The organism is Deinococcus sp. YIM 77859 (assembly GCF_000745175.1).
Lineage (GTDB): Bacteria > Deinococcota > Deinococci > Deinococcales > Deinococcaceae > Deinococcus.
This window is the reverse complement of record NZ_JQNI01000002.1, coordinates 649,433-760,263: the sequence shown is the minus strand read 5'-3', so window position 1 is coordinate 760,263 and position 110,831 is coordinate 649,433. Positions and strand designations below refer to the sequence as shown.

112 protein-coding genes (1 of these 112 cut by a window edge) are annotated in these 110,831 nt (G+C 67.5%); 54 read left to right on the top strand and 58 right to left on the bottom strand.

Annotation, left to right across the window (positions count from 1 at the left end):
- Positions 1-16: 16 nt before the first annotated feature.
- From nusB to EI73_RS03835, 3 genes are read left to right on the top strand one after another with little or no spacing between them, the layout of a single operon-like run.
- The gene (gene nusB / locus EI73_RS03845) at positions 17-508 is read left to right on the top strand and encodes a transcription antitermination factor NusB (RefSeq protein ID WP_034384443.1); all 492 of its coding nucleotides are present in this window, start codon (positions 17-19) and stop codon (positions 506-508) included.
- On the top strand, positions 505-1,356 hold the full coding sequence (locus EI73_RS03840; RefSeq protein ID WP_034384441.1) for a bifunctional 5,10-methylenetetrahydrofolate dehydrogenase/5,10-methenyltetrahydrofolate cyclohydrolase: 852 nt from the start codon (positions 505-507) through the stop codon (positions 1,354-1,356). The genes nusB and EI73_RS03840 overlap by 4 nt, the downstream gene beginning before the upstream one ends.
- Positions 1,357-1,369: 13 nt before the next feature.
- Complete coding sequence (locus EI73_RS03835; RefSeq protein WP_034384439.1) at positions 1,370-1,831, top strand: divergent PAP2 family protein; 462 nt, start codon at positions 1,370-1,372, stop codon at positions 1,829-1,831.
- Positions 1,832-1,892: 61 nt separating this feature from the next.
- Here the strand turns inward: EI73_RS03835 and EI73_RS03830 are convergent, their stop codons facing one another.
- Positions 1,893-2,276, bottom strand: coding sequence for an NADH-quinone oxidoreductase subunit 15 (locus tag EI73_RS03830; protein ID WP_034384436.1), 384 nt, complete (start codon positions 2,274-2,276; stop codon positions 1,893-1,895).
- Between the two features lie 94 nt (positions 2,277-2,370).
- On the opposite strand from EI73_RS03830, the gene ispG reads away from it, so the two are divergent.
- Together ispG and EI73_RS03820 are read left to right on the top strand one after the other, a co-directional pair.
- Positions 2,371-3,600, top strand: a complete 1,230-nt coding sequence (gene ispG, locus EI73_RS03825) for a flavodoxin-dependent (E)-4-hydroxy-3-methylbut-2-enyl-diphosphate synthase (RefSeq protein WP_034384433.1) — start codon at positions 2,371-2,373, stop codon at positions 3,598-3,600.
- On the top strand, positions 3,597-3,998 hold the full coding sequence (locus EI73_RS03820) for a DUF4259 domain-containing protein (protein ID WP_034384431.1): 402 nt from the start codon (positions 3,597-3,599) through the stop codon (positions 3,996-3,998). Before ispG ends, EI73_RS03820 begins: the two co-directional genes overlap by 4 nt.
- A gap of 7 nt (positions 3,999-4,005) precedes the next feature.
- Here the strand turns inward: EI73_RS03820 and EI73_RS03815 are convergent, their stop codons facing one another.
- Positions 4,006-4,857 carry a M55 family metallopeptidase gene (locus EI73_RS03815; protein WP_034384428.1) on the bottom strand — a complete coding sequence of 284 codons (852 nt, stop codon included), beginning with the start codon at positions 4,855-4,857 and terminating at the stop codon, positions 4,006-4,008.
- A gap of 80 nt (positions 4,858-4,937) precedes the next feature.
- On the opposite strand from EI73_RS03815, the gene map reads away from it, so the two are divergent.
- A complete protein-coding gene (gene map, locus EI73_RS03810) occupies positions 4,938-5,699 on the top strand; it encodes a type I methionyl aminopeptidase (protein ID WP_034384427.1) in 762 nt (253 codons plus the stop codon).
- A 9-nt stretch (positions 5,700-5,708) separates the two neighbouring features.
- Here map and EI73_RS03805 read toward each other — a convergent pair whose 3' ends face one another.
- Positions 5,709-6,035: a hypothetical protein gene (locus EI73_RS03805; RefSeq protein WP_051935405.1), complete on the bottom strand. Its 327-nt coding sequence runs from the start codon at positions 6,033-6,035 to the stop codon at positions 5,709-5,711.
- Positions 6,032-7,738, bottom strand: a complete 1,707-nt coding sequence (locus tag EI73_RS03800) for a PhoX family phosphatase (RefSeq protein WP_034384426.1) — start codon at positions 7,736-7,738, stop codon at positions 6,032-6,034. Before EI73_RS03800 ends, EI73_RS03805 begins: the two co-directional genes overlap by 4 nt.
- Positions 7,739-7,874: 136 nt before the next feature.
- Here EI73_RS03800 and EI73_RS03795 point away from each other — a divergent pair, with 136 nt between their 5' ends.
- Positions 7,875-8,144 carry a stage V sporulation protein S gene (locus EI73_RS03795; RefSeq protein WP_034387674.1) on the top strand — a complete coding sequence of 90 codons (270 nt, stop codon included), beginning with the start codon at positions 7,875-7,877 and terminating at the stop codon, positions 8,142-8,144.
- Positions 8,145-8,216: 72 nt separating this feature from the next.
- On the top strand, positions 8,217-8,897 hold the full coding sequence (locus EI73_RS03790) for a zinc metallopeptidase (protein ID WP_034384424.1): 681 nt from the start codon (positions 8,217-8,219) through the stop codon (positions 8,895-8,897).
- Between the two features lie 87 nt (positions 8,898-8,984).
- On the opposite strand, the gene EI73_RS03785 is transcribed toward EI73_RS03790, so the two are convergent.
- Positions 8,985-9,338, bottom strand: a complete 354-nt coding sequence (locus EI73_RS03785; protein WP_034384422.1) for a metal-sulfur cluster assembly factor — start codon at positions 9,336-9,338, stop codon at positions 8,985-8,987.
- Positions 9,338-9,670, bottom strand: a complete 333-nt coding sequence (locus EI73_RS03780) for a rhodanese-like domain-containing protein (RefSeq protein ID WP_034384420.1) — start codon at positions 9,668-9,670, stop codon at positions 9,338-9,340. The genes EI73_RS03785 and EI73_RS03780 overlap by 1 nt, the downstream gene beginning before the upstream one ends.
- Positions 9,671-9,724: 54 nt before the next feature.
- Between EI73_RS03780 and EI73_RS03775 the strand changes: the two genes are divergently transcribed.
- The 5 genes from EI73_RS03775 to EI73_RS03755 all read left to right on the top strand — a co-directional run bounded on the left by EI73_RS03775 (position 9,725) and on the right by EI73_RS03755 (position 13,977).
- Positions 9,725-10,030, top strand: a complete 306-nt coding sequence (locus tag EI73_RS03775) for a rhodanese-like domain-containing protein (protein ID WP_034384418.1) — start codon at positions 9,725-9,727, stop codon at positions 10,028-10,030.
- Between the two features lie 44 nt (positions 10,031-10,074).
- A complete protein-coding gene (locus EI73_RS03770) occupies positions 10,075-10,275 on the top strand; it encodes a hypothetical protein (RefSeq protein WP_034384415.1) in 201 nt (66 codons plus the stop codon).
- Between the two features lie 55 nt (positions 10,276-10,330).
- A complete protein-coding gene (locus tag EI73_RS03765; protein ID WP_034384414.1) occupies positions 10,331-10,807 on the top strand; it encodes a universal stress protein in 477 nt (158 codons plus the stop codon).
- A gap of 46 nt (positions 10,808-10,853) precedes the next feature.
- Positions 10,854-13,379, top strand: coding sequence for a U32 family peptidase (locus tag EI73_RS03760; protein WP_034384413.1), 2,526 nt, complete (start codon positions 10,854-10,856; stop codon positions 13,377-13,379).
- Positions 13,380-13,476: 97 nt separating this feature from the next.
- Positions 13,477-13,977 carry a DUF402 domain-containing protein gene (locus EI73_RS03755; protein WP_369699453.1) on the top strand — a complete coding sequence of 167 codons (501 nt, stop codon included), beginning with the start codon at positions 13,477-13,479 and terminating at the stop codon, positions 13,975-13,977.
- Positions 13,978-13,993: 16 nt separating this feature from the next.
- On the opposite strand, the gene bshC is transcribed toward EI73_RS03755, so the two are convergent.
- Both bshC and EI73_RS03745 read right to left on the bottom strand, forming a co-directional pair.
- Positions 13,994-15,559: a bacillithiol biosynthesis cysteine-adding enzyme BshC gene (gene bshC / locus EI73_RS03750; RefSeq protein WP_034384409.1), complete on the bottom strand. Its 1,566-nt coding sequence runs from the start codon at positions 15,557-15,559 to the stop codon at positions 13,994-13,996.
- A 66-nt stretch (positions 15,560-15,625) separates the two neighbouring features.
- Positions 15,626-16,300 (bottom strand): Crp/Fnr family transcriptional regulator, encoded by a 675-nt coding sequence (locus EI73_RS03745; protein WP_034384407.1) that lies wholly within the window; start codon positions 16,298-16,300, stop codon positions 15,626-15,628.
- 115 nt (positions 16,301-16,415) lie between these two features.
- On the opposite strand from EI73_RS03745, the gene EI73_RS03740 reads away from it, so the two are divergent.
- A complete protein-coding gene (locus EI73_RS03740; RefSeq protein WP_231557279.1) occupies positions 16,416-17,189 on the top strand; it encodes a WecB/TagA/CpsF family glycosyltransferase in 774 nt (257 codons plus the stop codon).
- A gap of 6 nt (positions 17,190-17,195) precedes the next feature.
- On the opposite strand, the gene EI73_RS03735 is transcribed toward EI73_RS03740, so the two are convergent.
- The 3 genes from EI73_RS03735 to EI73_RS03725 form a co-directional block, all read right to left on the bottom strand.
- Positions 17,196-17,597, bottom strand: coding sequence for a hypothetical protein (locus EI73_RS03735; protein ID WP_034384402.1), 402 nt, complete (start codon positions 17,595-17,597; stop codon positions 17,196-17,198).
- A gap of 93 nt (positions 17,598-17,690) precedes the next feature.
- Positions 17,691-20,057, bottom strand: a complete 2,367-nt coding sequence (locus tag EI73_RS03730) for a transglycosylase domain-containing protein (RefSeq protein WP_034384401.1) — start codon at positions 20,055-20,057, stop codon at positions 17,691-17,693.
- A 122-nt stretch (positions 20,058-20,179) separates the two neighbouring features.
- Complete coding sequence (locus EI73_RS03725; protein ID WP_034384397.1) at positions 20,180-21,877, bottom strand: long-chain fatty acid--CoA ligase; 1,698 nt, start codon at positions 21,875-21,877, stop codon at positions 20,180-20,182.
- A 177-nt stretch (positions 21,878-22,054) separates the two neighbouring features.
- Here EI73_RS03725 and EI73_RS03720 point away from each other — a divergent pair, with 177 nt between their 5' ends.
- The 5 genes from EI73_RS03720 to EI73_RS03700 are packed head-to-tail and all read left to right on the top strand — an operon-like array spanning position 22,055 to position 24,517.
- Positions 22,055-22,603, top strand: coding sequence for a nucleoside deaminase (locus EI73_RS03720; RefSeq protein WP_034384393.1), 549 nt, complete (start codon positions 22,055-22,057; stop codon positions 22,601-22,603).
- Entirely contained in the window at positions 22,600-23,481 is an 882-nt protein-coding gene (locus tag EI73_RS03715) for a ribokinase (RefSeq protein WP_034384390.1), read from the top strand. The genes EI73_RS03720 and EI73_RS03715 overlap by 4 nt, the downstream gene beginning before the upstream one ends.
- A 15-nt stretch (positions 23,482-23,496) precedes the next feature.
- Entirely contained in the window at positions 23,497-23,976 is a 480-nt protein-coding gene (locus EI73_RS03710) for a DUF1999 domain-containing protein (RefSeq protein ID WP_034387672.1), read from the top strand.
- On the top strand, positions 23,976-24,200 hold the full coding sequence (locus tag EI73_RS03705) for a heavy-metal-associated domain-containing protein (protein WP_034384387.1): 225 nt from the start codon (positions 23,976-23,978) through the stop codon (positions 24,198-24,200). The genes EI73_RS03710 and EI73_RS03705 overlap by 1 nt, the downstream gene beginning before the upstream one ends.
- 2 nt (positions 24,201-24,202) lie before the next feature.
- A complete protein-coding gene (locus EI73_RS03700; protein WP_034384386.1) occupies positions 24,203-24,517 on the top strand; it encodes a DUF503 domain-containing protein in 315 nt (104 codons plus the stop codon).
- A gap of 36 nt (positions 24,518-24,553) precedes the next feature.
- On the opposite strand, the gene lepB is transcribed toward EI73_RS03700, so the two are convergent.
- A complete protein-coding gene (gene lepB, locus EI73_RS03695; protein WP_034384383.1) occupies positions 24,554-25,342 on the bottom strand; it encodes a signal peptidase I in 789 nt (262 codons plus the stop codon).
- A gap of 124 nt (positions 25,343-25,466) precedes the next feature.
- On the opposite strand from lepB, the gene EI73_RS03690 reads away from it, so the two are divergent.
- Positions 25,467-26,228 (top strand): serine/threonine-protein kinase, encoded by a 762-nt coding sequence (locus EI73_RS03690; RefSeq protein WP_034384382.1) that lies wholly within the window; start codon positions 25,467-25,469, stop codon positions 26,226-26,228.
- Positions 26,229-26,306: 78 nt separating this feature from the next.
- Here the strand turns inward: EI73_RS03690 and EI73_RS03685 are convergent, their stop codons facing one another.
- Together EI73_RS03685 and EI73_RS03680 are read right to left on the bottom strand one after the other, a co-directional pair.
- Positions 26,307-27,245 carry a hypothetical protein gene (locus EI73_RS03685; RefSeq protein ID WP_034384381.1) on the bottom strand — a complete coding sequence of 313 codons (939 nt, stop codon included), beginning with the start codon at positions 27,243-27,245 and terminating at the stop codon, positions 26,307-26,309.
- 108 nt (positions 27,246-27,353) lie between these two features.
- Complete coding sequence (locus tag EI73_RS03680; protein ID WP_034384379.1) at positions 27,354-28,709, bottom strand: acyl-CoA dehydrogenase family protein; 1,356 nt, start codon at positions 28,707-28,709, stop codon at positions 27,354-27,356.
- Positions 28,710-28,805: 96 nt separating this feature from the next.
- Here EI73_RS03680 and EI73_RS03675 point away from each other — a divergent pair, with 96 nt between their 5' ends.
- Positions 28,806-29,312, top strand: a complete 507-nt coding sequence (locus tag EI73_RS03675; protein WP_034384377.1) for a hypothetical protein — start codon at positions 28,806-28,808, stop codon at positions 29,310-29,312.
- Positions 29,313-29,399: 87 nt separating this feature from the next.
- Here the strand turns inward: EI73_RS03675 and EI73_RS03670 are convergent, their stop codons facing one another.
- Positions 29,400-30,938 (bottom strand): aspartate aminotransferase family protein, encoded by a 1,539-nt coding sequence (locus EI73_RS03670; protein WP_231557278.1) that lies wholly within the window; start codon positions 30,936-30,938, stop codon positions 29,400-29,402.
- 40 nt (positions 30,939-30,978) lie between these two features.
- The gene (locus EI73_RS03665) at positions 30,979-31,596 is read right to left on the bottom strand and encodes an NUDIX hydrolase (protein ID WP_034384372.1); all 618 of its coding nucleotides are present in this window, start codon (positions 31,594-31,596) and stop codon (positions 30,979-30,981) included.
- Positions 31,597-31,621: 25 nt separating this feature from the next.
- Here EI73_RS03665 and EI73_RS03660 point away from each other — a divergent pair, with 25 nt between their 5' ends.
- The 7 genes from EI73_RS03660 to EI73_RS03630 all read left to right on the top strand — a co-directional run bounded on the left by EI73_RS03660 (position 31,622) and on the right by EI73_RS03630 (position 38,481).
- On the top strand, positions 31,622-32,374 hold the full coding sequence (locus EI73_RS03660; protein WP_034384371.1) for a fumarylacetoacetate hydrolase family protein: 753 nt from the start codon (positions 31,622-31,624) through the stop codon (positions 32,372-32,374).
- 43 nt (positions 32,375-32,417) lie between these two features.
- A complete protein-coding gene (locus EI73_RS03655) occupies positions 32,418-33,749 on the top strand; it encodes a S41 family peptidase (RefSeq protein WP_051935403.1) in 1,332 nt (443 codons plus the stop codon).
- A gap of 126 nt (positions 33,750-33,875) precedes the next feature.
- On the top strand, positions 33,876-36,113 hold the full coding sequence (locus EI73_RS03650; RefSeq protein ID WP_034384370.1) for an ATP-dependent Clp protease ATP-binding subunit: 2,238 nt from the start codon (positions 33,876-33,878) through the stop codon (positions 36,111-36,113).
- Between the two features lie 65 nt (positions 36,114-36,178).
- A complete protein-coding gene (locus tag EI73_RS03645; protein WP_034384368.1) occupies positions 36,179-36,490 on the top strand; it encodes a DUF2834 domain-containing protein in 312 nt (103 codons plus the stop codon).
- Positions 36,491-36,538: 48 nt separating this feature from the next.
- A complete protein-coding gene (locus EI73_RS03640; protein WP_034384366.1) occupies positions 36,539-36,829 on the top strand; it encodes a DUF2087 domain-containing protein in 291 nt (96 codons plus the stop codon).
- On the top strand, positions 36,822-38,165 hold the full coding sequence (gene radA, locus EI73_RS03635; protein WP_034384364.1) for a DNA repair protein RadA: 1,344 nt from the start codon (positions 36,822-36,824) through the stop codon (positions 38,163-38,165). The genes EI73_RS03640 and radA overlap by 8 nt, the downstream gene beginning before the upstream one ends.
- A 76-nt stretch (positions 38,166-38,241) precedes the next feature.
- Complete coding sequence (locus tag EI73_RS03630) at positions 38,242-38,481, top strand: WGxxGxxG family protein (RefSeq protein ID WP_034384360.1); 240 nt, start codon at positions 38,242-38,244, stop codon at positions 38,479-38,481.
- Positions 38,482-38,538: 57 nt separating this feature from the next.
- Here the strand turns inward: EI73_RS03630 and clpB are convergent, their stop codons facing one another.
- The 7 genes from clpB to glnA form a co-directional block, all read right to left on the bottom strand.
- Complete coding sequence (clpB, locus tag EI73_RS03625; protein WP_034384355.1) at positions 38,539-41,097, bottom strand: ATP-dependent chaperone ClpB; 2,559 nt, start codon at positions 41,095-41,097, stop codon at positions 38,539-38,541.
- A 151-nt stretch (positions 41,098-41,248) separates the two neighbouring features.
- Complete coding sequence (locus EI73_RS03620; RefSeq protein WP_081908952.1) at positions 41,249-42,019, bottom strand: ABC transporter ATP-binding protein; 771 nt, start codon at positions 42,017-42,019, stop codon at positions 41,249-41,251.
- Complete coding sequence (locus tag EI73_RS03615) at positions 42,012-42,827, bottom strand: ABC transporter ATP-binding protein (RefSeq protein WP_034384351.1); 816 nt, start codon at positions 42,825-42,827, stop codon at positions 42,012-42,014. The genes EI73_RS03620 and EI73_RS03615 overlap by 8 nt, the downstream gene beginning before the upstream one ends.
- Entirely contained in the window at positions 42,824-44,449 is a 1,626-nt protein-coding gene (locus tag EI73_RS03610; RefSeq protein WP_034384348.1) for a branched-chain amino acid ABC transporter permease, read from the bottom strand. The genes EI73_RS03615 and EI73_RS03610 overlap by 4 nt, the downstream gene beginning before the upstream one ends.
- Complete coding sequence (locus tag EI73_RS03605) at positions 44,446-45,459, bottom strand: branched-chain amino acid ABC transporter permease (RefSeq protein WP_034384345.1); 1,014 nt, start codon at positions 45,457-45,459, stop codon at positions 44,446-44,448. The genes EI73_RS03610 and EI73_RS03605 overlap by 4 nt, the downstream gene beginning before the upstream one ends.
- Before the next feature lie 227 nt (positions 45,460-45,686).
- Positions 45,687-46,841 carry a branched-chain amino acid ABC transporter substrate-binding protein gene (locus EI73_RS03600; protein WP_034384342.1) on the bottom strand — a complete coding sequence of 385 codons (1,155 nt, stop codon included), beginning with the start codon at positions 46,839-46,841 and terminating at the stop codon, positions 45,687-45,689.
- Between the two features lie 244 nt (positions 46,842-47,085).
- On the bottom strand, positions 47,086-48,435 hold the full coding sequence (glnA, locus tag EI73_RS03595; protein ID WP_034384339.1) for a type I glutamate--ammonia ligase: 1,350 nt from the start codon (positions 48,433-48,435) through the stop codon (positions 47,086-47,088).
- 247 nt (positions 48,436-48,682) lie between these two features.
- Here glnA and EI73_RS03590 point away from each other — a divergent pair, with 247 nt between their 5' ends.
- The 8 genes from EI73_RS03590 to EI73_RS03555 all read left to right on the top strand — a co-directional run bounded on the left by EI73_RS03590 (position 48,683) and on the right by EI73_RS03555 (position 58,913).
- On the top strand, positions 48,683-50,839 hold the full coding sequence (locus EI73_RS03590) for a glutamine synthetase III (RefSeq protein ID WP_034384336.1): 2,157 nt from the start codon (positions 48,683-48,685) through the stop codon (positions 50,837-50,839).
- 81 nt (positions 50,840-50,920) lie between these two features.
- Positions 50,921-51,730 carry an AAC(3) family N-acetyltransferase gene (locus EI73_RS03585; RefSeq protein WP_034384333.1) on the top strand — a complete coding sequence of 270 codons (810 nt, stop codon included), beginning with the start codon at positions 50,921-50,923 and terminating at the stop codon, positions 51,728-51,730.
- A complete protein-coding gene (locus EI73_RS03580; RefSeq protein WP_034384330.1) occupies positions 51,727-52,926 on the top strand; it encodes a serine-tRNA(Ala) deacylase AlaX in 1,200 nt (399 codons plus the stop codon). The genes EI73_RS03585 and EI73_RS03580 overlap by 4 nt, the downstream gene beginning before the upstream one ends.
- A gap of 47 nt (positions 52,927-52,973) precedes the next feature.
- Positions 52,974-54,662, top strand: coding sequence for a bifunctional UDP-sugar hydrolase/5'-nucleotidase (locus tag EI73_RS03575; protein WP_034384328.1), 1,689 nt, complete (start codon positions 52,974-52,976; stop codon positions 54,660-54,662).
- Between the two features lie 63 nt (positions 54,663-54,725).
- Complete coding sequence (locus EI73_RS03570) at positions 54,726-55,142, top strand: DUF1622 domain-containing protein (protein WP_034384326.1); 417 nt, start codon at positions 54,726-54,728, stop codon at positions 55,140-55,142.
- A gap of 4 nt (positions 55,143-55,146) precedes the next feature.
- On the top strand, positions 55,147-55,443 hold the full coding sequence (locus tag EI73_RS03565; protein WP_034384323.1) for a DUF1622 domain-containing protein: 297 nt from the start codon (positions 55,147-55,149) through the stop codon (positions 55,441-55,443).
- A gap of 48 nt (positions 55,444-55,491) precedes the next feature.
- Positions 55,492-58,020, top strand: a complete 2,529-nt coding sequence (gene glgP / locus EI73_RS03560; RefSeq protein ID WP_034384320.1) for an alpha-glucan family phosphorylase — start codon at positions 55,492-55,494, stop codon at positions 58,018-58,020.
- An 8-nt stretch (positions 58,021-58,028) separates the two neighbouring features.
- Entirely contained in the window at positions 58,029-58,913 is an 885-nt protein-coding gene (locus tag EI73_RS03555) for a DMT family transporter (protein WP_034384317.1), read from the top strand.
- A gap of 24 nt (positions 58,914-58,937) precedes the next feature.
- Here EI73_RS03555 and pckA read toward each other — a convergent pair whose 3' ends face one another.
- From pckA to recN, 3 genes are all read right to left on the bottom strand, one after another.
- Positions 58,938-60,521 (bottom strand): phosphoenolpyruvate carboxykinase (ATP), encoded by a 1,584-nt coding sequence (gene pckA, locus EI73_RS03550; RefSeq protein ID WP_034384314.1) that lies wholly within the window; start codon positions 60,519-60,521, stop codon positions 58,938-58,940.
- A gap of 209 nt (positions 60,522-60,730) precedes the next feature.
- Positions 60,731-61,819 carry a protease complex subunit PrcB family protein gene (locus tag EI73_RS03545; protein WP_034384311.1) on the bottom strand — a complete coding sequence of 363 codons (1,089 nt, stop codon included), beginning with the start codon at positions 61,817-61,819 and terminating at the stop codon, positions 60,731-60,733.
- 83 nt (positions 61,820-61,902) lie between these two features.
- Complete coding sequence (recN, locus tag EI73_RS03540) at positions 61,903-63,579, bottom strand: DNA repair protein RecN (protein WP_034384307.1); 1,677 nt, start codon at positions 63,577-63,579, stop codon at positions 61,903-61,905.
- A 175-nt stretch (positions 63,580-63,754) separates the two neighbouring features.
- Here recN and EI73_RS03535 point away from each other — a divergent pair, with 175 nt between their 5' ends.
- The gene (locus tag EI73_RS03535) at positions 63,755-64,807 is read left to right on the top strand and encodes a hypothetical protein (RefSeq protein ID WP_051935402.1); all 1,053 of its coding nucleotides are present in this window, start codon (positions 63,755-63,757) and stop codon (positions 64,805-64,807) included.
- Positions 64,808-64,894: 87 nt separating this feature from the next.
- Positions 64,895-65,659 (top strand): hypothetical protein, encoded by a 765-nt coding sequence (locus tag EI73_RS03530; RefSeq protein WP_034384305.1) that lies wholly within the window; start codon positions 64,895-64,897, stop codon positions 65,657-65,659.
- A gap of 10 nt (positions 65,660-65,669) precedes the next feature.
- On the opposite strand, the gene EI73_RS03525 is transcribed toward EI73_RS03530, so the two are convergent.
- From EI73_RS03525 to EI73_RS03510, 4 genes are all read right to left on the bottom strand, one after another.
- Positions 65,670-66,671 (bottom strand): ABC transporter permease, encoded by a 1,002-nt coding sequence (locus EI73_RS03525; protein ID WP_034384303.1) that lies wholly within the window; start codon positions 66,669-66,671, stop codon positions 65,670-65,672.
- 62 nt (positions 66,672-66,733) lie between these two features.
- Entirely contained in the window at positions 66,734-67,771 is a 1,038-nt protein-coding gene (locus EI73_RS03520; RefSeq protein ID WP_034384301.1) for an ABC transporter permease, read from the bottom strand.
- A gap of 89 nt (positions 67,772-67,860) precedes the next feature.
- Complete coding sequence (locus EI73_RS03515) at positions 67,861-69,438, bottom strand: ABC transporter substrate-binding protein (RefSeq protein WP_034384299.1); 1,578 nt, start codon at positions 69,436-69,438, stop codon at positions 67,861-67,863.
- Positions 69,439-69,599: 161 nt separating this feature from the next.
- Positions 69,600-71,705, bottom strand: coding sequence for a S8 family serine peptidase (locus EI73_RS03510; RefSeq protein WP_034384298.1), 2,106 nt, complete (start codon positions 71,703-71,705; stop codon positions 69,600-69,602).
- 83 nt (positions 71,706-71,788) lie between these two features.
- Here EI73_RS03510 and EI73_RS03505 point away from each other — a divergent pair, with 83 nt between their 5' ends.
- Positions 71,789-72,307, top strand: coding sequence for a metal-binding protein (locus EI73_RS03505; RefSeq protein ID WP_034384295.1), 519 nt, complete (start codon positions 71,789-71,791; stop codon positions 72,305-72,307).
- 9 nt (positions 72,308-72,316) lie between these two features.
- On the opposite strand, the gene EI73_RS03500 is transcribed toward EI73_RS03505, so the two are convergent.
- The 6 genes from EI73_RS03500 to EI73_RS03475 all read right to left on the bottom strand — a co-directional run bounded on the left by EI73_RS03500 (position 72,317) and on the right by EI73_RS03475 (position 77,476).
- Positions 72,317-73,057 carry a class I SAM-dependent methyltransferase gene (locus EI73_RS03500; RefSeq protein ID WP_034384294.1) on the bottom strand — a complete coding sequence of 247 codons (741 nt, stop codon included), beginning with the start codon at positions 73,055-73,057 and terminating at the stop codon, positions 72,317-72,319.
- Positions 73,054-74,316 carry a polysaccharide deacetylase family protein gene (locus EI73_RS03495; protein ID WP_051935401.1) on the bottom strand — a complete coding sequence of 421 codons (1,263 nt, stop codon included), beginning with the start codon at positions 74,314-74,316 and terminating at the stop codon, positions 73,054-73,056. Before EI73_RS03495 ends, EI73_RS03500 begins: the two co-directional genes overlap by 4 nt.
- Positions 74,313-75,431, bottom strand: coding sequence for a glycosyltransferase (locus EI73_RS03490; protein ID WP_231557277.1), 1,119 nt, complete (start codon positions 75,429-75,431; stop codon positions 74,313-74,315). The genes EI73_RS03495 and EI73_RS03490 overlap by 4 nt, the downstream gene beginning before the upstream one ends.
- Positions 75,428-76,573 (bottom strand): LptF/LptG family permease, encoded by a 1,146-nt coding sequence (locus tag EI73_RS03485; RefSeq protein ID WP_034384289.1) that lies wholly within the window; start codon positions 76,571-76,573, stop codon positions 75,428-75,430. Before EI73_RS03485 ends, EI73_RS03490 begins: the two co-directional genes overlap by 4 nt.
- A 117-nt stretch (positions 76,574-76,690) precedes the next feature.
- On the bottom strand, positions 76,691-77,119 hold the full coding sequence (fabZ, locus tag EI73_RS03480; RefSeq protein WP_034384286.1) for a 3-hydroxyacyl-ACP dehydratase FabZ: 429 nt from the start codon (positions 77,117-77,119) through the stop codon (positions 76,691-76,693).
- Between the two features lie 102 nt (positions 77,120-77,221).
- Entirely contained in the window at positions 77,222-77,476 is a 255-nt protein-coding gene (locus EI73_RS03475) for a hypothetical protein (protein ID WP_231557276.1), read from the bottom strand.
- Between the two features lie 75 nt (positions 77,477-77,551).
- Between EI73_RS03475 and EI73_RS03470 the strand changes: the two genes are divergently transcribed.
- A complete protein-coding gene (locus tag EI73_RS03470; protein WP_034384280.1) occupies positions 77,552-77,809 on the top strand; it encodes a hypothetical protein in 258 nt (85 codons plus the stop codon).
- Positions 77,810-77,832: 23 nt separating this feature from the next.
- The gene (locus tag EI73_RS03465) at positions 77,833-79,002 is read left to right on the top strand and encodes an acyl-CoA dehydrogenase (RefSeq protein ID WP_034384277.1); all 1,170 of its coding nucleotides are present in this window, start codon (positions 77,833-77,835) and stop codon (positions 79,000-79,002) included.
- Here EI73_RS03465 and EI73_RS03460 read toward each other — a convergent pair.
- From EI73_RS03460 to EI73_RS03395, 14 genes are all read right to left on the bottom strand, one after another.
- Positions 78,974-80,308: an aspartate aminotransferase family protein gene (locus EI73_RS03460; RefSeq protein ID WP_051935400.1), complete on the bottom strand. Its 1,335-nt coding sequence runs from the start codon at positions 80,306-80,308 to the stop codon at positions 78,974-78,976. The two genes, EI73_RS03465 and EI73_RS03460, sit on opposite strands and share 29 nt — an antisense overlap.
- A gap of 30 nt (positions 80,309-80,338) precedes the next feature.
- The gene (locus EI73_RS03455) at positions 80,339-81,238 is read right to left on the bottom strand and encodes a hypothetical protein (RefSeq protein WP_231557275.1); all 900 of its coding nucleotides are present in this window, start codon (positions 81,236-81,238) and stop codon (positions 80,339-80,341) included.
- Positions 81,205-81,702, bottom strand: coding sequence for a DinB family protein (locus EI73_RS03450; protein ID WP_231557274.1), 498 nt, complete (start codon positions 81,700-81,702; stop codon positions 81,205-81,207). Before EI73_RS03450 ends, EI73_RS03455 begins: the two co-directional genes overlap by 34 nt.
- On the bottom strand, positions 81,696-82,202 hold the full coding sequence (locus EI73_RS03445) for a DinB family protein (RefSeq protein WP_034384271.1): 507 nt from the start codon (positions 82,200-82,202) through the stop codon (positions 81,696-81,698). The genes EI73_RS03450 and EI73_RS03445 overlap by 7 nt, the downstream gene beginning before the upstream one ends.
- A 35-nt stretch (positions 82,203-82,237) precedes the next feature.
- Positions 82,238-83,815: an L-glutamate gamma-semialdehyde dehydrogenase gene (locus EI73_RS03440; protein WP_034384268.1), complete on the bottom strand. Its 1,578-nt coding sequence runs from the start codon at positions 83,813-83,815 to the stop codon at positions 82,238-82,240.
- Between the two features lie 129 nt (positions 83,816-83,944).
- Complete coding sequence (locus tag EI73_RS03435; RefSeq protein WP_034384265.1) at positions 83,945-84,844, bottom strand: ROK family protein; 900 nt, start codon at positions 84,842-84,844, stop codon at positions 83,945-83,947.
- Complete coding sequence (locus tag EI73_RS03430) at positions 84,841-85,164, bottom strand: hypothetical protein (protein ID WP_156103444.1); 324 nt, start codon at positions 85,162-85,164, stop codon at positions 84,841-84,843. The genes EI73_RS03435 and EI73_RS03430 overlap by 4 nt, the downstream gene beginning before the upstream one ends.
- Positions 85,161-86,654 carry a DUF4127 family protein gene (locus EI73_RS03425; protein ID WP_034384258.1) on the bottom strand — a complete coding sequence of 498 codons (1,494 nt, stop codon included), beginning with the start codon at positions 86,652-86,654 and terminating at the stop codon, positions 85,161-85,163. Before EI73_RS03425 ends, EI73_RS03430 begins: the two co-directional genes overlap by 4 nt.
- A gap of 5 nt (positions 86,655-86,659) precedes the next feature.
- A complete protein-coding gene (locus EI73_RS03420; RefSeq protein WP_034384257.1) occupies positions 86,660-87,433 on the bottom strand; it encodes a S9 family peptidase in 774 nt (257 codons plus the stop codon).
- Positions 87,430-88,803: an FAD-dependent oxidoreductase gene (locus EI73_RS03415; protein ID WP_034384254.1), complete on the bottom strand. Its 1,374-nt coding sequence runs from the start codon at positions 88,801-88,803 to the stop codon at positions 87,430-87,432. The genes EI73_RS03420 and EI73_RS03415 overlap by 4 nt, the downstream gene beginning before the upstream one ends.
- Positions 88,800-89,162, bottom strand: coding sequence for a hypothetical protein (locus EI73_RS03410; RefSeq protein ID WP_034384251.1), 363 nt, complete (start codon positions 89,160-89,162; stop codon positions 88,800-88,802). Before EI73_RS03410 ends, EI73_RS03415 begins: the two co-directional genes overlap by 4 nt.
- A 47-nt stretch (positions 89,163-89,209) precedes the next feature.
- The gene (locus tag EI73_RS03405) at positions 89,210-90,109 is read right to left on the bottom strand and encodes a carbohydrate ABC transporter permease (protein ID WP_034384248.1); all 900 of its coding nucleotides are present in this window, start codon (positions 90,107-90,109) and stop codon (positions 89,210-89,212) included.
- Complete coding sequence (locus EI73_RS03400; protein ID WP_034384245.1) at positions 90,102-91,034, bottom strand: carbohydrate ABC transporter permease; 933 nt, start codon at positions 91,032-91,034, stop codon at positions 90,102-90,104. The genes EI73_RS03405 and EI73_RS03400 overlap by 8 nt, the downstream gene beginning before the upstream one ends.
- A gap of 84 nt (positions 91,035-91,118) precedes the next feature.
- Positions 91,119-91,364: a hypothetical protein gene (locus tag EI73_RS03395; protein ID WP_034384242.1), complete on the bottom strand. Its 246-nt coding sequence runs from the start codon at positions 91,362-91,364 to the stop codon at positions 91,119-91,121.
- Positions 91,365-91,573: 209 nt separating this feature from the next.
- Here EI73_RS03395 and icd point away from each other — a divergent pair, with 209 nt between their 5' ends.
- Positions 91,574-92,836, top strand: coding sequence for an NADP-dependent isocitrate dehydrogenase (gene icd, locus EI73_RS03390; protein WP_081908951.1), 1,263 nt, complete (start codon positions 91,574-91,576; stop codon positions 92,834-92,836).
- Positions 92,837-92,902: 66 nt separating this feature from the next.
- Here icd and nadA read toward each other — a convergent pair whose 3' ends face one another.
- Genes nadA through EI73_RS03375 form a run of 3 tightly spaced genes read right to left on the bottom strand, consistent with a single transcriptional unit; the run spans position 92,903 to position 96,316 of the window.
- Positions 92,903-93,898, bottom strand: coding sequence for a quinolinate synthase NadA (gene nadA, locus EI73_RS03385; RefSeq protein ID WP_034384239.1), 996 nt, complete (start codon positions 93,896-93,898; stop codon positions 92,903-92,905).
- Positions 93,895-94,737, bottom strand: coding sequence for a carboxylating nicotinate-nucleotide diphosphorylase (gene nadC / locus EI73_RS03380; RefSeq protein ID WP_034384235.1), 843 nt, complete (start codon positions 94,735-94,737; stop codon positions 93,895-93,897). The genes nadA and nadC overlap by 4 nt, the downstream gene beginning before the upstream one ends.
- A gap of 34 nt (positions 94,738-94,771) precedes the next feature.
- Positions 94,772-96,316: an L-aspartate oxidase gene (locus EI73_RS03375; protein ID WP_034387654.1), complete on the bottom strand. Its 1,545-nt coding sequence runs from the start codon at positions 96,314-96,316 to the stop codon at positions 94,772-94,774.
- 42 nt (positions 96,317-96,358) lie between these two features.
- On the opposite strand from EI73_RS03375, the gene EI73_RS03370 reads away from it, so the two are divergent.
- On the top strand, positions 96,359-96,583 hold the full coding sequence (locus EI73_RS03370; protein WP_034384232.1) for a hypothetical protein: 225 nt from the start codon (positions 96,359-96,361) through the stop codon (positions 96,581-96,583).
- A gap of 95 nt (positions 96,584-96,678) precedes the next feature.
- Positions 96,679-98,211: a radical SAM protein gene (locus EI73_RS03365; protein ID WP_034384229.1), complete on the top strand. Its 1,533-nt coding sequence runs from the start codon at positions 96,679-96,681 to the stop codon at positions 98,209-98,211.
- On the opposite strand, the gene EI73_RS03360 is transcribed toward EI73_RS03365, so the two are convergent.
- Both EI73_RS03360 and EI73_RS03355 read right to left on the bottom strand, forming a co-directional pair.
- Positions 98,212-99,378: a cation:proton antiporter gene (locus EI73_RS03360; RefSeq protein ID WP_034384227.1), complete on the bottom strand. Its 1,167-nt coding sequence runs from the start codon at positions 99,376-99,378 to the stop codon at positions 98,212-98,214.
- Positions 99,379-99,456: 78 nt separating this feature from the next.
- Entirely contained in the window at positions 99,457-99,945 is a 489-nt protein-coding gene (locus EI73_RS03355) for a cation:proton antiporter regulatory subunit (protein ID WP_034387652.1), read from the bottom strand.
- A 119-nt stretch (positions 99,946-100,064) separates the two neighbouring features.
- Here EI73_RS03355 and EI73_RS03350 point away from each other — a divergent pair, with 119 nt between their 5' ends.
- The 8 genes from EI73_RS03350 (at position 100,065) to EI73_RS03315 (ending at position 106,443) form a co-directional block, all read left to right on the top strand.
- Positions 100,065-101,333 carry a 3-isopropylmalate dehydratase large subunit gene (locus tag EI73_RS03350; protein ID WP_034384224.1) on the top strand — a complete coding sequence of 423 codons (1,269 nt, stop codon included), beginning with the start codon at positions 100,065-100,067 and terminating at the stop codon, positions 101,331-101,333.
- Positions 101,334-101,711: a hypothetical protein gene (locus EI73_RS03345; RefSeq protein ID WP_034384221.1), complete on the top strand. Its 378-nt coding sequence runs from the start codon at positions 101,334-101,336 to the stop codon at positions 101,709-101,711. It abuts the gene before it with no gap.
- 23 nt (positions 101,712-101,734) lie between these two features.
- The gene (locus EI73_RS03340) at positions 101,735-102,241 is read left to right on the top strand and encodes a homoaconitate hydratase (RefSeq protein WP_034387650.1); all 507 of its coding nucleotides are present in this window, start codon (positions 101,735-101,737) and stop codon (positions 102,239-102,241) included.
- 9 nt (positions 102,242-102,250) lie between these two features.
- Positions 102,251-102,595: a hypothetical protein gene (locus EI73_RS03335; RefSeq protein WP_034384219.1), complete on the top strand. Its 345-nt coding sequence runs from the start codon at positions 102,251-102,253 to the stop codon at positions 102,593-102,595.
- A gap of 50 nt (positions 102,596-102,645) precedes the next feature.
- Positions 102,646-102,819 carry a lysine biosynthesis protein LysW gene (gene lysW, locus EI73_RS03330; RefSeq protein ID WP_034384216.1) on the top strand — a complete coding sequence of 58 codons (174 nt, stop codon included), beginning with the start codon at positions 102,646-102,648 and terminating at the stop codon, positions 102,817-102,819.
- A gap of 58 nt (positions 102,820-102,877) precedes the next feature.
- On the top strand, positions 102,878-103,765 hold the full coding sequence (lysX, locus tag EI73_RS03325; RefSeq protein WP_034384212.1) for a lysine biosynthesis protein LysX: 888 nt from the start codon (positions 102,878-102,880) through the stop codon (positions 103,763-103,765).
- Between the two features lie 109 nt (positions 103,766-103,874).
- Entirely contained in the window at positions 103,875-104,426 is a 552-nt protein-coding gene (locus tag EI73_RS15590) for a MarR family winged helix-turn-helix transcriptional regulator (protein ID WP_051935399.1), read from the top strand.
- Positions 104,359-106,443: an MDR family MFS transporter gene (locus EI73_RS03315; protein WP_034384209.1), complete on the top strand. Its 2,085-nt coding sequence runs from the start codon at positions 104,359-104,361 to the stop codon at positions 106,441-106,443. Before EI73_RS15590 ends, EI73_RS03315 begins: the two co-directional genes overlap by 68 nt.
- Here the strand turns inward: EI73_RS03315 and EI73_RS03310 are convergent.
- Genes EI73_RS03310 through EI73_RS03300 form a run of 3 tightly spaced genes read right to left on the bottom strand, consistent with a single transcriptional unit; the run spans position 106,428 to position 109,494 of the window.
- On the bottom strand, positions 106,428-107,147 hold the full coding sequence (locus EI73_RS03310; protein WP_034384206.1) for a DUF4388 domain-containing protein: 720 nt from the start codon (positions 107,145-107,147) through the stop codon (positions 106,428-106,430). The two genes, EI73_RS03315 and EI73_RS03310, sit on opposite strands and share 16 nt — an antisense overlap.
- Positions 107,148-107,156: 9 nt before the next feature.
- On the bottom strand, positions 107,157-108,644 hold the full coding sequence (locus EI73_RS03305; RefSeq protein WP_034384203.1) for a bifunctional ADP-dependent NAD(P)H-hydrate dehydratase/NAD(P)H-hydrate epimerase: 1,488 nt from the start codon (positions 108,642-108,644) through the stop codon (positions 107,157-107,159).
- A gap of 1 nt (position 108,645) precedes the next feature.
- Positions 108,646-109,494, bottom strand: a complete 849-nt coding sequence (locus EI73_RS03300; protein WP_034384202.1) for a tetratricopeptide repeat protein — start codon at positions 109,492-109,494, stop codon at positions 108,646-108,648.
- 36 nt (positions 109,495-109,530) lie between these two features.
- Here EI73_RS03300 and rsmA point away from each other — a divergent pair, with 36 nt between their 5' ends.
- The gene (rsmA, locus tag EI73_RS03295) at positions 109,531-110,376 is read left to right on the top strand and encodes a 16S rRNA (adenine(1518)-N(6)/adenine(1519)-N(6))-dimethyltransferase RsmA (protein WP_034384200.1); all 846 of its coding nucleotides are present in this window, start codon (positions 109,531-109,533) and stop codon (positions 110,374-110,376) included.
- Positions 110,377-110,472: 96 nt separating this feature from the next.
- Positions 110,473-110,831 carry the start of a carbohydrate kinase family protein gene (locus tag EI73_RS03290; protein WP_034387645.1) on the top strand. It continues 574 nt past the right edge of the window, so 359 of the gene's 933 nt are visible here — the first part of the coding sequence; its start codon is at positions 110,473-110,475; its stop codon lies beyond the right edge, outside the window.

Sequence of the window (110,831 nt, the reverse complement as noted above, 5' to 3'; positions counted from 1 at the left end):
CCTTTCCGGAGGTTCTATGACCCGCCGCCGCGAGAGGGGACAGCAGCCGGTGGGGACCCGCCGGGCTGCCCGTGAGTTCGCTTTTCGGGTGCTGTTCGAGGCCGAGCAGGGCAACCTGCCCCTGGAGGCCGTGTTCACCCGCGCGGAGGGCGCCCTGCGCGAGGGGGACGACACCTTTCCGCAGTTGAATGCGGAGGCCCTGGCCTTTGCCCGGCAGCTGGTGGACGGCCTAGGAGCGCGCCGCACGGACGTGGACGCGGCCCTGCGCCGCACCATTCGCGGCTGGGACTTCGAGCAGATGGCCCAGACGGACCTGAACGTGTTGCGCCTGGCGACCTTTGAACTGCTCTACACCGCTGAGCCGCATCCCCCCGTGATCGAAAGCGCCGTGCGCATCGCCCGCAAGTTCGGCGGTGAGGACTCCGGCCGCTTCGTGAATGGTGTGCTGGGCGGCCTCAGCCGGAGTCTGCGGGCGGCTTCCCGCGCTCCTGGGGATGAGGGGGCATGACGGCTCGCCGCCTTTCCGGTGCTCCTGCCGCTGAGGCGCTGCTGGCGAGTGCGGCCGCTCGTGCAGCCCGCCTCCCCGCGCCCCCGCATCTGGTGATGGTGCGGCTGGGTGACGATCCCGCCAGCGTCAGCTACGTGCGGGGCAAGGACCGCAAGGCGCGTGAGGTGGGGCTGAGGAGCACCGTCTATGCCCTCCCCACGACAACCACCCAAGCCGAACTCCTCGACCTGATCGCCCGGCTGAATGCCGATCCTGCGGTGAGCGGCATCCTGGTGCAGCTGCCCTTGCCCGCGCACGTGAGCGAACAAGCAGTGCTGCACGCCATCGATCCCCGCAAGGACGTAGACGGCTTTCATCCCCTCAACGTCGGTGAGCTGTGGGCGGGGCGGCCCGCGCTGCGGCCCTGTACTCCCGCGGGCATGCTGTACCTGCTCGACCATTACGGCCTTCCGGTCGCGGGCCAGCGGGCGGTGGTGGTGGGCCGCAGCCCTATCGTGGGGCGGCCCCTGGCGGGCCTGCTGCTCAACCGTGATGCGACCGTCACGGTGGCGCATAGCCGCACCCCCGATCTGGGGGCCGTCACCCGCGAGGCCGACCTGTTGTGTGTCGCCGTGGGCCAGCCCCATCTGGTCACGCCCGATATGGTCAAACCCGGCGCAACCGTTCTTGACGTGGGAATAAACCGCGTGTGCGGTGAGGACGGCCAGGGGTACCTCACGGGCGACGTTCACCCGGACGTGGCCGAGGTTGCGGGGGCACTCACCCCTGTTCCGGGGGGCGTTGGTCCCATGACGATCGCGCAGCTTCTCGCCAACACCGTGACGGCTGCGGAGCTGCAGGCGCGCTAGCCTCCCTCGCACCGTGAATACCCCGCTCGAAGACCTGCTTGGGAACCGCTGGCTGTGGACCGCCGTGTTCGCCTCGACCAGCGCTCAGGTTCTGAAAGTGTTGCTGATCCTTCTCATGGAGGGCCGCTGGCGTCCCGCCGCCTTTATGGAAACTGGGGGCATGCCCAGCAGCCACTCGGCGATGGTGGCCGCCCTGACCACCGGTGTTGCCCTGACCCAGGGCTTGGGCAGCCCCCTTTTTGCTGTCAGCGCCGTCTTTGCCCTGATCGTCATGTACGACGCCACGGGCGTCCGCCACTCCAGCGGAATGCAGGCCCGTCTCCTCAACGAGCTGGTCGAGGAACTCCGTACCGTCGTCCGCGAGGGCTTTGCGCCTCAGCCCCTACGGGTGCTGCTCGGTCACACCTATCTGGAGGTGTTGGTGGGCACGCTGCTGGGAATAGGGGTCGCTGGGTTGGTGTTCCAGGTGCTGTAGGTGCGCGAATGGACCCGCCTCAGGAGGAAGCGTCGAGGCTGGCCAACCGGGTGGGTGGCGCCTACACAGCGGCTCTTCCCCGTATCGCCCCGTCCAGCAGCACCCGCAGCCGCTCGCGTGTGAAGGGCCGCTTGCCTTCCAAGAGGCCGCGTTCGCCCGCATGCAGGTGCCAGTGCTTGCTGCCGCCCATCAGCCGCAGGGAAATGCCCTTGAGCTCCACATGCCGGGGGCTGACGGCCGCGAGCAGCAGGGGTTGTCTCCCGGCGGTCAGCGCCACGCTCATCACCGTCGTGGGGAGGTCATAGGGGCGCTCCATGCGGTAGATGTAGTCGGGAAAGTCTGCGACCTTTTCAAAGCCCAGACCGCGCGCGCCTGCCTCGGCTTCCAGCCAGCCCAACAGCTCGACCCACTGCGTATACAGCAGCTCATCCTGTGCGTGTGCCATGTAAGGGGAGTGTAGCAAGCTGTTCGGGGGCTGGAGGTGTGCCCGTGACGCTCGCCCCGAACGTCTCGGCGGACGGCGCGTAGACTGACCGGGTATGAGTACCGCGCGCCGTCAGACCGTGACCACCTGGGTCGGGCATGTCCCCGTGGGGAGTGCCCACCCCATCGTCGTGCAGTCCATGACGAACACCGACACTGCCGATGCCGAGGCGACTGCCATTCAGGTCGCGCAGCTTGCTCGGGCCGGATCGGAGATCGTGCGCGTGACCGTCAACACCCGCCAAGCCGCTGCCGCCCTTCCCGAGATCGTGGCCCGATTGCACGACCTTGGGCTGAACGTGCCCATCGTTGGCGATTTCCACTACAACGGCCATATCCTGTTGCGCGAGTATCCCGAGACGGCGCGCCTGCTCGCCAAGTACCGCATCAACCCCGGCAATGTGGGCGCGGGGCAGCACCACGATGCCAACTTCGCCACCATGATCGAGGTTGCCAAGGAGTACGGCAAACCGGTTCGCATCGGCGTGAACTGGGGGAGCCTCGATCAGCAGGTGCTCGCCCGCCTCATGGACGAGAATGCCCGGCGAGGCAGTCCCAAGTCCAGCACCGACGTGACCATCGACGCGATGGTCGAGAGCGCCCTGGAAAGCGCCGCCTACGCCGAGAAGCTGGGCCTCCCGCACGACCAGATCATCATCTCCGTCAAGGTCAGCTCGGCACCCGAGCTGTGGCAGGTGTACCGGCAGCTCGCGCCGCTGTGCGACTACCCCCTGCATCTGGGCCTCACCGAGGCGGGCATGGGCATGAAGGGGATGGTGGCTTCCAGCGTGGCCCTGGCCCCCCTGCTGGCCGAGGGGATCGGGGACACCATCCGCGTTTCCCTCACCCCCGAACCCGGCGCTCCCCGCAAGCTGGAGGTAGAGGTCGCCCAGCAGATTCTCCAGAGCCTGGGCCTGCGCCAGTTCCTCCCGCAGGTCACCTCTTGTCCCGGCTGCGGACGCACCACCTCCACCTTCTTTCAGGAGCTCGCCCGCAAGATTCAGGACTACATCCGTGAGGCGATGCCCGAATGGAAGGCGAAATACCCCGGCGTAGAGGAGATGCAGGTGGCGGTGATGGGCTGCGTCGTCAACGGCCCCGGCGAGAGCAAACATGCCAACATCGGCATCAGCCTGCCCGGCACCGGAGAAGACCCCCGCGCGCCCGTCTACCAGGACGGCAAGCTGCTGACCACGTTGAGAGGCCACCGCATCGCCGAGGAGTTTCAGGAGCTGCTCGAACGGTACGTGGAGGAGCGGTACGGGCGGGCGCGGGTGGACGTATGAACGTCTGGGGAACCGGCAGTTTTGAGAATGAGGTGGGCGCGGCCTTTGCGCAGGAGGTCGTGGAAGACGGCGCCTTTGCCCTTGCCGAAGCCTTCGACGTGGCCCTCGACCCCGATACCGACTTCTTGGCCGCCGAAGAAGGGCACCGCGTGCTTGCCGCGGCCGAAATCCTCGCCGCCGCGCTGACGGGGGAGATGGCCGGGATCACGAACGCGCCGCTGCGGACCTGGCTCGCGAGCGTCAACCCGGCGGAACTGCAACCCCTCCGCGAGCTGGCCCGTGCCGCCGTCACCCGCGTTCTCGGCCCCGACAGCGAACTCCCCGACCTCTGGGCAAACCGTGAGGATGCGGAGGCGTGGCAGGCCGAGGTGGAGCGCCTGCTGACCGCGCTGAACTGACGGCCGCTTACCCTTCCAGCCGCACCTCGGCCACCTTCGCCAGCAGGCGGAAGGTCTGGAAGAGGTGCAGGGCGTCAGGACTGCTGTAGGCCACAGTGACGCTGTCCACCCGCTCCACGCCGGGCACCCGCTCGCACTGGTCGGCACGGGCCTGGTGGTCAAAGGTCAGTTCTACCCGGGCAGGCCAGTCGGTTTTGTACGGCTTGCCCGCGGAGGCAGCGCGCACAGCTTTCTCGGCACCCGCGCGAATTCGCCGCTGCGCCTCGCGCGGGTGCAGGTGCAGGGCGGCGTAGCTGCTCAGGCCTTCCTTGACCGCTACGCACACCACCTGTTCGCCCAGTTCGTCCGCAATCTCGGCCAGGGCCACGTCATCCCCCGAAGCAAAGACGACCGGTACGCCGTAGTGCCCGGCAACGAGCGCGTTGAGGCCGTACTCACCCGTATCGCGCCCACCGATTCGGACGTTGCGGAGAAAGCCGTTCCAGGTGTGTGCCAGCGGCCCGCGCACGCTGCCCGCTCGAGCGTGGTAGCCCACGAACAGCAGCGCGCCGACGCCCTCTTCCTGCACGCCCTGCACCATGCTGAGGGGCTTGTCGTTCCCGGTGGTGAAGCGAACACCCTCGGGGAGAAGCTCGGGCAGCAGGTTCCGCATGGTGTCGTGTGCGTCGTTCACAAGCACGTCCGTTGCGCCGCCCGCCAAAGCCCCCTCGGCGGCGGCCGCCGCTTCCCGCGTCATCCGCTCGCGGGCCGCCTGGTACTCCGCCGCGTTCACCAGACCCCCGAACTCCGGTGGGCTGACCTGCACCCAACTCGACACGCCACACACGCCCTCCATGTCCACACTGATCACAACCTTCATGCGCGGCAGCGTACCGCGCCCGGCCTGACCGTGATCTGGGCTCAGCGCTCGGGGAAGGAGGCGTGCTAGCCTCCTGGGTTATGAGCCGTGTCGCCCTGAAGTCCGCCCGCGAGATCGAAGCCATGCGCCGTGCGGGGGCGCTCGTCGCCGAAACATTTCGCGTCCTCGAACCGTATGTGAAGCCCGGGGTCACCCTGGCCGAACTCGACCGCGTCGCGGAAGAGCATATTCGCAAGCACGGCGCGACCCCCGCCTACCTGGGCTACGGTCCCCGGAATAATCCCTTTCCCGCCACCATCTGCGCGAGTGTCAACGAGGTGATCTGCCACGGCATTCCGGGGCCGCGCGAGTTGCAAGAGGGTGACATCATCGGTGTGGATATCGGCGTGCTGCTGAACGGCGTGTACGGCGACGCCTGCTACACCTACACGGTGGGCCAGGTCAGCCCCGAGGTGCAGGGCTTGGTGGACACCACCCGGGAGGCCCTCGCGGCGGGCCTGGAGGTGGTGAAGCCGGGAAACCGCACGGGTGACATTGGACACGCCATTCAGACGCTCGCGGAGGGACGGGGCTACAGCGTGGTGCGGGAGTACACCGGCCACGGCATCGGCCGGCGCCTGCACGAGGAACCCACCATCTACCACTGGGGCGCGCGCTACACCGGCCTGAAGCTCCAGCCCGGCATGGTCTTTACGGTCGAGCCCATGATCAACCTGGGCACGCCGGACACCCGCCTACTGGGTGACGGCTGGACCGTCATCACCGCCGATAAGAAACCGAGCGCACAGTTCGAGCACACGGTCGCGGTGACGCCCAAAGGACACGAGATCCTGACGCTGTGATGTGCCCCCCTACGGCCAGACGGCCGAAGAGCGCGCGCTCTCCAACCAACCCCAGTCGCTCAGGTAGGTCTCAAAGTCACTGAGGAGCTCTGCGGCGTCCTCCTGGGCGGGGGGTGGAAGCTGGCGTTGCCACGCGCGCGCCGCGCGGGAGGTATAGGCGGCAAGGGGGGCGGGAGCGCCCAGGAACTCGTCCAGGGCCATCAGCAGCGCCTCGTACCGCGCGCGCCGCCAGGGCTTTTGCCGGGTGACCTCATGGAGGAACTCTATGGCCGCGTACTCCAGCAGAACGGGGCGGCCCACGATGGGTGGAGCCTTGGGTGCGGGCAGAGCGCTCATGCATTCCTCCAGCCGGGAAAGCCCTCGATGGCGACCAGGGTGGGGCGGGGAATACGGGTGCCGGGCTTCGCGGCGAAGGAACTGGTGAGCTTGTCTAGGCTCTCGCTGTCTTCGCCGGGGTGCTGGATCGCGAGAAACAGGGTCTTGCCATCGGGGGACCACACCGGCCCGGTCATCTCGGCGTCCACCGGCCCGACGGCGAAGCGGTAGGCGCGGCCCGCGTGGGGCCCCTCGGTGGGAAAGAAGAACATGGCGTTGTTGCCGTGAAAGGCTTTGATGGGGTTGGTGCTCAGGTCGCTGTTGTCGGTCACCATCCAGAGGTTGCCGTACGGGTCAAACACCAGGTTGTCGGGGCTGGCAAAGCCGCTTTGCGGACCGCCCACGGCGAACACCTCCCACAGGAACTTCGTGGCGGTCCAGTCGTCCCCATCCTCGCGAAGACGGATGATCTGTCCGAAGTAGTTGCCGTGTTTGCTGTTGTTCGTGAGGGCCACGTACACCTCACCGGTGCGGGGATGAATCTCGATGTCCTCGGGGCGGTCTACTGGGGTTCCGCCCACCGCGAGGGCAGCGGCACGGGCATCGGCCAGAACGTCCGCCTGCCCCGTGAAGAGCGGCTTGCCGTTCGCGTCCTTGGCCTCCTGCAACTGCTTGTTTCGGGCATAGTCGAGAAGAATCCAGCTGCCGTTCCCGAAGTTGGCCACGTACAAGTCTCCGTCCTCGAGAAGGGTTCGGTTGGCGTTGCGGTGTTGGGGGTTGTAGCGGCCACGGCTGACAAACTTGTACACGCAAGCGTCCTGCATGTCGTCCCCCATGTACCCCACCACCCGTCCGTCCCTGGCGACCGTCACGGCCACGTTCTCATGCCGGAAGCGGCCCATCGCGGTGCGTTTTTTCGGCGTCCAGGCGGGATCAAAGGGGTCGATCTCGGTGACCCAGCCCTGGTGCAGGGCGTCATAACCGCTGCCCGCCCAGGCCTTTTGGTACCCGTCTACGTTCTCCTCACAGGTGAGCAGGGTGCCCCAGGGCGTCTGGCCGCCGGAGCAGTTGCCCACGGTGCCCCTCACCGTCGTGGCGCCCTTAACGGCCGTGCTGCCCCGCACCGGCCCGGTCAGCTCTATCTCGGTGAAGGCGTCGATGCGGCGGTTTCGCGGGTCGGGCACGATCTTCCACTCGCCGCCCTCCTTGCGGACGCGAACCACGCTGACCCCTACGGCCCTCATCTCCGCCTCGATCTGCTCGCGGGTACGTTCCCTGGTGTTGCCCCCCACAAAGAGGGCGTTGGTGTACTCGTGGTTGATGGTGAGGAGCGCGTCGGTGCTGCTGCGCCCACCCTCCAGCAGATCGATGGGGAAGAAGCCAACGTAGTCGTGGTTGAAGCCGATCTCCCGCCCGTCTGCGGTAAAGACTTCTCCCCAGGGTGCAAGAATCTGCCAGCGGTACCGCTCCGGCACGGTCAGCGTGTCCGCGTTCGTCGCCTCGATTGGCCGGAAGGGTGGCAGCGTGCGGGGGCTGACAGCCCGGGGGTCGGTGCTGACTGGGCCGCCGTTATTCGCCGCAGCCTGCGCCCCGCTGAAGGTGACCGGCAGGGTGAGGCCCGCAGCGGTTGCTGCAACGGTGCCCAGTGCTCCCCGGCGGGTCAGTTGCCGGTCAAGCAGCCTGTGCCAGAAGCTTGGTTCCACGTTGGCTGGAGAGCTGGTCATGCCCCACACAGTGCCCCTGCCCTGTCACCTGTCCTTCAAGGGACGGTCAGGGGCACGTCAGCTCTTCGGGGGGAGCATTGATTTGAGCAGAAAATGAGGGTAGATTAGAAGCATTAAGTGTATGGAGGCCCTTCCTGTGGAAACCCTGCGTGTGTCTGGCAAATCACGGCCCAATGCCGTGGCTGGGGCGGTCGCGGCGCTGCTGCGCTCGCAGGGTGAGGTGGAGCTTCATGCCATCGGCCCTGCCGCAGTGAACCAGGCGGTCAAAGCTTTGGCCATCGCACGGGGCTATCTGGCCGGCGACCGTCTGGACCTGGTGGTGCAGCCGGCCTTTGTGAAGCTTGACCTGGCCGAAGAGGAACGCACGGCCCTGACGCTTACGGTTCGCGGCGTGCCGGTCGGCTGAACCTTCCTGGAAGGCGTTCTCATAAAACTTGAGTGTGCTTCGCTAAGATGAGGGTCAGGAGGAAGACCTTCCATGATCTTCGGCCCGTATACCCCCTTGATTCTTCTCATCTTCGTCGCCTCGCTGCTGATTCAGGCTTACCTCAGCCGGACCTACAGCCAGTGGGGCCGAGTTCGCAACAGTCACAACATCACAGGAGCGCAGCTTGCTCGCCTGATGCTCGATGAACATGGCCTCGCCCATGTTCCGGTCAACGTCGTTCCCGGTAGCTTAAGTGACCACTATGATCCCATTCACAAGGTGGTGAACCTTTCAGAAGCCAACTACCACGTGCCCAGTGTGAGCGCGCTGGCCGTCGCGGCCCACGAGGTCGGGCACGCCATTCAGGACAAGGTGCGGATGCCCGCCCTGGTGCTGCGCGGTCAACTGGCAGTGCCCCTGAGCTTGGGGATGAACCTCGCCCCGCTGCTGCTGCTCGCCGGCCTCTTTCTGCAGCTCAGCGGTCTGGTGTGGATCGGCGTGATCCTCTTTGCCGGAGCCCTGTTGTTTCACCTGATTACCCTTCCCGTCGAGTTTGACGCCAGCCGCCGCGCCCTGGCCTACCTACAGGCCCGCGGCCTCACCAGCGGCCAGGAAAGCCGGGGCGCCCGCGCCGTACTCACCGCCGCTGCCCTCACCTACGTGGCGGGCTTTGCGATGGCGCTGGCGCAACTGCTCAACGTCCTCAGCCTTGCCCGCAGCCAGGAGGACTAAGGTCGGGAAGAGGGAGGGAAAAAAGGTGCTTGAGCAGCCGCTCGAGCACCTTTTTTGTCTTCTTGTCGGCGGCTTATTCCTACACGCCTACACGTTAAAGCCAAACATCCGCATCTGCCGCTTGCCGTCCTCGGTCATCTTGTCGGGGGTCCATGGCGGCGTCCACACAAACTCGACATTGACTTCGCTAACGCCGTCGAGCCTGCCCACGGCCATTTCGGCGTCGGCTCGGATCAGGTCCTGCACCGGGCAGCCCACGCTGGTGAGGGTCATGGTGATGTCCACCACACCCTGCGGCGTGATGTCGACACCATAGATCAGGCCGAGGTCCACCACATTCACTGGAATCTCCGGGTCCTTGACGACCTTGAGGGCTTCGAGGACCTGCGCCTCGCTGGGGAGCCCCGCCGCCTGCGCTGCGGTGGTGTTGGTCTCGTTCATCAGTGCCCTTCTCCTTCTTCGGTGGGCAGGCCCGCTTCCTTCCAGGCCAGCGTCCCGCCCTCCAGATTCACAACATCGGTGTAGCCGTGTTCTAGCAGATACTGCCCGGCGCGGGCACTGCGGGCCCCGCTGCGGCAGATCATCACCAGTGGGCGGTCTTTGGGCAGCTCCTGAAAGCGGGCCTCGAACTCGCTGAGGGGCAGGAGCTGAGCTCCCTGGGCGTGTACCTCTGCGAACTCGTTGGGCTCGCGCACGTCGATGAGCAGGGCACCCGCCTGGACCCTCCGCTGGCCTTCGACAGGCGTGACGTCTTGTAGGGCGTCGGCATTCATGGCTTCAGCATACAGGCGCGGGCCGCCGCAAATCGTAGGGCCATAGACTGGGGCATGACCCTGCCCGCCCACGCCACCCTGATTGACCTGCGTCCGGCCGAGCTCCGTTGCCGGGAGCCGCTGGAGGAGTGGCTGACGTTGCCGGTTCTCGCCTTGACCCTGGAGGCCATCGAGAATGGCACCCATGGCCTGCGGCCGGAAGCGGGGCCACTCGTCGTGATCTGTGAGCGAGGCGTGCGCTCCGGCCTTGCCGCTCAGTACCTCCGAGCAGACGGGTTGGAGGCCTGGGCCTATCCGGGTGGCGTTCCGGCGCTGCGACGCGCCCTGCAGCAGGGCCGGCCAGAAGACAATTCGGGTTGACCCTCCGCTCATGCCCCCCTCGCTGCCCAGGAGCAGGATGAGGTATGTCACACAAGGACCGTTACAACGAGGGCGAACGCGACCATAGCCGCAAGCCCGGCAGCAACCATGGCAGCGCCGACGACAAGAACGGCGATGGCCGCCGCAATGGCAGTGAGAGCGGAGGCGGCGCGGATGGCGGCCAGGACGGCAGCGGCAGTGGCAGTGGACACCAGAGCGGGGGCAGCGGCAGCCGCCAAAGCTAAATGTCTGGAAGCAGCCCTGTGATGGGGCTGTCAGGACGGGGCAGGACCTTGAGGAATGAACACCAGTGCCACCCCAAACACCATCCTCGTGACCACAGACGCCAGTCACCTTGGCAATGAGGCTCTCGCGCACGGGGCGTCGCTGGCCCGTGCCCTGCACGCGAAACTCACCGTGCTGTATATCCACCCCGACCCCCTGCCCACCGTCGCGGAAGCCTACATCTACCTGCCGCGCGACGTCGCCGAGCAGGAGGAGCAGATGGAAAGGGTGCGCGCTGACCTGGCCCGCCGCGTGCCGGGTGCGCGACTGAGGATAGAACTCGCCGCCGGACGCCTGGTGCCCCGCCTGATCCTGGAGGTGGCCCGCGAGGAGGGCGCAGATTTGATCGTGATGAGCACGCACGGGCGCAGCGGCCTGGGCCGCGCCCTGCTGGGCAGCGTGGCGGAGGCTGTTGCCCACCACGCGCCGGTTCCCGTGCTCCTCGTTCGTGCCGGTCACCCCGTCAAGGACTGGGGAGCCGTCACAGGCTGAACCCGCTCACGCTCTCCCCCCGGTCCTTCGGCTAGACTGGCGCGCTATGCCCAGAGCGCGTGTGAAACCTGAAGTCATGAGCCCCGTCGGCGGGTGGCCGCAACTCCGTGCGGCGGTGGAGGCGGGGGCCGACGCCGTGTATTTCGGGGTCGAGGCGTTTCACGCGCGTGCCAAGGTGGGCTTTAGCAACGAGGAACTCCCCGACATCATGCGCGCCCTGCACGAACGCGGTGTGCTGGGCTTCGTGACCTTTAATGTCCTGGTGTTTGACCGTGAGCTGCAAGCAGCAGAACGGCAACTGATGCACCTGGCCCAGTCGGGCGTGGACGCGATCATCGTGCAGGACCACGGGGTGGCCCGCTTGGCCCACGAGATCTGTCCCGATCTCCCCATTCACGGCAGCACCCAGATGAGCATCACCTCAGCGGAGGGCGCCGAGCTTGCCCGGCGGTTCGGCGCGAGCCGGGTGGTGCTGGGCCGTGAGCTCTCCCTGCGCGACATCGCTCGCATCGCCGCGCAGACGGACCTGGAGCTGGAAACCTTTGTGCACGGAGCGCTGTGCGTGAGTTACAGCGGGCAGTGCTTCTCCAGCGAAGCCTGGGGGGGGCGCAGTGCCAACCGCGGCCAGTGTGCCCAGGCCTGCCGCCTGCCCTATGAACTCATCGTGGACGGCGAGGAGCGCGATCTGGGGGACGCGCGCTATCTCCTCTCGCCCGGAGACCTGTACGCGCTGCATCAGGTTCCGGAGCTTGTTCGCCTGGGCATCAACTGCCTGAAGATCGAGGGGCGCTACAAGGACGCGGACTTCGTCGCCCTGACCACCGCCGCCTACCGCCGGGCCGTGGATGAGGCTTGGGCAGGGCTCCCCCTCAGCGTCACGCCGCAGGAGGAACGCGGCCTGGAACAGGTCTACTCGCGCGGCCTGGGCCCGCACTTTATCGGCGGCACGAACCATCAACAGGTGGTGCGCGGGCGGGCTCCTCGGCACCGTGGTGTGCGGGTGGGCACCGTCCGCGGCACTACCCCCCGCGGCGTGCTCGTCGAACTCAGCGAGACGGTGAACCCCGGTGACGGTCTGGTGTTCGATCCCGCCAACTGGCGCACCCCAGAAGGCCGCGAGGAGGGAGGCTTCCTGTACGGCCTGTGGCAGCGTGGACAGCCGGCCGAGCGCGTTCGTCCCGGTGAGACCTATGAACTCCGGTTTGGCCGTGGCGCCGTCGATCCCGCGCGCGTTCGTCCCGGTGACCCGGTCTGGCGCACCTACGACCCCAGCCTCTCCGCCCGCGTGCGGCCCCTGGTGGAGGCGCGCGATCCGCTCTACACCCGTCCGGTCACGGCCCACTTCCGGGGGCATGTCGGAGACGTTCCCGCCCTCACCCTAATGGACGAACAGGGCCGCAGCGTCACCGTGACCCTGCCCGATCCCCTCCAGCCCGCGCGCAACCGAGCGCTCGACGAGGTGATCCTGCGCGAACAGTTCGGCAAGCTGGGCGGGACCGGTTACCACCTCGCTGCGCTCACCGCCGATCTGTCGGGAACGGCGTTCCTCCCCGTCTCGGGCCTCAACGCGCTGCGCCGTGAAGCCGTGGCCGCGCTCACCGCCCTGCGCGGTCAGGTCCCCCAACGCCGCGTCACGCCCCGGCTCGCCCAGGAGCTGCGGCAGCTGAGGCGGCAGCCTGCGGCCCACGACCCGCAGCCCCGCCTGCACGTGCTTGTGCGCACCCCCGAGCAGTTGGAAGCAGCGCTGGCCGAGCGGCCCGACTCCATCACGCTCGACTACCTCGAACTGTATGGCCTCAAACCCAGCGTGGAGCGGGTGCGGGCCGCCGGTCTCGCGGTGCGGGTGGCGAGCCCACGGATTCTCAAGCCGACCGAGCAGAACCTCCAGAAGTTTCTGCTCTCGCTGGGGGCGGATCTGCTGGTGCGTTCGGGCGGCTTGCTCGAAGGCTTGCAAAGGGTCCCCGACCTCCCCGCCCTCACGGGTGATTTCAGCCTGAACGCCGCCAACGTTCTCACGACCCGTGCACTCCTTGAGTTGGGGCTGACGCGGATCACGCCTACGCATGACCTGAACGCTCGGCAGATCACCGAACTCGCCGGTCTCGTCGGCCCCGAGCGGCTGGAAGTGATCGCCTACCAGCATCTGCCGGTCTTTCATACCGAGCATTGCGTATTCTGCCGCTTCCTGTCCCAGGGCACCGACTACACGAGCTGCGGCCACCCCTGCGAGTCACACCGGGTGGCGCTGCGCGACGAACGTGGCTTGAGCCATCCCGTGATGGCCGATGTAGGCTGCCGCAACACCGTCTTCGAGGGCCGCCCCCAGATTGCGGGCGCTCACCTCACCGACTGGCTGGCGGCCGGTCTGCGTGACTTTCGCCTGGAATTCGTCCACGAGACGCCCGAGCAGGTGGGCGAGGTCCTCGGCCTCCACCGCGCCTTCCTGGCCGGCGACCTGGATGCCGCAGCGCTCACGGCTCGCCTGCAGGCCCTCTCGGACCAAGGAACCACCGAGGGCAGCCTGTTTGTTCCGGAAGGCTTTGACCGCTTGCCGGCCCTGCCGGTCCTCTGAACCGCGCCTCCTTCTTCATGAAAGGAGACTTGGGTAAACATTCATATCCCGGCAGGGGGTAGGCCAGGTACGGTGGTTCATGCGCGGAGCGGAACCGGTGAAAACCGAACGGCACGACGTGGCGGCGGGGCAGCATCACACCAATACGGGGGTTCGCCCCGTTCATACCTACCGCGAACACGGGCACGGCCTCTTTGTCGCTCGGGACTTTGTAGCGCATCCACGAATTCAGCACTGGCAGGCGCATCTGCTGCCCGCCCTCGGCGTGGTCGTCTGCCGCTACGACTTTCACGGTCCCCGTGAACACGACTATTACATCGATATTGCGACCATTACCCGCGCGGGCAGTCTTTGGACGGTCCGTGACCACTACCTCGACGTTCTGGTACACGACGGGATGGCCGCGCAGATCGTGGACACCGATGAACTGCTTGCCGCGCACGAGGCAGGGTTGATCGTCACGCCGGAGCTGCATGGCGCCGTCGCTGCCGCCCACCGTGTTCTTTCCGGGCTGGCTCACGCCCGCTACAGCGTCGAAGACTGGCTGCGGACCTGTGGGGTAGAACTGGAGTGGCTCCCCGCTCGCGAGTACGCGTAGGACGCGGCCGCACCCATCAGGGCAGGGGTACCTCTGTCTGCGCGCCCGGCGGCAGGCTCAGCAGCCGCCGGAGCGGTTCCTCCCCGTGCTTCAGGAGGTAGGTCAGGAAATTCATCTCGCGTTCCTGCGGCACGCCGTTGGGTAAGAGGTGCCGCTTGAGCCGGGTCAGTTGCCGCGTGCGGTCCTCCTCCTGCCGGACCAGGGCGCGCAGGGCGAGCTGTTGCAGGTGCGCGATTCGCGCGGTGATGCGCTGCCGGGCGCGTTCGGCTGCCCCCACCAGCGTGGGGTCCAAGGCGGCGAGTTCGGCGCTGAGGGCCCGCAGCTCAGCCTCAAGTGCAGCGAGGCGCTCAGCCGACGCGGCCGCGGCACCCCGTTCCCGGGCCAGTGCCCGTCCCAGCACGCCTTCGGGGTCGGCCTGCACCTCTGCGGCGGTCGCGCCAAGCCGCGCGAGCAGCCGGACCACGTTCGGCTCCAGCCAGGTCACGCTGAGCCGGGGCCAGAGAAGGGGTTGCTCCAGCCCGTGGAGTTCGTACACCTCGCGCAGCTGCGCTCCGTAAGCGATCTCGCCCGGTCCCACCACAAAGGCGAGCGTGGGGAGGAGCGCGTCCTGCACGACCGGGCGTAGCCCCGCAGCCGGGGTGAGGCGGGACGGCTCAGCCGCCAGCACGCCCAGCAGCTCCTCCTGCGTGTACGTGCGCGTCTCGGTCTGAAAGCGCTGCCCCGTGAAGCGAAGCAGCCGCCGCCGCCCATCCTCCTCTTCGATAAAGAGGTTGGTGGCTCCGGGCGGTCGGCGCAGTTGTGGGGTAAATCCGGCCGCCTCCAGTCGCCGGGCCGCGGCCTCAATTCGTCCTGGTCCTTCCAGTGGGCAGGCCAATTCCCGCGCCAGGGTGGGGGCCATCCGCCGGGCAAGGGCCGGATGCAGCGGATCGAGCACCAGCAGCCCGGCGGGGGCGAGCAGCTCGTGGATGAGGCGGGCAAAGACGTCCGCATAGCTGCCGCTCTGGCCCACCGCCCGCACCACCCGTGTTCGCACCGCTTCCCGGTACGCGGGAACCGTCTCGAAGTGGTCGAGCAGGGCCATGGTTTGTGCGCTCCACTCTGCCCGCCAGGAGACGCGGCCCACCGGCACACCCTCCGGCAGGTCCAGGGTCAGGCGGTGCAGCGTCTCGGCGTGGTCGAGCAGCGTGGTGGACGCGACCTCCGCCGCATCGTGGTCCTGGCTGGCCACCCAGTACACGGCGATCACCGGAGCGTCTTCCCGGTCGAGCCTGCGGGCCAACAGGGCCGCGTCCGCCCCCTTGTGGACGCTGTAGGCCGGGCCAGTCAGGAGACCGGCTTGCTGTCCAGTCACGACCACCCGGGAGGCCGGGTGGGCGAGGCGGGTGAGCAGAGCTTCTACCCCTGCGTTCAGCGTTCCTAGGTCGCGGTGGTAGTCCCGTAGCGCCGCGGCCAGAGCCCCGCGGTCCACCTCCGGCCGCTCTTCCCGCGCCGCCGTCTCCAGATCGCCCGGCGAGAGCCGGAAGAAGGCGGGCAGGTCGCCCGCCCGGTATGCCGCCGCAATGCTTCTTGATGCCACCTTCATCTGGACCACCTTCGGGCAGGCCCGTCGCTGCGTGGCCCCCTCTGCTTTAAATTCTACAGCACCAGCCTAACGCAGCGGCTCACGTGCGGCCGCGAGCAGCCCGGCCCGGTTGGTGAGGATGATGCGCCGGTAGCCGAGGTCGAGCAGGCCCCGGGCGCGAAAGTCCCCGAGCAGCTTGGTGATCGTCTCGCGGGTGCTGCCCACCACGTGCGCCAGGTCCTGGTGGGAGACCCGTTCACGCAGGGCCAGCGTGCCCCCTTCCGGCCACGGTCCCTCGCGTTCGGCAAGGTCAAGCAGGGCCAGGGCCAGCCGCTGCGACACCTCCATAAACACCAGGGCCGAGAGCCGTTCCTGTACGCTGCGGGTTTGCCGCGTCACCTGCTCTGTGAGCGCGACGCCCACCGCTGGCTGCAACTGCATCAGGCGCGTGAGCGTCTCACGGCCCAGCAGCAGCGCCTCACTGTCGTCCATCGCTTCGGCGTACATTCCGTACCGGCTGCCGGGCAGCAGCGCCCCGGTGCCCAGCAGGCTGCCCGGGCCGTGCACGTTCAGCGTCACCTCGCGCGCTCCGGCCCCCAGCCGGTAGAGCCGCACGCTGCCGCGCGTCAGGATAAACAGCGTCTCGGCAGGGTCTTCGGGACAAAACAGCAATCCTCCCCGCGCCCAGCGGCCCACACGCGCTGCGGCCATCACCTGCGCCTGCGTCTCCTGGGGAAGCGCCCCAAACGGCCCGGACATCATAGGAAACAGTCTGCCACACTGGGGCAACCCGTCCAACAGCCCCCGCACGCTCGGCCTGCTCAGCGGCCCGCCGGTTAGACAGCGTCGCCCGCACTTGTTACAATCCCGCCCACGCATGACCCAACCCGACCCCATGCCCATGTCCCCTGCGGCGCCGCGCCTCACGCTGTTTGACCTGCCGCTGGATGTGGTGACCCTGGAGCAGACCTTAAGCCGCCTCGGCGAGTGGATGTTTCAGGCGCCGCGTGCCCCGCATACCGTCGTCACGCTGAATCCCGAGATCATCGTGCAGTCGCGGACGCAGCCCGAGTTCGTGCGGGCGGTGCAGCAGGCTGACCTGGTGACCGCCGACGGTGTGGGAATCGTCTGGGCCGTTCGGCAGCTGTACGGGCAAACGGCCCCCCGCGCGCCCGGCTACGACATCGTCAAGGGCCTGATGGAACGGCACGGCGCGCAGCTGCGGGTCTTTTTTCTGGGCGCACAGCCGGGGGTGGCCGAGCAGGCTGCGCAGAATGCCGCTCGTGACTACGGCATTCAGGTGGCAGGAGTGCACCACGGCTATTTCGACGCCGCGGAGGACAGGCGGGTAGCGGAACTCGTCGGAGCAGCGGGAGCGCATCTCCTGTTGACTGGGATGGGGGCTGGGCGGCAGGAACGCTTTAACCAGACCTGGCGGCAGGTGCTTGGCGCGCCGGTCCTCCTTGGCTGTGGCGGCGTCATTGACGTGCTGGCGGGCACGGCCGAGCTGGCCCCCGCCTGGACGCGCCGTCTGGGGGTGGAATTCATCTGGCGCGTGGGTCTGGACCGCAAGCGCTGGCACCGAGCTCCGCGGCTGGCCCAGTTCGTGCGGCTTGTCCAGGCAGAAAAGCGCCGCAACGCTCGGCGCTGAGGGCGCTTAGGGGGGCGGCTTCAGCCCCAGATCGCCGCTGAAGTTGCCCTCCCAGGCGTTCAGGACTCGGCCTTCCCGGACGAGCAGCACCGTCGGGTAGGCGCTGATGCGCAGCGCACGGGCGAACGCGGTGGCCTCCGGGCCGCGCCAGACGTTCACGCCGCTGGGGGCGGGGGCGGGAATGTCTTCGGCGTTCACGGCGCGCACGGGAAGCCCGGCTGCCAGCACGGCCCCCCACAGCGCTCCTAGGTCACCGCAGTCGTGCGAGTACACCACCACCACCTCACGTTCGGCGCCCGGCCAAGGATGGGCCGGGAGGGGCTCGCCAAGCCGCACTCGGGCGTCGGTGGCCGGAGCGCCCAGCGCGAGGAGCAGGGTCAGGAGGGGCGCACGCTTCATGGCCGCCATGATGCCCGCTTCCTGCGGCAGCGGCGTGACAGCCCGGTGAGAAGCGCCGCTAGAAAAAGCCCTGCCGCAGGGGAGAAGCCGGGAAGAAGCAGGTCAGGGTGTCTCGTTTTCTGCCTGGGCCGGAGCGGGGCCGGTTCCGGGCGTGCGGATGGCCCGCAGCGCCTGGGGATCCGGTTGCTCGTCCCGCAGGGGGGCAGGGTTGGGGTCGGGCGCGTAGCCGGGCAGATCCTCGATGGCGACGCGTCGCCGCACGATGTTTTCTGGGGGAGTGAACTCGGTGGCCAGGCGACCGGTGGCGCGGTCGAGGCTGACGACGGTGGTGCGCGGATCAGACGGTTCAGGTGTCCAGGCTGTTTCGCGGTACACGACGGGGGAGGGGCCGTCCTCCTCGATGGGTGTGGTGGCGTTTCGGAAACGCGGATCGAGGAGGGCGATCTTTACCCCAGGGAGCCAGCCGGGATCCGGGGCATCGGCGTAGATGATGCCGGGGGGCTCGGCGAATTGGGTGGGCGTCTTGCCCACGTGCGCGAGTTCCATCATCCGCCGCCAGATGGGAGCATTCACGTAGCCGCTGTAGTAGTAGGTGGGCATCTCGCCACCCTGCTGTTTGCCGACCCACACGGCTCCGGTGTACAGGGGTGTGGTGCCCACAAACCAGAAGTCCTTGGGACCGTTGGACGTCCCTGTCTTGCCCGCAACCGGCCAGTTGTCCAACTTGGCGCGGGTGGCCAGTCCACCCTGGCGTTCCGTCAGGTCGTTCACCACCCCCCGGATCATGTCCAGGCCCAGGAAGGCGACCTGCGGTGTCCAGACCCGTTTGGGCTTGGTGAGGTCGTTGGAGGCGTCATACAACACCTCGCCCCGCGCGGTGGTGACCCGGGTGATGTAGCGCGGCGCGCGGTACAGACCGCCATTGACGAAGGGCGCGTAGGCAGCGGCCATCTTCACCGGCGTGGTCTCGATGGCCCCCAGCGCCGCTGCGAGCCCAGTGCCGTCGTTCGGGGGAATGCCCAGTTCGCGCAGCTTGGTGAAAAAGGTCTGGAGGCCAATGCGGTCTGCGAGCCGCACCGTGACCAGGTTGAGCGAGCGGTCAAGCGCCTCGCGGATGGTCATGTTGCGGTAGGTCGTCGCGCCCTCGAAGTTCTGCGGTTTGTACACGCCGTCCTTGCAGCCTTCGCAGGGGAAGGTCACCGGCCTGTCCTCCTCGCGGTGTGTCTGGTCCAGCCCGGTGGCGAGCGCCGTGGTGTACAGCAGCGGCTTGATGGTCGAGCCCACCTGCCGCTGGCCCTGCGCGGCATTGTTCCAGTCGGCAGGCGGCTGATGGCCATTGAGTTTCTGCCCGATCATCCCCAGCACTTCTGCGGTATAGGGGTCAAGAATCACCGCCCCCAGCGTCGCCCCGGGTGGAAAGCCGCGGTAGGCCAGGGACGACGCCTCCCGGCTGGCCGTCTCCACGGCATTCTGGATCTTGGGGTCAAGGGTGGTATAGACCCGCAGGCCGCCCGAGCCGTACACCTTCTCGCGCCCGAACCGGCGCACGAGTTCCTGCTCTACCTGGCCCATGAAGTGCGGCGCGCGGGTGGTCGTCACCGCCTTGAGCTCCTTGGCGCTGCGGTCGACGAGTTTGGCGGAGGTGACGTTGCCCTGCGCGTCATACTTGACCTGCCAGCCCCGCGGCTGAAGCTTTTCCTTCCAGGCGGCGTCCGCCTGCGCCTGCGTGACCCAGCCGTCCTCGACCATGCGGCCAAGCAGCACCTTCATCAGGGGCCGCACGGCCGCGTAGTCGAAGTAGCGGCTGGGATTGGGAACCAGCACCGTGAGGTACGCGCTTTCGGCCAGCGAGAGCTGTTTGGGCGTCTTGCGGAAGTACGCTTGCGCTGCCGAGTAGATGCCATACAGTTCGACCGGCCCGCCATCTCCCCAGTAGATCGCGTTGAGGTAATCCCGCAGGATCTCTTCCTTGGTAAAGGTCCGCTCCACCTGCACCGAGAGCAGCCACTCCTTCACCTTGCGGTCAGGCGTCCTGGCCTGCTTGTACTCGTCGTACAGCAGGGTGTTCTTGATGAGCTGGTTGGTGAGGGTCGAGCCGCCCTGCACGTCCTCGCCCTGTGCGAGGCGCTGGAACTGCCGCGCGATCCCGTAGGGGTCTAGGCCGTAGTGCTCGAAAAAGCGCCGGTCCTCGTTGGCGATGAGCGCCGCGGTCATGAAGGGGCTGATCTCATCGAGCCGAACGAGCGTGCGGCTGATCGCCTGGTCACCGATCTTGGGCACCAGTGTTCCCAGCGGCGTCCCGTCGCGGGCAAAGACGCGCGTTTCTGCGCCCAGACTCCAGTTGTCGAGTTCGCGGTAGTCGGGCAGCTCCCGCGCCCACTTCGTGACGTAGGTGGCTCCCACCCCCGCGGCTGCCACACCACCCGCCAGGAGCAGCGCCGTCGTGAGCTTCAGAAACCTCAGAAACACTCCGGTCTCCCCCGGGTGAAGGCGGTTGGGGCAGGGATGGAATACGCCATACGCGTCATGATAGTGCAGGGGCTGCGATCAGAAACGTTGGTGGGCTGACCCGCCCCGAGCGAGAGGGCGCGTCAGCCCGCCTTGTTGGCCTGCCTCGCGGCGCGGGCTTCCTCTGCCAGTTGGCGGCGCAGCACCTTAAGGGCAGCCGACTTGGGGAGCTCGGAACGGAACTCTACGCTGCGGGGCACCTTGTAGGGGCTGAGGTGCGCGCGGCAGTGCGCGATGAGTTCTGCCTCGGTGGCGGTCATGCCGGGTTTGAGGGCCACCACCGCATGCACCGTCTCGCCGCGGTAGGCGTCGGGCAGGCCTACGGCGGCGGCTTCCAGTACGGCGGGATGCGCGTAGAGCACCTCTTCCACCTCGCGCGGGTAGATGTTGTAGCCCCCGGCGATAATCAGATCCTTTTTGCGGTCGACGATGCGGAAGTAGCCGTCCTCATCCATCACGGCCATGTCACCGGTCAGCAGCCAGGTTTGCCCGTCCGCTTCCCGCAGCACCTTGGCCGTCTCGTCGGGCCGCTCCCAGTAGCCCTTCATCACATTGGGACCGGACACCCACAGCTCGCCGATTTCACCGGGCGGGAGGGGCTCACCGTTCTCGCCGGCGATCATGGCGTCCACACCGGGAATGGGCAGGCCAATGCTGCCCTCGCGCTGATCGCCAAAAATAGGATTGACGTGCGTGACCGGACTCGATTCGGTCAGGCCGTAGCCCTCGACCAGGTTCGCGCCGCCGGTGATCTGCCGGAATCGGCGTGCCGTCTCGAGCGGCAGGGGTGCGCTCCCGCTGATGCAGGCACGAATGGTCGTGAGGTCATAGTTGGGCGTGTCGGGGTGGTTGTTGATCGCGTTGTAGAGGGTGGGAACACCGGGAAAGAGGGTCGCCCCGCTCGCCTGAATCTGGGTGAGCACCATCTTGATGTCACGTGCGTTGGGCACGAGCACGAGCGTCGCGCCGGTCAGCATGCTGAGGTTCATGCCGACCGTCATGCCGTACACGTGGAAAAACGGAATGGCCGCCAGCGTGACCTCCTGCCCTGGCCGCAGCCCGGTCATCCACGCGCGGCACTGTTCGGCGTTCGCGACCAGGTTGCGGTGGGTCAGCATCGCGCCCTTGGGCACGCCGGTGGTCCCGCCGGTGTATTGCAGCAGTGCCACGTCATCCGGGCGCAGCGTCACGGCCTGCGGCGCGGAGGGCGAGCGCCGCAGCAGCGTGCGGTAGCTGTACACCGACCCCCCCGCCTTCACATTCACCCAGTTTCCCTCCCGGCGTGCCTTGAGGGGATACAGCACGTTCTTTGGAAAGGGCAGCGCGTCTTGAATCCCGGTCACGATCACGCGCTGAACCGGCACCCGGGAGGCGACCTGCTGGTAGCGCGGATAAAAGGCGTCCAACAGAATCAGCGTCTCGCTGCCGCTGTCTTTGAGCTGGTGTTCCAGTTCGCTGGGCACGTACAGCGGGCTGGTGTTGACCACCGTCGCCCCGGCCAAAAGGGCCCCGAAAAAGGCCACCACGAACTGCGGGCAGTTGGGCAGCATGACGCTGACGCGTTCGCCTGGCCGTACCCCGATGCGCTGGAGAGCGGCAGCAAAGTGCCCCACGTCCTGCCACAGTGCGCGGTAGCTGGTGTTCGCCCCGATAAAGCTCAGCGCGGTCCGTTCCGGAAACTGCTCGGCAGTGCGGCGCAGCAGGTCGGGCAGGGTGTCATTCGTCGGCGTGAAGCTGTGGGGCACGCCTTCCTCGTAGTGGGCCAGCCAGGGCCGGGTCATACCGCTCCTCACACTCCTCAGGTCCGCCTTTGGCTGCCCCCGCAGGGGCCGCATCCAAAAGAGACCGGTTGAAATTGAACTCAGTATAAGCTGAGAGCGGGGCGGGTGCACGCGGCCTTGCCTCCCCCTGTTCCCAGAGCACGAACACCCCCGCCAGAGGCGTGCCAGACTGCCGGCATGTCTTCTGTCTCGCCTGACCCGGCCACCCACCGCCCCCACCTGCAAGAGGCGCTGCGGCTCGCCCGCGAAGCCCAGGCCGCGGGCAGTTCTCCCGTGGGCGCCGTGCTGGTAAACGCCCAGGGCGAGGTGATCGCGCGCGGCCGCAACCGCGTCGGGGAAGCCCAGACCCCAGAGCACGTGGGAGCAGCCAGCGTCGCCCACGCCGAGATGGACGTATTTTTTCAGGTGGGCAAGGTAAGAAACCCGGAAAGCCTCACCCTCTACACCAGCCTGGAGCCCTGCCTGATGTGCGGCGGCGCGTCGGCACTTCTGGGTGTGGGCCGCGTGGTGTGGGCCACCGACGACCCCTGGGGGGGCTCGGGCCGTCTGATTCGCTGGAGCGAGCACCCCGCCATGCAGGAGACCGAGGTGATTCCCTGCCCTGATCCCGAACTGGAGGCGGAAGGCGCGCGCCTCTTCGCGCCGGAAGCGAGGCGCGCCTTTCCCGAAGAAGGCTGGGCGCTGTGGCGCAAGCGGTATCCGGCGGAAACGGCAGGCGTGGAATGACTGTCCTGGTGGTCGGCAGCGTGAATGCCGACGTGACTGTACGTGCCCCCCGCCTTCCTGCCCCCGGCGAAACGGTGTTGGGTGACGATGCTCGCGTCTCGCCCGGTGGCAAGGGCGCGAATCAGGCGGTGGCTGCGGCCCTCGCCGGGGCGAGCGTGGCTTTTTGCGGCGCGGCTGGACCGGACTCTTTCCGTGCGGTGGCGCTCTCCGGCCTGACCCGCGCTGGGGTGAACCTCGAGCACCTGCACGAGCTCAACGCGCCTACGGGCCTCGCCCTGGTCACCGTCGCGGCGGACGGCGAGAACGCGATCACTGTCGCCAGCGGCGCGAATGCTCGCCTGACCCCCCTGCATCTCCCCGCATCCCTGGACGGTTTTACGCACCTGCTCCTCCAGAATGAACTTCCGCTGGACGTGAATCGGGAGGCTGCCCGCCGGGCCTACGCCGCCGGCCTGACGGTGCTGTATAACGCCGCGCCCGCTCGCGAGGTCGACCCCGCACTCCTCGCGCACACGCATCACCTGATCGTGAACGAACACGAGCTCGCCGCCCTGGGAGGCAAGGGCGAGGATCTGGAAAAACGGGCGTGGACCCTCCTTGCCTGCGGGCCGCAGGCCGTGACCGTCACGCTGGGGGCGCGGGGCAGCCTGACCGTGACCGCCCACGCCGCCTACCGCCTGCCCGCTCACCCCGTGATCCCAGTGGACACGACCGGTGCGGGCGACACTTTTTGCGGCGTGCTCGCCGCTGAACTCGCCCAGGGCCAGCCGCTTCCCGCCGCCCTGCACGCGGCGGGCATCGCCGCGGCCCTCGCCTGTACTCGCCCCGGTGCGCAAGACGCCATGCCCTCCCGAACGGAGATCGCCGCCGCGCGCTAGGCTGCCCCCATGGCCATGCGGTACCGCACCTTTGCCGAATCCGACTTCGCGGCCCTTCAGGCCCTCGACCTCGCCGCCCAGCGCCACGCGGACCCCGCCTTCGATACCCTCCCCGCCCGGGAGCGTGAAGGCCGCCTGTGCACCAGCCTCCCAGCCCTGAAGTTCTACGCGCGCAGCGAACACTCCTTTGCCGCCCAGGACGACGCAGGAGCCGTCCAGGGTCTGATCCTCGCGCAGCACGTCTGGCAGGGTGACCGGCCGATCGTCCTTGTGCGCACGGTTCTCCTCGCGCCGGACGCCCCCGAGGGCACCGCAGCGGGATTGCTGCATGCCACCGTCAAGAGTGCCTACGACAGCGCTGTCTATGAGGTGCACTTTCCGCTGATCCCCGGGCTGGAGGACGCTGCCCGGCAGGAGGAGGCGCGGGTGACCGGGAGCTACGCCGTGTGTCACCTCGGCACTCGCGCGAGTACTGCCCCCGGTGAGCGGGCATAATGACGGGCATGACGAGTCGACCTACCCGCGTTCTGCTTGGCGTGCGCGGCATGACCCGCGAGGCCGGGGAACGTGTCGCTGCCCACCTGCGCACCCTGCCCGGCGTCACCCAGGCCACCCCCGACGAGGGGCAGATTGAGGTTCACTACGACCCTACCCAACACACCGTCATGGACCTGGTGCGCGCCGTGCGGACCCAGGGCTTCCTGGCGGGCATGCTCTAGGCGTGGCGCTCGGATACGTCGGCGTCCTCACCGTTCGCATCGAGATGCCGTGGGTTACCAACCTCAAGGAGAAACGTGCCCTGGTTCGCCCCGTCGTCGAGCGCCTCAAGGCCCGTTACCCCCTCACGGTGGCCCGCCTTGACGGTCTTGACGCCCACGACTGGGAGGTGATCGGCGTTGCCACCCTCAGTAACGACTACGGCTGGGTCGAAGAGACCCTGCGGATGGCCGCCGACTTTATCGCGCGCGAGGGCGAGTACCGGGTGGCCTGGGAGGCGACAGACATCACCGTCTTGGGGGAGGACGGAGAAGACTGAGCGCATCATCCAAAGAGCGCTGGGCTAAGGATGAGGTCACGGCTTTTGGGCCAGCTTTGCCTTCAGGTCGGCAAAGGCCTCGGGGCGCTCCAGCACCCGCCAGTTCAGGACGTTGGGGCCGCTGAACTCCGCCACCGTTCCAGACGAGCAGTCGTAGCGGGCATTGGCCTTGCGCATGATCGGCCAGACGACGGCGGCCGCTCGTCCCGCCACGTCCCGCATGGGAACGGGCCCGAACAGCCGTGAATCCTCGCTGCCACCGGCTGTGCGGTTATCCCCCATCACGAAATAATGCCCCTCGGGAACGGTGATCTCGGGCTGATCGGGCAGGATGCCCTGGGCGCTGGAGGTGGCTTGGTTCGCCAGGTCGCTTTGGGTGTCCCAGCAGCCCTGCTCGCGCCAGTAGTCGGTGGTCCAACTCGAATCGAGCGGCACGCCGTTGACGTACACCTGGCCGCCCTCGATGCGGATGCGGTCGCCGGGAAGGCCGATCAGCCGCTTGATCAGAAAGGGCCGGTACGTCCACAGGCCCAGCGGGCCCGGCTTGGTGAGCGTGGGTGCCTGGTCGGCCGCCTCGCGGGGCGGCTTGAAGATCAGGATGTCCCCCCGCTGAAAGTCTCCGATGCCCGCCTTGTGGAGCCACGTCTCGTACTTGGGCACGAACACGCGTTCGTGGTCACGCAGGTTGGGCATCATACTCACCCCGTCCACCCCGACGAGCGTCGCCACAAACTGCGTGATCACCACCGCGAAGACGATGGGTTCCAGCACTTCCTTCCACAGCTTCCCGAGCGGTCCCGGGGCGGGCTTGTTTAGTCTTGTCATGCCACTCCTTGTCCGCCGCGCAGGATAGCGGACAAACGACCTCTTCCGCGCGGGCAGGGGCAGAGCGCTTGGCGCACTGGGGGGGTATCGCCCCGCCGGGCTCCTGCGGTACCGTGAAGGGGCAATGCCGCTGGCTGGTCAGGTGGTGGGCGAGGGGATACGGCTGGTGCGCCCCCTCGGACGTGGGTCGCATAGCGTGGTGTATTTCGCTGTGGCCCGCGACGGACAGCCCTGTGCCGTCAAGATCTTTGACCCACACTTTGCCCCCCACGCGCTGCGCGAGTACGGCACGGGGGCGGCGCTCGATCACCCCCGCCTGGTCCGTGTGCTTGCCCCCGCACGCGTGCAGGACCGGCCCGCCCTGATCGTCAGCCTGGCCCGCGGCGTCGTGCTGTTCGAGCGGTATTCGCGTCGTCCGGCCCTCACCCACGAGCGCCGCGCCTTTCTGCTCACCCTGGCGCACCTGCTCAGCGCCCTCGGCTACCTGCACGAGCGCGGCATCGTCCACCGCGACGTGAAGCCGGAAAACGTCGTGGTGGAACCCGATGGCAGCGCTACCCTGGTTGACTTTGACCTTTCCGGCCCCACCCGTGAAGCGTTCGCGACGCCCACCCGCCTGGGAACCGCGGCCTTTCAGAGTCCCGAGGCGGCACGCGGTGAACCGCTTGGTCCGGAAAGCGACCTGTACAGCGTCGGCGTGCTGCTGGGCTGGGGCCTGTACGGTGCCCTCTCCGGCCCGGAGGTGCCCCCGCCACCCCTTGGCGATCCCCTTGACGCCCTGCTCGCTGCCCTCACTGAATCCGACCGGACCCAGCGGCTGGGCAGCGCGGCCGAGGCGAAGACCATGCTGCTCGAGCTGGCAGGCTTACCCCGATCCACCCGATGAGCTGCTCGGGGCTTTTTTCGGCACAGCACGGCCAACCAAAAGGCCGCCCCCTGAGGAGGCGGCACGGGGGAGACCAGCTTAGCGGCGGTCGACGGGCACGGCGGGAATGGCGCGGTGCGTCGCGGCATTGCGCGCGCCCATCACGGCCAGCAGCAGTGTCAGGCCAGCGCTCAGGAGCCAACCCAGGCCGACATTGCGACCGGCAATGCGGGCATTGGCCTCCAGGGTGTTGGCGATCTGCCGTGCCTGATTTTGCAGGCGGTTGATCTCATTGGTGATCACGGTGCGGACTTCCTCCGCCTGGGCCGTGCTCAGCCCCTGGCGTTCCAGCCGGGTGACAAAGGACTCCCCGCTCAGCGCGTTCTGAATAGCGTTGATGCGAGCCTGAGCGAAATCCGTGATGTTGGCGAGGTCTTGGTTCCCCAGGTCGTAGGCCGCGCGGCGGAAGATGCCGGTGACCACATCGGACGCCGCGTCTACCTGCGCCTCGTTCAGGCTGGGGCTGTTGCTGGCAATCAGGTCCTCGATGTCCTCACGGCTGATGCCACTCACGAAATTCTGAAGACCGCCGCTCTGAGCCGCTTGCGTCCCGGCTGCATCGGCCGCGTTGGCAGCCGTGCTGGCGACGCTACTCACAATGTTGCCCGCGGTGGTCAGGAGGCTGCGTGTAGCGTTGTAGGCCAGCAGCGTGGTGAGCAGAACCAGCAGGCCCCCGGTCACCAGCCCCGTTAGGGTGGCGTCGTTGTGCGTCATGGCCGCGATGCCGTCCTCATTGCGGGTCGCGGGCGCGCTCGCGCGCACGGCGGTGAGGCCGGCGGCATAGGCCCCCACCAGCGCGGCCAACGCCGTCCAGATCAGAGCTTGAATGCTGGTTCCAGTCAGGGTGATGCCAGTCAGGGCGGTGATCACCAGGCCAAGCGCCAGAATAGTGAAGGTCGTCACAATGCCCATCACCACGCCAGCGAAGACTCCGCCCCAGCGCAAAGGGTGAGAGAGCGTATCGGTATTCAGCGTCATAGAACCTCCTTGTCGCTTGGTCCTTTGAGCGTGGGGGACCAAAGCAGAACAGCTTCACCCTAATGGCCCCCTTCTTTCCCTGCGTTGCCGGTACGCTTAACCCCTTCCTCACACGAAGGCGCTCAGCCCGGTGATGGCGCGGCCGACCACCAGGGTGTTGATCTCGTTGGTGCCCTCGTAGGAGTAGATCGCCTCCGTGTCCGCGAAGTGCTTGATCACGCCATGTTCGAGCAGGATGCCGTTTCCGCCGAAGGTCTCGCGGGCGAGTGCCACCGTCTCCCGGCAGCGTGCCGCCGTGACCACCTTGGCGAGGGCGGCATGCTCGTCGCGCATTCGGCCCGTGTCCGCCATCTGCGAGAGGCGCAGCACCAGCGCGAGCATGCTCGTCACGTTCCCCAGCATGTGCACGAGGTGGTTTTGGATCAGCTGGAAGCTGCCGATGGGTTTGCCAAACTGCTCGCGCTGCTGCGCGTAGGTGAGCGCCAGCTCGTAGGCGCCGAGCGCGCAGCCCACCCCCTGCCAGGCCACGCCCGCTCGCGTGAGCCGCAGCACCTCGGCCGCCGTGCGCCAGCCCCGCACCGCCTGCAGCCGGTCAGCCTCCGGTACCCGGCAGTCTTCCAGGGTGATGTGACCATTCTCCACCATCCGCAGCGCGACCTTGCCCTCGATCTTCGCCACGCGGTAGCCGGGCGTTCCCGCGCGCACGACAAAGCCCCGCACCTCCCCCGTGTCCACGTCGCGTGCCCAGATCACCGTAAAGTCACTGAAGGTGGAGTTGCCGATCCACTTCTTCTCGCCGTTCAGCACCCAGTGGTCACCGTCTCGCCTACAGGTGGTGCGCATCCCCTGGCTGACCTGCGAGCCGCCCTCGGGTTCGGTGAGGCCAAAGGCTCCGATCGCGTCCAGGTCGAGCATCCTAGGGAGCCACTCGGCCTTCTGCTCAGCGGAGCCGCCCAGCGCGATGGACGCAAAGGCCAGCCCGGTGTGAACTCCGAAAAACACGGCGGTTGAAACGTCGACCCGGCAGGCTTCCAGGGTAATCAGGCCCTCCAGCAGGGTGGCGTCAGGCTTGCGGGTGCCGTCCTCGTTCCAGATGCGGCGCGGGAGGTCGAGCCGCCGCAGCTCAGGAATCAGGTGGCGGGGAAACTCGTCGCGGCTCCAGTACTCATTCATGATGGGGGCGACCTGCGCCTCCATAAACTCGCGCACCCGGCGGCGAACCTCCTGCTGCTCGGGCGTCAGTTCGTCCAGTTGCCCGTAGAAGTCGCCCTCCGGCAGCGGCAGGGGCTGGGGCGAGCGCTTTCCCCGTTCCAGCATTCGCGAAAGCTGCCCCAGTTGTTCGTCACTAAGCTGAGCCGCAGCCCGGAGCAGGGCCGGGAGATCGACCTTTCGGCTGAGGCGGCCGAGCGCCTCCAGGTCCAGTTGCGCGAGCAACTCCGCCGGGTTCTGTGACTGGGAGGTCATGGATTCGTTGTACCCGGTTCAAGTGGAGAGGACTGCGGTCTGTGACCCGCTTGCCGTTCACGCAATATTGAGCGTTGGGCTCGGTAGGATGGCCGGGTGAATCCCCGGCCGACTCGCCTCCTGCCCACACGTCCCGCCGGGTACGTCGAACTCGCCCGCTACAGCAGTCTGGGCCGCTTCTGGGCCTATCTGGAGGGCGCGGAACGTGCCGGAAGGGAAGTCCGGGTGGTTCGTGGCGACACACCCGAATTGTGCCGCCGCCGCGTGAGCGGCTACACCCTGTCCGGCGCGGCCCTGCTGCTCGACACGGGCCGCGTCGTGCGGGCTCTTGACGAGGGCTTTGAGACACACCCGGCTCTCCTCGCCCTGCTGGCCACAGACCCCGCGCCGCTGCGGGCCGAACTGAATGCCCACTTCGAACTGCGCCTCGATTTCGTCCTGGCCTTGACCGCCGCCCGTGACCTGATCGTTCGGCCGGAATTCAAGTACGCACCCCTCGTGCGCGGCCTGAGTGACCTGCCCCCCGGCCTACCCCTCCAGCCGCGCCGCCTAGGACGGGACGAGGTGCACATGCTGGTGCAGCGGGCGTGTGGGCTGGCGTAGCCTGCGAAGTGAGAACATCCCGACTGGCGGCAATGGCAGCGCGTCCGGTGTCTTTTGAGGATGTTCTGGAAGCAGAGCAGGTTGGTCTCACCCGTCGCTCTCTGTTCGCTTTTTCGGCTTGCTGGCGGCAAATTTCATCAACCGGGCAGTCACGACGGGGGGGGTATTCTTGAGCAGGAAACGGGAGGCGGGATTGCTGGAGGCAAAGGCTTCGACCCGGTGGAAAAGGCGCGTGTAGAGGTCTTCGGGGATGTCAAGCGCAGGTGTGAGGCGCACGGTGCGCTTGGAGCTGAGGCTGAGGTTGGCCATCACCCCGGCTTGGTGCAGCTCGCGCAGGGCGAGGATGGCCGTCGCCTCGAACACCAGTTCCTTCAGCACGCCGGGGAGCGGCACGCCGACCATCGGTCGGAACTGCATGGCGAGCAGCAGCCCCTGGCCACGCACGTCCTCCAACAGCAGCGGGTACTGCTGTGCGGTCGCCCGCAGCCGCGCCAGCCCCACCGCTCCAAGGCGGGCGCTGCGGGCAGGCAGATCCTGCTCGACGAGGTATTCCAGGGACTTCAGGCCCACCGCCATCGCCAGGGCGTTGCCCCCGAAGGTGTTTGAGTGCCGCTTGGAGCTGAGGCCCCCCAGCATCCTCTTGTAGATGGGGTGCCGCACGATGGTGGCCCCCACCGCCGTCAGGCCGCCCCCAAGGGGCTTGGCCAGCGTGAGGATGTCGGGGTCTAGTCCCTGCGCCGCCGACTCGAACCAGTGCCCGGTCCGTCCCAGACCGGTTTGAATCTCATCCGCGATCACCACGATGCCGTGACGGCGGCACAGTTCTCCAATGCCCCGCAGGAAGCCGGGCGGAGGAATGTTCACGCCGCCCTCGCCCTGAATGGGCTCGACCACCACCGCGACCACGTTGTTCGGTCCCACGCGCCGAATCAGCCGTGCCAGGGCGTCCAGGTCGCCGTAGGGACTCGTGAGCGCCCCCGGGACCAGCGGCCGAAAGATGTCCTGATACTCGGGATTTGGCGTGAGGCTGAGGCTGCCCAGCGTCTTGCCGTGGTAGCCGCTGGAAAAGGAGATATAGAACTTGGCGCGCGGGCGCCACGCCTTGGCGAACTTCAGGGCACCCTCGATGGCCTCGGTGCCGCTGGAGCAGAAAAAGACCTGCGAGTCGGCGTGGCTCGGCAGCTCCCGCGCGAGCAGCCGCACCAGGTTGGTCTGGAGGGCTGCCCGCCACGGCGAACTCGACTGCTGCGGCAGCCCCATCGCCCGGTTCTTCTCCAGGTACTCCCGCAGAAACTGCGTGACGGCGGGCGGCATGTCCCCAAAGGGGACGGCGGCGTATCCCGAAGCATTGATCCGCCGCACGCCGCGCTCGTCCTCCAGCTCCCAAGGGTTGACTCGGTAAAATGGCCCCGCCAAGCCCAGCAGGTTCAGGCCGAACAGCAGCTCCTCGTTGCCGTACCGCATGTCGAGGCTTCTGACCTCGGCCGGGCTGAGCCGCTCCTCAAGCACGTCCTGTGCGCGGATCAATCCGGCGGGGAGAGGCCCGGCAGGCTGCTGGGCGGGCCGCTGTCCCGCAGGCGCGGGCTCGGCCGGGGGGTGGGAGGCCGGGGGAAGAGAGACCGTCATGGGGGGCAGTGTAGCCGAGGCTGCTCTGGAGGTTCCCGGCTCAGTCCATGTCCACGCCCAGTTCGGGTTGTCGGCTGAGCTCTGCCATGCGCCGCACCTGTTGGGGCAGGTTTCGGCCCAGGCTGAGGGGCGGCAGGGCGTCTACGTCGAACCAGCCGCTCGCCAGCGTCTCCGTGTTGCCGGGGTGCGGAGTGTCGTGGGTCAGCTCGCAGGCCACGAAGACCTTGTACACGGCCCACAGGTCGGGCGGGTGCGGGTGCTTGTCCTTGTCGAGCAGGGCGAGGAGGCGGGTTGCTCGCACCTCCCGCCCGGTCTCCTCGCGCACCTCGCGGACAGCCACCTCGCGGGGGCTGTCACCGGGGTCAGCCCAGCCGCCCGGCAGGCTCCAGAGGCCGTCCACGCGCTCCTGGGTGAGCAGCACCTCGCCCCGGGCATTGAGCACCACGGCGCGCACGTCCACCTTGGGGGTGAGGTAGCCCCGTTCCGCTCGCAGCAGGGCGTACACCTCGCCCGCGTCCTGCCCCGTCTTTCCGGCGAGCAACTCCGCGGTGAGGGCAAGAAGCCGCTCATAGCGTTCCCGGTCGTAGGAATCGCGGGTATAGGTGAGGCCTGCTTGGGCGATCGCTTGAAGCTCGCGGAGCTGAGAAAGGGTCGGCACGCGCCCCAGCGTATATCCTCGCCGTATGCGTCTGGTTCGAGTCGAGCATCAGGGGGCCCCGCACTGGGGCCAGGTCGAGGGCGACACCATCTACCTCACACGCGGCATGGGAGGCGAGCGAACGGGGGAGACGCGGCCCCTCCCGGAAGCCCGGCTGCTCGCGCCCGCCGAGCCGACCAAGATCGTGTGTGTGGGCCGCAACTACCTCGACCACATCCGCGAACTGGGCAACGACACGGGCGACCTCCCGGGCGAGCCCGGCCTCTTCCTGAAGGGGCCGAATGCGCTCGCCGAACCCGGCGCGACGGTTCGGTATCCCGACTGGACCCAGAACTTCCACTTTGAGGGGGAGCTCGCCCTGGTGATTGGGCAGCGTGTTCGCGACCTTAGGCCGGAAGGGGCCCTCTCGGCGGTGTTGGGCTACACCTGTGGCCTGGACCTGACCGCCCGTGACCTTCAGAAGACGGATCTTCAGTGGTTCCGCGCCAAGGCCGCCGACCACTTCTGTCCCCTTGGCCCCTGGCTGGAAACGGACCTTGGTCCCACTGATCTGCGCGTCATCACTCGCGTGAATGGGGAGACGCGCCAAGACGGGCGCACGAGTCACATGATCTTCGACGTGGTGCAGATCCTGACCTACGTGACCCGGTATGTGACCCTGGAACCCGGCGACGTCGTGCTCACCGGTACCCCCGAAGGTGTTGGTCCCTTGCGGCGGGGCGACACGGTGGAGGTGGAGGTGGAGGGGATCGGCGTGCTGACCACCCACATCGGATAACGCCGCACGGTTGCTGGCCTCGCCCACGCGCTAGCCTGCAGGCGTGCCCATCAGCCGAAGCGTTCGCGTCCTGGCCCTTGCGGTCCTCTCCTCCTTTCTGGCGGGGGCGAGCCCTGCCAGCGACCTGTTTGAGACGGCCAACCGCGCCGTACAAAGCCGCTATTACGGCTGGTCCACCGTGGACCGCGCGGCCCTGGGGGCGAAGTACGCGGCGGTCCTGGCCGAGCGGTGTGCGCCGCAGGGGGACGCCTGCGACTACGCGACCGGTCGTGCGGTGCTGGGCGAACTGCTGAACGAACTCGGTGACCCTCACACCAACGTCCGTGACCCGGAAGGCGCCGAGCGAGTGGCCGAGGTGACCGAGAACCGAGCTGTTTTCCGTACGGGTGTGCGGGTGGTACGGGTGACGGGAGGCCTCCTCGTCGTGTCCGTCTTGCCGGGGAGCCCCGCCGCCGAGGCCGGTGTGCGCCGCTTCGACCTCATCACTGGGGTGAACGGCGAGGCTGCTGGAAAGGACGCCGCGGGCAAGAACCTCCCCGTAGGCCCCAACGAGTTCACGCGGCTGGAACGGGCCGGAGATCCCTTGCGCCTCACCTTGCGCCGGGCAGGGGGCCCTGACCGCGCACTGTCACTCCCAACCGCTCGCCTTCCGGCGCGGGACGAGCCCACCCTGAGCTGGGCCGGACCGGACGGCAAGACCGCCGTGATCGACTACTCGAGCTTTCTGCCCGCTGACAGCGCTGAACTGTTTCTGGCCCGCCTGGACGAGGCGCGACGGTCCGGGGCGACGGCGCTGGTGGTGGACCTGCGCTACAACGGGGGCGGTGCGCTGGGTGAATGCGTCGCTGCCGCGAGTTCCTTTGGCCCGGTGCTCTACAAGACCCGCTGGCAGGGGGGCGGGTATACCTACGGGGGGCTCCGCGGTGAGGAGGTGCTCGCCTGGCTGGCACGCGCCGCTCAACCCGACTGGGCCCTGTGGCGCGGACCGCTTGCCGTGCTGGTCGGTCCGAGTACGGCCTCCTGTGCGGAGGTCTTTACGTACTACGCCCAGAAGGCCGGGGCGATCGTGGTTGGTGAGAGGACGCGTGGCGTGGGGAGTAGTGGGGTGATGTTCGAGCGCTTGCCCGACGGCAGCCTGCTTTCCCTCACCGTGCTGCGCGCCTACACCGCGGCGGATGAACCTTTGCCGGACGCGATCACGCCCGAGGTGGCGGCGCCCACCGACGTCGCCTTGCTGACTGGGGAGGGCCGTGACACCACGCTGGAAGCGGCACTTGCGGCGCTGGAGGCCAGGACGGCGAGCCGTCAAAAGGAGTCCGGACAGACAGACGCGCCGCCGCGCCCAGACGCTAGCCTGAGCGTGGGCAGAAGGTAACGCGTCGCTGCATGCTGGGCGCGAACTGCCCCGTACACTAGACTCATGCTGTACCGGACTTCTTCTCCGCTTTTCCACGCGCTGCGCCCAGCCGCGGTGCGTCCCACCCGACACAGGGGGTAGCCCATGAACAGATACGACGACCGCGCCCGCCTCGTGTTTCACTATGCCCGGGAGGAAGGAAACCGCCTGGGCCACGCGATGGTGGGTCCCGAACACCTCCTGCTGGGGCTCATGCGTGAGGGCGGCACGGCCGCCACCATCCTCTCGGAGTTCGGTGCCTCGCTCGACGGCCTGCGCCGCCGCGTCGAGGAGATCATTGGCCGTGGCGAGGGAAACCGCCTGAATGACGCCCCCTCCATCACGCCCCGTGCCCGCCGCGTGATGGAACTCGCCTCTTCAGAGGCCCGGCAGCTCGGCGCGCAGGTGACCTCGACGGAGCACATCCTCCTTGGGATCATCCGCGAGGGAGACGGGGTGGCCTTCCGCATCCTCCAAGAACTCACCAAGGATGTGGACACCATCCGTTGGCGTGTGCTGGCGCAGGGTGACAGCCACACCGGCAAGGCGGCCAAGCCGGTGGCCACACCCTTTCTCGACGAGTATGGCCGCGACCTCACCAAGCAGGCGCGCGAGGGCAAGCTCGACCCGGTGATCGGCCGCTCGGAGGAGATTCGCCGCGTCACCCAGATTCTCACGCGGCGCACCAAGAATAACCCCGTTCTCATCGGTGACCCGGGCGTGGGCAAGACGGCCATTGTGGAAGGCCTGGCGCTCGCCATCGTCGAGAAGCGGACGCCGCCCAACCTGCACGGCGTGCGCCTGGTCAGCCTGGACCTCTCCGGCGTGGTGGCTGGAACGAAGTACCGCGGCGAGTTCGAGGAACGCCTGCGGCAGATCATCGAGGAGCTGCGCAACGCCAAGGTGATGGCCTTTATCGACGAGCTGCATACCCTGGTTGGGGCGGGCGGCGCGGAAGGCACCCTGGACGCAGCGAATATCCTCAAGCCTGCGCTTTCGCGCGGCGAAATCCAGGTGATCGGCGCGACCACCACCGGCGAGTATCACCGCTACATCGAGAAGGACGCGGCTCTAGAACGCCGCTTCCAGCCGGTGATTGTGCTGGAGCCCAGCCCCGCCGAGACGCTTCAGATTCTGCGCGGCCTGCGCCCCCGCTATGAGGAGCACCACGGCGTGCAGATTCCCGAGGCTGCGCTGGAACTGGCCGTTCGCATCGGCGAGCGTTCCCTGCCGGGCCGCAACTTTCCCGACAAGGCGATCGACCTGATCGACGAGGCCGCCAGCCGCGTTCGGCTCAACATGAGCGTGGGCCTACCCGTCACCGAGAACGAGGACGGTGAGCCGGTGGTGACCCGCGAGGACATCGAGAGCGTGATCAACTCCATGGGTGGCATCTACTCCGACGAGTCGGCAGCGCAGCTCAGCGACCTGGAAGACCAACTCCAGGGGCAGGTGTACGGCCAGCCGGAAGCGATCAAGGCGCTCTCCAGCGCCCTGCGCCGCGCCCGCGTCGGCCTGGGTGGCCGCACCCGCGTCTCTGCGAGCTTTCTCTTTGTCGGCCCCAGCGGCGTGGGCAAGACACACCTCGCCAAGGCCCTGGCCCGCACGCTCTTCGGCTCGGAGCGCAGTCTCATCCGGGTAGACATGAGCGAGTTCCAGGAGGCGCACTCCATCTCCAAGCTGATCGGCTCGCCTCCCGGCTACGTGGGCTTCGAGCAGGGAGGGCGCCTGACGGAGGCGGTGCGCCGCCAGCCCTTTTCGGTGATTCTTCTCGACGAGATCGAAAAGGCTCACCCGGACGTCTACAACACCTTCCTTCAGGTGCTTGATGACGGCCGCCTCACCGATGGGCTGGGCCGCACGGTGGATTTCCGCCGCACCATCATCATCATGACCAGCAATACGGGCTTCAACGTCAACCCCACGGTGGGTTTCTCGCCGGTCACGCCCGACAGCAACACGCCGCTACGGCACATCTTCACGCCGGAATTCCTTGATCGCCTCGACGACGTGATTCGTTTCCGTCCCCTCGGGGAAGACGAACTGGTGCGCGTCGCCCAGCAGCTTATGGCGGAGATGCGCGACGAACTCGCCAGCCGTGAGCTCAATGTCACCTTTGACCCCGCCATTGCCGCCTGGCTGGTGGGCAAGCTCAAGGCTCGCAGCCCCAAGCATGCCGTGGGTTCTTCTCGCCAGCTTCGTACCCTGATTCGCGAAGAGATCGAGGACCCCCTCGCCCTTGAACTCATTGGCAATGCCGGTGAGGAACTGCGGGTCGTTCTCGGCCAGGACGGCATCCAATTCGAGCGGGGCAAAGCGGCGCCGCCGCAGATTCTGGCGTAGGGCCTTATTCGACCGGGCGGAGTGACCCTGTGTCCTCCGCCCGCTTTGTTCTAGAGTGAGGGCCAATGCAGGTCCTTTTCCTGGCGCTCGCCGTCCTCGGCTTTCTGCTGCCCCTCAGTCAGTTTGTGCCCTGGCTTGCTCAGCACGGCTTGAACCTCCCGCTCTTTATGCGGGAGGTTGTCTCCACCCGCGTCTCAGCGTTCGCGTGGGCGGATGTCCTCGTCAGTGCGCTGACCGTCATTCTGCTGATCGTCGTCCAGGGACGTGAACGCGGCGTTCGTGGAACTTGGGCGGCCATCCTCGGGACGCTTTGTGTGGGGCCTTCTTTCGGCCTACCGCTGTTTTTGTACCTGCGTGAACGGCAGAGGAGTGCCTAGCGTCTCGCGGCACGGTTCCTGCGTTCCTCACCCGCTACCATGCCGGTCATGACCAAAAGCATCGCTGCCTTTCAGGACGAGTACGGCCGGATTACCAGTTGGCCCTCGGATCGCCGCCGAGCGCATCAGCTGGCCATCCTCGACCACCTGACCGGTCTCTTCGAGCCGGGCCGCCGCTACAGCGAGGCCGAGGTGCTGGCGGTGCTGCGTGACCACAGCACCCTGGAGGATCCCGGGCGGCTGCTTGCGGAGCTGGTGGACGGCGATTACCTGGCCACGCGGGACAGCACGTACTGGCGGGCAGACAGTCGGCCCGAACCCCAGGGGCCCCGTGGCTAAGGTCACGGCAAAGTACGTCTGCACCTCCTGCGGCTACCAGTCGGCCAAGCCGCTGGGCCGCTGCCCAAGCTGTCAGGCATGGAACTCTTTTGTGGAGGAGGCGACCGCAGGGGGAACGGGCAAGGCCCGGATGGGAGGCGGGTACGGCGGCATTGTCGGCGGCAAACTCACCCCTCTCTCGACTGTCGGACGGCGCGAGGAGCCTCGTTTGCCCAGCGGAATTCCCGAACTCGACCGCGTGCTGGGCGGCGGGCTGGTGGCGGGCAGTGTGACCCTGATCGGTGGGGAACCGGGGATCGGCAAAAGCACCCTGCTCCTCCAGGTCGCTGACCGGCTGGCCACGCAGGGGCACAGCGTGCTGTACGTGGCCGGTGAGGAATCGCTGGAGCAGATTCGCCTACGGGCCGACCGCCTGGGGGTGGGGGCCGAGATCGGGCTGACCCGAGATACCCGTGCCGAACACATCGCAGCGCTGATGAATGAACACAAACCGGCGCTGTGCATCGTGGACTCCATCCAGACGGTGACGGTGGACGTGGAAGGCGCGCCCGGCGGTGTCGCCCAGGTGCGGGAGGGCACGGCCCTGCTCACCCGGGCGGCGAAGGAGACGGGTACGGCCACGGTCCTCGTCGGTCACGTCACAAAGGAGGGTACCGTCGCCGGGCCGAAGGTGATGGAACACATCGTGGACACGACGGTCTTTCTGGAGACGGTCGGGGCCTTTCGGCTGCTGCGCAGCGTGAAAAATCGCTTCGGACAGGCGGGAGAACTCGGCGTGTTCGAGATGCGCGGCGAGGGCCTGGTGGCCGTGGAAAACCCTTCGGCAGCCTTCCTGGCCGAGCGGCCGGTGGGGGTCCCAGGAAGTGTTGTGGCGGCGACCATTGACGGGCAGCGGCCCATGCTGCTGGAGGTTCAGGCTCTGGCGGCCAAAACCCCCTATCCCAACCCGCGCCGGGTGGTGGTGGGCCTCGATCCCCGGCGGGTGGATGTGGTGTTGGCCGTGCTCGAGCGCCGCCTGGATCTCACCCTGGGCGGGCTGGACGTGTACGTGAACCTGGCGGGCGGCCTCAAGGTCCCCGATCCTGGCCTTGACCTCCCGGTGGCGCTCGCGGTGTATTCCGCCGTGGTGGGCCGCGCCCTTCCCGGCAACGTCGCTGTGTTTGGCGAGGTGGGCCTGGCGGGTGAGGTCCGCTCGACGCAGGGGGCGCTGCGCCGCGCGCAGGAGGCGACCCGCGCCGGGTACCACGAGTTGATTGTGCCCCCCGGCCTAGAAGGGCGCGAGGGCGTGCGCAGCGTCGAGGAGGCCGTCGGCTTGGTCTGGCGGCGCCCCGCTTGAGCGGCTTCGCGTGGACCTACAGATTTCCTCAAGGGCCCGTCATCTCTCTTTTTGTCTGCTGCGCCACACTGCCCTCATGAGCCACCATCTTTTCAAAGCCCTTGCTGTGACCGCCGCTCTTGCCCTGCCCGTCAGCGCTTCCGCGCAGACCGACACCACCGGCACCACCGATACGACCACCACGACCACGAACGATGGAGGAGGCTTTGACTGGGGCTGGCTGGGCCTGGCCGGGCTGATCGGCTTGGCCGGTCTGGGTGGGGGGAGTGCTCCCCGCCGCGTGACCACGACCACGACCACAACCAACCGCCGCTGAGGAGCACACAAGAAGCCGCCGCCCTTTACGGGGGCGGCGGCTTCTTGTGCAGCGAGCTCAGTGCAGGACGCCGGTTTCGAACCGGAAGGTGTGGCCGTCGTGGTCCACGGTGAGTGTGCTGCCCTCGGGGACGCGCCCAGCCAGGATTTCCCGAGCAAGGGGCGTCTCGATCTCGCGGGCGATCACGCGCTTGAGGGGACGGGCGCCGAAAGCGGGGTCGTAGCCCAGCTGTGCGAGCTTGTCCTTGGCGGCGTCGGTGAGGTGGAGCGTCACGCGGCGCTCGGCGAGGCGGCGGCGCAGGCCCTGGGTCTGGATCTCCACAATCCGGTGGAGGTCAGCGGAGGTCAGCGCGTCGAAGACGATGATGTCGTCGATCCGGTTGAGAAATTCGGGCCGGAAGTGACCCTGCAAGACCTGCAGCACCTGCTCCCGGATGCTTTCGGGGCTGTCACCGCGTGCCTGCGCTTCGAGGATCAGCGGCGAACCGATGTTGCTCGTCATGATGATCAGCGTGTTGCGGAAGTCTACGGTTCGGCCCTGACCGTCGGTGAGGCGGCCGTCGTCGAGCACCTGAAGCAGCACATTAAACACGTCCGGGTGCGCCTTTTCGATCTCATCGAGCAGAATGACGCTGTAGGGGCGGCGGCGCACCGCTTCCGTCAGCTGACCGCCCTCCTCGTACCCAACGTAGCCGGGAGGTGCACCGATCAGGCGAGCCACGGTGTGTTTTTCCATGTACTCGCTCATGTCGATGCGAACCATCGCGTCGGGCGAGTCGAAGAGGAATTCCGCCAGGGCTTTGGCCAGCTCGGTTTTACCGACGCCTGTCGGCCCGAGGAACATAAAGGAACCAAGGGGACGGTTGGGGTCATTCAGGCCAGCACGAGCTCGGCGAATTGCGTCGGCCACGCTGACGATGGCGCGGTCTTGGCCAATCACCCGCTGGTGCAGCTGCTCTTCGAGGTGAAGTAGCTTCTCGCGTTCGCCCTCCATGAGCTTGCTGACCGGAATGCCCGTCCAGCGGCTCACGACGGCCGCGATGTCCTCTTCCGTCACTTCCATGTGGGCGAATTCGGCCCCCTTGAGCTTGCGCTCGAGGTCCTGCACCTCACGCTCAAGCTGCGGCAGCTTGCCGTACTCCAGCTCGGCCGCCTTTTGCAGGTCGTACTCGCGCCGCGCCTTTTCGATCTCGGTGCGCACCTGGTCAAGCGCCTCGCGTTTCTCGCGCAGGGCCTGCACCTCCTGCCGTTCGGCCTCCCAACGGCTACGAACCTCGGCCAGCTCGTCCGTGACCGCCTTGAGCTGTTCCTCGATGTCCAGCAGGCGGTTTTGCGAGTCGATGTCCTTTTCTTTCTTGAGCGCCTCGCGCTCGATCTCCAGTTGCAGCTTGCGGCGCTGAAGCTGGTCGATGCGCTCGGGGCTGGATTCCAGCGCCATCCGCAGCCGGGCGGCCGCCTCGTCGATCAGGTCGATCGCCTTGTCGGGGAGCTGACGGTCCGTGATGTAGCGGTGGCTGAGCTGTGCGGCGGCCACCAGCGCGGGGTCAGTGATCTCCACGTTGTGGTGGACCTGGTAGCGCTCCTTGATGCCGCGCAGGATGGAGATGGTGTCTTCCACGCTGGGCTCGTCCACGAAGACGGGCTGGAAGCGGCGTTCCAGGGCCGGGTCCTTTTCGATCTCGCGGTATTCGTCCAGGGTGGTCGCGCCGATCAGGTGCAGTTCGCCGCGCGCCAGAGCGGGCTTGAGCATGTTGCCCGCATCGGGACTGCCTTCGGTCTTGCCCGCACCAACGATGGTGTGGATCTCGTCGACGAACAGAATGATTTCACCCTGGGACTGCACCACCTCCTCGATCACGGCCTTGAGGCGTTCTTCAAACTCGCCGCGGAACTTCGCCCCGGCCAGAAGGCTCCCCATCTCCAGCGAGACGATGCGCTTGTTCTTCAGCCCTTCGGGCACGTCGCCCTTCACGATGCGGATGGCGAGGCCCTCGGCGATCGCAGTCTTACCAACACCGGGCTCGCCGATAAGCACCGGATTGTTCTTGGTGCGGCGCAGGAGGATCTGCATCACGCGCCGAATCTCCTCGTCGCGGCCGATCACCGGGTCGAATTTGCCGTCGCGGGCACGCTGCGTCAGGTCGGTGCCGTACTTGGCCAGCGCGTCAAATTGTTGCTCAGCAGTCTTCGTGGTCACAGTCTTTCCTTTCCGGGCGTCGGTGACCGCCTGTCGCAGGGCCGCTTCGGGTGGCAGGCCGGGCGTGCGGCTTTCCGAACGCAGCGCGAGCAGCAGGGTATCGGCCGCGACAAAGGCGTCGCCCAGCGTCTTGGCCTCCTGCTCGGCCTTTTGGAGGGCGCGGTTGAGCGCCGGGTCGAGGTACAGGTTTTCGCCCCCGCCCTGCACGCGGGGCAGCCTGGCCAGTTCGGCGTCCAGGGCCGAGCGGAGGGCCTTGAGGTCGCCACCCGCGGCCGTGATCGCGCGCGCAGCGGTGTCGTTCTCCAGCAGCGCACGCAGAACATGCGCCACAGTGAGGGTTTGTTGCTGGTTGGTTTGTGCGAGTTGCTGCGCTCCAGCGATGGTCTGGAGCGCCGCCTCGGTGAAGCGTTCAGGGTTCAAGGTCGAAACCTCCTTTGGTGGCCCCAGTCTAAAACTTGAGTGAGGTCATGTCAAGTTTATTGAAGGCTAAGAACCGTAACTCTGGAGAGAAAGCGGAGCGGCCAGGAGGCGGGAGCGGTGGCTCCGGCTCTCCTGGCCGCCTGACGTTGGGCTACTCGTCGCCGAGGTACGCTTTGCGCACGCTCTCATCCTGCGCGATGCTCGCCGCGTCGCCGCTGAGGCGGATCTCACCGGTTTGCAGCACATAGGCGCGGTGCGCGATACCCAGCGCCATGCTGGCGTTCTGCTCGACAAGGAGGATGGTGGTGCCGCGTTCCTTGTTCAGGCGCTCGACGATGTCAAAAATCGCCTCCACAAAGAGGGGCGAGAGGCCCATGGAAGGTTCATCCAGCAGCAGCAAGCGTGGATTGACCATCAGGGCGCGGGCGATCGCCAGCATCTGCTGCTCCCCGCCCGACATGGTGCCGCCAAGCTGGCCCTCGCGTTCTTTGAGGCGCGGGAACAGCGCAAAAGCTTCCTGAATCCGTTCCTCGATCAGCTGGCGGTCGGTGACCGTGTACGCGCCGACCTCCAGGTTCTCACGCACCGTGAGCTGAGCAAAGATCCGGCGGCCCTCGGGCACGTGGCTCATGCCGCGCCCCATGATCGTATGGGGGGGCAAGCCAGAGATGTTTTGCCCATCATAGATCACCTGGCCGTGTCGCGGCTTCATCATGCCGCTGATCGTGCGCAGCGTGGTCGTCTTGCCGGCGCCGTTGCCACCGATCAAGGCCACGATCTCGCCGGAGTGAACGGTCATGTTGATGCCCTTGAGGGCATGGATGTGGTCGTAGTACGTGTGAACGTCCCGCAGTTCGAGCATGGGTGTGCCGGTTGGTCCCGCCGTCTGCTCGGTCGTTTTCGCCATCACCCTCTCAGGCATTCGGCCTCGCCTCCTTGCCGTACTCGCCCGCCGCCGCACCGCGGCCCAGGTACGCTTCCATGACGCGCGGATCGTTGCGGACCTGGTGGGGGAGGCCCTCACTGATCTTGGTGCCGTAGTCCAGCACGGTGATGTTCTCCGAGAGGGTCATCACCAGGCGCATGTCGTGCTCGATCAAGACCACCGTGACGCCCAAGTCGTCGCGGATGCGGCGAATCAGCGCCTTGAGGTCTTCGGTCTCGCGGGGGTTCATGCCCGCTGCTGGTTCGTCGAGCAGCACCAGCTTGGGCGTCGTCGCGAGCGCGCGGGCGATTTCCAGCTTGCGCTGGTCGCCGTAGGGAAGATTGGTCGCCAGTTCGCTGCGCCATTTGCTCAGGCCGACGAACTCCAGCATCACCCGAGCCGTTTCCCGCGCCTCCGCCTCGGTTCGGTGAAAGGTGCGGGTGTGCAGCACGGCGTCCCAAAAGCCCACCTTCAGGCGAGTATGCCGCCCCACCATGATGTTTTCTTCGGCGGTCATGGTGGAAAAGAGGCGGATATTCTGAAAGGTGCGCGAGATGCCCGCTGCCACCACCTGATCGGGCCGCAGGCCCACCAGTTCCTGCCCGGCGAGCCGGATGGTGCCCCGGTCCGGCTTGTAGATCCCCGTGATCAGGTTAAAGAAGGTGGTCTTGCCCGCGCCGTTCGGCCCGATCACGCTGACGATGGCGTGCTGCGGCACCTGAAAGGTCACGTCGTTCACGGCGGTGAGGCCGCCAAAGGTCTTGGTGACGTTCTGCACGTCGAGAATGATGTTGCCGGCCGTCACTGCGCGCCTCCTGCCCGTTCGTCTTCTTTCTGTGGCGCGAGGCCGGGGCTATAGACGTCCCCGCCGCCCGCCGTAAGCGCTGGCCCGCTGCCCTTCGCGCTGTCGTCCTCCTGATCCTCCTCGTGGTGCAGTTCTAGGGCGCGGCGCCGGTTGGGCAGCAAGCCCTCGGGACGCAGCAGCATCATGGTGACCAGAATCACGCCGAAAATCAGCCGTTGGAGCTGCCCTGGGTTCACCTGTTGCGGCAGGCCCAGGTTGGCGGTGGCCTCGCCCAAGCCCGGCAGAATGCGCAGGTTCAGCAGGGTGACCACGGCCGCGCCCAGGATCACGCCGGGAAAAGAACCCATTCCGCCCAGAATCACCATGCTCAGCACGCCGATACTTTGAAACAGGTTGAAGCTTTCCGGGCTGATAAAGGTCTGTTTGGCCGCAAAGATCATCCCCATCACACCTGCAAAGCTCGCCCCTGTGGCAAAGGCGATCAGCTTGGTCTGGACCAGCGGCACGCCCATCGCCTGCGCCGCCACCTCGTCGTCCCGAATGGCAATCCAGGCCCGCCCGATGCGCGAGCGGTCCAGCCGGATATTCACCATCAGGATGATGGCGATCATCACGAGCACAAGCACGTACAGGAACAGGAGGTAATACTGGTCAGGCTGAAAGCCCAGGGCACCGGCCAAACGGTCAAACCACGGCACCGCGGCGCTCTTGATGGGCGTGATGCCCTGCGAGCCCGCCGAGTACAGGTCGAGGTTGTTGGCCAGCACGCGAATCACTTCGCCCAGCCCCAGCGTGATCAGGGCCAGATAGTCCCCCTTGAGGCGCAGCACCGGCAGGCCGATCAGCACGCCCACAATGGCCGCAGCAAGCACGCTGAGGGCCAGGAACAGCCAGAAAAAGTTCGCGTCGATGCCGGTGGCCAGTCCGGCTGCCCGGGAGGCCCCCAGCACGAGCAGGGCCCGCCCGGTCAGGATGAGGCCCGCAACCAGGCCAAAACTCGCCAGGGCGAAACTCCAGGTCGATGCCCGCGTGGGCCGCACCACCTGCCGCCGGATGTACACCATGCTCGCCGCGGTCACCGCCGTCAAAAACAGCCCAAACGCCAGCGTGCTCGCGTTCGTGGCCCCCGGATTCTCACCGTAGTAGCGCAGGATCTCCGAGAAGCGTGGGCTGGCGAAGATGCCCCACAGGTAGGCTCCAACCGCAAAGAAGGCCACGTACCCCAGGTCGAGTAGCCCCGCGAGTCCCACCACAATATTCAGGCCCAGGGCAAGCGCGGCAAAGATCATGATCTGAATGCTGAGGTCCAGAAGGGAGGTGTCTTCCTGCCCGGCCCAGGGCAACACGAGCAGCAGGCTGCCCAACCCAACCAGCGCCTTGGCCCAGGGAGCGGCACGCCACAGATACGCGAACAGCACGTTGGCCAGGAAGAGGGAGACCACCACCGCCTCTACGATGGGGTTTCGCAGCAACCCGCCCAGGTTCCCGAGCCGCCCCAGCAGCTCACCGTTATGCGAAACCAGCAGCAGCGCACTGGTGGCCAAAAATGTCAGCACCAGCAGCAGCGTGCGGTCCGGAGCAGGGCGCGTACGCCGCGGCGCAGCAGGACTCACCGCCGTCATACTTTCTCCACGTTGCTCTTGCCGAGCAGGCCAGTTGGCTTAAAGATCAGAATCAGCACGAGCACGATAAACGCTCCGATCCGCTGGTAGGAGGCGTCGATCGCTTCCAGGTTGGCGATGCCCAGCAGCCCGCCAAAGATGTTCGTCACGCCGATCAGGTTCTGGATCACACCCAGGACCAGACCGCCCAGCACCGCACCGGGAATCGAGCCGATGCCGCCCAGCACCGCCGCCGTAAAGGCGATGATGCCGGGGTCAAAGCCCGAGTAGGCGTTGACTGTGCCGAACTTGATGCCAAACAGGACGCCGCTGATACCGCCGAGCGCCCCACCGATCAAAAAGGTCGCGCTGATCATGCGGTTGGCGTCGATCCCCATCAGTCCGGCGGTGACCCGATCTTGTGCCACAGCGCGGATCGCCTTGCCCAGCCGGGTGCGGCCAACCAGGTAGTTCAGGACCGCGAGGCTCACGAGACCCACCACAATCAGGATCACGTCCTTGAGCTGGAGGTCGATGCCTACCGTTCGCAGGGCGTTTCCCAGCGCTACGCAGGAACTCTCCGCGCTGCAGAACTTGCCGCTAAAGCCCTCGGGGAGGGTATAGGTCAGGTCGAAGCGGCCCTGGAACCCCTCGATCACGCGCAGGACGTCTTGCAGGATCAGCGACACGCCGATGGCGGTAATCAGGGGCACCAACCGGGGTGCGTTGCGAAGTGGGCGGTAGGCCAGGCGCTCGATCAGCACATTCAGCAGGCCAGAGACCACCATCGCCGCCACAAGCGCGATCAGCAGCTTGAGGTAGCCATTCATCGGGTTTGGGGCGAGCACCCGAAACACCTCAAATCCGACGACCGCGCCGGTGACAAAGACTTCCGAATGCGCGAAGTTGATCAGTTGCAGCACGCCGTACACCATGGTGTAGCCCAGGGCGATGATGGCGTATACAAAGCCCAGCACGAGGCCGCCGACAACCACGTTCACGATGAACGGCAGCAGGGTGGCGAGATCCAAAATCCAGCTCCTCTCTCAGAGGTCATCCCGCAGCGCGGCGGGGGAGAAACGAAGAACGGCGAGCGGTCAGAGAAGGGGGACTGGACCTACCCTATTCTGCCGCCACACGCCCCTTCTTGGGCCACAAGGAAGCCCTCAAAAAGAAGGGGCCGGGCGAGGTGCCCAGCCCCGTGACTCATGGGGGGAAGGTCGGAAGTGGGGCCGCCGGGATGTCCCGGCCAAGGCGCTTACTGCCGGGCAGGCTTAACCGGAATGCTGGTCGCCAGCTTGTACTTGCCGTTGTCGACATTCATCACGTACAGCGTGGCGGCCTTGCGGTCCCCGACGCTGTTGAAGCTGACGTTGCCGGAGAGGAGACCGGTGAAGTTGCCCTTGCGAATGGCCTGCTCAACCTGCTCGCGGCTCGGCACCTTGTTGCCGTTGGCCTTGGCCGCGTTCAGGATGCCCTGAAGAACCACCTTGGCCGCGTCATACCCAAAGGCCCCGAAGCCCTGCGCCTGATCCTTGAAGGTCTTCTGGAAGTTGGTCGCAAACGTCCGCGCGGCGGGCAGCGCCTCGATGGGCGCGGCCACCGTCGTGAAGTAGATGTTGTTGGCGCCCTTCCCGGCGATCGTAGCCAGTTCGGCGCTGTCGAGACCGTCGCCGCCCACCACCGGCGCAGTGATGCCCGCCTCGCGGAGCTGCTTGATAAACACGCCCACCTGGTTGTAGATGCCGCCGAAGTAGATGGCATCCGGGCGCTGCAGCTTGATCTTGGCAATGATGCTGGAAAAGTCGCTCTTTTCCTCGGTGCCCTCGTTGGTGATCACCTGCACGCCCTTGGCTTTGAGGGCCTTTTCGACCTCCTTGGCCAGGCCTTCGCCGTACGCCGTCTTGTCGTTGAGGATGTAGACCTTCTTGGCCTTGAGGTTCTGCGTGATAAAGTTCGCTCCCGCCGGGCCCTGCGCGTCGTCACGAGCAACGATGCGGTTCATGTTGCTCAGGCCACGGTCGGTGACCTGGTTGGCAGTGTTCGCCGGGCTCACCATCGCCACGTGACTGGGCGCGAGCGCCTGGCTGGAGGGAATAGCAACACCACTGTTGAGCGTGCCCACCACCGCCAGAATAGAGCGGTCGGCGGCGATCTTGCGGGCCTGTGCCGTGCCGGTCGCCGGGTCGGCCTGATCGTCGTAGGCGACGAGCTGCAGGTCCATGCCCAGCTTCTTGAACTGCGGCTTGTACTCGTTGACCGCCAGCTGCGCGCCGTTGCGAATCTGCGTGCCGAGGTCGCTCTGCCCACCGGAAAGCGGCGAGAGGGTAGCGATCTTCACGACCGTCTGGGCACTGGCACTGCCCAGGGCGAGGGTGGCCAGGATGGAAAGGCTCAGGGCGGTTTTCTTCATGCGTCCTCCGAAAAGGGTTGCGCTCGCGCGCTGTTGTCGAGATGCGCCAATTCTAGGCACGTTCCTAAAGGGAAGTCAATGTGACCCTCATGAGGTCACGGGCAGCAAAAACCGCTTCCACAAAAGCTTCGCAGCCAAAAATTGCTCTGAAGCGCTGAATGGGAACAATTTCTCTGCGCTTGGCGCGCTGTGGAGCAGCCGAAGGCGCGCGGTGGGGGTTTTGGGGGGAGGCTGGCTTCCCACCTCAGATCAGGTCGAGGTAGCGGTCCAGTTCCCAGGGGTGGACGGTCATGCTGTACTCGGCCCACTCAGCGCGTTTGGCTGCCAGAAAGTGCTCCATCACGTGTTCGCCCAGGGCGCGCCCGATCACCTCGTCCTTTTCCAGTTCGTTGACGGCCTCCCGCAGGTCGGTGGGCAGCTCGCGGATGCGGTGGTGGCGCTTTTCGCGGACCGTCATGCGGAAGATGTTGCGCGCGATGGCGGGCGGCGGCTCGAGCCTTTGCTCGATGCCGTCTAGGCCTGCCGCCAACATCACCGCGAGCGCCAGATAGGGATTGCAACTGGGGTCTGGCATCCGCACCTCCGCGCGGGTAGAGGCGCCGCGTTTGGCCGGGATACGAATCAGGGCCGAGCGATTACTCGTGCTCCAGGCCACGTTCACCGGGGCCTCGAAGCCCGGTACCAGGCGCTTGTAGCTGTTCACCAGGGGGTTGGTGACGGCCGTCATGCCCTCGGCGTGTTCCAGGAGCCCAGCGATAAAGTGGCGCGCCGTGTCCGACAAGCCGTGCTCGCCGGCCGCGTCCGCAAAGGCGTTGACCCCGTCGCGGAACAGGCTGAGGTGACAGTGCATCCCTGAGCCGCTGATGCCCGCGATGGGTTTGGGCAGGAAGCTGGCGGTCAACCCGTGTTCCAGCGCGACCCGCTTCACCACGAATTTAAAGGTCGCGATGCGGTCAGCCGCCTCCAGCGCGGGGGCATAACGAAAGTCAATCTCGTGCTGACCCGGCGCAACCTCGTGGTGTGCGGCCTCGATCTCAAACCCCATCTGCACCAGCCTCTGTGTGATCTCGCGGCGAATGCGCTCGCCCTTGTCCACCGGCGCAAGGTCGAAGTACCCCGCTTTGTCGTGTGTGACCGGAAGGCCGCCTCCCCCGGCATTCCGCTCAAACAGAAAGAATTCCGGCTCGGTGCCCACAAACATTTCGAAGCCTAGCCCCGCTGCTCGCTCGACCTGCCGCTTCAAGACCCGCCGGGGATCCCCCTCAAACGGCGTGCCGTCCGGCAGGGTAACGTCACAGATCAGCCGCGCCACCCGTCCGCCTTCCTCCTCGGGGGCAAAGGGGGGATAGATCAGAAAGGTGGACAGGTCCGGTGAGAGCAGCATGTCGCTCTCTTCGACCCGCGTGAACCCCTCCACCGCGCTCCCGTCAAAAGTCACGTCGCCGCGCAGGGCCTTTTCAAACTGCGACCGGGGAACCTCCACGTTCTTGGTCGTGCCGAGGATGTCGGTGAATTGCAGGCGTAAAAACGCCACGTCCTGCGCCTGGAGGGTCTCCAGCAGGTCCTGGGCGTTTTGGGGCGGCACTCGTGTCATGGCATGGACCGTAGCGAGCGCGGGGGGGGCGCTGCAAGTCCCGCAGCCGCTTGTCGCCACTTCCCTCAAGGTCTGTCGCTTTTTGTTTGAACAAATTGCACAAAGACAGGATGAAAAGGGTTGTCTCCTGGCTTATCTGTGCAAGTTGTTCTTCTTAGGTTGACCGCCTCTTCAGGAGGAACCTATACTCGGCGCAGTCGCGGGATGAGGCTGCGGCCCTACCTGCCCCGTCTGGAGGGAAAGTTCTATGAACCGTGATTTCGATGTGATCTCCGCTGCCCGCAACTGGCGGGTGGAGGCCCCCGCCCCGGCGACGCCCGCGCAGGTGTTTGGGGAACTGTTTGCCAGCGACGTGCTCACGCTCGATGAACTTAGGGTGCGGCTCAGCAAGCCGGTGTACCGCAGCCTGCAGGCCACGCTGGAACGGGGCGAGCGGCTGGACCCGGCGATTGCCGACACGGTGGCCCTCGCAATGAAGGCCTGGGCGCTCGAGAAGGGGGCAACCCACTACACCCACTGGTTTCAGCCCCTCACCGGCTATACCGCCGAGAAGCACGACGCCTTTCTCACCCCCACGAGTGACGGCGGCGCCATCGCCTCCTTCAGCGGCAAGGAGCTGATTCAGGCGGAGCCCGACGCGAGCTCTTTTCCCTCCGGGGGCCTGCGCGCGACCTTTGAGGCCCGCGGGTATACGGCCTGGGATCCCTCCAGCCCGGCCTTTATCATGCGGCACGCCAACGGGGCAACCCTGTGTATCCCCACGGCCTTTGCCTCCTGGACGGGCGAGGCGCTCGACAACAAGACGCCGCTGCTGCGCTCCACCGAAGCGCTCAACAGGAGTGCTCAGGCGGCCCTGCGCCTGTTTGGTCACCCCGAGGACACCCGCGTGAGCAGTACGCTGGGGGCAGAGCAGGAATATTTCCTGATCGCCGAGGAGTACTACTACCGCCGCCCTGACCTGGTGATGACGGGCCGCACCCTGTTTGGTGCGAAGCCGCCGCGTGGTCAGGAGCTCGAAGACCACTACTTCGGGGCCATTCCCGACCGAGTGCTCTCCTTTATGACGGATGTCGAGCACCAGCTCTACGCGCTTGGCGTGCCGGTCAAAACCCGTCACAACGAGGTCGCGCCCGGTCAGTTCGAGGTTGCCCCGATCTTTGAAGCGAGCAATGTGGCTGCCGATCACCAGCAGCTCGTGATGCAGGTGCTGCGCAATACAGCGCGCAAATACGGTCTGGTCGCGCTGCTGCACGAGAAGCCCTTTGCGGGTGTGAACGGCAGCGGCAAGCACTGCAACTGGTCGATGAGCACGAGCAGCGGCCTGAACCTCCTGGATCCCGGTGAGACGCCTCACGAGAACGCGCAGTTTCTCTTTTTCTGCGCGGCGGTGCTCAAGGCCGTGGACGAACACCAAGACCTCCTGCGTGTAAGCGTGGCTTCGGCCAGCAACGACCACCGCCTGGGCGCGAACGAGGCTCCTCCTGCCATCATCAGCATCTTTTTGGGAGAAGAGCTCACGGACATCTTTGAGCGGCTGGTGAGCGGAGAGGGCGGGCGCGGTGCCGAGGCGGGCGTCTTGGGGCTGGGCGTTCCGGTGTTGCCGCACCTTCCCCGCCACGCCGGAGACCGCAACCGCACGAGCCCTTTTGCCTTTACCGGCAACAAGTTCGAGTTCCGCGCCGTCGGCTCGTCGCAGAGCATCAGCTTTCCGATCACCGTGCTGAATACCATCGTCGCCGATGCCATCGAGGCGCTCAGCGCGCAGCTCCGCGCCAAGCTGGAGGAGGGCCAGGACATCGACAGCGCCGCTGTGCAGGTCGTGAAGGAGACCTACGCACGGCACCGGCGCATCGTCTTTAACGGCGACGGGTACGCGCAGGCGTGGCACGAGGAGGCCGAGCGGCGGGGCCTGCTGAACCTGCGCACCAGCCTGGACGCCATCGAGCGCCTCAGTGACCCCAAGAACGTGACGCTCTTTAGCCGTTACGGCGTCCTCTCGGAGCGTGAGGTGCAGGCCCGTCAGGAAGTTCTCTACGACCAGTACTTCAAAACCGTGAACATCGAGGGCGAGACCACCGAGTACATCGCCCAAACGATGATCCTGCCCGCCGCCGCGAATTACCTGCGGGAGCTGTGTGCCGTAAAGACGCCCGCTCGAGCGCTCACCGCGACCGCCAGCGAGGTCGCTGCCGTGACGGATGACCTCTACGACGCCCTTCAGCACCTGCGCGAGCAGAATGCGGCGCTGGGCGGCGAGGAGATCCACGAGAAAGCGCACCACATGCGTGACCACGTCATCCCTGCCATGCAGGCGGTGAGAGGAGCCGCCGACCGGCTCGAACGCCTGGTGAGCGAGACGCTGTGGCCGCTGCCGACGTACCGTCAGATGCTGTTTGTGAAGTGAGGGCAGCAAAAGGCCAGGGGGCTGAGCGTCTCTTCTCCCGCCCCCTGCCACCGGCGCGCGACACTCGCTACACTAGGAGCTGTGCTGAAGATGCTGCGCAAGACGCCCGTCACGCCCGCCGAGCTCAACGCGGGACTGGCCGAGCTGGGGCTGGACGGTTCGCAGCATGTGATCGTTCATGCCAGCCTGCGGTCTTTCGGGCATCTGGAGGGCGGGGCACGAACAGTGGTGGACACGCTGATGGCGCGCACGGCGACCCTGGTCGCCCCCGCCTTTACCTACGGCACGCTGCTGCGTCAGGCCACCTCGCCGGTCCATGTCCGCTTTCACCGCGATTCGCGCGTGAGCCGTGATATCGGGCGGGTGCCCCAGGAGCTCGTGGAGCGAGCTGAGGCCCGGCGCTCCTTTCATCCTACCCTCAGTTTCGTCGCCCTGGGGGCGGAGGCAGAGCGCGTGACGGCGGCGCAGACGCTCGACAGCCCCTACCTGCCGGTGGGCGCGCTGTACGACCTGGACGGTTACGCCCTGCTGATGGGCGTGGATTTTGGAAGCAACACCACTATTCACTACGGTGAGCACGTGGCGGGCATGCCGCTGCTCACGCGCTACGTGCCGCTGGGTGAGCAGGTCGTCCCCACGGCCTTCCCGAACTGTTCGGCGGATTTTGCGCGGCTGGAGCCGTACGTTCGTGGTCAGGCTGCCCAGGTGGGCGGCGCCACGCTCCGGCTGTACCGGGTACGCGACCTGGTGGACGCCACGGTGCGGCTGCTGACCCAGGACCCGGAAGCGCTCCTGTGCACCTACCCCGGCTGCCGCTGCCAGGAGGTTCGTGAGCTCGTTCGTCGGCGGGGGCTGACGCCCCGTCCCCATTCGCCGGTTGCCCTCCGATGACCCGCCCCCTGTATGCCGAAGATTCCACCCGCTTGACCTTTAGCGCGACGGTTGTGGATGTCCGCAACGGCGCGCTGGCCCTGGACGCCACGGCGTTCTATCCGGAAGGTGGCGGCCAGAATGGTGACGCGGGTGTGCTGCGCTGGTCCGGCGGCGAGACGCGCGTGCGGGACACCCAGAGGGACAAAGCGAGCGGTGTGATCTGGCATGAGGCAGAAGGAGACCTGCCCCCGGTTGGAACTCCTGTTCGCGGTGAGGTGGACGCTGCTCGCCGCTGGCGCCATATGGCCCGGCACAGCGCCGAACATCTGCTGGCGCAGGCCTTTTTTCGTCTTAACCCGGCTTTTCGCGTGGCGGCGGTCAGCATGCGCAGCGCCGAAAGCACCATCGACCTGGAGGGTAACCCCACAGAGGCGGACGTGCTCGCTGCCGAGACGCTGCTGCGCGAGACGCTCGCCCGCGGTGACCTCACGCTGGAGACACCCGTTGTCCCTGAAACGGAACTGCACCGCTACCGCCTGCGCCGAGAGCCCAAGGTCCGCGGGGCCGTGCGGCTGGTGATCTTCCGGGACGCAGCGGGCATCCCCTTCGACGTGAGTGCCTGCGGTGGTACCCACGTTCCCCGCGCCAGCCTGGTTGCGCCGGTGGTCGTGCTGCGCACCGAGCGTATCCGCGGTGGCCTCACCCGCGTCGTGTTTATGGCGGGCGAGGAGGCGGGGGCGTACCTCGCGGGCGTGTACCGCAGTGCCCGCGCGCTCGCCCAGCGCTTCAGTTCGTCCGTCGCGGACCTGCCGGCCCGGGTCGAGACCTTGGTCGCCGAGCGCGACGCCCTGAAGGCGGAGGACCTGCGGCTGCGCGCTCGCCTCGCCCAGGCTCTGGCAGAAGCGGTGCGGCCTGAGCTGGTCGCGGGTGTTCCCGTGCGCTTCCTCCGGCTAGATGACCCGGCGCTGCTGCCTGGGGCCCTGGCGGCGACGCCGGAAGGGGAAGTGCGGGTCGCCCTGGCCGTGGGGGGACGCTGCGGCATTGGCAGTCGCCGGGTGGACTGTCCTGCTTCAGCGCTGCTGGACGCCGCACTCCGGGTGACGGGCGGCAGGGGGGGCGGGCGGGCAGCGCTGGCTCAGGGCAACACGGCGGACCCCGAGCAGTTCCTGCAGGCGGTCCGCGCTGCCCTGCTGGGCACGCGGCTGCTGGCCTGACGCTGGGCTGATGCGTGCGCGGCAGCGGCTGGGTATGCTGGATGTCCATGAAACAGAACCTGTTGCTGGTAGGAGCGGCGCTTAGCCTGAGCAGCTGCTCCATGATCCTCGGCCCCGCGCAGACCGACGTGACGGTCATCGGTGTGAATGACTTTCACGGGAACCTGCTCCCCACCAGTTTTCGCGTGCCCGACCCTGCCGACCGCACCAAGACGCTGACCGTGCAGGCGGGCGGCATCGAGGCGATCGGCGGCATCCTCGCGGAGGCCAAAAAGGCTAACCCCAACACGGTCTTTGTGGGGGTGGGCGACATGACCGGGGCCAGCCCCCTGATCAGCGCCCTGCTGCGCGACGAGCCGACCATCGACGCCCTCACGCGGCTGGGGATGCAGGTCAACGTGGTGGGGAACCACGAGTTTGACTACGGCTTTGCGGAACTTCAGCGCTTTCAGAAGGGCGGCTGCGACAGCAATGCGCCCGACAGGGCCTGCCGGTACAACAACACCTTCCCAGGGGCCGGGTACACCTACATCGCGGCGAATGTGCTCGACGCCAAGACCGGGCAGCGTGTCCTGCCCGCCTACAAGATCGTGCGGGTCGGCCCGGCGCGGATCGCGTTCGTCGGCGCGGTGCTCAAGGAGACGCCCACCGTGGTGACCCCCAGCGGGGTGGCGGGCCTCCGCTTCGAGGATGAGGTCAAGGCCATTAATGCCGTGATCCCGCAGATCAAGCGGGGCGGCGCGGACGCGATTATTGCGCTCGTTCACCAGGGGGGCTCAAGCACAGACGCCTTTGACATCGTGGACTGCAAGACGCTGACCGGCCCCATCGTGGACATCGCTCGCCAGCTGGACCCGGCGGTCAGCGTCATCATGACGGGCCACACCCACCGCGGCTACAACTGCCGCGTCCCCGGTCCGAATGGTCAGGAACGCGTGGTGATTCAGGGGGACGCCTACGGCCACCTCCTCCAGCGCCTCGACCTGACCATTGACACCCGCGCCAACCGCGTGCTGTCCGTCAAGGCGAACAACGTGGTCGTGAATGCCGCCACCGCCCCCAAGGATCCGGCCATGACTGCCCTCGTGCAGAAGGCAAAGGCCCTGACCGATCCGGTGGCGGGGCAGACCATCGCCACCCTAGGGGCCGAGCAGATTACCCGCGCCCAGAATTCTGCTGGGGAAAGTGCCCTGGGAGACGTGATCGCTGACGCCCAACTCGCCGCGACCCGCGCCCCAGAAAAGGGCGGAGCAGTGGTTGCCTTTATGAACCCCGGCGGTATTCGCGCCGACCTGCCCGTGAATGTGCCCAACCCCGAGCGCAAGGTCACCTACGGGGACGCCTTCACGGTGCAGCCCTTCGGCAACACCCTGACGGTGCTCACGCTGACCGGCGCGCAGATCAAGGCCGTCCTCGAACAGCAGTTTGATAATCCCGCCCCCGGTCAGAACCGCATCCTTCAGGTCAGCGAGGGCTTCACGTACACCTGGGACAACAGCAAGCCCAAGGGCGAGAAGGTCAGTGACATCAGGCTGGGCGGCGAGCCGCTGGACCCCAGCCGCAGCTACCGGGTCACCGTCAACAGCTTCCTCGCGGACGGCGGTGATAACTTTACGGTGTTTGCGCAGGGGACTGATCGCCTTGGCGGTGACGTCGACCTCGACGCCTTCCAGAATTACCTGAAGTCGAAGACGGTGGCGCCCGGACCCCAAAACCGCATCACCCGGCTCAACTGAGATCTCAAGGCCTCCTCAGGACGGCGATCACCCACAGGGCGCAGCAGCCTCTAGCCTGCGGGTATGGAAGGCAGCATGGCGGGCTGGTTCGAGCAGTTCGAGACGGTGGTCGGACTGATCACCCGTTACCTTGCGACCGGGGTGGAGGGGGCTTCGGGAATCATTGTGGGCATCGCGGTGATCGAGGCGGTGTGGCGCTCAGTGATTCTGTTTTTCGTGCAGCACGAGCGGCCCGAGTCGCTGAAAGAGGCGATTCGCCTGCGCCTGGGCCGCTGGCTCTCGGTGGTGCTGGAGTTCCTGCTGGCCGCCGATATCCTGCGCACTGCCGTCGCGCCGACCTGGGACGACATCGGAAAGCTCGCGGCCATCGCGGGCATCCGCACGGCCCTGAACTACTTCCTGGGCAAAGAGGTGCGCGAGGAGGCGCAGCACGTGGCCGAGACCAAGATCACGGGGCCCCTTCGCCGCGAACAGGGCTAGCGGGATGTTGGCCCTGCTGCGCCTCCTGGTGGAAGGGGTGACCAATGCGGTGATCTTTGGCTCTGTCGCGGCGGCGCTCCTCGCCCTGCTGCGTGGCAAAGGCACCCTTCAGGCCCGCTGGCTGGTGACAGAGGGGCTGCTGCTGGCCCTCAACCTCAAGGTCGTCGCGACCCTGCTGCGAACCCTGGAACTCACCACCTGGAACCAGATCGGCCTGTTTGCCGCCGTGTTCACCCTGCGCACCCTGCTCAAGCGCGTGATCATCTGGGAACGCCGGCAGCTTCAGGCCGAGTTGGGCTGATGGACGAGCGCCGGGCAGGAGAGGCCAAGTGGTGTAAGCTCGGCGGGTATGAACGTCATCGGTCACGTCACTGTGCTGCCCCAATTGCCCCAGGCCATCGGGCGGCTTTCCGAACTCGCCTACAACCTCTACTGGTCGTGGACGCCGCGAGCTCAGGCACTGTACCGCGACCTCGATCCCGAAATTTGGGAGCGCTTCCAACACAATCCGGTGCGGACCCTCCTGGAGGTCCCGCAGACCCGGTTGGACGAGGCCGCCGCTGACCCCGACTATCTGGACCGTTACCGTGACGTGCTGGCCGAGTTTGATGCCTACATGGGCAAAACGGACACCTGGGCGAGGCGGCAGGCACCGAGGCTCGCGCCGGTGGCCTACTTCAGCATGGAGTACGGCTTTGCCGAGGCGCTGCCCATCTACAGTGGCGGCCTGGGCGTGCTGGCGGGGGACCACTGCAAAAGCGCTTCTGACCTAGGGCTTCCCTTCACGGCGGTCGGCATGCTGTTTCATCAGGGGTACTTCCGGCAGCTGCTGAACAAGGACGGCTGGCAGGAGGAAGCCTACGACGAGGTGGACGTGACCACCTTGCCCCTGCGCCCGGCCCTGACCCCTGCGGGTGAGGAGGCTCGCGTCCACGTGCAGATTGCGGGACGCACCGTTCACCTGCGCGTCTGGGAACTCGCTGTGGGCCGCATCCGGGTGCTTCTGCTCGACGCGAATATTCCCGAGAACAGCGAGGAGGACCGGCGGCTCACCGCCCGGCTCTACGGGGGCAACCAGGAGCTGCGCATTCAGCAGTACCTGCTGCTGGGCGTGGGCGGGATTCGGGCCCTGCGGGTGCTGAACGTTCCCGCGGCGGTCTACCATATGAATGAGGGGCACGCGGCCTTTTTGGGGCTGGAGCGTGTTCGAGAACAGGTTGATCAGGGCCTCGACTTTCGTACGGCGGTTGAGACGGTCGCGGCCGCGACCCTCTTTACCACCCACACCCCGGTTCCCGCGGGGAACGACGCTTTTGCCTATGACCTTGTGGACCGTTACCTGGGCGAGTGGCCCGCGCGGCTGAACACCTCACGGGAGGAGCTGTACGCGCTCGCGCGGCAGGATCAGTTTTGGGACGGCCACTGGGTGCCGACCTTCTCCATGACCGTCTTTGCCCTCCGGATGAGCCGTGCGGCCAACGGAGTCTCTGAGCTGCACGGCCAGGTGAGCCGGAACATGTGGAACTTCCTGTACGAGGGGGCCGAGGCACAGGAGGTGCCCATTGGGCACATCACCAACGGCGCGCACAACCTCACGTTTACCTCGCAGGCCATGCGTGACCTGCTGGGAACCGTGCTGCCTGCGGACTGGACCGAGCGCCTGGAGGAAGAGGCGATGTGGCAGGCCGTGGAGAACCTCAGCGACGCGCAGCTTGCAGACGTGCAGCTCGAGATGAAGCGCGAGATGATCGCCTTTGTGCGCCGGCGCCTGCGCGAGCAGCGTATACGCCACGGCGCGAGTGCTGCCGATGTGGCCGCCACCGATGGAGTTCTCTCGGAGCGCGCCCTCACCATCGGCTTTGCTCGCCGCTTTGCCACCTACAAGCGCGCGACCCTGCTGTTCCGTGACAAGGCCCGGCTCAGCCGGATGGTGAATGACCCGCAGCGGCCGGTGCAGTTCGTCTTTGCCGGAAAGGCGCACCCTGCCGACAACCCCGGCAAGGCCTTTATTCAGGAGATCTACCGCATTTCGCAGGAACCCGAGTTTCGCGGCAAGATCGTGATGCTGGAAAACTACGACCTGAACGTCGCCCGTCACCTGGTGCAGGGCGTGGACATCTGGCTCAACAATCCGCGCCGTCCGCTGGAGGCTTCCGGCACCAGCGGCATGAAGGCCAGCTTCAACGGCGCGCTCAACTTCAGCGTGCTTGACGGCTGGTGGCGTGAAGGGTACGACGGAACCAACGGCTGGCCTATCGGTGAGGAGCGCGAGTACGCTGACCTGAACATTCAGGACGACGCCGATGCCTACAGCCTCTACCAAACGCTCGAAACCCAGATCGTGCCGCTCTACTACGCGCCTCCTCCCTCGACCGCCGAAGGGCGCAGCGGCTGGGCGCAGGCGGTTCGCCGAGCCATCCAGACGGTCAGCCCCCGCTTTTCTATGCAGCGGCAGGTGATCGACTACGTGCAGAAGTACTACCTGCCCCTCAGCGAACGGGGCACCACCCTTGCCGCCAACGGCAGCCAGCGCGCTCGCGAGATCGCCAGTTGGAAAGCCTGGGTGCGCCAGCAGTGGCCGTACACGGCACTCCAGGCCACGGCGCACCTCCCGGCGACCGCTCATCCCGGCCAGAAGGTCGAGGTGCAGGCGACCGTGAGCCCGGCGGGCATCAGCCCCGCAGAACTGCGTGTCGAGGCCGTCTTGAAACGCGGTGACCAAGTCACCCGTGTCCCGCTCACCCCACGCGGGGACGGCCACTACAGCGCTGAGGTGCCGCTCACCGACAGCGGCTTGTACTCCGTTGGCGTGCGGATGATTCCTGTGATCGAGGGCTTGAGTAACGATCTGGAGGCTGGACTGATCCGCTGGGCGTAAGCGGCATAATGCCCTGCGTGCGCCCCGTTCTGCCTTCTCTGCCGCCGGTTCCCACGCTGCTGCTGTCCATGTTGAGCATCCAGGGAGGAGCAGCGTTTGCAAAGACGCTCTTTCCCACCCTGGGCGCAGCGGGCACCACGGCGCTGCGCGTCACCCTGGCGGCCGCGCTCCTTGGCCTGGTGTTCCGGCCTCGCTGGCGAGCCCTCACGGCAGATGCCTGGCGGGCCATCCTCCCGTACGGGGCAGCCCTTGGCCTGATGAACCTCACCTTCTACCTCTCCCTGACGCGCCTGCCGTTGGGTTTGGCGGTCACGCTGGAATTCGTGGGCCCGCTTGTGTTGGCGCTCGCGCTGTCGCGCCGCCCTGCGGATCTGCTGTGGGTGGCGCTTGCGGCGCTGGGCATCGTGCTGATCGCGCCGCGTGGGGGAGAAGCCCACCTGGACCTGGTGGGGGCCGCCCTCGCTCTGACGGCGGGGGGATTTTGGGCCCTGTACATCCTGGCCGGTGGGGCGGTCGGGCGGCGGGTGCCGGGCGTGACCGGAGTGGTGGCGGGCATGGTTGTGGCTGCGGCGGTCACCCTGCCTTTTGGTCTTGCCGCCGCAGGACGCACGCTCCTGACTCCTCCGGCCCTGCTCGCGGGCCTCGCCGTGGCGGTCCTCTCCAGCGCCCTGCCGTACAGCCTGGAGATGTTCGCGCTACGCGCGCTGCCCGCTCGCACCTTTGGCGTGTTGATGAGCCTGGAACCGGCCATCGCCGCCCTCAGCGGGCTCCTGTTCCTGCATGAACGTCTGACCCCCTGGCAGTGGCTCGCTGTGGGGTGCGTGATTGTGGCGAGCACCGGCATCAGCCTGAGCGGGCAGCGCCCCGTCGTGGAGGCAGAACCGGCAAACTGACGGTGGTGAGCGCTGCTCCGCTGCCTACCCGTGCTCGGGCATGCTGGCGGTGATGGCCGGCTCGACTCCGTCGGCGAAGCGCTTAAAGTTCTCGCGGAACATCCCCGCCAGCCGGCGAGCGGTGGCGTCGTAGGCGGCCTGATCAGCCCAGGTATTGCGGGGGTTAAGCACCTCGGTGGGAACGCCGGGCACCTCGGTGGGAATCGCCAGGTTAAAAAAAGGCTCGTGCTCGAACGGCGTATGGTCAAGCGCGCCGGAGAGCGCCGCGTTGATCAGGGCGCGGGTGTGCTGAATGCTCATGCGGTGGCCCTGGCCGTAGGGGCCGCCGGTCCATCCGGTGTTGACCAGCCACACCTGCGTGCCGTGCTCCTGCACCTTGCGGGCCAGCAGCCGGGCGTACTCGCCGGGGTGCCGAGGCATAAAGGGCGCGCCGAAGCAGGTCGAGAAGGTGGGCTGCGGCTCGGTCACGCCCTGCTCGGTGCCGGGAATCTTGGCGGTAAAGCCGCTGATGAACTGGTACATCGTCTGCTCGGGCGTGAGGCGGCTGAGGGGCGGCAGCACGCCAAAGGCGTCCGCAGTCAGAAACACGATGTTCTGAGGATGTCCAGCCATGCCCCCAGGCACGATGTTGGGGATCTGGGTGATGGGATAGGCGCTGCGCGTGTTCTCCGTCAGGCGGCCATCATCCAGGTCGGGCGTGCCGTCGTCTTTCAGCACCACGTTCTCCAGCACCGTGCCGTAGGTGCGGGTGGTCTGGTAGATCGCGGGTTCAGCTTCCGCGTTGAGGTGGATGACCTTGGCGTAGCACCCTCCCTCGAAGTTGAAGACGCCCGTGTCGGTCCAGCCGTGCTCGTCGTCGCCGATCAGCCGGCGGTGAGGATCCGCCGAGAGGGTGGTTTTGCCGGTGCCCGAGAGGCCAAAAAACAGGGCCACGTCACCGCCCTCGCCCACATTGGCCGAGCAGTGCATCGGCATCACGCCCTGCGCAGGCAGTAGGAAGTTCAGCACCCCGAAGATGCCCTTCTTGTTCTCGCCCGCGTACTGGGTGCCGCCCACCAGGATCATCCGGCGGGTGAAGTTGACCAGGATGAACGTGTCGCTTCTGACCCCGTCGCGCTCGGGATCGGCCCTAAAAGAGGGAAGATTCAAGATGGTCCAGTCAGGCTGAAAGTCGGCCTGCTCTTCCGGCGTGGGCCGCACGAACATATTGCGCACGAACAGCGAGTGGTAGGCCATCTCGGTCACGGCCCGCACGGCGATCCGGTAGCGGGGGTCCGTTCCGGCAAAGACGTCTTGCACAAAGAGTTCGCGGTTCTCCGCGGAGGCGGTCATCTTGTCGAGCAGGCGGTCAAACACCACCGGGCTGATGGGTGTGTTGAAGCCGCCCCACCACACCGTATCCCGGGTGAGGTCATCTTCCACAATAAAGCGGTCCTTGGGGCTGCGGCCGGTCTTGTTGGTTCGCACCACCAGCGGCCCTGTTGCGGCCCTCACCCCCTCGCCCAGCCGCAGCGCTGCCGCGTACAGCTCGTCTACGCCAAGGTTATGGTGAATGATTGCGTTCTCGAGGCCGAGGTCTTGTAGCAGGGGCGTCTGGGTCATGCTCATGGCGAAGTTCCTTCCGTGGGACAGGCGGAAACAGGGCCGTTCCGCGACGTCGAGTCGTCCTGTCTAGAATTGCCTTTTCATCCTGCCCTGTGAACCGGTTCCAAACCAAATGGGATGTTGTTACGCTGGGGGAAACACAGGGCACCGCAGAAACGCCAGCGGGGCAAGAGGCGCTGGCAGCTCTTGCCCCGCTGGCGGCTCCCTGTTTCTCAGCGGGTCTGTCCGCTGTTCGGTCCGAGCTGGAAGGGCCGGCCCTGGGTGTCCACCACCCGCACCTCACGGTAGGTGCCCGGCACGCGAACGATGGTCCAGGGGCTGGTGAGGGCTTGGGTCGTGATGCTTCCCGGCCCTGGCGCCGTGAGGTTCACGGTCAGGGTGAGGACGCCGCCCTGAGCGCTGGCACCGGTGACCCGCACCCCATACCCGCCGGTGGCGCGCTGACCCAGGAAGATGGCGACGGCGGTCGCGTTGCCCCCCAAGGGCGGCACAGGAGGCGCGCTCGTCTGCCGTCCGTAGGCGAGGTTGTAGAGGGCGGCCAAGGCCCCCTGGGTGGTGGCGACCTGGACAGCGGGAGAAGTCACGCTGGCATTGTTGCCGCTGGCGAGTTCTGTAAAGGTCACGCGGCCTCCTGCTGCCGGGGGATTGTTCGGCGCCGTGCCGCTTGTGGCCGCGACCGTCGGCACACCCGGCAGAACGTACAGGGCTGTGCGGCGGTACTCACGTGGTGCGGGCTCGGTCGTCAGGGGTGGGTCGGGTACCGCAGTCTCGTTGAGTACAGCAACAGCCAGGGCGCCCTGGTTCAGCAGCGCTGCACTCAGGGCGTCCGCCTCCGCATCCGTGAGGTTCCCCGCGCCCCTCAGCCCGCGTACCGGCGTGCCGCTCACGCCGCTGCCGGCCGTCTCATTCAGTCGGGTCCAGGTGCGGCCATCGGTGTAGTACACGCTGCCGCCCGCCTCGTTCATGGCGATCTGAAAGCGGCCCTGCGTGTCACGGGTCACCGAGAGCTTCGGGGGCAGGGACGCCGTCGGCAGGCGGTAGACGGCTTTGCCGTTCACGCTGAGCGTCCCGGGCACCGCGAGGGGATCCGGCACCTGTGCGCGCAGGTCGACGGTCGTCCCGCCCAGCTTCACGCTGCTTTGGGTCCCCGTGCCCATATTTCCGTACACCCAGACGAGGCGTTCCTGGGCCCCGCCGTACAGCAGCACCTCGTGAAGCGTGAGCTCTCCGGGGCCGGTGAGCGAGCAGCCCGCAAGCAAGCCCGCACTCAGGAGGAGCGCGGCAGTGAGGATCTTGTTCATGCGGCCAGCTTAGGAGGGGCGGCTGACGGCCGACTGAAGGCCCTCTTGACCAAATCCCCACGTTGCTCCGGCAGAACGCTGTCCTAGCCCCGTCCTGCCAGCAACTCCTGCGCGTGTGACAGTGCGGCCTCGGAGGCCTTGCCTCCCAGCATCCGGGCGATCTCCTCCAGCCGTTCCTCGGGGTTCAGCAGGCGAACGCGGCTGATCGTGCGGCCGCCCTCCACCTGTTTTTCCACCTTGTAGTGGTGGTCAGCGCGGGCGGCGATCTGGGCGAGGTGCGTGACCACGAGCACCTGCCGTTCGCGTGCCAGTTGGGAAAGCTGCTCGGCCACCGCCAGCGCGGCCGCCCCGCCGATGCCCGCATCCACCTCGTCAAAGACCACAGCGGGTGTCTCGGCACCCAGAACCGTGCTGATCGCCAGCATGACGCGCGACAGCTCGCCGCCCGAGGCGATGTCCGCGAGCGGTCCGAGCGACTCACCGGGATTGGCGGTAAAGTGCAGCGTCACGTCGCTGAGGCCGGTAGGCCCCGGCTGCCCGAGGGGGGAGAGCCGGAACTCCAACCGAGCATGGGGCATCCCCAGCTCCCGGATCACGTTCACCAGGCTGGCGGCAAGGGGTGATGCCTGGCGGGCCCGTGCCGCATCGAGCGCCTTGCCGGCCCGCTGCACCTCCGCGAAGAGGCGGTCCACCTCCGCTTCTAGCGTGCCTGCATCCTGCTCGTCGCGCGTCAGTTCGGCCAGTTCCTGCTCTGCTTTTGCCTGGAAGGCCAGCACGTCCTCGAGCGTGGGACCGTACTTGGCCCGCAGCTTGCCCAGTGCTGAAAGCCGCGCTTCCACCCGCGCGAGTTCCTCGGGGTCAGGAGCGCTGTCCTCCGCCAGGCTACGCAGCTCGCCCACCACCGCCTGCACGCTGCTGAGGGCCTCGCGCAGGTCACGCTGAAGCTGAGCACTGGTCTCGTCGTACTTCGCGCCTACGCCAAGGGCCTTGACGGCGTCGGCCAGCAGGCCCGCCGCGCTCGTCTCACCGTCCGAGAGCAGGTCCAGCGCCCCCGCTGCCCCCAGGGCGATCGTCTCCAGGTTCGAGAGCCGGGTGAGTTCCGCGCTCAGCGGCTCCTCCTCGCCCGGCTGAGGAGCAACCGCCGCGATCTCCTGCACCTGAAAGCTGAGCAGGTCGAGCTGCCGTGCTCGCTCGCGCCCCTGCGCGCGCAGCCGCTCAAGCCGCGCTCGCGCGTCCGTCCAGGCTCGGTACGCCGCCTCGTAGGCCTGGACTTCTTCCGGCAGCGGACGGTCAAGAAGGGTGCGCTGGTAGGCCGGCGTGAGCAGGCTGAGCGCGCTGTGCTGCCAGTGGATGGTGAGGCGGGAAGACACCCATTCCCCCAGCTCACGCACGCTGACAACCTCGCCGTCGAGGCGGGCGGTGCTGCGCCCCCCGGCGGTGACTCGGCGGCTGGCACTGCACTCGTCGCTGCGGCCCTCGTTCCAAAAGCCGGTCACCAGCAGGCTCTCCTCGCCGCTGCGAATCAGGTCCGTGTTGGACCGCCCGCCCAGCAGCAGCCCCAGCGCGTCCACAATGATGCTTTTGCCCGCGCCCGTCTCTCCGGTAAAGGCCGAAAACCCGGGGCGCAACTCCAGGGTGAGGTCACGGATGGTGGCCAGGTTGCGGACTTCGAGCCTGGACAGGAGTGGACCCGCCCGAGCAGGACTCGGGGCGGAGCGGGGCACGGGTGAGCTGGTGGCAGCGCGGGCCTTGCGGGTCACCCCCCGAGTGTAGAGCCTGCGCGGCGGGCGAGAGAGGCGCACGCATCACGGTCAGACACGAAACATGAAATCCGCGTTACGTTCTCCCCACACTCCTCGCGGCGCTGGCCTCAACAATAAAACCTCTGGCTCTCTCGGCTGGAATCAGGGCCGAGAGACACGAAAGGAGCACCACATGAAAGACACCGAGACAGGTGTGAGCGGCGGCAGCCTGCTGCTGTTGGGCGGATTGACGGCCCTGGCCCTCAACCGTGAGGCACGCCGCAAACTGGCCGATGGTACCCGTCACCTGCTGGATCAAGCACAGGAGACCCTGGACGACACCGTGAAGCCTGCGGTCGCCAGCGCGGCGGAACAGGCCCAGCAGGTCGCGCAGGTGGTGGCCCACAAGGGGGCCGGAACGTTGGAGACGTGGCGTGAGGAGGTGCCCAGTCGCGCCTCTGCGCTGCTGGAGACCGCCCAGGAGGCCGCCGGAACCGCTGCGGGGGCTGTGGCGCACAGGGCCGCCCAGCTCACCCGTGGCGCTCAGGACATGACGGAGAAACGCCGCCGTCAGGCCCGCCGAGCCCTGAAGGGGGCGCGGCACCAGGCGAAGCGCGAACTCAAACACGCTCGCCGTACCGGTGTGGCGCTGCTTTCCGATGTGGAAGGCCGGATACAGGAGCTGAGAGACCAGGCGCGAGGAAATCTGGAGGCTGGGAAACACGACCTCGAGCACCGTCTTGCCCGTGGCCGCCGCGCCGCGCGGCACGAGCAGCGCAAGGCCGAGCGCCAGCTGCGGCAGCTGAGACAGCAGGCGGCCCGCGATCTGGCACGGCTGCAGCAGCAGCGCGAGCGGCAGGTTGCTCGAGCTTCCAGCGGTGGCCTGGGGACGGGCACAGTGCTGTTCGCCCTGCTGGGCGTGGGGGCTGTGGTGCTTGCGCGTGTTCCCGCAGCTCGCCGTGGCGTGCTGCAAGCGGTTGAGGCGATCAGCCCGGAAGCCGCTCAGCGACTTCACCGGGCCAGCCGCAACGCCCGCAACCTGGTGGGCAGCATGTGGCTAGAAAGTTCCGAGGAACCTGCCCCCGCGGCGGCCGCTCCTGCGCCGGCACCGGCCACCCAGGCGGGCACGGCGGGGGCCAGTTGGGGCGCCTCCCCTGAGGCGGGTTCGCCCGCTGCAAAGACAGGAAGTGTCTCCCCCAGCGCGCCTTCCACTCAGCCGCAGAACCAGACCAACAAGCCCAATTGAGGCGCGCTCAGGGCCCGCTGACGCCTGGACGTCGCGCCCCTTCAGGGCTCGGCGGGCCTTTTCGGGACTCGCGCTACACTGGCGCTGATGTCCCTCGCGTCTGATGCGCCCCTCGCTCTCATTGGCTATTCGTCTCATGCCGCCCGCACCCTGCGTGACCTGGGGCTGGTGGCGCTGAGTCTTCCTCATGACGATCTGAGGGCCGTGATCGAGGCCTGCTTGACGCTGCGCTTCAGCGGCGCCCTTGTTCACCCCGCTCAGGAAGGAGCCGTGGCGCCACATGTGGAGCCCGATCCGGACGCTCGCCGTGTGAGCCGGGTGGACGCGGTCGCTTTTTCGGGAGGGCTGGCGGGAGGAAGTGCCCACGGCACCTATACCCTCGCCGACGCCCTGATCGATGCCGTAGAGGCCAGTGGGTACGCGGCGCGGGGTGCGGGTGCCCTCTTCATCGGGGGCGGCCAGGATCTCTTGCAGGCCGTGCCGCTCATCCGCCTGGGGTTGAATCCGGTTGGCATCGCCGCTGACCACCTTCCCGACGCCGAACGGTTGGCCCGCGCCCTTCCGAGCAGTGTTCGCCCCTATGCCCTAGGCCGCCGGGACTCGGCCCTACAGGCTTTGGCAGAGCGCGCTGATCTGATTGTCCTGACGGGCGGCAGCCTCCCCGCCGGCCTGCTTCAGCCCTATCACACCCTAGCGGACCTCACCGGGCAGAGCACCACCGGCGCCAGCGGCGCAACGCTGCTTGACCTTTCTGCCCTGCCCGCCCTGCGCCTCGCCCGCCAGCTCCTTTACGCGACGGGACAGCGGTATCACCCTGAAGCGCTGAGCGGGCTGGCAGAGGCGTTGGTTTAGGCGGGGAGGGTCACTGCGTGCTGCGCGGATCGAGCACGTCTCGCAACCCGTCGCCCAGCAGGTTAAAGCCCAGCACCGTCAGCAGGATGGCCAGGCCGGGAAACACCATCGTCCACGGCGCGTCGATGTAGTACTGGCGGGAATCGCTGATCATGGTCCCCCACTCCGGCAGCGGTGGCTGCGCGCCGATTCCCAAGAAGCCGAGGGCAGCCACCTCGATGGTGGCCGTGGCGATGCTCAGGGCACCTTGGACGATCAGCGGCGTGAGGCTATTGGGCAGCACGTGGCGGAAGATCATGCGGCTTTGTGTCGCTCCCAGCGCCCCGGCCGCCTGCACGAACTCACGCTCGCGCACGCTGAGGACGACCGCGCGGGCCAGGCGCATATACACGGGCACCTGCACCAACGACACAGCCAACATAGCGGTCACAAGCTGCGGACTACGCAGGGCAAACAGCTGGTCCAGAGCGGCGATGGGGGCGGGCGGAGTGTCGCTGGAAAAGATACTCGCAAACCCGATTGCGAGCAGGATGCTGGGAAAGGCCAGCATCACGTCCGTCAGATAACCGGTCACACTGTCGAGCCATCCGCCAAAGTACCCGGCCAGGATCCCCAGCAGCGTTCCTGCGATCAGGGCGAGCAGCGTGCTGACCACGCCCACCTTAAGGCTGAGCTGCGCGCCGTGCAGCACGCGAACAGCGACGCTGCGGCCCAGATTGTCGGTGCCAAAGGGCGCGGCCCAGGGATTCACCGTCCCCGTCACCGGATCGCGGTACACCTCGGCCACCTCGGGGTTCCAGAGGGCCGCGACCGAGGGCGGCTTGAGGTTCAGGCGGTAGTTGCGGTCAGTGGTGGGATCGTAGGGCCGAATGATCGGCGCGAGCACCGCCAGCAGCACAAAAACCGCCACAATCGCCGCACCGACTTTGCCGGGGGTGCTTTTGCGGAAGCGGCGCCAAAAGATGCTGGGCTGGCGTCTGCGGACAACTCCGGGAGGAGAGAGGGTGGTCATGGGTACCTCGTCAGGACGGAAAAAAGGGTGCTGGGACTCTGGCTCGCCCGCAGCCTCATTCCTCATCTGTATTGAATTCTCGGATCGAGCGCCGCGTAGCTCAGGTCCACGAGCAGATTCACCACGCTCACCACCAGGGCGGCGAAAATCACCCCGCCCTGGATCACCGGGTAGTCACGTTGGCTGATCGCCTCGTACAGCCAGGAACCCAGGCCCGGCCAAGAAAAGATCGTCTCGGTGAGAACGGCCCCACCCAACAGCGCGCCCGCCTGAAGGCCGATCACCGTCACAACCGGCAACAGCGCGTTTCTGAGGGCGTGCTTGAGCGTCACCGTACGGCTCGCCAGGCCCTTGGCGCGGGCTGTTCGCACATAGTCCTGCCCGAGCACCTCCAGCAGGCTGGAGCGGGTGATGCGCGCGATGATCGCCAGGGGGATGGTCCCCAGCGCAATAGCAGGCAGAATCAGGTGCCGGAGCGCGTCCCACGCGGCAGCGGGCTGGCCGCGCAACAGGGCGTCCAGCACGTAGAAGCCGGTGATGGGTTCAAGCGTCACGTCGTTGCCCAGCCGGGCGCTGGGCGGTAACCACCCCAGGCGCACGGCAAAAAAATACGACAGCAGCAGGCCCAGCCAGAACACCGGCATGCTCACGCCCACCAGGCTGATGGTGGTGGCCAAGTTGTCCCACACGCTGTTGCGCCGCAGGGCGGCCAGAATACCGGCAGGCAGGCCGACAAGCAGGGCGAAGAGGAGCGCAGCGATCGCAAGTTCGGCCGTGGCGGGAAAGCGGTTCACCAGTTCGTCACGCACCGGAATATTGCTCTTGAGGCCGCTGCCCAGGTCGCCCTGCAGCAGTTGAGCCATGTACTTGGGGTACTGCGCCTCCAAGAGATGGGCTGGGTCCTTGTAGTTGATAAACCAGGGCTTATTCAGTCCCAGCTGCTCGCGCAGTGCGGCGGCGGCTTCCGGCGTAGCCCGCTCACCCAGCATCACGGTGGCCGGGTCACCGGGAATCGAGCGCACAAACGCAAACACCACCACGCTGATGCCGATCATCACCAGCAGTGTTCGCAGAATGCGCCGTATCAGATAACTGCCCATGCGGCTCTCTCTTCCTTGAAACGGTTCAGCGGCCTACGGGGCAGGCCTGTGCTCGTGGCCCCGCCCCGTAGGTCCAAGCGTTGGCGGACTTACTTCTTGCCCGCGACGCTGATGTTGTTAAAGGCTTCGCTTCCCAGCGGGCTGGGCACCCAGCCCTTCACGTAGCTGCGGGCCGCGGCAAGCGGCTGGCTGTGCACCACCGGAATGCGGTAGTTCGCCTTGTAGGTGATCTCGTGAATCTGAGCGTAGACCTTGGCCTTGTCGGCCTGGCTGACGGCGGCACGGCCCTGATCAAGCAGGCGAACGAGTTCAGCAGGGTTCCAGTTGATGTCGTCGGAACCGCCGGGCCCGTAGTAGGCACTGTAGAAGTTGTCGGGATCGCCGTAGTCACCGGTCCAGCCGATCATGTACATGTCAAAGCCGGGTTCCTTGCGGCGGTCTTCGAGGTACTTGGCCCAGTCCTCGGTCTTCAGGTTCACCTTGATGCCGATGGCGCTGAGGTCGGCGGCAATCGCTTCGGCGATGGGCTTGGGCTGCGGGAAGTACGGGCGGCTGACCGGCATATACCACAGGTCGATGCTGAAGCCGTTCGGATACCCCGCCTCCGCCAGCAGTTTCTTGGCGGCGGTAGGATCAAACCGGTAGTCGGCAGGCACGTTTTTGGAGTTGGCCCAGCTCAGCACCGGCGGCAGGAACGAGGCATTGCTGATGCCCAACCCCGGCCAGAAGGCGTCCACAATCGCCTTTTTGTTGATCGCCATGCTGATCGCCTGCCGCACCTTGTCGTTTTTGAGGTACTCGTTGCGGTTATTCAAGCTCACAAAGCCCACGTTGAAGGAGGGACGCTTGACGGCGACCAGGTTCTTATCCGCCTGAATGGCCTTGAGGCTATCCGGCGTGAGGTCGTTGGCAAAGTCGATGGTTCCGGCTTTCAGCTCATTCAGGCGCTGAGAGGCATCCTTGATGGAGCGAATCACCAGTTGGTCCACCTTGGGCTTGCTGCCCCAGTACAGCTTGTTGGGAAGCAGCACAATGCGGTCACCCGTCTTCCAGCTTTGGAAGATAAAGGGGCCGGTGCCGACCGGTTTGCTGGCCGGCGTGCCGTACTTGGCGCCGTCCTTTTTGATCGCCGCCGGACTCGCGATGCCGAAGTACCCGGAGCCAATCACGCTGGGAAACACGGTGGAGGGCTTATTCATATCGAAGCGCACCGTGTAGTCATTGATCTTGACGACATTTTTCAGGACGGAGGTCGCGTCCCCCTTGTAGCCGCCCATGAGTTGCCCCCAGATCTCATAGGTGTGCCCTTGGTTACGGAAGCCGTAGGCGTTTTTGGGATCCCACCAGCGGTTGACGTTAAAGATCACCGCGTCAGCGTTAAAGGGGGTACCGTCATGAAACTTCACGCCCCTGCGCAGGGTAAAGGTCCACTGGGTCGCGTCCTTGTTGGCTTTCCAGCTCGTCGCCAGGCCGGGAACAGGATCGGTGGTGCCGTCCTTAAAGTCCACCAGGGTGTCATAGATCTGGCGCTGCACAGCGATGCTGATGCCGTCGGTGATATTGCCGGATTCCAGACTGACGGGATCACCGTTGTTCCCGAAGACGAGTGTGGCCGCGCCGGCGGTGGGCAGGCTGGCAAGCAGGGCAGTCAACAGCAGTTTATTCATGAAGCCTCCGTGGGCCGTTTCAGAGGAGGCCCCGCTCTCCCGGAGGGCGGGGTCCTCATGAAGGGCCGGTCAAGCGCTCGAGCACCAAGTATGCGCTCAGGGTAGGGGCGGGCAGAACCCCTGTCAAGGCACCGGCCAGGCGGCCTCCTCCCGGCGAGCGGTCAGGGCTGCGGCGTGAGGTCACCCAGCTTGGCCTCCGTTGTGTCGGGCCCGAGCGTGACGCTCCGCTCCGCCCGCGGCTCCGCCGTCTCCCCGTAGATCCCATTGCCATCGCGGTCACGTCCCGCAACGACCTGAAAGGTGCCGTCCGGCAGGTAGGCCGTAAAACGGCCCAGCGGGTCCAGGGCGGGTTGGTAGGCAAAGCCGCGGCTGTCCTGGATCCGCAGCCCCAGCACGTTGCTTACGGCTGGGGCCGAGAGCGCCGCTGCCGCATTGATCATGCCGTAGCCGAACTGGCTGTCGCGGCCCGGCGCGCCCAGGTCGGTCGCGGTGGCCGTCAGGCGGGCCAGGGTATCTTCCCGCCCCTGTGTGACGCCCTTGCTGAGAAGCAGGGCGGCCAGCGCGCTCACCTGGGGAGCAGCCTGACTCGTTCCCGCGTTGGGCCGGTACATCGGCTGGTTCTTGAGGTAGTCCCAGTCGGTCGAGAAAATCTCGTCCGGGAAGGGCGTGCCGTTCAGGGTCCCCCCGTTGAAAAAGGTCAGGGTGTCCCCGCCCGGAGCCGAGAGCATCACCTGCGAATAGCTGTTACTGTAGCTGGCGTGTCGTGGGGCACTCGCCCCCGAGAGGGTCACGGCCCCGACCGCCACCGCGCCCTCACAGGCGGCCGGGTAGTAGGGCGCGCTGCCGTAGCCGTTGCCCGCCGCCACCACCACCAGCGCGCCCGCTCGCGTGGCGTCCGCCACCGCCTCGCACATCGGCTGCGCCGTCTGCGCGGAAATTTCCCCACCGAGGCTGAGATTGATGACCTGAGCGGGGTGCGGATTGGTGTAGGTCTTGCCCTCCAGCGCAATCGGAAGGCCCGCCGCGTAGCGCAGGGCGTTCACCACGTCCGCGACCTCCGCATTGCCCTGGGCGTCGATCACGCGGACCGGCAGCACCTTGATGGGTGCTCGGTAGGAGGCCCCCACCACGCCGCTCGTGCTGCACGCCGGGCAGCCTGGAAACTGCGGGATGCTCCCCCAGCGCGCCGCAATGATGCCGGTGACGTGTGTGCCGTGGCTGCCGCCGCTGCGTGCCGGTGTGCTGGGATCGGTCGGGTCAGTGTCGGGACCGTCGCCGTCGCCGTTGTCGTAGGGCTGCTGGTCCGTCTTGGGACGGAACCCCAGCACGTCGAGTGCCCCCTCGTCCGGGCCGTAGAGCGCCCCCTGAAGGTCGGGATGGTCAAAGCGTACCCCGGTGTCCACCACCGCGACCGTGACCGGGCGGGTGTAGCCTCCGTCTTCCATATCGCGCCACACGGCCCCGTAGCCCAGCAGCTTGTACGCCCATTGCAGGCCCGCGTACTGGTCGGTCGGCACGACGGGCGCGCTGAGTGCCTGCGGGTGCAGCACGGCGTTAGGCACGGCGTATTCCACGTTGGGATCAGCCCGCAGCACCCGCAGCGCTTCCTCCACATCAGCCGTTTCTAGGCGGACGCTGCGGCGGCCCAGAGCCGTCACCCCGCTGCGCGGGATCTTCAGCCGGGTCAAGGCGTCCCGGGTCGCCCCCTGCGCGGCGCTGAGCTCGGTGTTGGCTCTTTCTCCGAGCGCCTGCGCCTGCGCCGCCGCCGAGCGGTATTTCACGATCACGCCGCGAGCTGCGGCAGCGTCTGGGGTCCTGATTCCCGAGCTCGCGGCCACGTCCGTCCCCTGCGCCTGCGGGGCGTCCACCACCCGGCCCGTCAGGGTGTACTGGTCGGCCGTGACCTTCCAGGTGACCTTGCCGCTCTGCTCACCCCGCTGCCAGTTCACCGTCACCTCGCCGCTGAGCTGCGCCTGATCGGCGGCGGTGGGCGTGCCCTGCACCCGGTCCACCCGCACGGTCAGCCGGAGGTCACCCGTGCCGCTGGTGGGCCATACGGTCAGCCACGCGGGCAGGCTCGCTCGGTCGACCGTCCACGTCCCAGCAAGGGGCTGCTCGATCTGCCCGGAGGAGGCGGTGCCGAGGGCGACCGCTTGCCCCGTTGTTGGGGGAGTTGTGCCTACCGGCGGGGGAGTCTCGACGGGCGTCGTCAGACCGCAGGCAGCAACGAGCAGCGCCACCGCGGGTAGGGCAAACAGGCGTTTCATGTGCCCTCCAGGATGCCGCATCCCACCTGACGGCAGATGAAGCGGGGCAGACATTCCCGCCCAGGCGCGCCACAATAGCCGCCGTGCCCAGCGGACGCGTCCATAACCTGATCAACATCGCCGCCTACAGTGTCCTCTCGGCTGGAGTGCTGCTCGTCACCCGCGAGGGCCACCTGAGCGTTACGCCGTTGCAGGCCCTTCACTTCAGTTTGGGCTTCTTTGTCGGCACCTTTCTGCTCTCACCCGATCTTGACCTCGCCGAAGGCCGAGTGGACAGCAAACGGCGCTGGGGCCTGCTGGGCTTCCTGTGGGTGCCCTATGGAATGCTCTGCCGCCACCGGGGCCTTTCGCACACCTGGCTGCTCGGTCCCCTCACCCGCCTGGCGTACCTGGCGGTCATCGCGGGCCTCATCGTCGGTCTGCTGCGCTTTGTGTGGCCGGACGTGCCCTTGCCCCGCCTCCCGCAGCCCATCAGCCTGAAGGTGGTGGTCCCCCTGCTCACGGGCTACTACCTCAGCCAGTGGCTTCACCTGATCGCCGACGGCGTGCGGCCCGACCACGGGTTGCGGCAGGCGCGGCGAGAAGTCCGGAAACGGTGTTGAAGGCGGCTTTTAGCCCACCCGCGTCTGAAACACCATCACCTCGCTGCCTTCTGTGAGCGGCCCGCCCTGGAAGCTGCCCGTCACGCGCGGCGCCTCGAACCCCGCGCAGCGGAGCAGCCATTCCACCTCAAAGCGGGTGTAGTAGCGCTGGGTCAGGGTGTAGTGCCGCCGCCGCAGGGTGCCGTCTGGCGCCGTGGTGTCCACGTAGTACTCGGTGGTCACGTGCTGCCGGGGCCGGTCGTGCCGCTGCACGAGAAAGACGTCGGTGCGTGAGCCGTCTTGGCCGTAGAACGTCTCGCCCTCGTGGCGCAGCGTGTTCATCTCGCCGTAACGCGGCACGTACAGGTCAAACACGAAAGCCCCTCCAGGGTTGAGATGCGCCCGAATATTTTCCAGCGCCCGCAGTTGCTCGGCGGGCGTGTAGAGGTGCATCAGCGCGTTGAAGGGCGCGATGGCCAGCTTAAAGCGCTCCTCCAGGCGAAAACTCCCCGCATCCCCCTGCAAGAAAGTCAGGTCCAGCCCCTCTGCCTGTGCTCGGGCTCGGCCCCGTTCGATCATGCGGGCACTCGGCTCCAAGCCCACCACGCGCACGCCCCGCCGCGCCAGGAAGGCGGTGACCCGCCCCGTTCCGGCCCCCACCTCCAGAACCGGCCCGCCCGTGCGTTCGGCCACCCCGGCGTAGAAGTGCAGGTCGTCGCGGTAGAGGTCGTACTGGTGGTCGTAGAGGTCGGCGAAGTCGTCGTAGTTCACGGGGAAGAGGGTAGTGGTTCGTGGGAAGGGGGGTCGGGGCTTTCGCTCCGGAGCGCGGCCCCCTTTCCATACCTCGCGATGAAGGCTTCCCTCCTCATCACGCTGAGCCGCGGCTCCGGCGCTTGGGAGTGACTGCCGTAGGCCCACCTCAGCACATTCGCCCAGGCCCGCAGGCGGCGCGCCGCGGTGGGCGGAAGGTCGCGGGTTTCGAAGCCCAGTGTGGCGAGCAGGGGCGCGAGGGCACTGAGGCAGAACACCACCTGGGCCCCCTGCACTTCTGGTCGGGTCTGGAGGTCGCGGGCGAGGTCGCGGAAGTCCTCGCGGGCGAGGCGAAGAGCACGGCGCAGGCCTAGGTCTACAAGAAGCGGGTTATTGACGTGGAACTCAGCGGCGGGCGTGCCCTTGGGGACGGGCGTGCCGCCTTGCAGCGTGACCCCGGAGAGGGGAAAGCGCGCCGGCCCGACACGGAAGAGGTTGTCGGCCCGCCCCCCCGCCGGTCGAGTTCCTCCTCGATGGTCAAACACCCGGTCAAGCCCCCCCATCAGGCGCCGGGGCAGGTCGCGGAACGTGAGGGGACGCAAGCCGTCCAGCTCGTCCAGCCGAACGAGCCCGTACCCGCGTTCTTTCAGATCAGAAAGGAGGCCCGGGAGCATGGGCAGGGTATTCCTCGCGCCCGGGCCTGCGTCGTGCAGCACGACGACCGCACCGGGAAAGATGAGCTCATTCACCCGCCGCCGCACGCCTTCCGGTGTGGAGGCGGAGTGCCAGTCGCGGCCTTCAACGCTCCAGTGGGCGCCGGTAACACCCGCTGCGCGTTGGCCCAGCCACGTGGCGAGGGTGTAGGCCCCGTGGGGAGGCCGGTGGAGGCGAACGGGCCGCCCCGTCACCGCCGAGACGCGCCGGGCCGCCCGCAGTGGGTCGAGAAAGGCCCCCCAGGGCGTCCTCACCCAGGCATGGACGTGCCGCGCGGCGTGGGCTTCCACCCCGTGACCCGCCTCCAGCATTCGGCGGATCAGCTCCGGGTGCGCCTCCGCTCGCCCCGCGATCACGAAGAAGGTGGCCCGCGCACCCGCCTCCTGAAGAGCGTCCAGCACAGCGGGCGTGGTGGCCGGGTCAGGACCGTCGTCGAAGGTGAGGGCCAGGGCTTTGCGGCGCTGCCGGCCCTCCCGCAGGAGCCCCAGGTTCAGCCGCTGCACCAGGCCGTAGGGGAGAGCTGCGTATGCCAGCAGGCTCAGCGCAGCCCAGGTACGCCGCCTCATGCTCGCCCCAATCGGCGCAGCAGGGCGGCCGCCACCCGGTCGGCAGCGTCAGGTACGCTGAGGGCGCGGGCATTCGCGCTCAGCCGGGCGTGTTCATTCGGGTCCAGCGCACGCAGCACGGCGGGCCGCACGTCCGTCAGGCGCCGCGCCCACAGCCCTGCCCCGTGCCGCACGAGGTAGGCGGCGTTGTGTTCCTCCTGTCCCGGAATCGGCTCAAAGATGACGAGCGGGACGCCCAGGGCCGTGGCCTCCGCCACCGTGAGCCCACCCGCCTTGCCCACCACGAGGTCAGAGGCCGCCAGCAGCTCGGGAAAGGCAGGCGTAAAGCCCAGGGCGTGCACCGTCGCTCCTCCCACCCGCGACACGCCACGGGTCCGCGCCCCAGCCAACACCAGCACCTGCACGCGTCTTCCCAGGTTGCTCAGCTCGTTCAGCACGCGGTGAAGCGCTCGGTAGGTGCCCGTTCCTCCGCCTGAAACCAGGATCAGCGGCTCATCCGCCTTCAGCCCGTGTTGCTCGCGCAGCGCCGCTCGGTCGGCGCCAACCAGCGCCCGGTACGCCGGGGCGATGGGAATGCCGGTCACGACGATGCGGCGATCGGGAATTCGCCAGCGCTTCATCTGCTCGCGCGCCTCCTCGTGGGCCACCATCAGCAGTTCGGCCTCGGGGCGCGCCCAGTGGTGATGCACGCGGTAATCGGTCACGACCAGCGCGTTCAGGAACTCGGTGCCGAGCTGCTGCCGGGCGGTGTGGGCCAGCGCGACGGGCGTCGGAAAACTGCTCACGACCACCTCGGGCCTCACCTCGCGCAGGTCACGCAGCATCCCGCCCAGACCCAGCCAGCCGAAGGTGCCCGTGAGGGCCCGCGGCTCGGTCTCCTGGTCCGTCCAGTCGTAGAACGCCTTGTACATCCCCGGTGCGTAGCGCAGCCAGGCGGCGTAGGTGCCCACCGTCACGGCCCGCTCCAAGGGGTTCAGGTACGCGATGAAATCCGCGTGCCGCGCCCGCAGGTCCACGCCCGCCGCCCGCAATGCCCGGTCCAGCGCGTCATTCGCCTGATGGTGCCCGCTTCCAAAGGAGGCGGAGAGGATCAGGGCGCGCAGGGCTGGGGTCACGCTCGCCTCAGCAGCCACAGCCCCAGCCCCGCGAAGACGAAATTGGCCAGCCACACGCCCAGTTCGGGCAGGCCGGGAAAGGCCCCCGCCAGCGTGAGGCCGATGAAAAAGACCAGGTAATAGGCGACGGCGATCAGCAGGGCGATGCCCAGCGACACACCCAGTGTGCGCCCGAAGCGCAGGGCAAAGGGCAGCGCGGCAAGCGCAAGCACCAGGTTGCCGAAGGGCAGCGCCAGCTTGCGGTTGAGCTGGACGCGGGCGTCCTGCCGCTCCTGTGGTGGCACACCGGGCGCCGTCAGCTTGGTGACCAGTTCAGGCCAGCCCTCGCTGTCTGCGCCGATGGCGTCGGCGTACTGCGCGATGGTTTGCTTGCGTGACAGCCCGGTATCGAGGTTCAGCGTGCTGCTCGCGTCCTGGGGAAGCACCACGTTGGGAAAGACTTCCTGGACGGCGGCGCGGAAGGCGGCGGGATCGTTCTCGGGCACGCGGGCCAGCCCCGCGGCCGCCGCGTAGTTCACCGTGTACACCTGATACCCGCGCAGGGAAAGCCGGTTGTTCTCGAAGGTGCCGCTGTCTGCAAAAATCACCGTCGCGCGCTGCGGATGATCGGTCTGCCAGCGCTCTACCCGCACCTGCTTGAGCTCGCGCCGCGCCGGGTCATAGCCTCCCAGCCAGAGCGTCAGGTTGCCGCCCAGGTCGACCGTCTTGCCCACAAGCTGCGAAAGGCCCGCGCCCGTCAGCACGTCCCAGTACAGGCCGCGCGTCTCCACGTTTGCGCGGGGAGCCACCCACAGGCTCAGCCACACGGCCAGCGCGGTCACGAGGGCCGCCACCACCGCGACCGGCCGCGCCACCTGCCCCAGCCCGATTCCGCCCGACTGCACCGCCACGAGTTCTCGCTCGGTCGCGAGTCGGCCAAACGCCACCACCGTCATCAGCACAACCGCCATGGGCAGTACCTTGACGAGCGTGTCGGGCACCTGGTACCCGATCCACTGCCCGATCAGGCCCAGCGGCACCCCCCGCAGCCACTGACTGCTGATAAAGAAGTAGCCAAAGCTGAGGATCGCGGTAAACAGCAGCGTGCCCGCCACCAGCGGCGGCAGCAGCTCGCCCGTGACGTAGCGGGTAAGGCGGGTCATGGCGCTCCTTCGGCGGTGGGCCGTGGGGAGGGGGAAGTGAGAAGAGCGCAGGCCAGGACCTTGAGGTGAGCGTCTGTTCCCCCGAGCCACCACCCAGCCTCCAGCCCCACGGACCACTCACCCCTTGGCCACGGCGAAGAGAATCGTCGCTTCCGCCGCCACCTGGCCGTCCACCTCGGCGCGGCAGGTGGTTTTGCCCAGTCCCCGGCGCAGAAAGTCCAGCCGCGCGTACAGGTGAAGCTGGTCTCCGGGAATCACCTTGCGCTTAAAGCGCGCGCCCTCTACTCCCGCGAGGTAGCCGACCGTTCCCGGTTCCAGCTCCCCGTGGAGGCAGAACATGCTTGCCTGCGCGAGCGCCTCCACAATCAAGACGCCGGGCATGACGGGTTCTTGCGGAAAGTGACCGGGAAAAAAGGGCTCGTTGACCGTCACGTTTTTGAGCGCGTGGACCTCGCCCTGTCCGGCCGAGAGCACCCGGTCCACCAGAATGAAGGGAAAGCGGTGCGGCAACGTCTTCAGTACGTCCTGGATCAAGAGGGGGTCCATCAGGGGCGCTCCTTCGTGTTGAGCGGGAGGCGAGGAGGTGGAGGCTTCCCGCGGCCAAAACGCCCCAAGGGTAGCACGGGCCACCAAAACAGCCGGGCCGCCTCAGGCGCGCGGCTTGAGAAAGGCGCAGAGGCCCGCCAGCAGGCTGGTGAGCAGGGTCAGCGCGACGGCCCGCGTGAAGCCGGGAAGGTGCCCCACGCCCACCTGCGCGCTCAACGCGGTCTCCAGGCCGCCCACGGTTCGCAACCACAGCGGCGCGCTCGGGTTCAGAGCGGCGAAACTCCCCAGCGTGAGAAGGGCCAGCGCCAGCGTCAGCAGGCTCAGCGTGACCACGCCCAGCCACCTCAGTCCCCGCACGTGCCCACCTGTTTGGTCCTGCGCCCCGTTCCTGTCATCGGCGGGTATTGTAGAGCACCTGCTAGACTTCGCCCCGTGCCCCCCGCCCTGCCCGCTCGCGTTCGTGTGACCCGCCCGCCTCTGCCCCTGGCACCCACGTTGCAGGGGGCTGTTGCGCGGCTCTGTCCCCAGGCCCCGCAGGACACCCTGAGGGCGGCGGCCCTGGCCATCGCGGGCGGCGCGGTGATCGGCGCGGCCCTGCGGTGGGAAGGGGGCGAGGCGCTAGGGGTCGAAACCGGCTGGCGGGGGCGCGGCATCGAGGAGGCCCTGCGGGACGCCCTGCACGGGACCTAACAACCGTTTGCTAGCCTGAGCGCATGACGACCGCGACCGCCGAAACGGGGATGAGTTTCGCCCTGTCTTCTGAACAGCGCATGATCGTGCAGCATGTCCGCGAGTTCTGCCGCGCCGAGCTTGCGCCCAAGGCCGCCGAGTATGACCGCAGCGGCGCGTACCCCCGCGAGCAGCTGCGCGGCCTGGCCGAGCTGGGCCTGCTGGGCGCGACCGTGCCCGAGGCGTGGGACGGCGCGGGCCTCGATTCGGTGACCTACGCCCTGTGCCTCGAGGAGATTGCCGCTGCCGACGCCAGTGTTGCCGTGATCGTGAGCGTTCAGAACGGGCTTCCCGAGCAGATGCTGTTGCGCTACGGCACCGACGCGCAGCGCGAGCGGTACCTGCGCCCCCTCGCCCGCGGTGAACACATCGGCGCCTTTTGCCTCACCGAGCCGGGGGCGGGCAGCGACGCGGCCAGCCTGCGCCTGCGGGCCGAACGCGAGGGGGACGAGTGGGTCCTGCACGGCAGCAAGGCGTGGATCACCTCGGGCGGCCAGGCGAACACCTACCTCGTGATGGCCCGCACCGGCGGTCCCGGCGCGCGCGGCATCTCCTGCTTCATCGTGCCGGGGGACACGCCCGGCCTCAGCTTCGGCCGCCCCGAGGAGAAGCTCGGCCTGCATGCGGCCCACACGACCACCGTCACCTTTGACGGGGTGCGCGTTCCCGCGGAAAACAGGGTGGGCGAGGAGGGCGAGGGCCTGATCATCGCCCTTTCCAGCCTCGACGCGGGCCGCATCGGGATCGCGATGCAGGCCCTGGGGATCGCCCGCGCGGCCCTCGAACACGCTGCCCGCTACGCCTCCGAGCGCGAGCAGTTCGGCAAGCGGCTCAAGGAGTTCGAAGGGGTGTCCTTTAAGGTGGCGCGGATGGCCGCCCGCATCGAGTCGGCTCGCCTGGTCGCCCTCAAGGCCGCCTGGCTCAAGGACCAGGGCCAGCCCTACGGCAAGGAGGCCAGCATCGCCAAGCTGCTCGCCTCAGAAGCAGCAGTGGACTGCGCCCGCGACGCCATCCAGATTTTCGGTGGCAACGGCTACAGCCGTGAGTACCCCGTCGAACGCCTCTACCGCGACGCCAAGGTGACCGAGATCTACGAGGGCACCTCCGAGATTCAGCAGCTCGTCATCAGCCGGGCGGTGTTTGCCGAGGTCTAGAAACGCCCCCTGCCTGCAGGGCTCCGTCCAGCGCCGCGAGCATCTCCTCCACCTCGGTATCCCTGATGCACAGGGGCGGACCAAGCAGCAGGTGATCACCGCGGATGCCGTCCACCGCGCCCGTACCCGGGTAGGTGATCAGGCCGCGTTCCCAGGCTGCCCGCGCCACCCGCTCCGCCATGCCGGGCGTCCCGAACGCCTGCCCGGTCGCCGGGTCGCCCAGCACCAGACCGAGCAGCAGGCCGTGACCCCGCGCCTCCAGCACGACCGGGTGGCGTTCCTTCAGTTCCCGCAGCCCGGCCAGCAGCCGCTCGCCCTGCACCCGCGCCCGCTCGGGCAGCCCCTCGCGTTCCACGATGTCCAAGACGGCGAGGCCCGCCGCCACGCTGACCGGGTGGCCCGCGTAGGTAAAGCCGTGCTGAAAAGCGCCCGAGCCCTGCATCACCGTGCCGTACACCTCGGGGCTCGCCGCCAGCCCCGCAAGCGGCGCGTAGCCCGCCGCCAGCCCCTTGCCCAACACCACGATGTCGGGCGTCACGTCGCCCCCCAGCCGGACCGCCAGCGGCGACCCGCAGCGCCCCATCCCGCTCATCACCTCATCGGCGATAAAGAGAATGCCGTACTCGCGGCAGATCGCCGCAATCCGGGCGTGATAGCCCGCATTCGGAGCGAGGGCCGCGTCTGACGCCCCGACGACCGGCTCGGCGAGAAAGGCGGCGACCGTCTCCGGTCCTTCCGTCTCGAGCACCTCGCGCAGGCGTTCGGCATCGGCCTCGCCTGCCAGGCGGGGGTCGGGGCGGGGCATCTTGGGCCAGGCGCCCTCGTTGAAGAGGGGAGAGTAGATCGCTCGCCGTGCCCCCATCCCGGAGGCGGCAAGCGCCCCCAGCGAGGCGCCGTGGTAGCTCGGAAGGCGCGTGATCACCTTGGAGCGCCCCGGCTCGCCCCGCTCCACGTGGTACTGCCGCGCCAGCTTGATCGCGCTCTCGTTCGCCTCCGATCCCCCCGAGACGGCCCAGAAGCGAAAGCCGGGCAGGCCCAGAAAGTTCAGCAGCCGCGCGGCGTACTCCTCCAGCACGGGCGAGGTGAACTGCGAGCCATGCACGAAGGGCAGTTCGCGCGCCTGCCGTGCCAGAGCGTCCGCGACCTCGGCCCGCCCGTGCCCGATGTTCGCCACCAGCGCGCCCGACGACCCGTCCAGATACCGCCGCCCCCCGGCGTCATAGAGGTACACGCCCTCGCCCCGCACGGCGGTCGGGTAGGGCTTGCGGGAACGGTAGAAGACACTGGAACTGGGGGAATCGGTCATGCGGAAGCCTTTCTCAGGAATGGGAAGCTGTCAGGGGTCGAAGCGGGGTGGAAGGGCGAGCCAGTCTCGCAGCGGCGGTGAGCCCTCCACCTGGAGCGCGCGCAGGAGCAGACGGCAGGCCGCGCGGTGCGGGCCGAGGTCGGGAAAGGGGCGGGTGCTCGCATAGGCGGCCCGGAAGGCCCCCGCGCCCCGGGCGTCCAGCAGCACTTCCCAGAGGGCCAGGTCCAGTTCCGGCGGGGCGAGGGCGGACGCCTCCACGTCCACCAGGGCAAAGGGTTGCCCCTGTCGCCACACGAACTGCGAGCCGTTCCAGTCGAGCAGCATCGGAACGGCCCGGGTGGGGGCAGGCGCTGCGGCAAAGGCTGCCTCCACGTCCGGCCCGTGCCCCGTCCAGGCGTCCGGCTCGAAGCGGGCCGTGACCTCCCGCACCACCCTCAGCGCGTGGGGGTAGAAGTCGCTGAGGAGCCGTAAGGCGCTTCCCGTCACCGGACCGAACCCCTGCGCCGTGTGGCCATGGACTGCCGCGACCCGTCGCCCCAGTTCCGCCGCGTCCGCCTCCCGCAGATCACGTGGAGACTCACCGGGCACAAAGGCCACCTGCAACGCCGCGCCACCGCGAAAGTCCGTGAAGCCCAGCACCTCCGGCACCATCCAGACCCCTAGCCCCCGCCAGAAGCGGTAAGCGTCGGCGGTGGCGGGCAGGTTTCGCGGATCGACCTCGAACAAGCGTGCGAGGCCCAGCATGAACGCGCTCACGTCCGGCGAAGTCCACCACGGGCGGCGCAGGATCACCGGCCCGTCCGCCTCCTCCACCCGCCACACGTGCGAGGCCCGGCTGGAATCTCCCGCGTTGAGCTCGGTGACGGCGAGCGGTGCCCGTTTCGTGGGCGAGCGGCCTACCACGTGTCCCCACCGCTGGGCGGCGGCCACAGCCCCAGCGCCTGCCGGATGCACACCACCTGCCCGAGGTGGTAGACACTGTGCCCCGCGAAGTTGGTGAGACCGGCGGCCCAGGGGCGGTCTTTGCGGTCGAGGGTGGCGGTGAAGGCCGCGTCCCGCGTGAGGGCCCGCAGCGCCTCCAGATCGCGGAAGAAAGCGGTCTGGAGCGTCTCCCAGTCGCCGGGCTCGGGCCAGCCCCCGGCGGCGTGTTCCGGGGCGGGCGGGTTCTTGCCGGCGATCACCTCCAGCAGATACGCCTGCCAGAACTGCACGTGGGCCACGACCTGCGCGACCGAATGCGGCAACGGTTCGGGGACCCGGACCGCCTCCGCCGCGCTGAGCCCCTCCAGGGCGCGTTCCCACGACACGTTGGCCGGACCACCCCGGAACAGGTTCCCAACGGCAGCGCCAAAGGCGGAAAGCGGCCCACCGACGGTCAGAGGCTCCTTTACCACGTATCCCCCCCTCCTGGAGGCGGCCACGCCCCGAGCGCCTGACGCACCGTGATCACCTGCCCGAAGTGGTGCGCGGTGTGTAGCGCAAAGTCGGCCAGCAGCTCGCCAATCGTCTCGTCGTGGTTGACGGGGTTGGCGAGGTCGGGGCGGGCGGTGTGCGTATCGATGCGGGCGAGCAGCTCGTAGAACTCGGCCTTGACCCGCGCCCAGTCCTCCTCGGTGACGGCGGGCCAGGTGTCGGCCGCGTGCTTGGGGTAGGGCATCGCGCGGCCCATCTCGATGATGTCCAGCATCCAGCGGTTCCACCAGTTCACGTGCGCGACGAGTTCGGCCACGCTGTGCGGCAGATGTTCGGGCCTTTGCACGGCGGCCCCTGCATCCAGCCCGCTCAGCGCCGCCTCCACCCCCACGAACGCCTGCCCGCCGCGGAACAGCTTGGGGAGCAGGCGGGCGAAGGCGAGCTGCGCGCGCTCATTGCGGTCGGGTTGGGTGTCGGTCATGGAGTTAGTTTCGCAGAGCGCGGGCAAGCCGGGCCTCAGTACTTCTGTGCTACCGTCTTCGTCTGAAGGAACCAGAAGAGGTAGTCGGGGCCGCCCACCTTCGCATTCGTGCCGCTCATGCCGTAGCCGCCGAAGGCGTGGGTGCCGGACAGGGCACCGGTGCACTTGCGGTTCACATACAGGTTGCCGACGTGGATCAGGCGGCGGGCCTCGCCAATCTTTTGCGGATCGCGGCTGTAGAAGGCCGCGGTCAGCCCGTACTCCGAGTCGTTGGCGAGCGCGATGGCGTGCCGCCAGTCGCGTGCTCGGGTAAAGCTCAGCACCGGCCCGAAAATCTCCTCCTGGAAGAGGGGGTCTTTGGGGTCCACGTCCGCGAAGATGGTGGGCTGGAGGTAGCCGCCCTCGCGGCCCCCGCTCTCCGCCCGTTCGCCCCCCAGCACCAGCCGGGCCGTCCCCTTGCCCCGCTCGATGTAGCCGAGGATGCGGTGGGCGCTCTGCTCGTGAATGACCGGGCCGAGGGCCGCATTCTCCTCCGGCAAGCCAACCTGAAGCTCGCGGGTGAGCCGGACGACCTTGTCCAGCAGCTCGTCATACACGCTGTCTTCGGCAATGACGCGGCTGCACGCGCTGCACTTCTGGCCCGAGTACCCGAAGGCCGCCTGCACGATGCCCGCCGCGGCAGCGTCGAGATCGGCGTCAGCGCAGACGACCGTGGGGTCCTTGCCGCCCATCTCGGCCATCACGCGCTTGAGCCATTTCTGGCCCGGCTGCACCTTTGCCGCGCGCTCCATGATGCGGCAGCCGATCTCCTTGGAGCCGGTAAAGGCGATCATGCGGATGTCTTTGTGGTCTACGAGCGGATCGCCCAGCACCTCGTCCGTGCCGGTCAGAAACTGGATCACGTTGCGCGGCAACCCTGCCTCGAAGAGCAGCTCCACGAGGAGCAGGCTACTCAGGGGCGTCTCGGAGGCCGGTTTCCACACCACCGTATTGCCCGCGGCGATCGCGCCCAGGCTCATGCCCAGCGGAATCGCCGCCGGGAAGTTCCAGGGGCTAATCACCGCGACGACGCCGATGGGCTCGTACACCATCGTCACGTGCTCGTCGGGCATGGGGTAGACCGGCTTGCCCTGCGCCCACCGCAGCGCCTCGCGGGCGAACACCTCGAAGTGATCCACGCATTCCGCGATCTCACCGTCAGCCTCGGCCCAGTTCTTGCCGTTCTCCAGGCCCATCACCGCGTTGAATTCCATCCGCCGGGCGCGCAGCAGGTCCGCCGCCCGCTTAAAGATCGTGGCGCGCTGCAAGGGATCACTGAAGCGCCACTCCTCAAAGGCCGCCTTCGCGCAGGCGATAGCCTCTTCAAGCTGCTCCGGCGTGGCCTTGGGAAAGCGCCAGACCGTTTCACGGGTGTCGGCCGGGTTGCGCACTTCAAACGTGTCTTCGCCCTCCACCGGCTTGCCGCCTAGGATCAGCGGGAAGGTACGGCCCACGTACTTCTCGCGCACCCGCCGGTAAGCCTCGCGCTGCCTTTCCGCCACCTCCGCGCGGCCAAAGTCGAAGTACGGCTCGTGCGTAAACGGGAGGAAGCCCTCCATCAGCGTGCTGGTCATCTTGCCTCCTTGAGTTCAGCGCGAGCTTAACACGGCCCTCAAGAGGCTGTAAAACCGCTGTCACACGACAAAAAAGAGAGGTGCCTGGGCCGCTGAGGGGCCCGGTTGGGCCTCCTGACATTACAAATGTTAAGTTCTCCCGGCGGCCTGCCCCGCCCACAGCGCTGCCCCGACAAGGCCTGCATCGGCGCCTAGCTTCGCGTGAACGACCTCTGGTCGGTAGCGTTCGGGAAAGTGGGCGAGCAGCGCCCGCACTCGGGTCAGATACCCGGCGCGCAGCCCCACGCTGCCGCCCAGCGCCACCCGCGTCACGCCCAGCAGGGCCGCCACGTCCGCGATCTTCCAGGCGATGAGGGCGGCCGAGCGGGCGTATTCGGCCTCGGCTGCGGCCGTTCCCGCCTCCGCCGCGTCGCAGAGGGCTCGTGCGTCCGCGAAGCCCAGCGCCCGCGCCCGCGCTCCCAGGGCCGTCCCGCTCGTCTCGAATTCGAGTGGTCCCAAGGGACCCAGCGGCGGAACCTCCTCTCCCCGCTGCCACAGGGCGGGCACGCTCACGAAGCCCAGCTCGGCATCCAGCCCGTTCGCGGCGAGGTGCAGTCTTCCGCCCAGCACCAGCCCCGCGCCCACGCCGGTGCTGACGGTGACGAACATGAATTCGGACGTTCCCCGCCCCGCCCCCTCCCGGAATTCGCCCCAGGCCGCAGCGCGCGCGTCGTTGAGCGCCGAGCAGGGGAGACCCAGGCCGTCCGTGAGGCGCTGCTCGAGCGCAATGGCCGTCCAGCCCGGAAAGGTGTGGGGAGCCGTTGCCGTCACGTGGCCCCTGGCCACCGCACCGGCGCAGGCCACCCCGACCGCCCGCGCAGCGGGGGCCAGGGGCGCGGCGAGATCGAGGGCCGCCCCCAGCACCGCCTCCGGGGTGGAGGGTTTGGGTGTGCGTGCCTCGCGCCGCCCCGTGACGCGCCCATCCTCCACGAGGGCCGCCCGCATGGACGTCCCGCCGATGTCGAGGGCGAGGAGGGGAGAAGCCGTCATGGCCGCACCTTCCTCAGGCGGCCTTCCCGGTCGAGGAGGAGGTGCAGGGGCGGGCGAACGTCAGACAGCAGGAAGTCGGTGGCCTGCCCGGCACGCTGGCTGACGCTCAGGCTGAGCGCGCCCCTCACCGGGGTGAGCGGCACCCACCAGGTCTGCCCCGGCGTCAGCCGTTGCCAGGCCGTACAGCGCCTGACCGTGCAGGCCGCCACCTCCACCGGACGTGCCCCGTCATGGCGCAGCGTGACGCCGACCATCCTTCCCCCGTCCGCCAGCGCCACGCCCACGAGGGCCAGGATGAGCCCCAAGCTCCTTTTTCTCATGCCCGCACCTCCAGCGGAAAGACACCCGTAAAGAGACGCGGCCAGGCCAGCCGGGCCTCCCCGAGGTCCAGCCTCAGCCCCGTATGGGCGAAGTGCCGCGCCCACAGCGCCCGAATCCGCGGCGTGATGAGTTCGCGCAGCCATGCTTCGGCCTCCGCCCGCTCCTCCCCGAGGTCGAAGGGGCTGGGGTTCGCCAGCCGGGCGCGCACCTCGGGCCGGGTGAACGCCTGGTACAGCGCGTCGTCCACCATCCGGGCAAAGAGAGCCGCCGTGTGGGCCGCGCGGTCCCGCACCAGCGGCGCGAGCTTGCCGAAGGCGACCGCCGACCCCAGCGTGTTCCCCGCCGTGTTCCAGGCGGCATACCCGGCCAGGTTCGCCAGCGGCAGCGTTTGCAGCAGCGTCCACAGCCGCCGCTCCGCCCCGTTCGGATAGGCGATGTCCGCGAGGCTCACCGCTCGTCCTGCCGCCAGATCGTCCCGCAGGTCGTCCACGAAGGCGGGGAGGTTGCGCATGGGCGTGTCCACTGCCCCGAAGTCCGGCTGAAAGCTGGCCTGCCGCGTCCCCGGCGTGTTCACCGCCAGCACAAAGTCCGCCGCGTCCGGCGTGTCGGCCATCCGGCACCCCGCCGCGCGCAGGTGGGCCCGCACCAGTTCCCCCGCGGGGCGGTCCTCGTAGATCAGTTCGGCCCCAGCTCCCAGCACGCCGCTGTAGCGCACCCAGGCCCGCACCGGCTCCGGCCTGAGCGCGCGGGCGATCAGCGTGCACGGCACCTCGTCGGCGCCGGGGTAGAGGTCCAGCCGCTCCCACACGCCCAGCTCGTCCGCGCGCGCCTCCAGCATCCGGCGGTCGAAGGCGGCCAGGCCGTAGGGGGTGGTGTCGTCCAGCGTGAGGCACAGGTGCGTGAGCGTGCCCTGCGCCAGCAGGTCCAGCGCGGCGAGGTGCAGCGCTCGGTTGCGCTCGCGGGTACCCAGCCAGTCGGCCAGGATGTCCGGGGGCAGGGCGGCACGGGCCTCCTCCAGGGCGGCGCGCTCGCCTTCTCCGTGCCGCGCGTGGCGGTCAAAGGCCGCGCTGTACGCCCGCAGTTCGTGCCCCCACTCGCCGTAGTAGGGCTTTTCCTCATGCGGGTCGTTGTCGTGGGCTACCCGCACGATCACCCCGAAGGCGAAGATGCGTAGCCCCGGATTGAGCGCCCGCACCTCCCGCAGCACCCCGAGCCGCCGAAGCACGTCCTCTGTGGGGTCTGTCACCCGCCGCGCGGGAATCATGCCGCCCAGCGTAAGCGTCTCCAGACAGACGACGAGCGTCTCTGCCTCCCGCGCCTCATCGAGCAGCCAGGTCCGCAGAAGCCCGGTATCTCCCGGCGTGAAAAAGTCCGGCAGGGCCCCCGGCGGTGGCACCCTCACCTCGGCTCCTGTCATGCGGGCGAGCCCTGCGGGGTGGTCCAGCGTGGGGGGGCGGGTGTCGGGCGGGATCAGCAGCAGGCGGGTCACGCGCGTCAGTCTAGGAAGAAGCGCAGCACGGCGTCGCGCATCCCCCGGCTGGTGTAGTGGCCCACGCCGGGAAATACCAGCTCGTGGAAGCTCTCCGGGCATCCCGCCCGGGCGTAGGCGGCGCGGTAGGCCGCAGCTGTGGGCAGGTGGTGGCCCGGTAGAGGAAACACCGGGTCGCTGTCTCCGCTCGCGAGGAGCAGGGGCGTGGGCGGCGCGTTCCCCGCGTGCATGAGGGGCCGGTTCGCCTCCAAAAAGGCACGCAGTGCAGGCCGCTGCACCTCCGGTTCCTCCCACACGCCCGAGGTGATCAGCGCGGCGGCCCGCCTGACCCGCTGCCCGCTGCGCGCCAGGGTCTGCGTTACGTACCCGCCCATGCTGGAGCCTGCAGCGCAAACGGGGACGGGTCCGAACGTCTCCGCGAGCGCGTCCAGCAGGGCCGGGGCCTCGGCCACCGTCCGGCGCACGCTTTCCCACACGTACTCGCGGGGATTCAGGCCGGATGGCGTCTCCTTTAGCCGCTCGCCGTGCAATGCCGCGTCGGGAATGACCACCGCCCAGCCCCGCGCGGTGAGGGCACTGTAGACGCCCAGTTTTCCTTCCTTCGCCGCCCATGCCCCGTGGTACACCAGGCAGGCGGCCCGAACGTCCGCGATGTCCACCGGGCGCTCGATCAGACACGGCACCCCCGCGAGTACGCGCCGCTCGATCAGGTAGGGCGTCTCCCCCGTCATGGGCGTGGCGTGCGGGTCCGCCGGGTTGAAGGCCCGCTCACCCGTCATACGTTGCCCCCCAGCCGCCGCATCTGGACCTGCAAGGCCGCGACGTCCACCGCCCGCACGTCCCCGCCGCAGTCCCGCGCGGCCCACGCCGCCGCCAGCCCCGCCGCCTCTCCCATCGTGTGGCAGTTCTGCTGCACCCGGATGGCCGACTGTGCCTCGAAGGTGCTCGAAGCTGCCCGCCCCGGCACGAGCACATTGCGCAGGCCGAGAGGCACCAGGGCCCGGTAAGGGATCTCGTGGTAGGCGTCGGGGGCGAAATAGGGTGCGCTGCCGTCCCGCTCGTGGAGCAGGCGCGCCCCGCCCTTCACCGAGTGGATGTCCACCGGGTAGTGGTTGCGGCAGATGGCGTCCTCGAAGCGGCGACAGTCCAGAATGTCCTCCAGCGTCAGCGTGTACTCGCCCACGATCCGCCGCGTCTCACGCACGCCCACCATCGGCGCAACGGTGCCGATGTACGCGGCCTCACAGCCCGGCAGAGAGCGGCGGCAGAAGGCGGTCAGCCGGTCGATCGCGGCCCGTCCGTCCGTCTGCGCCGCCGAGAGATGCCAGGGATTGGCGCCGTCATTCAGGTCGGCCCGAATGCGCGGGCAGTTGAAGCTGATCTCCCCGGGGCGCCCCGGCACGCTGAAGCCCTGAAAGTAGTCCCCGTCGCGCTCCTCCAGTACGCCCGCCGCCACCGCCTCCCGGAAGAGCGGTTCGAGGCTGGACCCCCGCCCCCACACCATCCAGAAATGCAGAAAGTTCGGGGACGCCTGGGGTTGCCCGTGCCCATTCAGAAAGGCGCACAGCCGCCCCGTGTCCACGCCCGCCAGCGTGAAGCGCAGGCTCATCGCCTGATGCAGGCCGTCCGCGTCGCCCTCCTGAAAGGGCGCTCCGGCCCGTACGGCCACGTCCGCGTCGCCCGTCGCGTCGATGAAGACGGCGGCACGAAAGGCCCGCAGGCCGCCCTTGTTGTGCAGGACGAGCGCCTTGATCCATTCGCCGTCCAGCACGGGGGCGACCACGTGGGTGTGGTACAGGACCTCGCCCCCTGCCTCCAGCAGCATGTTCTCCAGCACCACCTTCAGCCCTTCGGGGTTGAACCAGTTGTCGTTGCCGCTCTGGTCGGTCGCCCCGTCGCCCCGCGCGCGCAGCCGCGCCTTGAGTTCATCCGTGAGGCCCCGGTTGAGGTTCTGTCCCGCTGAGACATTTCGCATGAGGGGCGTGACCCAGGCGTTTGTCCCCGTTCCGCCCAGGCTTCCCAGCGCCTCCACGACGAGCACCCGCGCTCCGGCCCGCGCCGCCGCGATGCCCGCGATGGCCCCAGCGGTGCCGCCCCCGGCGACGATCACGTCCCAGGTGCGGGGTTCGGTGGCGTAGGAGAGGATCATTGGACGGTGACGGTGCCCCACGTCTTCCCGTTGACGACAATTTCAAAGGGACCGACGCGGGCGGGTGTGCCGGGGTCGGTGTAGACTTTTGTTTCATTTCTCACGCTGGCCGTGCAGCCCACACCAACGGGCGAGCTGCCGCGCGTGGTCAGGCTCAGACGGCTGGCCGTCCGCTGGGCGCTGAAGCCGTCGAAGCTGCCGCAACCCAGGCTCACCGTGACCGTGACATTCATGGCTTCAGTCGCTCCCACGCTCGCTGGAAACTGCACGTCCGCGACCCCCGGAGTGGTTGGGGTCCGGATGACTCCGCAGGCGCTTAGTGGCAGACTGAGAGCGACGGCCAGCAGCATTCTCTCCATGCCCGGCATCCTTCCACGTGGGTGACGATGCTGCACGCACATCTGCCTCACCCCTTCACCGCGCCCTCGATCCCCTTCATGAAGTACCGCTGCCCAAAGGCGAAGATCACCAGGATGGGCAGCACGGTGATCACCGCCCCCGCCATCACCGCCCGGCTGTTGGTGCTGAAGGTTCCCGAGAGCTCCAGCAGGCCCGCCGAGAGGGGCAGCAGATTCTTGTCGGGCAGCATAATCCGTGCCCACAGGAAAGAATTCCAGTACGCCACGAACTCCAGGATGGAAAAGGCCACGATGGTCGGCAGCGCCAGCGGCAGCATGATGCGCCGCCAGATCGTCAGCTCCTTCGCCCCGTCGATCCGTGCAGCTTCGATCAACTCCAGCGGCACGCCAAGGTACGCCTGCCGCAGCAGGAAAAGGCCCACGATGCTGGCCACTCCGGGGAGCACCACCGCCGCGTACTGCCGGATGGCGTCGAGCAGCGGGTTCGTCTGTTGCAGCAGCCCCAGCTTGATGGTGGTGATGTAGTTGACGATCAGCCCCGCCTCGTTGGGCAGCACCATGAGCACCAGGATCGCGTAAAAGATCAGGTCGCGCCCCGGAAAGCGCATCTTGGCGAGCGGGTAGGCCGCCAGCGCCGCCAGCGTGACGGTGAGGCTCACGCCCAGCGTGCAGATGATGAGGCTATTCAGAATCAGCCGCCAAAAGGGCACCGTTGTCCCGGTCAACACTTCCGCGTAGTTTTTCAGGCTGAGGCCACTGGGCAGCAGCTTGGCCTGGTAGATGTTCCCGGTCGGCTCCAGGCTGGTGATCACCGTCCAGTAGAAGGGATACAGGGTGATCAGCGCGATGACGCTCAGGACGAGATAGGCGCAGAAGTTGGCCACCCGCTCCCGGCGCCGCCTGCGTGCCCGGAGCTCAGCCGCGGTGCTGGCCGCGTCTTTAGGCATCCGCTTTGCCCCCCCGCGTGAGTTTGAAGTTGACCAGCCCGAACAGGATGCTGATCACGGCGATGATGAGGCCCGCAGCGGCGGCCAGCCCGTACTGAAAGTCCACAAAGGCCCGTGAGTAGGTGAAAAAGAGCGCCGTGTAGGTGCTTCCGGCGGGTCCGCCCTGCGTCATCACGTAGATCTCCTCGAACACCTTGATCGCGCTGATGGTGGAAAGCAGGCTGCACACCAGGATCGTGGGGCGTAGCCCCGGGAGCGTCACGTTGAGAAAAACCTGCCAGCGGGTCGCCCCGTCGATCACGGCGGCCTCCTCCAGCTCCCGGCCGATGGCCTGCAATCCCGCCAGATACAGCACCATGTAGTAGCCGATGCCCTTCCACAGCGTCACGAACATCACCGCGTACAGGGCCGTGAGGGGATTATTCAGCAGGCTTCCCCGCTGCTCTAGCCCCAGCGCCCCCAGCACCGCGCTCACCGGGCCGCCTTGCTGGTACATCCAGGTCCAGATCAGGCCGACGACCGCGAAGCTGGTCACCACCGGCACATAGTAGGCGGTTCGAAAAAAGCCGATGCCGCGCAGGGGCCGGTTGACCAGCAGGGCCAGCGCGATGCTGAGCACCTGAATCACCGGCACGACCAGGATGTATTTCAGGCTATTGTTCAGGCCCGACCAAAACTGACTGTCGGCGGCGAGCGTGCGAAAATTCTCCAGCCCCACCCACTCGGGCGGGCTGATGATGTTGTACCGGGTAAAGGCCAGATAGGTGCCGAAGAAGACCGGCCAGGTGTGGTACAGAGCGAGCAGAACGAGGAAGGGCAGCATAAAGGCGTAGGCGAGCAGGGTGTTGCGCACCGTCACACGCGCCCCCGTGCCGCCCCGGACGTGCTGCGCCCGGCGCGACTCACGCCGCTGGGTGGTGGTCATAGCTCGAAGTGTACGGGCTTTCGTGGGTGCCGCGGCAGGCAAAACCGGCCCGCCTGTTCGGGGGCCGGTCGGGATAAGCAAGGCTCAGCGGCCGTCGCCGTCCTGCGCCTCGCGTTTGCCCTCGTTGTACTCGGCGTGGGCTTGGGCGTTATGCACCTCGGCTTTGGCGCGGTCCTCGGCGGCCTGGGCCTTGTCCTTGAGGTTGTCGGCCGTGCTCCCGAAGTTGCTCGCTACGTCGTGGGCAGCGGCGCGGGCCCGGTCCACGCCCTCTTGCAGCTTGGCTTTGGCGGCGTCGGCCATATTTTCCAGCGTGCTCTTGTCTTCACTCATCGGTAGACCTCCTGGGTGGATTCCCGTCTGGGTGAGGGCAGCATGGCGTGTGGGTGCCCTGATCGGGTGAAGGCTCACTTGATCCCTTCATTAGTCTTGCCTCGACTCATCCTTGACGCGGGGCAAATTCTTGGACCGCGTGTACACCTCCCCGGTAACAGGGTCATCACGTTCCCTCCCCGGCGCCTGGGGGGTAGAGTTGGGCCGTCATGACGAAGACTCTGGACCAGCACATCAAGGTGCCCGCACAGGGCGAACGGATTCGGATGGAGGGAAACCGCCTTCTGGTGCCCAACCGCCCCATCATTCCCTTTGTGGAAGGGGACGGCACGGGCCCCGACATCTGGCGGGCATCCGTGCGTGTGTTTAACGCCGCCGTCGAGCAGGCCTACGGCGGCGAGAGGAAGATCGAGTGGATGGAAGTCTACGCGGGCGAGAAGTCCACACGGGTCTACGGTGAAGGCGAGTGGCTGCCTCAGGGAACCCTCGACGCCTTCCAGGAGTTTTTGGTTGGGATCAAGGGACCGCTGACCACGCCCGTCGGCGGGGGCATCCGTTCCATCAACGTCGCGCTGCGCCAGCTGCTTGACCTCTATGCCTGCGTGCGCCCGGTGCAGTACTTCCCCGGTGTTCCCAGCCCGGTCAGGCGCCCCGAGGACGTGGATATGGTGATCTTCCGCGAGAACACCGAAGACATCTACGCCGGGATCGAGTACAAGGCGGGCACGCCCGAGGCGATTCGGCTGCGCGATTTCCTGGTGGGCGAGCTGGGTGTCAACAAGATTCGCTTTCCTGAGACCTCCTCTCTGGGCGTCAAGCCCGTGTCGCAGGAGGGCAGCGAGCGCCTGGTGCGGGCCGCGATCGAGTACGCCCTGGCCAACGGCCGCAAGAGCGTGACCCTGGTGCACAAGGGCAACATCATGAAGTTCACGGAAGGCGGCTTCCGCGACTGGGGCTATGCCCTTGCGAAGCGTGAATTCGGCGCTGTGGAGCTCGACGGCGGTCCCTGGCTTCAGCTGCCGAACGGCCTGGTGATCAAGGACGTGATCGCTGACAACTTCCTCCAGCAGATCCTGCTGCGGCCCCGCGAGTACGACGTCATCGCCACCACCAACCTCAACGGTGACTACATCTCCGACGCGCTTGCCGCGCAGGTGGGCGGCATCGGTATCGCGCCCGGCGCGAACATCAACTACCAAACCGGCCACGCCATCTTCGAGGCCACCCACGGCACCGCCCCCAAGTACGCGGACAAGGACGTCATCAACCCCTCCTCGGTGATTCTTTCCGGCGAGATGATGCTGCGTTACCTGGGCTGGACCGAGGCTGCGGACCTGATCCTCAAGGGCCTGGAACAGACCATCACGCAGAAGTACGTGACCTATGACTTCGCCCGCAACATGGAAGGTGCCACCGAGGTGAAAACCAGCCAGTTTGGTGACAAGATCATCGAGAATATGCGCGGGGCGTAAGAGAAGACCGAGAGTACAGGGCAGAGGGGCCAGGAGGCCGCCTTCTGCCCTGCTCTTCATGCCCCTTTAGCCGATGGCCAGCATTCGCTCGATGGGCAGCAGCGCCCGGACCCGCACGGCCTCCGCAACCGTCACTCGCGGCTGGAGCTTGGCCAGGCTGTCGCGCACGTTCCCGAGGGTGGTCAGCTTCATGTACTCGCAGCAGGCGGTGCGGCTGACCGGGACAAAGGTCTTGCCGGGCACGTCCTTTTGCAGCCGCGTGACCATACCGGTCTCGGTCACCACGATGAACGTCTCGGCTGCGCTTGTCTGGGCACGGCGGATCATGCCCTCGGTGGAGTAGAGCTGCAGCTCGGGAACAGCGGCCAGAATTCGGCTGGAGCAGCCGCATTCGGGGTGGATGAGCAGCTCGGCGTCCGGGTGGGCGCGTTGAGCGCTCTGCACGTCTTCCGGGCGAATGGCCGCGTGGACGTGACAGGCTCCGTCCCACACGTCCATTGCCCGGCCCGTCTCGCGCAGCACGTGAGCGGCCAAAAACCGGTCGGGCGCGAACAGCAGCGGCACGTCCTCGGGCAGGCTGCGCACCACCTGTACGGCGTTGCCACTCGTGCAGCAGTAGTCAGATTCGGCCTTGACGTCGGCGGTGGTGTTCACGTAGGTCACCACCAGCCCGCCGGGATTTCTTGCCCGCCAGTCACGAATGGCCTGGGCGGTCAGCGTGTCGGCCAGCGAGCAGCCCGCACGCAGGTCGGGCAGCAGCACGGTCTTTTCGGGGTTGAGGATCGCTGCCGTTTCCGCCATGAAGTGCACTCCGGCAAAGACGATCACGTCAGCATTCGTCTTGGCCGCCTGCCGCGCGAGGCCCAGTGAGTCGCCCACGAAGTCGGCGATGGCCTGCACCTCGGGCCGCTGGTAGTTGTGCGCGAGGATGACGGCATTGCGCTCGCGGCGCAGGCGTTCGATGTCGGCCCGGAGTTCGTCTTCGTCCGGGAGAACTTCCAGTTGCAGCAGGTCGCGGTGCGGGAGCTGCGCGGGGGGAACGGCGGGGCGGTGCTTGGTCACGTTGTGTCCTCCAGGATGAAGTTCAGGCTGATATCGAGCGCTGGCGCAGAGTGCGTCAGCGCACCCACGCTCACGAAGTCCACGCCGCTGGCGGCCACCCGCGGCAGACGTTCCAGCGTCATGTTGCCGCTCGCTTCCAGGGTCACCTGCGGCGCGAGACGGTCGCGCACCCGTACGGCCGCGGCCAACTGGTCGTCCTCCATGTTGTCGAGCAGCACCCGGTCGGCTCCAGCGTGCAGGGCTTCTTCGAGCTCGGCCAAGTTCGAAACCTCGCACTCGACCTTCAGCAGGTAGCCGGAGCCGCGCGCTCGCGTGATGGCGGCCGTGATGCCGCCCGCTGCGGCGATGTGGTTGTCCTTGATCAGGAGGCCGTCATCCAGCCCGGCGCGGTGGTTGAGGCCGCCCCCATGCCGCACCGCCGCCTTCTCCAGGTCACGCCACAGCGGCGTTGTTTTGCGGGTGTCGAGCAGCCGAGTCCTGCTGCCCACCAGCGCGTCCGCGTAGTGCCGCGTGAGGGTGGCGATGCCGGAGAGACGTTGCAGCAGGTTGAGCGCCAACCGCTCGCCGCTGAGGATGCTGCGGGCCGGTCCGCTGATGGTGCCGATCACCCCGCGTTCCCGCTGCTCGCCGTCACCCGCCTGCCAGCTCACCTGCACCGCCGAATCGAGCAGCGCAAACACCCGCTGAGCGGCGCTTAGGCCACTCAGGACGCCCGGCTCCTTCAGCAGAACCTCGGCGCGGGCGAGCTGCCCCGCCGGAATGATCGCCTGGCTCGTTGCGTCTCCCCGCCCCAGGTCCTCGGCAAGCGCGGCGCACAGGCGGTCGTCGAGGCTCAACACGCTTCCCCCCCTGGTCTTCTTATCGTGAAGGAAATCACGCGCTGAACCTTAGCATGGCTGCCCCCACAGGCGCTTGTTCCAGGTGGTCGGTCCCCGCCGTGCTGTCTCTGTACTGCAGGGTGTGGGCGGGGCGGCCCTCCTGCGGAAAGTCGCTGCGGCAGTGCCCGCCGCGCGATTCCTCGCGGGCAAGCGCTCCTTGCAAGACGAGTTGCCCGATGAGGGCCAGATGAGCAGCCTCCAGAGCGCTTCTCGTGTCTCCAGGCACCGTGGCGAGGTCCCACTCGGCCAAGGCGGCTTGTAGGCTCGCTGCGTTCCTCCGCAGCCCCGCTGCTCGGCTCAGCCTTTGCCGCAGGGCGTCCAGCCCCGTGGGGTCTGCGCCGGGGGCCGCCACGGCTGTGCCGTCGTCCAGCGCTTGGGGAAGCTCGGCCAGGGCGGCCCGTACGGCCCGTGCCCCAAACACCAGCCCCTCGGAAAGGCTATTACTCGCCAGCCGGTTTGCACCGTGCAGACCGCTGGAGGCCACCTCGCCTGCCGCGAAGAGGCCGGGAAGGGTTGTTCGTCCGGCGGTGTCGGTCTGAATGCCGCCTACCGTGTAGTGGACGGCGGGCTGTACCGGAATCAGGTCGCGCCCGAGGTCCAGCCCCAGCGGGCGCAGGGTGGCCGCGACGGTGGGAAAGCGGGCCTGTACGAAGTCCGCCCCCAGGTGCCGCAGGTCCAGAAACACCCCTCCGGTCGCGGTGATCTCCGCTGCGACCGCACGCGCCACCACGTCGCGCGGGGCGAGCTCCAGCGCCGCGCTGTAGCGGGTCATGAAGCGCTCGCCCCGGGCATTGAGCAGCAGGCCGCCTTCTCCGCGTGCCGCTTCCGTCACGAGGTGGGCCGCCCCGCCCACCACCACCGCGGTGGGATGAAACTGCACGAACTCCAGGTCGCGTAGAACGGCGCCAGCTCGGTAGGCCAGGGCCAAGCCGTCCCCGGTGCCTTCGGGTGGTGCGGTGGTGACGGGATAGAGCCGCCCAAAGCCTCCGGTGGCCAGCACGACGCCTCCTGCTCGAACCCGCAGCGCCCCCTGTGGGGTGATGAAGTCTGCGCCCACCACCCGGCCTGCGGCCAGACGTAGATTTCGTGCGAACGCGCAGGGAAAAAGCCGCAGTCCGGGGCCCTCCCCCTGTTCCAGGGCACGCTTCAGCACGCGCTGGATCGCCCAACCGGTCGCGTCCCCGGCGTGGCGGATGCGGGGGCGGCTGTGGCCGCCTTCCAGCGTGCCGTACGGGGCAAAGGCCACGCCGAGGTCACGCAGCGTCTCCACGTGTGCACGCGCCTCCCGCACGAAGGCGGCCACCGTGGCGGGCTCGCAGAGCCCTCGCCCGGCCTGCTCCGTATCCCGCGCGTGGAGGCGTTCGTCCTCGGCGGTGAGGGGCGCGGCAATGCCCCCCTGCGCCCAGCGGGTCGAGCCGCCCAGCAGACCGGTTTTGCAGGCCAAGACCACCTCCGCGCCGAAGCTGCGGGCCGTGAGGGCGGCGTAGGCCCCCGCGATCCCGCCGCCGATCACCAGCAGTTCTGTGTCCAGGACGTTCATCAAGAGCAGCCTAAAGGACAGCGTGGGGTGTACACTTCCCACATGACCCGTCTCCTGCTGGCCCTGGCCGGAGTGGTGCTGCTTGCCGTCGTGGCGCTGGCCCTGGTGTGGTTGGCCGGACAACTCCTGGTGGGCGTGGGGAGCTTTGTGGTGGGCGCTGCCCAAGTGCTGTGGCGTCTGCTCGGCTTTCTTCTCCTGGCGGGCCTGTTGGGCGGCCTGACCTACTTCATCGCGAGCGCGTGGCGGCCGGTGCGCGGGGGCGGCTAGACGTAACCGCTGCTTCAGTTGGAGAAACAAAAGCGGGTACAATGGGCGGCTGTGACGCGCGCCTCTAGGCCCCTTTGGCGCCGTCTGGAGGCTTTTTGAGTTACTGGCGCAACCACCTAAAACCGCTGCTGGACGCGGAGACGGGCACCCTCTTTAAACAGGCCCCCATCCGCGTCACGCTGGCTTTTCCTAACCGCTACTCCGTGGGCATGGCTTCTTTGGGCTATCAGGTCATCTACCGGATGTTGAACCAGGAGGAGGGCGTAGCCTGCGAGCGGGCCTTTCTCCCCGACGACGTGGAAGCCTTTGAGCGCACCGGTCAGGCCCTGCCTACCGTTGAGTCGGGCCGCGCGGCGGGTGACTGCGAGCTGTTTGCCCTCAGCGTCTCTTTCGAGCTGGACCTCACGAACATCATCCGCACGCTGGACGTGGCGGGAATGCGCCCGCTGCGGGAAGAGCGCGACGACACGGACCCCATCGTGATGATCGGCGGGCCGTTGACCTCCTCGAACCCCTATCCGCTCACGCCCTTTGCCGACGTGATCGTGATTGGGGACGGCGAGCAGATCGTGCCGGTGATCGCCCAGGCCCTGCGTGAGTCGGGGACCCGCGAGGAGTTCTACGACCTGATCGACGGTCTGCCCGGCATTTTCCTCCCAGCCCGCCACGTTCACGAGCCGAAGTGGGCGACGGCACCCAAAGAGCTTCTTCCGGCCTACTCCCAGATTGTCACGCCACACAGCGAGCTGAGCAATATGTTCCTGGTGGAGGCGCAGCGCGGCTGCCCCCGCCCCTGCACCTTCTGCCTGGCCCGCACGATGTACGGCCCCAACCGCAACAACCAGGCACAGGAGCTGCTCGACGTGATTCCCGAGTGGGTGGAAAAGGTGGGTCTGGTGGGCGCGGCCCTCTCGGATTTTCCCCACACCAAGTACGTGGGCCGCGTGCTCACCGAGCGGGGCATCAAGCTGGGCGTGAGCTCCATCCGTGCCGACACGGTGGATGAGGAGCTGGCCGCGATCCTCAAGGCGGGTGGCCTGCGGACCTTTACCGTGGCGTCCGACGCGCCCTCCGAGCGCCTGCGCCGCTGGCTCAAAAAGGGCATCACCACCGAAGACCTCGTGAAGACCGCGCAGATCAGCCGCGATCTGGGCTTTTCCGGCATCAAGGTGTACATGATGATCGGCCTGGGCCCGGAGACGGACGACGACATCACCGAGCTCATCTCGTTTACGAAAGACCTCGCGAAGATCAACCGAGTCGCGCTGGGGATCAGCCCCTTTGTGCCCAAGCGCCACACCCCGCACTTCGCGGACCCCTTTGCCGGTGTGGCCACCATCGAGCGGCGCCTCAAGCGCATCCAAAAGGAGCTGCGCACCACCGCCGAACTCCGCAACGTGTCCGCCAAGTGGGCCTGGGTTGAATCGGTGATCGCTCGCGGCGGCCCCGAGGTGGGACGAGCCGCCTACCGGATCTACCGCAACGAGAGCATCGGCGCCTGGAAAAAGGCCCTGGAGGAGGTTGGCTGGCGCGACGAGTTCGAGGCCAATACGCCCGTGATCGAGCTGCCGCCGGGCCAGTACGCGGCGCGGGAGGTGAGTTCGCACGCGCAGGGCCTGGCGGTCTAGCTATCCTGCCCGCACCTCGCGCCGCCGCCGGTCCAGCAGCGGCGCGAGCTGACCGTCAAAGCGGGCGAGCAGGGGGCCTGCCAGGGCGGTCAGCAGCACGTAGGCGGCGGCGAGTGGTCCCAGCTTGGGTGCCAGCCCCAGGCCTAGCCCGGCGATCAGGATGCTGAATTCGCCACGTGGAATCAGGGTGGTCCCCGCGCGATAGCGGCCTCGCGTCTGCACGCCCGCACGAGCTGCGCCCCACCACCCGGTGACAAACTTGGTCACGCTCGTGACGGCGGTCAGCAGCAGGGCGGGCAGCAGCACGCCCGGCACGCTGCTCAAATCCAGTTGCAGCCCGAAGAACACGAAGAACACCGCGGCAAAAAGGTCACGCAGCGGCTCGATGAGGGCGCGGGTGCGTTCGGCCACCTCGCCCGACAGCGCGATGCCAACCAAAAAGGCGCCGATCGCCGCCGAGACTTTGAGCATGTCTGCGGCTCCGGCGACCACGAGCACCAGCCCGAACACGCTGAGCAGGAGTGCCTCATTACTCTGCACGTTCATCAGGCCGCTGAGAACGTGGCCGTAGCGCAGCGCGAGGAAAAAAGCCAGCGCAAAGGCCGCGAGGGCGACGAGCAGGTTCACCCCGATGGCGGCGAGGCTGCCCCCAAGAAGAAGAGCTGCGACCACCGGAAGATAGACGGCCATCGCCACGTCCTCTAACACGCAAACAGCCAGGATCACGGGCGTCTCGCGGTTCCCCAGGCGTCCCAGGTCCGAGAGCACCTTGCTGGCGATTCCGCTGGAGCTGAGGTAGGTGACCCCGCCCAGCAGCACGGCGGCCAGTGGAGGAAAGTCCAGCAGCAGGCCCGCCAGGAGCCCCGGCGTGAAGTTGAGGGCGAAATCCATCACCCCCACTCGGCTGTGGGCCCGCAGGTTGTCGCGCAGCTCCGCGCTGGTGTATTCCAGGCCCAGGGTAAAGAGCAGCAGCACCGCGCCAATCTCGGCGCCGATATGAATAAACTCTTCGGGCGCGTCGCCCAGGTGCATAAACGCGCCCAGGCCGATGCCCGCGAGCAGATACAGCGGAATGGGCGTGATCCCGAGGCGTCCCGCGGCCCGGCCGACAAAAGCGAGCGCGAGAATCACCGCGCCCAGTTCCAGAAAAAGCTGTGCCAAAGACAAAAGGACCTCCGTCCGTGAGGACAGGTGCGAAAATAAGAGAGAAAAGCAGCGGCAAAAGAATGGGAAGAAGCTGGGAAGCTAGATTTCGCCGCCAAGCAGCTTGGCGGCTCGAACCACGCCCTCCGGCGTGCCCACCACCACGAGGGTATCACCCGCCTGAAGCGGGAACTCCGGACCAGGCGCGGGAATCGCCTGACCATCTCGCATGACGGCCACGATGCTCGCCCCGGTGCGGGTGCGCATCATAGTGTCGCCCAGCGGGTGCCCGGCATACGGGCTGATGCTTGGCACGTTCACCCAGTCCATCGCCAGGCCCTCGATGTCCTGCGAGAGGCGGCTGACGTGCCGGGTAATCGTGCTGCCGCCCAGCAGGTCCGCGACGGCCTCGGCCTCCTCATCGCTGAGGACGATACTCAGGGCGCAGGCATCCGGGTCGTCTCGGCGCGAGACAAAGATTTCCCGCCGTCCGTCGCGGTGGGTGATGACCCCTACGCGTTTGCCATAGCGCCCGTCGAAATCGTGGCGCACACCTACACCGGGGAGCGGCGTTTCTTCCAGCTTGACCATGTACCCAGCATAGGCCGGAAGCCCCAGGGAGATCGTGTCGCCTGGCAAATGACAGCCGGGCGGGCGCTTTGAGCATTCAATCTCATACCGGTGGCGAATTTTCGCGCGAGAATGCTTCCATGAGCGCTTCCCCCCTCCGCCCGCAGACGATGGCGGAAAAGATCCTCTCGCGGCGCGGCAACCAGACGGTGTACGCGGGCGACCTCACCGTTGTCGATGTGGATCAGGTGATGGTTGTGGACTCCATCGCGCAGAGCTTCATCGGGCGCATGGAAAAAGACCTCGCCGCCACGCCGAAGTTTCCTGAGCGCGTCTCCATCGTCATTGATCATGTTGCCCCCGCCTCCACCGTCAGCGTCGCGCAGGCCCAGAAGGAGGCCCGCGAGTACGCCGCAAAGACGGGTGTGCGCCTCTTCGATGTCGGAAGGGGCATCTGCCATCAGGTGCTGATGGAGGAACGCCTCGCTCAGCCCGGCTGGATCGTGCTGGGGTCAGACAGTCACTCGACGACCTACGGCGCCGTCGCGGCCTTTGGCACCGGCATGGGCGCTACCGATATCGCTCTCGCCGCCGCGAGCGGCAAGACCTGGCTGCGGGTGCCGGAAAGCGTGAAGGTGACCTTTGTGGGCGACCTCCAGCCCGGTGTGACGGCCAAGGACGCTGCGCTCGAAATGATTCGCGTGCTGGGCGCGGACGGGGCCACCTACCAGAGCATCGAGATCCACGCCGGGGACCGTTTCACGCGCGGTGAGCGAATGACCCTGGCCAACCTCTGTGTGGAGGCGGGGGCCAAAGCAGGGCTGGTGGTGCCCGGCGGCGAGATCCTCACCGCCTACGGCTACGATATTCCCGACTGGGTATACCCCGATCCCGGCGCCCAATACAGACAAGAGGTGGTGATCGACCTTTCGACCCTTCGCCCCCGCATGAGCGCCCCCAACGAGGTGGACAACGTCCACGACGTGGCCGAGCTGCGCGGCCTCAAGGTCGATCAGGTCTTTATCGGCACCTGCACGAATGGCCGCTTGGAAGACTTGCAGGCTGCCGCTGCGGTCCTGAAGGGTCAGCGGGTGCATCCCTCCACCCGCCTGCTCGTGATTCCCGCCTCGAGCGAGGTGATGGAACAGGCCATGCAGGACGGTACCCTGCTCACCCTGATCCAGGCGGGCGCGGTGCTCGGTACCCCCGGCTGCGGCCCCTGTATGGGGCGTCATCAGGGCGTGCTGGCTCCCGGAGAGGTCTGTGTCTCCACGAGTAACCGTAATTTCATCGGGCGCATGGGGGACAAGGATGCCCGGATCTACCTCGCCTCGCCCGCCGTGGCGGCGGCGACGGCGGTCCTGGGTCGGATCGCTCTGCCGGACGAGCTTGCGGCGGTTCCGGCCTGAATGCCCCAGCCCACTTTCCTCCGTTCCATCTGCACCGTTCCCGTGACGCCGGGTGCTCACCTTGACGACCAGCGGCTCTGGGCCCGGGTGTTTTCCGGCTGGCGCGCGCGGCCGGTGCGGCTCCCCAACGGCGCGTTGACCGAGGAGGTCGAGCGGGCACTGCGGCTGGTGATTGGGCGGGACCAGCCGGAAGCGCGGGTCGGAGCCCTCGTGTACGCCACCTGGCCGCAGTCGGGCAAGACCCTGTCCGCCCTGGTGAATACACTGGACGGCGGGCGTTTCATCACGGTGCGGGTCTTCGGCGAGCATCTCACCGAGGTGCAGGCGACGGCAGAGGCCGTCACCACCCGCCCGGTCATTGAATGGGAGCGGCCCTGAACCCGCCCCGAAAGGAGAACGCTATGCCCCGAGTCTGGAAGTTCGGCGACTCCGTCAACACCGACGATATTCTTCCCGGCAAGTTCGCGCCCTTTATGGCGGGCGAGGACGTGTTTCAGACCTTCGCCTTTCACTACATCCGCCCGGAGTTTGCCGCCCAGGTTCAGCCCGGTGACGTGCTGGTCGGCGGGCGCAACTGGGGCCTGGGCTCCAGCCGCGAGTACGCGCCGCAGGCCCTGAAAAAGCTCCAGATCGGGGGAATCATCGCCCCCTCCTTTGCCCGCATCCATTACCGCAACCTGCTGAACCTGGGGATTCCGGCCTTTGAGGCTGACCTGACGGGAATCCTGGAGGACGGCGCCGAGGTGAGCCTAGACGCACAGACGGGTGTGCTCACCTATGCGGGCGGCACCATCCAGCTTCCGCCGCCACCCGAGTTCCTGCGCGAGGCGCTGCGCGAGGGCAGCATCCTGGCCTTTTTCAAGCGGTACGGCCGCTTCCCTGGGGAGAAGCCGGACGAGCACCGCTAAGATCAGGGCATGGCAACCCTGGAAATAGTGTGTCCCGTCTGCGCCGAGGTGCTCGAACTCACCGACGCCGACCGGGCCGAGCTGGAGGTCGGGGACGTGATCGTCTGCGACTCCTGCAACGCCGAGATGGAAGTCACTCGCAACGGCCCCGGCGAGGACTTCGAGCTGGAGTTGCTTGGCATTCTGACCACCTGCCCGAGGTGCGGCGAGGAATTCGACGTCACCGATGAGCTGTTGAGGGACGCGCCCACCGTCGAGAGCGCGGACGGCACGGTCACCAGCCTCGTCTCCTGCCCGCATTGCCGCGCCCAGATCGAGCTGGAGTTCGAGGAAGACGGGCTGTCTAGACCATAAGCCTCCCCCCGCCTCTTCTGGCATAACCTAGCGTTCGTAAGGAGATAACTATGCCTGTCGTTAAATTTGAAAACCCAGATACCGGTGCCACCATCGAACTGACAGATCCCGAACTCGGTGAACTCGTCATTGACGACGAAACCGGAGTGGAATACGAGGTCGTGTCCCTCGATCCGCCGCGCCTCGAACAGGCCCCGCAGGAAGCGGAGGACTGGGGGGAGTAAGGTGTGAGGGCGGAGGGAGGAGAACCCTCCTGACGCCCGGCGCCTCCTCCCTTTCCTTATGGCCGAACTCGCCGTCCTCTACGACCGCATTCGTCCCGATGAGAAGATGCTGTTCGGGGCGCTCGATGCCCTCGGCGTGCCCTACGACAAGGTGTACACGCCCCAGCTGCGCGTCACCTTTGGTGGGTTGGACCGCGCCCAGGTGCCCTGGCGGGTCGCGCTCGAACGCTGCGTGAGTCAGACGCGCGGGCACGCTGTCACCCGGGCGCTGGAGGGCCTGGGCGTGCGCGTCGTGAATCCCTCGCACGTCATCGAGCTGTGCGGTGACAAGCTCGCCACGAATGCGGCGCTGGCTCGCGCGGGCCTGCCCACGCCCCGCACCGGCGTCGCCTTTGACGGCGAGGCCGCCCTTGCCCTCATCGAGGAACTGGGCTACCCGGTCGTCCTCAAGCCCACGGTGGGTTCCTGGGGCCGGATGGTCAGCCGCATCAACGACCGCGACGCCGCCGAGGCGATCATCGAGCACAAGGAGGTGCTCGGTGGCCCGCAGCACGGCGTCTTCTACGTCCAGGAGCTGATTCATAAGCCAGGCCGCGACATCCGCGCCTTTGTGGTTGGTGGGGAATGTATCGCCGCGATCTACCGCAGCTCTGAACACTGGATCACGAATACGGCGCGGGGCGCACAGGCCAGCAACTGCCCGGTCACCCCCGAAATCGCGGCCCTGGCGACTCGGGCGGCCGCCGCCGTGGGTGGCGAGATCGTCGCCATTGACCTCGTCGAGGACCCGCAGAGCCACAACGAGTGGGGCGGCCTCCTGGTGATCGAGATCAACCACACCATGGAGTTCAAGAACTCGGTCAGCACGACGGGCGTGGATATTCCCCGCAAGATGGGCGAGTACGCCCTGAGTCTGCTCGGTGGCCTAAGCCCCGCGAACGAGTAGAACAAACGCCCCCAGTACGGCGGTCTCGTAGAGACGGGACCGCCGCTTGCCGTATGGACTGAAGGCCCGTTCACGTTCTTATAAACCAAACAGTTTTAAGTTTAAAACCATGTCAGAGCTTGAACCTCGGGCCAATGCGCCCAACGCCAGTGCTGAGGCGACCCAATTGGGGGAGGAGATGAAGCGCCTGCACCGCTGGATCAGCGGACGTGTGCTCATCCATATGCAAGACGAGCTTCAAGATCATGACCTCACCTTTCCCCAGATGACGGCCCTGCACCAGTTGCGTGCCCACGCGCCCCTCACGGTGACGGCGCTGGCCAAGACCCTGAGCCTGAGTGTGCCCGCGACGAGCCACCTTGTGGAACGTCTCGTTCGGCGCGGGTTGGCCCAGCGCCGCGAGAATCCGGAGAACCGGCGCGAAAAGCTGGTGCTGCCCAGCGCCCAGGGGTTGCAGCTTGTGGCGCGAATGGACGAGCAGTTTATCGGGGCCTACGTCGCTGTGTTTGGCCGTCTTCGTCCCGCTACCGTACGCGCGGCCACCGCGGCCATGCAGGCGCTGCTGGCCGAACTGGCCCTTTTGGAGGAGAACCATGAGTCCAGCTGCTCCGCCCGAGCGCATCAACTACGCGCAGACCCTGAGCCTGGCGACCAAGCGTGAGATTCTGTTTGGTGTGCTGCTGGGCCTCTTTCTCAGCGCTCTGGATCAGACCATCGTGGCGACCGCCATGCCGCGGATCGCCGCCGACCTCAGTGGCCTGAGCCTCTACACCTGGGTCACCACCGCCTACCTCCTGACGAATACGGCGCTTGTGCCCATCTACGGCAAGCTCTCGGACCTGTACGGGCGTAAGCCCATTCTGATGTTTGGCATCCTGGTGTTCCTGTTGGGTTCGGCGCTATGCGGTCTGAGCGGCGAGCCCTTCTTGGGGAACCTCTTTGGCGGCGGCATGATGCAGCTTGTCGTGTTCCGTGGCCTCCAGGGCATTGGGGCAGCGGCGCTTGGCTCGGTCGCCTTTGCCATCATCGCCGACCTGTTCGAACCCATCGACCGGCCCCGCTACCAGGGTCTGTTCGGCGCCGTCTTTGGCCTGAGCAGCGTGGTCGGCCCGCTGCTGGGCGGCTTCCTGACCGACCACATCTCCTGGCGTTGGGTGTTCTACGTGAACCTGCCGCTTGGCCTGATCGCGCTCGCCTTTATCGCCAGCAAGATGCCCCGCCTCGCCAGCGGGCTCCGGGCGCGGGTAGACTGGCTGGGCGCCGCGCTCATCATCGTGTTCGCCGTGCCGCTGCTGCTGGGGCTGACCTGGGGTGCGGACGGCAACTTCGCCTGGACGAGCCCCACCATCCTGGGCCTGTTCGGGCTGAGCGCCGCTGCCCTGATCGCCTTTCTGTTCGCCCAGTCGCGGCACCCCAGCCCCATCCTGCCGCTGAGCCTCTTTCGTAACCCGACGTTCGCCTGGGGGGCAGTCGCGCGCTTCCTGATCGGCGCAGCCTTTTTGGGCGCGATTCTCTTCCTGAGCCTCTACCTCGTGCAGGTGCAGGGCGTCAGTGCCACCAAAGCGGGGACCGCCACCATTCCGCTCACGGTGGGCCTGATCATCGGGGCCATCGGCTCGGGGCAGATCGCCAGCCGCATCGGGCGCTACAAGCCCCTTATGCTGACCGGACTGGTCGTCGCCGCGCTGGGCTTTTTCAGCCTCAGCACCCTGAATGCCGACACGCCCTACTCCGGCGTGGTGCTGCGCATGGTGCTGCTCGGCCTGGGCCTGGGTCCGGCGCTGCCGCTGTACACGACCGCCCTGCAACTCGCCGTGAAGCCTTGGGAAATCGGCGTGGCGACGAGCGCCGGGCAGTTTTTCCAGCAGATGGGCAGCACCATCGGCACGGCGATCTTCGGCGCAGTCCTCACGGCGGGCCTCACCACCAATCTCGCTGCCCAGTTCGCCGCGCAGGCCGCCGCCCAGCAGGGCACCGTGGCAACCACCCTCAGGAGCATCAGCGAGGAGATTCGCAGCGGGTCGGGAAGCCGCAGCCAGGACCGCAACGCGACCCCGCCGAGCCCCGAGGAACTCCGGGCGACGTTCGCAGCATTGCGCCGCCACGTGACCCAGGCCATCGAGACGGGTGACCGCAAGGCCATCGCTGCGATTCAAAACAACAAGGTGCTGCCGGACGAGGCGAAGAAACAGCTCGCAAACATCCCCGAAGGAGGCGTCGCCGCGGGCGTGACCACCCGATTCGAGCCGGTCTACGAGGCCGTCGCGGCAGCGGTCAACAGCGGCGACCCAGCCCGCCTCGCTGCTGTGGCGGCCACCCCGCAGCTGCCTGCCGAGCTGCGCGCCCGCCTCGCGCAGCTGCCCGCGCCGGTGCTCGCCAGCCCAGCAGCCCGCGCGCAACTCCTGGCCGGGATCAAGGAGGGGCTCGCCGCCGCCGCACGCCAAGCCCAGCAGCAGGCGTTGCAGGCCGCCCTGAAGGGGGTGAACGACGGCGAGCAGGTGGCGCTCCTGAGTGCCCGTGCCACGAAGGTGGCTTTTGCCCAGACGGTTGCCACCATCTACCGCTTCTCCATCGTGGTGGCGGCCCTCGCCTTCCTCGCCACGCTGATGATGCCCAATCTGAGCATGCCGACGCGGCAAAAGGGTGACCGCCCGGCACCGCTTCAGGTGGAGGTGTAGGCGCCCAGGTCGCTCTGTTCCCAGACGAGGTCGCGCAGCACCCAGCCACTCCCCGGAAAACGCAGCCCCGCCTGGAGCTCGGCCAGCAGGTGAGCACGCACGTCTGCCTCGGCCAAGCCGCCCGCGATCACCTCACCCAGGCTGCGCTCACCGTCCAGCGCCTGCGCGACCGGGGAAGAAGCGACGCGGGTGGTGCCGGAACGCAGCCGGAGGGCGTGCCAGGCGAAGCGGCCCGTCGGTTCGGCGCGGCCCTGCCGGAAAGCCTCCGCCAGCGCCTGCGCGACCTCAAACAGGGGCGCTGCTGCCTGGCGGGCGGCGGCGCGGGCGCTGCGGCCCTCCGGTACGTCGAAGAGCGGTAGGTCGCCCCGAAACACGCGGCTGGGGCTGCCGATGGCCGCGCACACCTGCGGCCACTCGTCCGAAACCCGCGCCCATTCGGTCAAGAAGTGGTCGTAGGGGGCAAGGGGCGAGCCGGTCACGGCGCTGGGCCGGAACTCAAAGGTGCCGCTTTGGGGCAGCAGCGGGCTGGCGTGGAGGGCGTCCATGCCCAGCCAGTCGAGGATCCCACCCCCTACGATCTCGCCGTCCAGAAAAGCGACGGTATAGGGAACTTCGGCCTGCACGTCGAGCACGCCCGTTTGCCGTGTGCCGTTCACCAATTCCAGAATCCCCATCAGGGGCAGGTCGGAGAGGAGTCCCTGCATGTGTGAGGGTCAGCTTAGCATTGCCTTACCCGCCGCCGCCCACAGGTCCAGCCATGCACCGCCCAGTTCGGCGCTCACGTCGCTGGCGATCAGGCCGTATCCCTGCCGTGCTCCGGCCCGCTCCCCAGCCCGCGCGTGCAGCCGCACACCGACAAGCGCCGCTTCGAGGGCTCCCAGGCCCTGTCCCAGAAGTGCCGCAATGACGCCGCTGAGGGTGTCACCCAGACCAGCGCTCGCCATGCCCGGATGGCCCCCCCGACTGACCGAGAGGCCCTGTGCGTGCGCGATGACGCTGGGGCCGCCCTTGAGCACGACCACACCCCCGAAGCGTTCCTGAAGGGTGCGGGCGGCCGCGAGGGGATCGCGCGTGACCTCGCCGGTGGCCACCCCCAGCAGGCGGGCCGCCTCGCCGGGATGCGGTGTCCACACGCAGGCCGCGTGCCCCTTGCCTGCGAGTTCGGGTTGCAGGGCGTCGGCGTCCAGGACGGCCGGAACCTCCCAGGCAAGCACCTGCCGTGTGAGGGCGGCTGCGTCTGGCCCCAAGCCCATTCCCACACAGAGGGCATCCGGCCTGCTCCTGGCCAGCGCCGCCTCCAGCGCGCGGTCGAGCGCGTCATGCTGCCGCACCATCAGTTCCGGCGTGACCAGCGGCACCTGCACCGACGAATAAACGGTGACCAGCCCGGCTCCCGCCCGCAGCGCCCCCAGGCCCGCGAGCGCCGCCGCCCCCACGGTGCCCGGAGCTCCGCCGATCACCCACACGTGTCCCGCAGTGCCCTTGTGCGCGTCCGCGGGGCGGATGGGGAGGAGGGCCGCGATCTCCGCGTCCGTGGGCCGAACAGCGAGCGCCTCTGCCGCCAGCCACGCGGAAGGCACCCGCAGCGGAGCGAGCCGCACCTCGCCGGCCTGCCGCGCGGCGGGACCAAACAGCAGGGCAGGCTTGAATCCCATCAGCGTGACGGTGAGGTCAGCGTGAACGGCGGGTCCGGGGACCGCTGCAGAGGCAGCGTCCAGCCCGCTGGGCAGATCGATGGCGACGACCTGCACGCCCTGTTCCCGCACGGCGTTGACAGCCTCGACGATCTCCGCTTGCTCCGCGCGCAGCGGCGGCTGAAAGCCGGTGCCGAGCAGTCCGTCAACCAGCACGCTCACCTCGGCGGCTCGCCGGGTGACCGCTTGCCGCGTGAGCGGCTCCGGCTGAAGACCGAAGGCGGCCAGGCGCTGCCAGTTCAGGCGGGTGAGCGGGTGGGTCGGGGGCGCGGCGAGCACCTCCACCCCATGCCCCAGCGCCATCAGGTGCCGCGCGGCCACGAGGGCGTCCCCGCCGTTCGCGCCGCCCCCGGCGAGCAGCTGCACCCGGCTTTGCGGAAAACGCGCATGGAGGACGTCGGCCACGGCCCGGCCCGCCTCCTCCATCGCCTGGTCAAGCAACTGGGCTCCGTCCAGACGGGCATCCACCGCCCCCACGCCCTCCGGCGAAAACACGAATTCCGGCATCTCAGCTGCCCCCGATCCGCAGCAGCAGGAAGAGAACGAGAATGCCCAGCGCCACCAGCCCCCAGCGCAGCACCGGGAGCCAGGGGGCGGCGCCGAACTGCTGCCGCAGGTCTTCACGAGAAGTCTCACGCGCCTGCTTCACGCTCAGCCGTTGGGCGCGGCGGATCGCCCCCACCGATTCGCTCAGGCGCCCCTGCCGCCGCAGGGCCACCCCCAGGTTGTGGTGTGCGCCGTCATACTCGGGGTTAAGCCGCAGCGCCTCGCGGTAGCGGGCTTCGGCCTGCCTCAAGCGGCCTGCCTCCAACTCCAGATTGCCCAGGTTCGTGAGCACCCGGTAATGCCCCGGATCAGCCGCCAGCGCCTCCTCAAAGATGGGCTGGGCGGCCTGCGGTTCTTCTCGCAGCACGTGGAGCACCCCCAGCGCGTTCAGCGCCTCGGGTCGCGTCAGGGGATGCGCGAGCGCCGGGGCCAGCCGCGCCCGCAGCACCTGCGGTTCGGTCTCACCGCCCGTGCCGCGTCCCAGTCCCTCCAGCGTCTCCAGGGCCTGACGAAGGGTCTCCGGCTCGATCAGCGATTCCAGGAGCGCCGCCTCGCCCTTGAGGCCCCCCTCCTGCGTGGCCGCCAGCGTCGCCCGCACGCCCTCCAGGACCCGTTGCGCCCGCGCCGGTCGTCGTGCTCGGATAGCCTCCTGCACGCCAACGACGCCGTCAAGCGCCGCCGTGACCTCCGTGGGAGCCGCCGTAAGCCGTGCTGCGGCCAGGGCCCGCCGCCACTCGCCCGCGCGGGCAAAGGCGCGCCAATCCGGGGACGCCTCGGGAGGCGACACGGGGGGAGGGGAGGGATCTGTCATGCTGCGGAGTATACTGACGCGCTTTCCGAGGACCCCGTGACCCAGCCCGATCCAACTGCCCCGCCGCTGTATTCGCCCACCCGCGTGCGCGAACTGCTCGACCGCTACGGCCTGCGCCCCACCAAAAGCCTGGGGCAGAACTTCCTGATCGACGGCAATATTCTGCGTGCCATCGCTGAAGCGGGCGGTGCGGAAAGGGGAGTCCCCGTGCTGGAGGTCGGCCCCGGCTTGGGCGTTCTGACCCGCGAACTCGCCGCGAGGGGCGCGCAGGTGACGGCCCTCGAAAAAGACGAGCGTCTTCGGCCCGTGCTTGCCGAGACGCTCAGGGGGCTGGACGTGCAGGTGATCTGGGGAGACGCCCTCGACTTCGACTACGCCAGTCTGCCGCCGGGCACGCGGGTGATCGCCAACCTCCCGTACTACATCACCGGGCCGCTGCTCTCGCGCTTTATGCGTGCCCCAAGCATCCTCTCGGCCACGGTGCTGGTGCAGAAGGAGGTTGCGGCGCGGCTGGCGGCCCGCCCCGGCGACGATGACTACGGCTTTCTGAGCGCGCTGGCTGCCCTGCACGGGAGCGTTCGGCATGTCCGTGACGTGCCCAAGGGAGCTTTCCTGCCTGCCCCGGACGTCACGAGCAGCGTGGTCCGGTTGGACTTTGACCGTTCCCGGCCCGCACCCGACCCGGCCTTGTTGCGGTTCCTGGAAGCCGCCCTGCACCACCGCCGCAAGACCCTGCGCAACAACCTGCGCCTGGCCGGTTTCGCGGGTGAGGCGATCGACGCGGCACTGACAAAAGCGGGTCTGCGCGCGGATGTGCGTGCCGAGGACGTGCCGCTGGTGGACATGCGTACCGTCGCGAAGCATCTGGACGTGCTACGTTAAGTCCCGCGTTTCAAACGCCCATCGTGTCCCCGGCGCTCAGGCGAGCTGAGTGCGGTGGACTGGAGGGCCGCGATGGCCTGGCCCGGAGGTTCCCACGTGAAGTTTTTCGTTATCGGTGACGTCACCGTCGATCACCTCTACCATCTTGACCGCCTGCCCGCCCCGGGCGAGGAAGTCGCCCCCACGCGCGCCACCATGCAGCCCGGTGGCGCGGGCGGCACCATCAGCGTGACGCTGGCGCGGCTCGGTCACAGTGTCACCCTCGCCGCCCGGGTGGGCGACGATCCCTTTGCCGAGTATGCCCTGCGCAGCGTACGGGAGAGTGGCGTTTTGCAAACCGCCATTCAGGTGGACCCCGAGCTTCTGACCAGCACCATCACCGTCATGCAGACGCCCGACGGGCAACGGGCGATGATCAGCTACGGCGCGGCCAATCGCCAGCTCGACCCTGCGAA

Coding starts and splice junctions, on each gene's coding strand:
- EI73_RS03715 (WP_034384390.1), top strand. CDS start 22,600: ATGACTGTCCTGGTGGTCGGCAGCGTGAATGCCGACGTGACTGTACGT.
- EI73_RS03515 (WP_034384299.1), bottom strand. CDS start 69,438: ATGAATAAACTGCTGTTGACTGCCCTGCTTGCCAGCCTGCCCACCGCC.
- EI73_RS03415 (WP_034384254.1), bottom strand. CDS start 88,803: ATGATCCTCTCCTACGCCACCGAACCCCGCACCTGGGACGTGATCGTC.
- EI73_RS03555 (WP_034384317.1), top strand. CDS start 58,029: ATGCCCTGCGTGCGCCCCGTTCTGCCTTCTCTGCCGCCGGTTCCCACG.
- lysX (WP_034384212.1), top strand. CDS start 102,878: ATGGCCGAACTCGCCGTCCTCTACGACCGCATTCGTCCCGATGAGAAG.
- EI73_RS03575 (WP_034384328.1), top strand. CDS start 52,974: ATGAAACAGAACCTGTTGCTGGTAGGAGCGGCGCTTAGCCTGAGCAGC.
- EI73_RS03565 (WP_034384323.1), top strand. CDS start 55,147: ATGTTGGCCCTGCTGCGCCTCCTGGTGGAAGGGGTGACCAATGCGGTG.
- EI73_RS03305 (WP_034384203.1), bottom strand. CDS start 108,644: ATGCCGGAATTCGTGTTTTCGCCGGAGGGCGTGGGGGCGGTGGATGCC.
- EI73_RS03660 (WP_034384371.1), top strand. CDS start 31,622: ATGCGTCTGGTTCGAGTCGAGCATCAGGGGGCCCCGCACTGGGGCCAG.
- EI73_RS03335 (WP_034384219.1), top strand. CDS start 102,251: ATGGCAACCCTGGAAATAGTGTGTCCCGTCTGCGCCGAGGTGCTCGAA.
- EI73_RS03375 (WP_034387654.1), bottom strand. CDS start 96,316: ATGAACGTCCTGGACACAGAACTGCTGGTGATCGGCGGCGGGATCGCG.
- lysW (WP_034384216.1), top strand. CDS start 102,646: ATGCCTGTCGTTAAATTTGAAAACCCAGATACCGGTGCCACCATCGAA.
- EI73_RS03430 (WP_156103444.1), bottom strand. CDS start 85,164: ATGAGAAAAAGGAGCTTGGGGCTCATCCTGGCCCTCGTGGGCGTGGCG.
- map (WP_034384427.1), top strand. CDS start 4,938: ATGAGCCGTGTCGCCCTGAAGTCCGCCCGCGAGATCGAAGCCATGCGC.
- EI73_RS03495 (WP_051935401.1), bottom strand. CDS start 74,316: ATGAGGCGGCGTACCTGGGCTGCGCTGAGCCTGCTGGCATACGCAGCT.
- EI73_RS03465 (WP_034384277.1), top strand. CDS start 77,833: ATGACGACCGCGACCGCCGAAACGGGGATGAGTTTCGCCCTGTCTTCT.
- EI73_RS03760 (WP_034384413.1), top strand. CDS start 10,854: ATGCCCAGAGCGCGTGTGAAACCTGAAGTCATGAGCCCCGTCGGCGGG.
- EI73_RS03525 (WP_034384303.1), bottom strand. CDS start 66,671: ATGACCACCCTCTCTCCTCCCGGAGTTGTCCGCAGACGCCAGCCCAGC.
- EI73_RS03640 (WP_034384366.1), top strand. CDS start 36,539: ATGACCAAAAGCATCGCTGCCTTTCAGGACGAGTACGGCCGGATTACC.
- EI73_RS03440 (WP_034384268.1), bottom strand. CDS start 83,815: ATGACCAGCACGCTGATGGAGGGCTTCCTCCCGTTTACGCACGAGCCG.
- EI73_RS03840 (WP_034384441.1), top strand. CDS start 505: ATGACGGCTCGCCGCCTTTCCGGTGCTCCTGCCGCTGAGGCGCTGCTG.
- EI73_RS03740 (WP_231557279.1), top strand. CDS start 16,416: ATGACCCAACCCGACCCCATGCCCATGTCCCCTGCGGCGCCGCGCCTC.
- EI73_RS03735 (WP_034384402.1), bottom strand. CDS start 17,597: ATGGCGGCCATGAAGCGTGCGCCCCTCCTGACCCTGCTCCTCGCGCTG.
- EI73_RS03620 (WP_081908952.1), bottom strand. CDS start 42,019: ATGCCTGAGAGGGTGATGGCGAAAACGACCGAGCAGACGGCGGGACCA.
- EI73_RS03815 (WP_034384428.1), bottom strand. CDS start 4,857: ATGAAGGTTGTGATCAGTGTGGACATGGAGGGCGTGTGTGGCGTGTCG.
- EI73_RS03315 (WP_034384209.1), top strand. CDS start 104,359: ATGAGTCCAGCTGCTCCGCCCGAGCGCATCAACTACGCGCAGACCCTG.
- EI73_RS03630 (WP_034384360.1), top strand. CDS start 38,242: ATGAGCCACCATCTTTTCAAAGCCCTTGCTGTGACCGCCGCTCTTGCC.
- EI73_RS03485 (WP_034384289.1), bottom strand. CDS start 76,573: ATGACCCGCCTTACCCGCTACGTCACGGGCGAGCTGCTGCCGCCGCTG.
- EI73_RS03300 (WP_034384202.1), bottom strand. CDS start 109,494: ATGACAGATCCCTCCCCTCCCCCCGTGTCGCCTCCCGAGGCGTCCCCG.
- EI73_RS03395 (WP_034384242.1), bottom strand. CDS start 91,364: ATGAGTGAAGACAAGAGCACGCTGGAAAATATGGCCGACGCCGCCAAA.
- EI73_RS03420 (WP_034384257.1), bottom strand. CDS start 87,433: ATGACGGGTGAGCGGGCCTTCAACCCGGCGGACCCGCACGCCACGCCC.
- EI73_RS03725 (WP_034384397.1), bottom strand. CDS start 21,877: ATGACCCGGCCCTGGCTGGCCCACTACGAGGAAGGCGTGCCCCACAGC.
- EI73_RS03350 (WP_034384224.1), top strand. CDS start 100,065: ATGAGCGCTTCCCCCCTCCGCCCGCAGACGATGGCGGAAAAGATCCTC.
- pckA (WP_034384314.1), bottom strand. CDS start 60,521: ATGAGCATGACCCAGACGCCCCTGCTACAAGACCTCGGCCTCGAGAAC.
- EI73_RS03345 (WP_034384221.1), top strand. CDS start 101,334: ATGCCCCAGCCCACTTTCCTCCGTTCCATCTGCACCGTTCCCGTGACG.
- EI73_RS03600 (WP_034384342.1), bottom strand. CDS start 46,841: ATGAAGAAAACCGCCCTGAGCCTTTCCATCCTGGCCACCCTCGCCCTG.
- EI73_RS03405 (WP_034384248.1), bottom strand. CDS start 90,109: ATGCCTAAAGACGCGGCCAGCACCGCGGCTGAGCTCCGGGCACGCAGG.
- EI73_RS03590 (WP_034384336.1), top strand. CDS start 48,683: ATGAACCGTGATTTCGATGTGATCTCCGCTGCCCGCAACTGGCGGGTG.
- EI73_RS03765 (WP_034384414.1), top strand. CDS start 10,331: ATGAACACCAGTGCCACCCCAAACACCATCCTCGTGACCACAGACGCC.
- EI73_RS03685 (WP_034384381.1), bottom strand. CDS start 27,245: ATGACGCTGAATACCGATACGCTCTCTCACCCTTTGCGCTGGGGCGGA.
- EI73_RS15590 (WP_051935399.1), top strand. CDS start 103,875: ATGTCAGAGCTTGAACCTCGGGCCAATGCGCCCAACGCCAGTGCTGAG.
- EI73_RS03520 (WP_034384301.1), bottom strand. CDS start 67,771: ATGGGCAGTTATCTGATACGGCGCATTCTGCGAACACTGCTGGTGATG.
- EI73_RS03820 (WP_034384431.1), top strand. CDS start 3,597: ATGAACGTCTGGGGAACCGGCAGTTTTGAGAATGAGGTGGGCGCGGCC.
- EI73_RS03445 (WP_034384271.1), bottom strand. CDS start 82,202: ATGACCGACACCCAACCCGACCGCAATGAGCGCGCGCAGCTCGCCTTC.
- EI73_RS03785 (WP_034384422.1), bottom strand. CDS start 9,338: ATGAACGAGACCAACACCACCGCAGCGCAGGCGGCGGGGCTCCCCAGC.
- EI73_RS03510 (WP_034384298.1), bottom strand. CDS start 71,705: ATGAAACGCCTGTTTGCCCTACCCGCGGTGGCGCTGCTCGTTGCTGCC.
- EI73_RS03570 (WP_034384326.1), top strand. CDS start 54,726: ATGGAAGGCAGCATGGCGGGCTGGTTCGAGCAGTTCGAGACGGTGGTC.
- EI73_RS03340 (WP_034387650.1), top strand. CDS start 101,735: ATGCCCCGAGTCTGGAAGTTCGGCGACTCCGTCAACACCGACGATATT.
- EI73_RS03680 (WP_034384379.1), bottom strand. CDS start 28,709: ATGACCTCCCAGTCACAGAACCCGGCGGAGTTGCTCGCGCAACTGGAC.
- EI73_RS03650 (WP_034384370.1), top strand. CDS start 33,876: ATGAACAGATACGACGACCGCGCCCGCCTCGTGTTTCACTATGCCCGG.
- EI73_RS03775 (WP_034384418.1), top strand. CDS start 9,725: ATGACCCTGCCCGCCCACGCCACCCTGATTGACCTGCGTCCGGCCGAG.
- fabZ (WP_034384286.1), bottom strand. CDS start 77,119: ATGGACCCCCTCTTGATCCAGGACGTACTGAAGACGTTGCCGCACCGC.
- glnA (WP_034384339.1), bottom strand. CDS start 48,435: ATGACACGAGTGCCGCCCCAAAACGCCCAGGACCTGCTGGAGACCCTC.
- EI73_RS03310 (WP_034384206.1), bottom strand. CDS start 107,147: ATGCAGGGACTCCTCTCCGACCTGCCCCTGATGGGGATTCTGGAATTG.
- EI73_RS03720 (WP_034384393.1), top strand. CDS start 22,055: ATGTCTTCTGTCTCGCCTGACCCGGCCACCCACCGCCCCCACCTGCAA.
- EI73_RS03790 (WP_034384424.1), top strand. CDS start 8,217: ATGATCTTCGGCCCGTATACCCCCTTGATTCTTCTCATCTTCGTCGCC.
- EI73_RS03610 (WP_034384348.1), bottom strand. CDS start 44,449: ATGACGGCGGTGAGTCCTGCTGCGCCGCGGCGTACGCGCCCTGCTCCG.
- EI73_RS03830 (WP_034384436.1), bottom strand. CDS start 2,276: ATGGCACACGCACAGGATGAGCTGCTGTATACGCAGTGGGTCGAGCTG.
- EI73_RS03530 (WP_034384305.1), top strand. CDS start 64,895: ATGTCCCTCGCGTCTGATGCGCCCCTCGCTCTCATTGGCTATTCGTCT.
- lepB (WP_034384383.1), bottom strand. CDS start 25,342: ATGACAAGACTAAACAAGCCCGCCCCGGGACCGCTCGGGAAGCTGTGG.
- EI73_RS03410 (WP_034384251.1), bottom strand. CDS start 89,162: ATGGAGAGAATGCTGCTGGCCGTCGCTCTCAGTCTGCCACTAAGCGCC.
- EI73_RS03535 (WP_051935402.1), top strand. CDS start 63,755: ATGAAAGACACCGAGACAGGTGTGAGCGGCGGCAGCCTGCTGCTGTTG.
- EI73_RS03580 (WP_034384330.1), top strand. CDS start 51,727: ATGACCCGCCCCCTGTATGCCGAAGATTCCACCCGCTTGACCTTTAGC.
- glgP (WP_034384320.1), top strand. CDS start 55,492: ATGAACGTCATCGGTCACGTCACTGTGCTGCCCCAATTGCCCCAGGCC.
- EI73_RS03545 (WP_034384311.1), bottom strand. CDS start 61,819: ATGAACAAGATCCTCACTGCCGCGCTCCTCCTGAGTGCGGGCTTGCTT.
- EI73_RS03645 (WP_034384368.1), top strand. CDS start 36,179: ATGCAGGTCCTTTTCCTGGCGCTCGCCGTCCTCGGCTTTCTGCTGCCC.
- EI73_RS03690 (WP_034384382.1), top strand. CDS start 25,467: ATGCCGCTGGCTGGTCAGGTGGTGGGCGAGGGGATACGGCTGGTGCGC.
- EI73_RS03780 (WP_034384420.1), bottom strand. CDS start 9,670: ATGAATGCCGACGCCCTACAAGACGTCACGCCTGTCGAAGGCCAGCGG.
- EI73_RS03710 (WP_034387672.1), top strand. CDS start 23,497: ATGCGGTACCGCACCTTTGCCGAATCCGACTTCGCGGCCCTTCAGGCC.
- EI73_RS03805 (WP_051935405.1), bottom strand. CDS start 6,035: ATGAGCGCTCTGCCCGCACCCAAGGCTCCACCCATCGTGGGCCGCCCC.
- EI73_RS03355 (WP_034387652.1), bottom strand. CDS start 99,945: ATGGTCAAGCTGGAAGAAACGCCGCTCCCCGGTGTAGGTGTGCGCCAC.
- icd (WP_081908951.1), top strand. CDS start 91,574: ATGACGAAGACTCTGGACCAGCACATCAAGGTGCCCGCACAGGGCGAA.
- EI73_RS03800 (WP_034384426.1), bottom strand. CDS start 7,738: ATGACCAGCTCTCCAGCCAACGTGGAACCAAGCTTCTGGCACAGGCTG.
- bshC (WP_034384409.1), bottom strand. CDS start 15,559: ATGAAGGTGGCATCAAGAAGCATTGCGGCGGCATACCGGGCGGGCGAC.
- EI73_RS03435 (WP_034384265.1), bottom strand. CDS start 84,844: ATGACGGCTTCTCCCCTCCTCGCCCTCGACATCGGCGGGACGTCCATG.
- EI73_RS03670 (WP_231557278.1), bottom strand. CDS start 30,938: ATGACGGTCTCTCTTCCCCCGGCCTCCCACCCCCCGGCCGAGCCCGCG.
- ispG (WP_034384433.1), top strand. CDS start 2,371: ATGAGTACCGCGCGCCGTCAGACCGTGACCACCTGGGTCGGGCATGTC.
- EI73_RS03705 (WP_034384387.1), top strand. CDS start 23,976: ATGACGGGCATGACGAGTCGACCTACCCGCGTTCTGCTTGGCGTGCGC.
- EI73_RS03460 (WP_051935400.1), bottom strand. CDS start 80,308: ATGACCGATTCCCCCAGTTCCAGTGTCTTCTACCGTTCCCGCAAGCCC.
- EI73_RS03770 (WP_034384415.1), top strand. CDS start 10,075: ATGTCACACAAGGACCGTTACAACGAGGGCGAACGCGACCATAGCCGC.
- EI73_RS03745 (WP_034384407.1), bottom strand. CDS start 16,300: ATGATGTCCGGGCCGTTTGGGGCGCTTCCCCAGGAGACGCAGGCGCAG.
- EI73_RS03370 (WP_034384232.1), top strand. CDS start 96,359: ATGACCCGTCTCCTGCTGGCCCTGGCCGGAGTGGTGCTGCTTGCCGTC.
- nusB (WP_034384443.1), top strand. CDS start 17: ATGACCCGCCGCCGCGAGAGGGGACAGCAGCCGGTGGGGACCCGCCGG.
- EI73_RS03400 (WP_034384245.1), bottom strand. CDS start 91,034: ATGACCACCACCCAGCGGCGTGAGTCGCGCCGGGCGCAGCACGTCCGG.